Annotated in this window: 79 protein-coding genes, 2 tRNA genes and 1 pseudogene (1 of these 82 only partly in view); 69 read left to right on the top strand and 13 right to left on the bottom strand. The window is 46.1% G+C overall.

Annotated features, from left to right (window positions below; translation table 11 throughout):
* The first annotated feature begins 99 nt into the window (after positions 1-99).
* The 3 genes from deoC to KNQ15_RS05345 all read left to right on the top strand — a co-directional run bounded on the left by deoC (position 100) and on the right by KNQ15_RS05345 (position 3,522).
* Positions 100-765, top strand: a complete 666-nt coding sequence (deoC, locus tag KNQ15_RS05355; protein WP_029341008.1) for a deoxyribose-phosphate aldolase — start codon at positions 100-102, stop codon at positions 763-765.
* A 136-nt stretch (positions 766-901) separates the two neighbouring features.
* On the top strand, positions 902-1,876 hold the full coding sequence (locus KNQ15_RS05350) for a BMP family lipoprotein (protein ID WP_029341009.1): 975 nt from the start codon (positions 902-904) through the stop codon (positions 1,874-1,876).
* Positions 1,873-3,522 (top strand): methyl-accepting chemotaxis protein, encoded by a 1,650-nt coding sequence (locus tag KNQ15_RS05345; RefSeq protein WP_047396344.1) that lies wholly within the window; start codon positions 1,873-1,875, stop codon positions 3,520-3,522. The genes KNQ15_RS05350 and KNQ15_RS05345 overlap by 4 nt, the downstream gene beginning before the upstream one ends.
* 63 nt (positions 3,523-3,585) lie before the next feature.
* Here KNQ15_RS05345 and KNQ15_RS05340 read toward each other — a convergent pair whose 3' ends face one another.
* Positions 3,586-4,833 carry a murein hydrolase activator EnvC family protein gene (locus KNQ15_RS05340; RefSeq protein WP_029341011.1) on the bottom strand — a complete coding sequence of 416 codons (1,248 nt, stop codon included), beginning with the start codon at positions 4,831-4,833 and terminating at the stop codon, positions 3,586-3,588.
* A gap of 332 nt (positions 4,834-5,165) precedes the next feature.
* Entirely contained in the window at positions 5,166-5,915 is a 750-nt protein-coding gene (locus tag KNQ15_RS05335; protein WP_047396351.1) for an SDR family NAD(P)-dependent oxidoreductase, read from the bottom strand.
* 137 nt (positions 5,916-6,052) lie between these two features.
* Here KNQ15_RS05335 and KNQ15_RS05330 point away from each other — a divergent pair, with 137 nt between their 5' ends.
* The 3 genes from KNQ15_RS05330 to KNQ15_RS05320 all read left to right on the top strand — a co-directional run bounded on the left by KNQ15_RS05330 (position 6,053) and on the right by KNQ15_RS05320 (position 7,825).
* Positions 6,053-6,487, top strand: a complete 435-nt coding sequence (locus tag KNQ15_RS05330; protein ID WP_047396354.1) for a YkvA family protein — start codon at positions 6,053-6,055, stop codon at positions 6,485-6,487.
* Between the two features lie 131 nt (positions 6,488-6,618).
* Positions 6,619-7,182 (top strand): DedA family protein, encoded by a 564-nt coding sequence (locus KNQ15_RS05325; protein ID WP_047396358.1) that lies wholly within the window; start codon positions 6,619-6,621, stop codon positions 7,180-7,182.
* A 13-nt stretch (positions 7,183-7,195) separates the two neighbouring features.
* Complete coding sequence (locus KNQ15_RS05320; RefSeq protein WP_047396361.1) at positions 7,196-7,825, top strand: HAD family hydrolase; 630 nt, start codon at positions 7,196-7,198, stop codon at positions 7,823-7,825.
* An 87-nt stretch (positions 7,826-7,912) separates the two neighbouring features.
* Here KNQ15_RS05320 and KNQ15_RS05315 read toward each other — a convergent pair whose 3' ends face one another.
* The gene (locus tag KNQ15_RS05315; protein ID WP_214728146.1) at positions 7,913-8,971 is read right to left on the bottom strand and encodes a PTS sugar transporter subunit IIC; all 1,059 of its coding nucleotides are present in this window, start codon (positions 8,969-8,971) and stop codon (positions 7,913-7,915) included.
* Between the two features lie 188 nt (positions 8,972-9,159).
* Here KNQ15_RS05315 and KNQ15_RS05310 point away from each other — a divergent pair, with 188 nt between their 5' ends.
* On the top strand, positions 9,160-10,155 hold the full coding sequence (locus KNQ15_RS05310; RefSeq protein WP_214728144.1) for an NADP-dependent oxidoreductase: 996 nt from the start codon (positions 9,160-9,162) through the stop codon (positions 10,153-10,155).
* A gap of 58 nt (positions 10,156-10,213) precedes the next feature.
* On the opposite strand, the gene KNQ15_RS05305 is transcribed toward KNQ15_RS05310, so the two are convergent.
* Positions 10,214-10,378, bottom strand: coding sequence for a hypothetical protein (locus tag KNQ15_RS05305; RefSeq protein WP_023467459.1), 165 nt, complete (start codon positions 10,376-10,378; stop codon positions 10,214-10,216).
* Between the two features lie 287 nt (positions 10,379-10,665).
* Here KNQ15_RS05305 and KNQ15_RS05300 point away from each other — a divergent pair, with 287 nt between their 5' ends.
* The 13 genes and pseudogenes from KNQ15_RS05300 to pulA all read left to right on the top strand — a co-directional run bounded on the left by KNQ15_RS05300 (position 10,666) and on the right by pulA (position 28,227).
* Positions 10,666-13,290 (top strand): glycosyltransferase, encoded by a 2,625-nt coding sequence (locus KNQ15_RS05300; protein ID WP_214728142.1) that lies wholly within the window; start codon positions 10,666-10,668, stop codon positions 13,288-13,290.
* Positions 13,287-14,291, top strand: coding sequence for a class I SAM-dependent methyltransferase (locus KNQ15_RS05295; protein ID WP_069940364.1), 1,005 nt, complete (start codon positions 13,287-13,289; stop codon positions 14,289-14,291). Before KNQ15_RS05300 ends, KNQ15_RS05295 begins: the two co-directional genes overlap by 4 nt.
* Positions 14,186-15,502, top strand: a complete 1,317-nt coding sequence (locus KNQ15_RS05290; protein WP_251137598.1) for a glycosyltransferase family 4 protein — start codon at positions 14,186-14,188, stop codon at positions 15,500-15,502. Before KNQ15_RS05295 ends, KNQ15_RS05290 begins: the two co-directional genes overlap by 106 nt.
* Positions 15,499-16,752, top strand: coding sequence for a glycosyltransferase (locus KNQ15_RS05285; RefSeq protein WP_214728140.1), 1,254 nt, complete (start codon positions 15,499-15,501; stop codon positions 16,750-16,752). Before KNQ15_RS05290 ends, KNQ15_RS05285 begins: the two co-directional genes overlap by 4 nt.
* Before the next feature lie 278 nt (positions 16,753-17,030).
* A complete protein-coding gene (locus tag KNQ15_RS05280) occupies positions 17,031-18,323 on the top strand; it encodes a nucleotide sugar dehydrogenase (protein ID WP_029341021.1) in 1,293 nt (430 codons plus the stop codon).
* Positions 18,320-19,120, top strand: a complete 801-nt coding sequence (locus KNQ15_RS05275; RefSeq protein WP_029341022.1) for an ABC transporter permease — start codon at positions 18,320-18,322, stop codon at positions 19,118-19,120. Before KNQ15_RS05280 ends, KNQ15_RS05275 begins: the two co-directional genes overlap by 4 nt.
* A gap of 11 nt (positions 19,121-19,131) precedes the next feature.
* Positions 19,132-19,872 (top strand): annotated as a pseudogene (tagH, locus tag KNQ15_RS05270) (teichoic acids export ABC transporter ATP-binding subunit TagH); the annotation flags it as partial.
* Between the two features lie 112 nt (positions 19,873-19,984).
* A complete protein-coding gene (gene wecB / locus KNQ15_RS05265) occupies positions 19,985-21,085 on the top strand; it encodes a non-hydrolyzing UDP-N-acetylglucosamine 2-epimerase (RefSeq protein WP_029341024.1) in 1,101 nt (366 codons plus the stop codon).
* The gene (locus tag KNQ15_RS05260; RefSeq protein WP_214728138.1) at positions 21,082-21,567 is read left to right on the top strand and encodes a hypothetical protein; all 486 of its coding nucleotides are present in this window, start codon (positions 21,082-21,084) and stop codon (positions 21,565-21,567) included. Before wecB ends, KNQ15_RS05260 begins: the two co-directional genes overlap by 4 nt.
* Positions 21,557-22,945, top strand: coding sequence for an MBOAT family O-acyltransferase (locus KNQ15_RS05255; protein WP_214728137.1), 1,389 nt, complete (start codon positions 21,557-21,559; stop codon positions 22,943-22,945). The genes KNQ15_RS05260 and KNQ15_RS05255 overlap by 11 nt, the downstream gene beginning before the upstream one ends.
* A 15-nt stretch (positions 22,946-22,960) precedes the next feature.
* Complete coding sequence (locus KNQ15_RS05250; RefSeq protein WP_214728135.1) at positions 22,961-24,136, top strand: DHHW family protein; 1,176 nt, start codon at positions 22,961-22,963, stop codon at positions 24,134-24,136.
* A gap of 13 nt (positions 24,137-24,149) precedes the next feature.
* Positions 24,150-25,076 carry an LCP family protein gene (locus KNQ15_RS05245; protein WP_214728133.1) on the top strand — a complete coding sequence of 309 codons (927 nt, stop codon included), beginning with the start codon at positions 24,150-24,152 and terminating at the stop codon, positions 25,074-25,076.
* A gap of 238 nt (positions 25,077-25,314) precedes the next feature.
* On the top strand, positions 25,315-28,227 hold the full coding sequence (pulA, locus tag KNQ15_RS05240; RefSeq protein WP_214728131.1) for a type I pullulanase: 2,913 nt from the start codon (positions 25,315-25,317) through the stop codon (positions 28,225-28,227).
* Between the two features lie 68 nt (positions 28,228-28,295).
* On the opposite strand, the gene KNQ15_RS05235 is transcribed toward pulA, so the two are convergent.
* Entirely contained in the window at positions 28,296-29,555 is a 1,260-nt protein-coding gene (locus KNQ15_RS05235) for a dicarboxylate/amino acid:cation symporter (RefSeq protein WP_050678369.1), read from the bottom strand.
* A gap of 313 nt (positions 29,556-29,868) precedes the next feature.
* On the opposite strand from KNQ15_RS05235, the gene rpsU reads away from it, so the two are divergent.
* The 21 genes from rpsU to KNQ15_RS05130 all read left to right on the top strand — a co-directional run bounded on the left by rpsU (position 29,869) and on the right by KNQ15_RS05130 (position 49,027).
* Positions 29,869-30,042 carry a 30S ribosomal protein S21 gene (gene rpsU, locus KNQ15_RS05230; RefSeq protein WP_012369719.1) on the top strand — a complete coding sequence of 58 codons (174 nt, stop codon included), beginning with the start codon at positions 29,869-29,871 and terminating at the stop codon, positions 30,040-30,042.
* Between the two features lie 21 nt (positions 30,043-30,063).
* A complete protein-coding gene (locus tag KNQ15_RS05225) occupies positions 30,064-30,510 on the top strand; it encodes a GatB/YqeY domain-containing protein (RefSeq protein ID WP_023467485.1) in 447 nt (148 codons plus the stop codon).
* A gap of 181 nt (positions 30,511-30,691) precedes the next feature.
* Positions 30,692-31,201 carry an NfeD family protein gene (locus KNQ15_RS05220; protein WP_047396392.1) on the top strand — a complete coding sequence of 170 codons (510 nt, stop codon included), beginning with the start codon at positions 30,692-30,694 and terminating at the stop codon, positions 31,199-31,201.
* Positions 31,198-32,181 (top strand): flotillin-like protein FloA, encoded by a 984-nt coding sequence (gene floA / locus KNQ15_RS05215; protein WP_023467489.1) that lies wholly within the window; start codon positions 31,198-31,200, stop codon positions 32,179-32,181. Before KNQ15_RS05220 ends, floA begins: the two co-directional genes overlap by 4 nt.
* 13 nt (positions 32,182-32,194) lie before the next feature.
* Positions 32,195-32,665, top strand: a complete 471-nt coding sequence (locus KNQ15_RS05210; protein ID WP_029341030.1) for a hypothetical protein — start codon at positions 32,195-32,197, stop codon at positions 32,663-32,665.
* 171 nt (positions 32,666-32,836) lie between these two features.
* A complete protein-coding gene (locus KNQ15_RS05205; protein ID WP_023467492.1) occupies positions 32,837-33,799 on the top strand; it encodes a PhoH family protein in 963 nt (320 codons plus the stop codon).
* A gap of 36 nt (positions 33,800-33,835) precedes the next feature.
* Positions 33,836-35,893 carry an HD family phosphohydrolase gene (locus KNQ15_RS05200; RefSeq protein WP_069940374.1) on the top strand — a complete coding sequence of 686 codons (2,058 nt, stop codon included), beginning with the start codon at positions 33,836-33,838 and terminating at the stop codon, positions 35,891-35,893.
* Positions 35,890-36,366, top strand: coding sequence for an rRNA maturation RNase YbeY (ybeY, locus tag KNQ15_RS05195; RefSeq protein ID WP_029341033.1), 477 nt, complete (start codon positions 35,890-35,892; stop codon positions 36,364-36,366). Before KNQ15_RS05200 ends, ybeY begins: the two co-directional genes overlap by 4 nt.
* Positions 36,367-36,395: 29 nt before the next feature.
* Positions 36,396-36,713, top strand: a complete 318-nt coding sequence (locus KNQ15_RS05190) for a diacylglycerol kinase (protein WP_285801479.1) — start codon at positions 36,396-36,398, stop codon at positions 36,711-36,713.
* A gap of 48 nt (positions 36,714-36,761) precedes the next feature.
* The gene (locus KNQ15_RS05185) at positions 36,762-37,160 is read left to right on the top strand and encodes a cytidine deaminase (RefSeq protein ID WP_023467498.1); all 399 of its coding nucleotides are present in this window, start codon (positions 36,762-36,764) and stop codon (positions 37,158-37,160) included.
* Positions 37,153-38,061, top strand: coding sequence for a GTPase Era (gene era / locus KNQ15_RS05180; RefSeq protein WP_023467500.1), 909 nt, complete (start codon positions 37,153-37,155; stop codon positions 38,059-38,061). Before KNQ15_RS05185 ends, era begins: the two co-directional genes overlap by 8 nt.
* A gap of 3 nt (positions 38,062-38,064) precedes the next feature.
* Entirely contained in the window at positions 38,065-38,814 is a 750-nt protein-coding gene (recO, locus tag KNQ15_RS05175; RefSeq protein ID WP_023467502.1) for a DNA repair protein RecO, read from the top strand.
* A 288-nt stretch (positions 38,815-39,102) separates the two neighbouring features.
* On the top strand, positions 39,103-39,993 hold the full coding sequence (gene glyQ / locus KNQ15_RS05170) for a glycine--tRNA ligase subunit alpha (RefSeq protein WP_029341034.1): 891 nt from the start codon (positions 39,103-39,105) through the stop codon (positions 39,991-39,993).
* Entirely contained in the window at positions 39,986-42,046 is a 2,061-nt protein-coding gene (gene glyS, locus KNQ15_RS05165; RefSeq protein ID WP_069940376.1) for a glycine--tRNA ligase subunit beta, read from the top strand. Before glyQ ends, glyS begins: the two co-directional genes overlap by 8 nt.
* Before the next feature lie 21 nt (positions 42,047-42,067).
* A complete protein-coding gene (gene ccpN / locus KNQ15_RS05160) occupies positions 42,068-42,697 on the top strand; it encodes a transcriptional regulator CcpN (RefSeq protein WP_047396404.1) in 630 nt (209 codons plus the stop codon).
* 12 nt (positions 42,698-42,709) lie between these two features.
* Positions 42,710-43,519, top strand: a complete 810-nt coding sequence (locus tag KNQ15_RS05155) for a pyruvate, water dikinase regulatory protein (protein ID WP_047396410.1) — start codon at positions 42,710-42,712, stop codon at positions 43,517-43,519.
* Positions 43,520-43,665: 146 nt separating this feature from the next.
* Positions 43,666-45,462, top strand: a complete 1,797-nt coding sequence (gene dnaG, locus KNQ15_RS05150) for a DNA primase (RefSeq protein WP_214728127.1) — start codon at positions 43,666-43,668, stop codon at positions 45,460-45,462.
* Between the two features lie 34 nt (positions 45,463-45,496).
* Positions 45,497-46,582, top strand: coding sequence for an RNA polymerase sigma factor RpoD (gene rpoD, locus KNQ15_RS05145; protein ID WP_023467512.1), 1,086 nt, complete (start codon positions 45,497-45,499; stop codon positions 46,580-46,582).
* Positions 46,583-46,735: 153 nt separating this feature from the next.
* Positions 46,736-47,077 (top strand): cytochrome c550, encoded by a 342-nt coding sequence (gene cccA, locus KNQ15_RS05140; protein ID WP_029341040.1) that lies wholly within the window; start codon positions 46,736-46,738, stop codon positions 47,075-47,077.
* 121 nt (positions 47,078-47,198) lie between these two features.
* Positions 47,199-47,915: a tRNA (adenine(22)-N(1))-methyltransferase gene (locus KNQ15_RS05135; protein ID WP_285801478.1), complete on the top strand. Its 717-nt coding sequence runs from the start codon at positions 47,199-47,201 to the stop codon at positions 47,913-47,915.
* Positions 47,915-49,027 carry a Nif3-like dinuclear metal center hexameric protein gene (locus tag KNQ15_RS05130; protein WP_214728125.1) on the top strand — a complete coding sequence of 371 codons (1,113 nt, stop codon included), beginning with the start codon at positions 47,915-47,917 and terminating at the stop codon, positions 49,025-49,027. Before KNQ15_RS05135 ends, KNQ15_RS05130 begins: the two co-directional genes overlap by 1 nt.
* 105 nt (positions 49,028-49,132) lie before the next feature.
* On the opposite strand, the gene KNQ15_RS05125 is transcribed toward KNQ15_RS05130, so the two are convergent.
* Positions 49,133-50,080 carry a 4-hydroxy-3-methylbut-2-enyl diphosphate reductase gene (locus KNQ15_RS05125; protein ID WP_214728117.1) on the bottom strand — a complete coding sequence of 316 codons (948 nt, stop codon included), beginning with the start codon at positions 50,078-50,080 and terminating at the stop codon, positions 49,133-49,135.
* Between the two features lie 145 nt (positions 50,081-50,225).
* On the opposite strand from KNQ15_RS05125, the gene KNQ15_RS05120 reads away from it, so the two are divergent.
* The 5 genes from KNQ15_RS05120 to KNQ15_RS05100 all read left to right on the top strand — a co-directional run bounded on the left by KNQ15_RS05120 (position 50,226) and on the right by KNQ15_RS05100 (position 55,978).
* Positions 50,226-51,989 carry a two-component system sensor histidine kinase NtrB gene (locus KNQ15_RS05120; protein ID WP_029341044.1) on the top strand — a complete coding sequence of 588 codons (1,764 nt, stop codon included), beginning with the start codon at positions 50,226-50,228 and terminating at the stop codon, positions 51,987-51,989.
* Positions 51,986-52,939, top strand: coding sequence for a sugar ABC transporter substrate-binding protein (locus KNQ15_RS05115; RefSeq protein WP_029341045.1), 954 nt, complete (start codon positions 51,986-51,988; stop codon positions 52,937-52,939). The genes KNQ15_RS05120 and KNQ15_RS05115 overlap by 4 nt, the downstream gene beginning before the upstream one ends.
* Positions 52,940-52,986: 47 nt before the next feature.
* Complete coding sequence (locus KNQ15_RS05110) at positions 52,987-54,339, top strand: DEAD/DEAH box helicase (protein ID WP_029341046.1); 1,353 nt, start codon at positions 52,987-52,989, stop codon at positions 54,337-54,339.
* A gap of 98 nt (positions 54,340-54,437) precedes the next feature.
* On the top strand, positions 54,438-55,340 hold the full coding sequence (locus tag KNQ15_RS05105) for a deoxyribonuclease IV (protein WP_214728115.1): 903 nt from the start codon (positions 54,438-54,440) through the stop codon (positions 55,338-55,340).
* A gap of 20 nt (positions 55,341-55,360) precedes the next feature.
* The gene (locus KNQ15_RS05100) at positions 55,361-55,978 is read left to right on the top strand and encodes a hypothetical protein (protein ID WP_214728113.1); all 618 of its coding nucleotides are present in this window, start codon (positions 55,361-55,363) and stop codon (positions 55,976-55,978) included.
* A 121-nt stretch (positions 55,979-56,099) separates the two neighbouring features.
* On the opposite strand, the gene KNQ15_RS05095 is transcribed toward KNQ15_RS05100, so the two are convergent.
* Genes KNQ15_RS05095 through KNQ15_RS05085 form a run of 3 tightly spaced genes read right to left on the bottom strand, consistent with a single transcriptional unit; the run spans position 56,100 to position 60,014 of the window.
* Positions 56,100-56,270 (bottom strand): XapX domain-containing protein, encoded by a 171-nt coding sequence (locus tag KNQ15_RS05095; protein WP_034785920.1) that lies wholly within the window; start codon positions 56,268-56,270, stop codon positions 56,100-56,102.
* 55 nt (positions 56,271-56,325) lie between these two features.
* Positions 56,326-58,479 (bottom strand): RNA degradosome polyphosphate kinase, encoded by a 2,154-nt coding sequence (locus KNQ15_RS05090; protein WP_214728111.1) that lies wholly within the window; start codon positions 58,477-58,479, stop codon positions 56,326-56,328.
* The gene (locus KNQ15_RS05085) at positions 58,476-60,014 is read right to left on the bottom strand and encodes a Ppx/GppA family phosphatase (RefSeq protein ID WP_214728109.1); all 1,539 of its coding nucleotides are present in this window, start codon (positions 60,012-60,014) and stop codon (positions 58,476-58,478) included. The genes KNQ15_RS05090 and KNQ15_RS05085 overlap by 4 nt, the downstream gene beginning before the upstream one ends.
* A 215-nt stretch (positions 60,015-60,229) precedes the next feature.
* On the opposite strand from KNQ15_RS05085, the gene KNQ15_RS05080 reads away from it, so the two are divergent.
* The 5 genes from KNQ15_RS05080 to KNQ15_RS05060 all read left to right on the top strand — a co-directional run bounded on the left by KNQ15_RS05080 (position 60,230) and on the right by KNQ15_RS05060 (position 65,773).
* Positions 60,230-60,997 (top strand): metal ABC transporter ATP-binding protein, encoded by a 768-nt coding sequence (locus tag KNQ15_RS05080; protein ID WP_214728107.1) that lies wholly within the window; start codon positions 60,230-60,232, stop codon positions 60,995-60,997.
* Complete coding sequence (locus tag KNQ15_RS05075; RefSeq protein WP_214728105.1) at positions 60,994-61,863, top strand: metal ABC transporter permease; 870 nt, start codon at positions 60,994-60,996, stop codon at positions 61,861-61,863. Before KNQ15_RS05080 ends, KNQ15_RS05075 begins: the two co-directional genes overlap by 4 nt.
* Positions 61,835-62,266, top strand: coding sequence for a Fur family transcriptional regulator (locus KNQ15_RS05070; RefSeq protein ID WP_214728103.1), 432 nt, complete (start codon positions 61,835-61,837; stop codon positions 62,264-62,266). The genes KNQ15_RS05075 and KNQ15_RS05070 overlap by 29 nt, the downstream gene beginning before the upstream one ends.
* Positions 62,267-62,358: 92 nt before the next feature.
* Positions 62,359-63,789 (top strand): NAD(P)H-hydrate dehydratase, encoded by a 1,431-nt coding sequence (locus tag KNQ15_RS05065; protein ID WP_214728101.1) that lies wholly within the window; start codon positions 62,359-62,361, stop codon positions 63,787-63,789.
* 154 nt (positions 63,790-63,943) lie between these two features.
* Positions 63,944-65,773, top strand: a complete 1,830-nt coding sequence (locus tag KNQ15_RS05060) for a GGDEF domain-containing phosphodiesterase (protein ID WP_214728099.1) — start codon at positions 63,944-63,946, stop codon at positions 65,771-65,773.
* Between the two features lie 55 nt (positions 65,774-65,828).
* On the opposite strand, the gene KNQ15_RS05055 is transcribed toward KNQ15_RS05060, so the two are convergent.
* From KNQ15_RS05055 to KNQ15_RS05040, 4 genes are all read right to left on the bottom strand, one after another.
* A complete protein-coding gene (locus KNQ15_RS05055) occupies positions 65,829-66,797 on the bottom strand; it encodes a GGDEF domain-containing protein (RefSeq protein WP_251137601.1) in 969 nt (322 codons plus the stop codon).
* A 212-nt stretch (positions 66,798-67,009) separates the two neighbouring features.
* Complete coding sequence (locus tag KNQ15_RS05050) at positions 67,010-67,579, bottom strand: 5' nucleotidase, NT5C type (protein WP_251137596.1); 570 nt, start codon at positions 67,577-67,579, stop codon at positions 67,010-67,012.
* A gap of 99 nt (positions 67,580-67,678) precedes the next feature.
* Entirely contained in the window at positions 67,679-68,788 is a 1,110-nt protein-coding gene (gene ispG / locus KNQ15_RS05045) for a flavodoxin-dependent (E)-4-hydroxy-3-methylbut-2-enyl-diphosphate synthase (protein WP_023467533.1), read from the bottom strand.
* 167 nt (positions 68,789-68,955) lie between these two features.
* Positions 68,956-69,441: a hypothetical protein gene (locus KNQ15_RS05040; RefSeq protein WP_034785923.1), complete on the bottom strand. Its 486-nt coding sequence runs from the start codon at positions 69,439-69,441 to the stop codon at positions 68,956-68,958.
* A 207-nt stretch (positions 69,442-69,648) separates the two neighbouring features.
* Here KNQ15_RS05040 and KNQ15_RS05035 point away from each other — a divergent pair, with 207 nt between their 5' ends.
* From KNQ15_RS05035 to KNQ15_RS04950, 18 genes are all read left to right on the top strand, one after another.
* Entirely contained in the window at positions 69,649-71,292 is a 1,644-nt protein-coding gene (locus tag KNQ15_RS05035) for a Na/Pi cotransporter family protein (RefSeq protein ID WP_029341057.1), read from the top strand.
* 128 nt (positions 71,293-71,420) lie between these two features.
* A tRNA-Met gene (locus tag KNQ15_RS05030) sits at positions 71,421-71,494 on the top strand.
* Between the two features lie 11 nt (positions 71,495-71,505).
* Positions 71,506-71,579: transfer RNA gene (locus tag KNQ15_RS05025), tRNA-Ile, on the top strand.
* A 116-nt stretch (positions 71,580-71,695) separates the two neighbouring features.
* Positions 71,696-73,156, top strand: a complete 1,461-nt coding sequence (locus KNQ15_RS05020) for an alpha-amylase (RefSeq protein WP_047396429.1) — start codon at positions 71,696-71,698, stop codon at positions 73,154-73,156.
* A gap of 93 nt (positions 73,157-73,249) precedes the next feature.
* On the top strand, positions 73,250-73,858 hold the full coding sequence (locus KNQ15_RS05015; RefSeq protein WP_029341059.1) for a superoxide dismutase: 609 nt from the start codon (positions 73,250-73,252) through the stop codon (positions 73,856-73,858).
* A gap of 135 nt (positions 73,859-73,993) precedes the next feature.
* Positions 73,994-76,066 (top strand): peptidoglycan D,D-transpeptidase FtsI family protein, encoded by a 2,073-nt coding sequence (locus tag KNQ15_RS05010; protein WP_029341060.1) that lies wholly within the window; start codon positions 73,994-73,996, stop codon positions 76,064-76,066.
* A 225-nt stretch (positions 76,067-76,291) separates the two neighbouring features.
* Entirely contained in the window at positions 76,292-77,236 is a 945-nt protein-coding gene (locus KNQ15_RS05005) for a PstS family phosphate ABC transporter substrate-binding protein (protein WP_214728095.1), read from the top strand.
* A 90-nt stretch (positions 77,237-77,326) separates the two neighbouring features.
* Complete coding sequence (gene pstC, locus KNQ15_RS05000) at positions 77,327-78,268, top strand: phosphate ABC transporter permease subunit PstC (protein ID WP_214728093.1); 942 nt, start codon at positions 77,327-77,329, stop codon at positions 78,266-78,268.
* A gap of 1 nt (position 78,269) precedes the next feature.
* Positions 78,270-79,178 (top strand): phosphate ABC transporter permease PstA, encoded by a 909-nt coding sequence (gene pstA / locus KNQ15_RS04995; RefSeq protein WP_029341063.1) that lies wholly within the window; start codon positions 78,270-78,272, stop codon positions 79,176-79,178.
* Between the two features lie 99 nt (positions 79,179-79,277).
* Entirely contained in the window at positions 79,278-80,054 is a 777-nt protein-coding gene (gene pstB, locus KNQ15_RS04990; RefSeq protein ID WP_053454494.1) for a phosphate ABC transporter ATP-binding protein PstB, read from the top strand.
* Positions 80,055-80,072: 18 nt separating this feature from the next.
* Entirely contained in the window at positions 80,073-80,735 is a 663-nt protein-coding gene (gene phoU / locus KNQ15_RS04985) for a phosphate signaling complex protein PhoU (protein WP_214728091.1), read from the top strand.
* A 107-nt stretch (positions 80,736-80,842) separates the two neighbouring features.
* Complete coding sequence (locus tag KNQ15_RS04980) at positions 80,843-81,568, top strand: DUF4912 domain-containing protein (protein WP_214728089.1); 726 nt, start codon at positions 80,843-80,845, stop codon at positions 81,566-81,568.
* Positions 81,569-81,600: 32 nt separating this feature from the next.
* Positions 81,601-83,784 carry a 1,4-alpha-glucan branching protein domain-containing protein gene (locus KNQ15_RS04975; protein ID WP_214728087.1) on the top strand — a complete coding sequence of 728 codons (2,184 nt, stop codon included), beginning with the start codon at positions 81,601-81,603 and terminating at the stop codon, positions 83,782-83,784.
* A 104-nt stretch (positions 83,785-83,888) separates the two neighbouring features.
* On the top strand, positions 83,889-84,038 hold the full coding sequence (gene rpmG / locus KNQ15_RS04970) for a 50S ribosomal protein L33 (RefSeq protein WP_012369771.1): 150 nt from the start codon (positions 83,889-83,891) through the stop codon (positions 84,036-84,038).
* A 57-nt stretch (positions 84,039-84,095) separates the two neighbouring features.
* Positions 84,096-84,641 carry a 5-formyltetrahydrofolate cyclo-ligase gene (locus KNQ15_RS04965; RefSeq protein ID WP_029341067.1) on the top strand — a complete coding sequence of 182 codons (546 nt, stop codon included), beginning with the start codon at positions 84,096-84,098 and terminating at the stop codon, positions 84,639-84,641.
* Positions 84,635-85,414 (top strand): DUF92 domain-containing protein, encoded by a 780-nt coding sequence (locus tag KNQ15_RS04960; protein ID WP_029341068.1) that lies wholly within the window; start codon positions 84,635-84,637, stop codon positions 85,412-85,414. The genes KNQ15_RS04965 and KNQ15_RS04960 overlap by 7 nt, the downstream gene beginning before the upstream one ends.
* A gap of 165 nt (positions 85,415-85,579) precedes the next feature.
* Positions 85,580-86,536, top strand: coding sequence for an L-lactate dehydrogenase (locus KNQ15_RS04955; protein ID WP_029341069.1), 957 nt, complete (start codon positions 85,580-85,582; stop codon positions 86,534-86,536).
* A 255-nt stretch (positions 86,537-86,791) separates the two neighbouring features.
* Positions 86,792-87,183: the 5' portion of a GNAT family N-acetyltransferase gene (locus KNQ15_RS04950; protein WP_023467548.1), read on the top strand. The gene runs 118 nt beyond the window's last position; the window shows 392 of its 510 coding nt (coding positions 1-392); the start codon lies at positions 86,792-86,794; its stop codon lies off the right edge, out of view.

Genomic DNA, 87,183 nt, shown 5'->3' with positions numbered 1-87,183 from the left:
AAATAACGATAGATATTGGTGACGAAAAATATTTTTTCGGGCACTTGAGATGGTGAAAACCATTGATATATCAACATTTATAGAGGGAGGACAACAAACATGAATTTAGCAGGAATGATCGACCATACGGCACTGAAGCCAGAAACATCACGTGCTCAAATCGAAACACTCTGTAAAGAAGCATTAGAATACAAATTCGCAAGCGTCTGTGTTAACCCAACTTACGTCGCGTTAGCAGCAGAACTCTTAAAATCAGATGATGACGTCAAAGTCTGTACAGTCATCGGCTTCCCGCTTGGAGCAAACACTCCAGAAGTGAAAGCATTCGAAACAAAGGATGCGATCCAAAACGGTGCTACAGAAATCGATATGGTTTTGAACATCGGCGCATTAAAAGATGGTGATCTTGAGTTAGTAGAACGTGACATTCGTGCGGTTGTCGAAGCGGCAAACGGTACACTCGTTAAAGTCATCTTCGAAAACTGCCTTCTTACAAAAGAAGAAATCAAAACAGCTGCTGAACTTTCAGTTAAAGCAGGTGCTAACTTCGTGAAGACATCGACTGGTTTCTCAACGGGTGGTGCAACAGTTGAAGACATCCGTCTCATGCGTGAGACAGTTGGTCCTGACATCGGTGTTAAAGCATCTGGTGGTGTTCGCGACTTCGAAGGTGCAAAAGCAATGATCGATGCAGGTGCATCGCGCATTGGTGCATCAGCAGGAATCGCAATCGTTACAGGCGGTTCGTCTGACAGCGACTACTAAGAATATCTGGCATGCCCCTCTTGTTTAGAGGGGCATGTTTTTTTTTATGGGACTATTCTGAATTTAAATTTTGTATTAAGAAGTCGGACATCGCTTCCGATAATCAGATGTAGAATGTCGGAAGGATGTGGAATGAATGAAACGATGGAGTGGAATCATACTGGCATCGACACTTAGCCTCGCAGGGTGCGGCAGTGTCATCGATGATCCAGAACGGGCAGTCAAGGAGCGGAAGGAAATGGCAGTCGTCTTGTCGGATGTGGGTCTTGGCGATCAATCATTCAGCGATGCGGCGATGAGTGGTATGGCGTTGTTACGGGAGAAGGAAGGCTGGTCGATCGATTACCGAGAGTTGAATGAAACAAAGACTTATAAAGCAGCATTCGAAGCGTTAGCGAAAAAGAAACCGACCGTCATCGTCGGGCTTGGCTTTATGGGACAGACGGATCTTGAAACCGTTGCTAAAAAATATCCAAAACAACAATTCGCTTTGATTGATGCTGTATCGACGTTACCGAACGTACTCTCGGTTACGTTCAAAGAGGACGAAGGAAGTTACTTAGCGGGTGCGGCTGCAGGGATTCAAACGAAGACGAACACGATTGGTTTCATCGGTGGGATGAAGTCGCCTCTGATCGAGAAATTTGAAAAAGGATACATAGCTGGCGCTAAAGCAGTCAATCCAAAAACGAAAGTACTCGTCGAATACGCAGAGGACTTTGCAGCCCCGGAAAAGGGACGGACGCTCGCAAACGAAATGATGCAGAAAAAGGCAGACGTATTATACGCAGCTGCTGGATTGACGGGAAGCGGTGTCCTGGAGGCAGCGCAAACGAAGGGGAAAAAAGCGATCGGTGTCGATAGCGATCAAACCCCGATCGCGCCTGACGCTGTCATGACGTCAATGCTAAAACAAGTTGATCTTGCGATTACGAAAATCGGACAAGATGTGGCTGCGAAAGGTCTACAGTCCGGACAAGTCGTCCTGGGTGTCAAAGAAGGGGCAATCCAATTGGCTCCAATCCGAAACACGAACTTTACGGACGGGGAACGAAAAAAATTAGAGCAGCTACAACAAGACGTGCTCGAAGGTAAGGTGACGATTCAATGACGTTACGGAAACGATTTTTACTCTCAACGTTAGTGACGATTTTGAGTGTCGTCATCTTGATGGGATGGACCTTGTTCCAACTCCGTCAAATTCAGTCCTATAACGAAGATTACGGGAAACAGCTCGTTGAGATTTCAGAGCTTGAAACGAAGCTCTTATATGAACAGGCAGCATGGAACCGACTAGCAAGCCAACCGTCTGAAAGTCAGGCGGAGCAAGTACAGGCTCTTAGTAAAAAGAACGAACAAGCATTGAATCAGCTACAAAAGACATATTTGATTCCGGCATTCCAAGAAGAGTTGAACCGGGCGGATATGAAATATAAGACGCTTTCTGCGAAACGGATGGAACTGACGGACGCAATGAATCCGATTGAGATTCGCTCCCATGCCGCACGAATCGAAGGTGTCCTCAGTGATCTATACACGTTACATACGAAAAATGGAGAGTTTTATGATGTCTTACAACGTGAAGCAAAAGACGAGACATTGAACCTGACGCGGACCGTATTGATCGCGACATTCATTCTCCTGATTGGTCTTGCGTTATACAACTGGTACTTCGCACGTAGCATCACACGACCGATCAGCCGTGTCGTCCGGACAGCAGAACAGATTTCGGACGGAGACTTATCGCAGGAATTAGTCGTATCCGGTCGAAAAGATGAGATTGGTCGACTCGAGACAGCGGTTGCGCAGATGCAAGGAACTTTGCATGAGGTCATCGGAACGATCAGTCGTTCGTCGAATACGATTCGTCAGATGAGTACGGAAGCAACGACAGAGAACGCAAACATCGTTGAAGTTTCTGGCAACATGACCCATGCGATCAATGAAATGGCAAGTGGTACTCAAACGGTGTCGGACGATATCCAGACGACAGTCAGTACGATGTCCGATATGCAACAGCTCTTTGAAGAGAGTGAACAACGCGCGCAAACCGCTTATGCAGAAGGACAGGCGGCCGATCACGTGATGGTTCAAAGTAGTTCCGTCATGGAACAGCAAGCACGGTCACTTCGCGCGTCAACAGAACAAAATCGCGAACTCGGTCAGAAACTGGAAGGTTTCCTAGAGCAGACGCAACAAATCGAACAGATGGCACAACTCGTCGCCGGAGTCTCCGCACAGACGAACTTATTGTCACTCAACGCGGCCATCGAAGCGGCGCGGGCAGGGGAAGCCGGTCGTGGATTTGCCGTCGTAGCAAGTGAAGTCAAAAAGTTAGCCGACGAGACACACGAGGCGACGCGCTCAATCTTCTCACTCGTCCGTTCAATTCGTCAGGACGGTGCTGTCTTACAAGAAGCACTCGTGCAAGCAGAGCGGGAGCAGACAAACCAGGTCGAGAACTTCACACACGTTCAACAAGCATTCGGCGAGACGCGTCAAAAGGTAGCAAACGTGACAGAAACACTTGATTATGTAACGAAACAACTCGTTCATTCGAAAGAACAAGCCCGCCATGTCGTTGGTCAAGTCAGCACAGTCAGTGGCGTCATGGAAGAACTTGCAGCTGGAAATGAAGAGATTGCTGCATCGATGCGCGATCAACAGGCATCGTTCGAACAGATTCATCAATTGATGCAAGAACTTGAGTCAACGACGACGTCGCTTGATAGTCAGACACATCAATTCAAAATTTAATGAACACAGCAAAAAGTGCACTTCTTCTCGGAAGAGAAGAAGTGCACTTTTTCTTGAATCGACTTAGAAGAAGCTTTCTGGATCGAGCTCATTCGTCCGTCCATTCGCATCATACTGGTACCCACCATCGTGGATTTCAAAATGCAAGTGTGGACCAGTCGAGTTACCGGTGCTTCCGAGAACACCGATTTGCTGTCCTTGTTTGACTTGTTGTCCCTGTTTGACGTTCAAGGCATTCATATGGGCATAAACGGTCGTATACGTTTTTCCGTCGATATTATGAGAGATATAGACGTGGTTGCCGTAAGGACCACCTGAACTTGCTAAAATGACTGTTCCACTTGCAGACGCGACGATTGGCGAGTTGAGTGGACCAGCGAAGTCGGTTCCATTGTGGTACGCATAACCATTACTTCCGCTTGCTGCACCCATTCCTTGCGAAACAGAGCCTTGAGCAGGTTTGATGAATTTACCTTTTGCTTTTGAGATGACTTTCGTACTAGCCTTGCTAACAGATGCTGGTGCTGCCGATTGTTTCGCAGCTTTTGCGGCAGCTGCCTTTGCTGCTCGGGCTGCTGCTTTTTCAGCTGCTTCCTGTGCCTTCAGTTGGGCCGATGCCTCTTTCAGGCTGAGGATGTTAGATTCGATTTTTTTCTTTTGCGACGTCAGACGCTTCAAAAGTGCTGTGCGCTTTTGTTTTTCTTGTTTCAGTTCACGTTGTTTCTTTTTTAAAACATTACGATCTTCAATCAAGTCTTGGCGTGTCTGCTTTAGTTCTTCTTTCGCAGCTGCCAGTTCTTTTTTGTTTGATTCGTAATCTTTTAACAAAGAAGCATCGCTTTCCGCAATTGTATTAAAGGCATTGAAACGGCTGATCATATCACCGACATCTTTTGCGCCGAAGACGGCTTCAAGGAGCGGGGCGTTATCAGCTTTAGACTGGCGAACTGCCAAGCGATCACCGAGCATTTTTTCTTGCTTCTTGATTTTCTTTTGTAACTTCTCGATCTTATCTTCTAATCGAGCGATCTGTTTCGTGTTTTCGTCGATCTTCTTTTGATTCTCGACGACTTGTAATGTCAGCCCATTGATTTGTTGATCCAGGGCGTAGACTTGTTGCTGTGCTTTAGATAATTGATTATTTTTTTGAGACAACGCCTCGCGTTGCTTCGATTGTTGTTGCTGATTTTGTTGTTGCTTCTCTTTATATGAACTTGCCGCGTCGACCGGAGTTGTCGTCATGAGCGGACTTGCGAGTAGAGTGAGTGTCATGAGCGATAGCCCAAGTGACTTTCCGAAAGGTCGTTTCATAAACTAAGCGTCATTCCTTTCCCGTGTGAAGTGTTACCTTTCCCACTCTAACAAGAAAATCGGAAAATCCACTTTACAATTCTTTTAAAAAAATGCAAGAGAAGCTAGCGAAAAGAATGAAGAATTTATGAAAATAATGATGCGTGAACAGAAGTATAAACAGAAAATGTTGATATAAAAGGAAAAATTAATGTGTAGTAGATTGATTTCTGAATGATGTCAGGAGATATATTTTTGTAACATCGTATAAATAGAAGGTTTATTAATGTTTGAAAAAGGTATAAGTATAGTTTTTGAAATGAAAAAGTGCCCCGAAAGGCACTCCATCCGAATCATTCCTCATAAATCATCTTTCGTGTCATTCCACCGTCTAGGACCAGTGTTTCGCCCGTCAAGAAATCGTTATCTGGGTGTGTTAGATAGAGAGCCGCACGAGCGACATCACTTGGTTTTCCGACGCGACCAGCTGGATGTTGACTATGATCTTCAGGTGATAATTCTTGATAGTCACCAGTTTCAATCCAACCCGGGGCAATCGCGTTGACGAGAATACCGTCTTCTCCAAGTGAGACAGCAAGTGCATGTGTGAGTGCAAAAATACCACCTTTCGTCGACGCATAAGATTCTGTATGCGGTTCCGACATGAAGGCGCGGGTCGAAGCAAGGTTGACGATCCGACCTCCACTTTTACTTTGTTTTAAATAGGGTGTAGCCGCCTTGGTCGTTAGGAAGATGCTGCGCAGGTTCGTATGGTGAACCCGATCCCATTCCTCAAGTGACAATTCAAGGAGCGGTTTTCGGATCATGATACCGGCGTTGTTGATAACAATATCGATGCGACCAGTATGTTCAATCGCCTTTTCGATTAATAGTTGAACGTCTTTTTCATGTTGGATATCCAAGTGATAGAAGTAAGCCGTCCCTCCATCTTCTTCGATTTGTTGGACCAGTTCGTCTCCTGTCATCTGATCGATGTCAGCAAGAACGACATTTGCGCCTTGCGCAGCGTAGGTGCGGGCGAGTTCTGCACCAATTCCATTCGCGGCTCCTGTAATGATGACGGTTTGATTAACATGATTCATAAAAAATCATCCTTTCTGTAACGCTTCTCTCCCTTTTTTACCGTTCCATCATATCCTGAAACCTGACAGGATTATCATCCGTAGGAACAGGGAAATAGAAAAGCGTTGAAGTTACTTTAGAATGGGGGAAAATAGGAATGAAATTCTCAAATCAACAATTAGAAAAACAAGAACATCAATATGCCGAAGATGCAAAAGATTATATCGATCGTCCGGAAAAGACGAACTCGCTGTTACAACGCGCAACTGCGAAGGTGAACAGTAACTCTCGTTTGTCCGTCGTCTTCTCGCCGTTGACGTTGTTCGTCGACATGATTCGCGCGTACCAATCAGGTGAATACCGTAACATTCGTCGTACAACGATCTTAAAAGTAATCGGCGCGTTGATTTACCTCGTGTCACCGATTGACCTCGTACCTGATTTTGTACTCGGATTCGGTTTCGCAGACGATATCGCGGTCATCCTCTTCGTCACAAAAACAGTCTTCGAAGAATTGACACGTTTCAGCGACTGGCAGGATGAACAACAAAAGCGTCGTACACAACCAGTACAAAGTGAGGACGCGTATTAATTAAATTAGATGATCCGAGCGACTTCACACCAGAAGTCGCTCTTCTTTGTCCACAAAGAGCCGTTTCCTGTACGCCTTCTTAAAATTTCGATACACTAGAAATAGTTGGTAAAGAGAGAGGAGGGACGAAGATGGGACATCACTGGATGGAATCATACGGTTATATTGGAATCATGATGACGCTCATGTTTCCATTCATACCGAGCGAAGTACCGCTCGCGTATGCCGGATATCTCGTGCATACCGCACAGGCGAATTTACTATTCATGTTGTTCCTCGCTGTAGTGAGCTTCGTCATCAGTCAAAACCTCTTCTTTACGATTGGTCAGTTCGGGAGTGAACGGTTATTGAATCGTTTATTTAAATGGTTTCGGATTTCGGAAACGAAAATGCTCCAGTTTCAGACACAAATGGAGACAAAGGGACGCTATATCCTTCTTCTGTCTCCGATGTGGCGGATCGGATTTGCCATTGGTGCAGGGTTGACTGGTGTCTCGCGCTGGACATTTACAGTCGTGACGACGATTTCTTTCTTGCTGTGGTCGACCATCTTTATTTGGGGCGGGAAAGCCGTCGGCCATGAATGGCGAAGATTGCATCATCTTAATCATCCAATCGTTTGGATTGGTTTAGGCATGCTGATTACGATTGGCTACTTGATACAAAAAAAGAGAAAAGCAAAAAAAGAGATCTAAAAGGAGTGGGAACATGGCAATTATCTTATTCGATATTGACGGTACATTGATTGATTCAACGGAACAGATGACAGAAGCAATCCATCGGGCGATGGAGGACATGCCGCATCTTCCAAAACCTTCTCAAGCTAGTGTACAAGCAAGTTATGGGTTGGCGGGAAGTGCTTTTTGGCGTAAGGCGATTCCAGAGGCTTCAGAAGAGGATATTCGGTTAATCCGCAAAAAAAGACATGGTCATCTAGAAGCGACGATGGTGGAACAGAACGTCTTGTTCGACGGAATTCGAGACTTGTTAGAAGCGCTAGTTTCAGAGGGACACACTATTTCAACAGCGAGTAATTGTGGCAACCACTATCTAAACCTTGTGCTGGATAGCCAGGATATTCGTTCGTTCTTCACGAGTCCGAAATGCTTAGAATCCGTCAACGGGAAAGAAAAAGCGGATATCTTGCGAGCGCACCGTGAGGAGTTTGGAGAAGCGACTTACTGGATGATCGGGGATCGGTCTTCCGATGTCGAAGCGGCCCGTAAGGAAAACATGCCAGTCGTCTTATGCCAATACGGTTTTGGTACACAATCCGAGTGGGATTCGGCGGACCATGTCATCGAGACACCGCTTGATTTACTGGCAGTAATCAAATAAGTGCATCAAAAAGCCAAGCTCAATCCGTCGATCTTTTAGACGGTCGGCTTGGCTTTTTTTGTGATGAAAGAACGAATAAAGATGAGCTTACTCAAAATCCAGTCGGTATGGTTCTGCACTCATCCATGGACGGAATCTCCGGAAGAGTAGGTGGAACAACAGACAAAGGATGACCGGCAAGACGATGAACAGCCCGAGAACAAATGTCATGTTAAACAATGTCCAGCCTCCTGACATCAGATGTAACGCGTTGATCGGACCGATTAACCCAGACATTCCGAATCCGGCACTGAACGGCGTACCTTGGACACCGAGCATTCCTGCTAGTGCACCAAGTATTGCGGCACTACACATGACCGGAAGAATCATCAAGGGATTACGAATGAAGTTCGCCATCTGGATTTTAGGAGAACCAAGGAAGTGAGCAATCGACGTTCCACGCGAATTCGCTTGCCAGCCGGCGATCGCAAGACCAAATCCAGCAGCGCAGACGCCTAGGTTCGCAGCTCCAGCAGCAACACCCGATAAACTGATCGCTGTCGCAATGCCGACCGTTGAAAGTGGAGAGACGATGAGCACGGAAAAGGCAACGGCAATCAGAATACCCATTAAGACGGGTTGAAGTGCCGTAAAGTCTGAGATGACATGTCCGATCGCTGTCGTGATCCGTGTCACGAACGGATATGTCAAAACACCGATTCCACCGGCTCCAACAATCAAAATCATCGGCATGACAAGCACCGTGTACGTTTTGAAACGTTCACCGATCAATAAGACGATTGCCGTCGCAACAGCTGCTGTCAGACCAGCATTGATGACGTCGCCCGTACCGACGAAGACGAAGGTTGCATCTGCACGAGTCGCAACACCTGATCCAACGACTGTCGCGAGTCCGATCGAGGTGGTGGCAATCGGTGTCACTTTAAATTGCATCGCTACGGCAACACCAATCACCATCGGCAAGAGGCGCATCGCGAGTGTTGTAGCATCTAAAACATGTTGGGCACCGGAGACGTATGGTAACAATGCCTTAGCCAGCTCACCAAGCAGTGCTCCTGGAATAAGGGCAACGAGAATTCCGATACTGAGTCCGTTTAAAACATGAACGGCAAATTGACGCGGCTGACGCAAGATAGATGAATCCATACAAGTCCTCTCCTTATGTAACGCTTTTGTGCATAACAGTATAAAAGTTATGAATTGTGTTTTATCTTACGGTAAGAACAGAAGGGCGTCAAGGAAAAGTTAGAAAATTCCAAACAAGCAAAGGATTCGTCTTTCAGAAACGGAATTGTTACAGTGAAGAAGTAGATTGAATGAGGAGGTCATGAATCATGTCAGAACAACGTATCGTCTTAGCGGCACGACCAAACGGAAAGCCAACAGGGGAAACATTCCGTTATGAATCATTTGAGTTAGCAGAGTTGAAGGAAGGGCAAGTCGCACTGGAGTCACTCTATATCTCGGTCGATCCATACATGCGGGGACGTATGAACGATGCGCGCTCTTACTCGCAACCGTTTGAGATTGATGAACCGATTCACGGGGGTGTCGTTGCGCGAGTCATCGCGTCTAAAAGTGAAGCACTCAAGTCAGGCGATGTCGTCGTCGGGATGCTCGATTGGGCAACAAAAGCAGTCGTCGATGCGAAAACCGTCCGTAAAATCGATGAGCAGATCGCACCGATCTCAACAGCACTCGGTGTTCTCGGAATGACAGGGATGACAGCGTATTTCGGATTGCTTGATATCGGGAATCCACAACCAGGGGAAACGGTCGTCGTATCGGCAGCAGCAGGGGCTGTCGGATCGATCGTTGGTCAAATTGCTAAAATCAAAGGTGCTCGTGTCGTCGGAATCGCAGGAAGTGACGAAAAGCTACAACACTTAAAAGCAGATCTTGGTTTTGATGAAGTCATCAATTACAAAACGGAAGACATCCGGGAAGCGTTAGACCGGACATGTCCAGACGGCATCGATGTCTATTTTGAAAACGTCGGTGGGGAGATCGGTGATGCAGTCCTTGATCGACTCAATCCATTCGCGCGGGTACCGGTTTGTGGTGCCATTTCCGGTTATAACGCACAACAGGACATTGGTCCACGTGTTCAATCGAAATTAATCATCGCGCGTGCGCGCATGCAAGGTTTCCTTGTAGGTGATTACGGTAAACGATTCAAGGAAGCAGCTGAGCAACTCGGTCAATGGGTCAGCGAAGGGAAGTTACAATACGAAGAGACGATCTTTGAAGGATTCGATCGTGTACCAGATGCTTTCCTCGGATTGTTTGATGGTTCGAACACAGGGAAACTATTAGTAAAAGTGAAGTAAATATGCCAAAAGAGGTTACGGAATCATTTCCGCAACCTCTTTTTCTATGGCGTGAGATTCATGAATCTTTTCGATCGCGCTCGAGTTCTTCCGGATCAGGATCCGGATGTTGTGTTTCCGCAGGCTTGATTCCAGGATCTGATGTCTCAGCTGGATCAGGATCCGGGTGAAGACCAACGTCTGCCTTTTCATCTGGTAAATCATGATTTTTTTCGTTTAACATGTCCAGTCATCTCCTTTTATCAGTACGTAGTAATGTTTCCCCGTTTTTTAAATCCAAAACAATGAGGATGCATAGGATTCGTTTTTGAAAACATGTGAATGACTTCCACGGACAAGAAAGCGAAAGTGGTCGATTTCCTAGGAAATACAGATTGACTGAAATGGAATGTAAGGAAAATCCAAAAAAGCTTCATGAAGTCTTTACAAAAACCTTGCAAGTCCTTCAAGTAGCCTTTGAACTGCTTCCGTAGACTAAGAAAGAGTTGAAAAGAGGAAGGGTGTTTACGTGTGAGTGATCAAAAATGGAAACGACAAATCATGCAACAACTGAACTGGGTCCGCGAAGAGAAAAAACGACTAACAAGCGCGACGACCGCAAGTAAAGAGGCACTCGAAAAACTCCGTCAGTTAGAGGTCTTGCGACTGCCAACGGTTCGAACTTCTAATAAAACGACGACACGTTACCGACAAAATAGCCAAGCATCACTGCTGAATCAATTGGATGTCTCGGAGATTCCGGTCCGGACGACGACGCGTTATTATGAAAAGCGACCAATCGAGATGGCAATCGTCTGCTCGGAATTCATGTACGCCTATTATGAAGATGCCGTTCATCTCCACTACGTCAATGCGCACACATTCGAAGAAGTTTTCGAGCGCGAGATTGATCTCTTTTTAGTCGTCTCTTCATGGAAGGGGTTACGAGGAGACGATTGGAAAGGTGTCGCCACACCGAATTCAAAAAAACGCCAACGGTTGCTTTCAATGATGCAGGAAGTCAAAGCTAAAGGAATTCCAGTCGTCTTTCAATCGACGGAAGATCCGAGCAATCATGAACGGTTTCAAGACGTGGCTCAAGCTGCCGATTATGTCCTGACTTCAGATGAGGCAATGATTCCTGAATACCGCGTCTTATGTGGTCATGATCGGATCATGGCGATGCCGTTTGGTGTCAATCCATTGATTCACAATCCGATCGGAGCAACGCGTAGCCGAAAGAAGGGCGTTTTATTTGCCGGTAGCTGGATGGCGAAATATCCGGAGCGCGTTAAAGATACGGAGATGTTGTTTGATGGGGTGATGCAGTCTTCGCACGAACTCGATATCGTGGACCGGAATTATCATCTCGACTTACCGGCTTATCAGTTTCCGGAACGTTATCAATCACGGGTCGCACCAGCGATTCCTTATGATGCCTTACAACAAGTCAGTAAATGTTATGACTGGGTCTTGAACCTGAATAGCATCAAATACAGCAAAACGATGTGTGCCCGTCGCGTCTATGAATCGCAAGCACTCGGGAATCTAATCCTGTCGAATTACAGTATCGCCGTCAACAATGAGTTTCCGAACATCTTCACCGTGCATGACGCACAGGAGGCGACGGCAATCGTGGAACGTACGTCGCAAGAAGAAATCGAACGGTTACGAGCAGAAGGGCTTCGTGCCGTCATGACGGAACACACGGTCTTCGAACGGATGGATCAGATTCTAGCGTTCATTGGACGAGTACCTGAGACACGGAAACATCGCTTATTGATCGTCGTTGCCCAAGACGGGGAAGCGATCCGTGACGTGATCAATCGACAAAGTCTCACACCGGACGAAATCGTCTCTGCGGATGCGCTGACGGAGCAAACTTACGATAAAGCCGATCTCGTGGCTTGGATGGATGGAAAGGAATCTTACGGCGAATATTATCTAGAGGATCTCGTGAATGGTTTTAAATACAGTGATGCGAGCATCGTCCGAAAAGGAAGCGAGTATCCGTATCATCTACAAGAGATGAGTAGTAGTCGAAACGGTGCGATCGTTTGGCGGTCAGCTATCGGATATGACATGTTCCAGGCAGATGAACTGAACGGAAAAACACTGTTGCTCGATCAATTTGAGTGGAACGAGCAGGCGGTAGTTCCGACGAATCAGACCCCGCAACTATCGGTCGTCGTTCCGATCTATAACAATGGAAAACATCTCACGTATAAATGTTTCGCTAGTCTTACACGGATGGATCGATTCATGGAATCAGAGATTTTACTCGTAGATGATGGATCAACGGATGTTGCGACACGTCAAGCGGTAGAGCGTCTCGCACGACGCCACGGAAATGTCAGAACCTATTTCTTCGAGACAGGTGGAAGCGGTAGTGCTTCACGTCCGCGCAACAAAGGTGTCGAGATGGCACGCGCTGACTACGTGACGTTCCTTGATCCGGATAACGAGGTACTCAGTGATCGCTATGCCTTTTTGCTTCAGGAACTAGAAAAAGATCCATCACTTGATTTTGTGGCAGGGCATATGAAAAAGCTGGCCGAGAAGACGAGTATCATCGCCTTACCGACGATTCGTAAACAGGGACGAACCGTTTGTGAGGATCCGAAAGCTTTTCTATTGAAACATCGGTTTGCGGTACAAAGCATTCAAGCACTCGTCGTCCGTCGTACTTTCCTGCTCGAACATCAATTGGAGCAGGTAGTCGGTGCAGTCGGACAGGACTCCTTGTTCTTCCAAGAATTGATGCTCCGTGCGAACCGTGTCTTACTCGTCAATCGGGTCATTCATTATTATTATGCAGCGGTTGCCGGATCGACCGTGAATGCCTTGACGGTGAAATTCTTTGAACGAAGTGTCGTCCGAGAGCGGGCACGAGCAGAAAAGTTCGCCCGTTATGGAGTGCTAGAGGAATATAAGCAAACACGATTCGAGCATTTCTTCGAGCATTGGTATCTCGTTAAATTACGCTACTGCAGTGATAAGGATTTTACACCGAGTGTCGCATTGCTACGTACGATCATCAGTTTCTATGAACCGATCACGTTGACGAATCCGTTGATCCGTCAATTCATGGAGCTTGCGGATCGACAGGAGACAGATCGTCTTCAACATCTATTACTTGAGGAGGTGCAGAAATGACGGCATCGATGAAAACAGCACGACCAAAAGATCAAATCCGGGCGGCCTACTACGATCAGTTAGGCGGTGGATTCGGTAAAAAAGTCCGCGCGCGTGTTCACTGGATCGTACGACAAGCAAAAGGGGAGCACATTTTAGATATCGGTTGTTCAGGCGGAGTCGTTCCAATTTTGCTTGGACGCGAAGGGAAACATGTCGTTGGAATCGATGTATTACCAGAAGCGATCATCGAAGCCAAACAAGCGTTGCTCGAGGAACCGACATCCGTTAAAGAAAAAGTGGAATTACATGAAGCGAATGTCATGACATACACACCTGATATTCAATTCGATACAGTCTTGATGACGGAAGTACTGGAACATATCGGGGAGCCGGAACGCTTCATCGCTCGTGCCGTCTCGTTCATCGCACCAAAAGGACGACTTGTCATCACAGTCCCATTCGGAGTGAACGATTATGCGGATCATAAACGGACGTATTATTTAAATCGACTGCTTGAGCAATTGACACCTTTCGGTAAAATCGAAACGGTCGAGCGGATCGATAAGTGGCTTGGAATTACGATTCAAGTCTATCCGGAACTTCAATCTGGTCGATCGATTTTACCGGAGGAAGTTGAATGGCTAGAAGACGCCTTTGAAGAGGTGGAGCGATTGCATCTCGCAACGATCATTGACTTAAAACGCAAGCAACAGACTCTAGAACGAAAAGTTCAGCGGTTAGGGGAACAAACAGATGTATTAGAGCAGGCACAAGCAGAATCGTTACGTCAGGAACAGCAACTACAGGAACAGCGTGAACAATACAAGGTGCTTGAAGAACAATATGCCGCACTGCTTGATCGATTCGAAGGGGCATTGGTGGCAAATCTGGAACTGCTGGAGGCGAATGCATCATGGAAATCAAAATACCGCTCACTCGCGCGATCAAAGCTCGGAAAAATCGTCGTCCGCTACTGGAAGTTCCGACGTCAACTCAAGCAGCGCCGGAGTCGTCGATGAACGTCTTGATGATTTGTCAAAATTTTTATCCGGAAATCGGAAGTGCGGCAAACCGAATGAAGAATATTTTCAAGCGGATGGAACAAGCGGGAAGTGACGTCCATGTGCTGACGTCAGAACCGCTCTATCCGACGGCAGAACTTTATACGGATTCAATGTTCTGGGATGAGCCGAGCTTGGATACGGCACATGTAACCCGTATCCAACCACGTGACGTCAGGGCGACGAACAATTTATGGCGGCGCCTTCGCTTGTTTGTAGAACAATTCGTGCTCGCAGTAAAAGAGGTGCGACATGACCCGAAATCCTACGCTTACATCTATGCGACGACACCATCCATCTTCATGGGACTCGTCGGGGTCGTCGCGAAACATGTCAAAAAAGCGCCATTGATTCTCGATGTACGCGATTTATGGCCGGAGTCGCTGATTGGCGTCGGCATCACGAATTCGCGTTTGTTATTGACTCCGCTCTACTGGCTTGAAAAGTGGATGTATCGTCAGGCGGATCAATTGGTCATTAATAGTGAAGGGTTTCGATCGTACATTGAAGGGCGTGGTATCGCACCGGAAAAAATTCATTACATTCCGAACTCGATCGAGGAAAACGAGTGGTTAATCAAACGGCGAAAAGTGTCGGAACAAGTACGTGTCGTATATACGGGGAATATCGGACTCGCGCAAGATGTGTTTTTGTTGCTTGACGTCGCACAGGAACTTCAACAAGAGCAGGATATCTGCTTTCAAGTCGTCGGTTATGGTTATCATAAGCAAACGTTCGAACGACTCGTCAAGGAACGTGGATTGACGAACATCGAGTTTCTTGACGCGATGCCGCGTTGGGATGCGTTGAAACAACTGGCAAAGAGTGACATCGCCTTTGCGACACTCGTCGAAAGTACAGCATTCGATACGGTGACACCCGGTAAAATCATTGACTACATGGCGATGGGGTGTGCCATCGTCGGAGCGGTATCCGGACACGCAGCGCATGTCATTGAAGAGGCAGGAGCTGGTTATGTGTCTGTCCAGCGGAAAAAAGAGGAGATCGTCGATCATATTCTCGAGTTATCACGAAATCCAGAAAAACGTGCAGCGATGGGACGCGCAGGTGTGGCATACGTCCAACACCATTTTGATTGGGAACAAAATGAACAGCGCTTGTTCGAAGCCATCGAACGAACACAGGCGCGAAAGGCGGTCGCAGAATGAAGCGCATTGGAATGTTTGTTTGGAATCCCTTTACGAATGACGCCCGAGTCTTACGTGAATGTACGGCGCTCGTCGAAGCAGGGCACCGCGTGGACCTATACTGCCTAAATGACGGCACATTTCCAGAAGTCGAATGCCCGATGTCAGGGTTTCGCGTCATTCGAATTGACCGGACGCCACCTTTTGCGAGGTGGCTCCCGTTCTTTCGTAAACGGAAAAAACGGACCCTTGCTGTCGGTTTGATGGGTGCGCTTCTTGCGCCATGGCTCATTCCCGTGATGCTTGTGCTCTTTTTCCTCATGCGAAGTCGGTTCATCCGTTACGCCCTGTACAACAGTTTCGGCATTCTGCGCATGACACGTGCTGCTAGGAAGCATGATTATGATGTCATGCATGCGAACGATGTCAATACGTTACCACAAGCGATTGGGGCGGCCCGTGGGACGAAAATCGTCTATGATTCGCATGAAGTCCAGACCGATCGGACAGGATACGGCAGCATGCAAGGGAAATTAGAACGCTGGTTGCTTCACTTCGTCGACCAGACAATCGTTGAAAATGACACGCGTGCGGATTACCACCAGAAGTTATACGGAACACGACCGTCTGTCTTGCACAATTATCCGTTTTACGAACCGATTGTTCCGCAACCGCGACCGTTACGCGAAGAGTTAGCACTTGCTCAAGATGAGCCGATTTTGTTGTATCAAGGCGGAATCCAAGAAGGACGCGGACTGGAGCGACTCATTGAAGCGATGCCGTTCATCGATCGAGGAACATTGATTTTCGTCGGGGACGGAAAATTAAAAGGAAAACTGATGCAACTGGCTGCCCAATCATCGGAAAAGTCTCGCATTCGCTTCATTGAGAAGGTTCCGCTTGCTGAACTACCAAGTTACACGGCAGCGGCAACGGTCGGCTTTCAAGTCCTTCAGAACGTCTGTTTCAATCATTATTCTGCTTCTTCGAACAAACTATTCGAATACATGGCGGCGTTGATTCCTGTCATCGCAGCTGACTTACCAGAAATCCGTCGTGTCGTCGAAACAGAAGGAGTTGGATTAATCGTTGATGTCGAATCGCCGCAGAGTATTGCTACAGCAGTCAACCGTCTAGTGAAGGATGAGAGCTTGCGACGGGCGATGCAGGAGCGAGCAAGCGTAGCAAGGACACAATACAACTGGGAGCAAGAAAAAGGTCGACTTCTTGCTGTCTATGACTCGATTTTCATGGAATCTGACGCAAAATAAGAAAAATAGTCAACGACTCGAAGGGAAATCCACATGCAATGAAGGCGGATTCCTGACGAGTCGTTTTGTTTCATTTAAATAGACACGAAGGATTCGCGAAAGCTTCATAAGATTTACAAAAACAATAGAAAACGCTGGAAATGTAAGGTCTGTGAAGAATGGTTTAAGAGATGGTTAGAAGCATTGGAAAGCAAAGGAAATGTCGTTATGGTCTAGTTACAGCCAAGCCACAGACCGTTCGTTGGCTAGTATGACTAACTCGATGGAGGAATGACAAAATGAAACTTTGCACAATCGGACTAGGATATATTGGATTACCTTCTTCTGCGATGTTCGCGGATCATGGCACGGAAGTCGTAGGTGTCGACATCGATCCACAAATCGTCAATCTTCTGAACACGGGAACGATTCATATTGAAGAACCAGGACTCGAGGATGTCATCAAACGGGTCGTCGCAAACGGAAAATTCCGGGCGACACTTACACCAGAACGGGCAGATGTTTTCCTAATCGCCGTTCCGACACCGAACTTAAACGATACGTATAAATCATGTGATTTGAAATACGTTATTTCAGCGGTTAACAATATGCTACCCTTCCTTGAAAAAGGGAATGTCGTCATCGTCGAATCGACGATTGCGCCACGTACGATGGATGACCATGTTCGTCCATTGATTGAAGAAGCCGGCTTTACGATTGGTGAAGACGTCTATGTCGTCCATTGCCCAGAACGTGTCTTGCCAGGACAAATCTTACATGAACTTATTCATAATAACCGCATCGTCGGTGGGTTGACGCCAGCGTGTGCAGAGGCGGGCGCAGCTGTCTATGAAACATTCGTTCAAGGTGAAATCGTTCGGACAGACGCGAAGACAGCCGAAATGTCGAAGTTAATGGAGAATACGTTCCGCGATGTCAACATTGCTCTCGCAAATGAATTGACGCAAGTATGTCATCAGCTAGAGATCAACGTCTTAGATGTGATCGAGATGGCGAACATGCATCCACGAGTAAACTTACATCATCCAGGACCTGGCGTTGGTGGTCATTGTCTTGCGGTTGACCCTTACTTCATCGTCGCCAAAGCCCCATCGCTTGCACGCATCATTCATACAGCACGACAAACGAACGTTCAGATGCCACAATTCGTCGCTGAACAAGCAGCACGTCTTGTTGGTTCACGTGTCCGTCCGAAGATCGCCGTCTTTGGTGTCACGTATAAAGGAAACGTCGACGACATGCGCGAGAGTCCAGCTGTCGAAGTCATTGAACAATTACTCGACCGTGGACTTGACGTCGCTGTCTGTGATCCACACGTCGAACGCTCGATTTCGACACGTTTCGAACTCGTCGATGAGCTGGAAGCGATTCAAGGCGCTGATCTCGCACTCGTCCTAGTCGACCACGATGAATTCAAACAATTTGATTCACGTCGTCTCGCAAACTACATGCGGACACCGTTACTCTTTGATACGAAAGGAATCGTCAATGAGCTCGACGCTGTCAAAGTCCTGAACTTCGGTAATTTGCATACGCACCGCGTGACGGAAGTGGATGCGAAAGCGATATGAACGCGTTACGAACGATTGGGGGAGAGTTGAAGGATCATCTATATCTGATCTTTCGACTCTCGCTTTATGAAACAAAGAGTCAATATAGCATGCAATACCTTGGTTGGTTTTGGGAGATCATGACGCCGCTTCTCCAAATCGGTGTCTACTGGGTCGTATTCGGCTTCGGGATTCGTGGTGGGCATCCAGTCGATGGAATTCCGTTCGTCTTTTGGCTCGTCAGCGGATTGATTGCTTGGTTCTTTATCGGCAGTACGATTCCAAGTGGTTCCCGGTCGATTTATGGTCGAGTCGCTCTCGTCTCAAAGATGCATTTTCCATTGAGTACGATTCCAGCGTACGTCATCTTGGCGCAATTCTATCGCCACTTAGCGATGATTGCCTTAACGATCATTTTAGGATGTGCCTTCGGTTACTTTCCGGGATGGCATACGCTTGAACTCTTGTATATCGTACCGGCGGGCGTCGTGTTCCTCTATGCGGTCTCCTTATTGTTGTCCGCGCTTGCAACGATGATTCGAGACGTGCAAAACATGGTGACATCTGCCATTCGGATGTTGATGTATTTAACGCCAATCATGTGGATTCCGCCAGATCACTCGTTATTCAAGATGTTGTTGATGCTAAACCCACTCGTTTATTTGATTGAGGGGTATCGCTCAGCACTCATCGGAACGGGCTATCTGCTCGATCATATGTGGTATGGCGTGTACTTCTGGTGTATGACGCTCGCAATCTTACTTGTTGGAGCATCGATTCACATTCGATTCCGACGCTATTTCATCGATTACGTATAGGAGGGAGAACGATGGGTCATGTCGTGTTTGAGAATGTATCGAAACGGTACATGCTCTATGCCCGACCGATCGACAAGCTAAAGGAAGTGTTGTTCGGTAAGGTGAATGGAAAATCGTTCTATGCTCTAAAGAACGTCTCTTTTTCTGTGGAAGAGGGAGAAATCGTCGGTGTCGTTGGCATCAACGGAAGTGGGAAATCGACACTATCGCATCTGCTTGCTAACGTAACACCACCGACGTACGGTCGAGTCACATTGGGTGGAAAGTCAGCATTGATTGCCATCTCTAGCGGATTGAACAGTCAACTGACAGGGCGAGATAACATTGAATTAAAAGGGCTGATGATGGGCTTAACGAAGCGACAAATCGAGTCGATTACTCCAGAAATTCTAGAGTTCGCTGATATCGGGGAGTTCATCGATCAGCCGGTCAAAACATATTCGAGTGGCATGCGAGCTCGGATTGGTTTTGCCATCTCGATTCATATCAATCCAGACATCTTGATCATCGACGAAGCACTCTCAGTCGGAGACCAAACGTTTACCGAAAAGTGCCTCGATAAGATGCGTGAATTCCGCGATCAAGGGAAAACGATTTTTTTCGTCAGTCATTCGCTCAGTCAGGTAAAGAGTTTCTGTACAAAAATCCTTTGGTTGGAATACGGGGAAGTCCGTCTATTTGGTCCGACGAATGAAACGTTGGCTGAATACAATAAATATTTATATTGGTACAAACAGTTATCAAAAAAGCAAGCCTCCCATTACGTAGCTAAGAAACGAACGGAACGGATCGGTTCCGTGGATCAGCAGATGATGGGCGAGACGATTGAACGATCGTCATGAAATGAGATAGGGGATGAAGTAAATGAAACGTGTCATGCTTGTATTCGGAACACGACCAGAGGCGATCAAAATGGCGCCGGTCGTCAAAGCACTTGAAAATCGTCAGGACGTCGAACCAATCGTCGTCGTTACAGCACAACACCGAGAAATGCTCGATCAGGTCCTTGAACTATTCGAAATCACTCCGGACCATGACTTGGATTTGATGCGTCCGCGTCAGACGTTAGAGGAAATGACAGCGCGTATCCTAAACGCGATGCGTCGTGTCCTCGAAAAGGAACAGCCGGATCTCGTCCTTGTCCATGGGGATACGACGACGACGTTCGCTGCTTCTTTAGCGGCGTTCTATCAACAGATTCCAGTCGGTCATGTGGAAGCAGGACTACGGACATATGAAAAGTATGCGCCTTTCCCAGAAGAGATGAATCGTCAATTGACAGGTGTGCTGGCGGATTATCATTTTGCACCGACTGAACAGGCTGCCATGAACTTACGTGCTGAGAACAAGCAGACACCGATCATCGTAACCGGCAATACGGTCATCGATGCGTTGAAGACGACTGTATCATCGACATATACGCATCCTGTCCTAACACGCCTCGAGAAGTCGGGACGAAAACTTGTCTTGCTGACCGTTCATCGCCGTGAGAATCATTTACAACTGGCAACGATTTTTGATGCGATTGAACGGTTAGCAAATGATCATCCGGAAATCGAAATCGTCTATCCGGTTCATCCAAATCCGGTCGTACTAGAAGCGGCAGCTCGCCTGAAACATCATCCGCGGATTCAATTGATCGAACCACTTGATGTCTTTGATTTCCATAACCTTGCAGCGCGCGCTTCCTTCATCCTGACAGATTCAGGCGGAATTCAAGAAGAAGCACCTTCACTCGGTGTTCCCGTTCTTGTCTTACGGGAGACGACGGAACGACCTGAAGGCGTCGAAGCAGGAACCTTGAAACTGGTTGGTACGAATCCAGAGCGCATCTATGCGATGAGCCATCAATTATTGACGGACGAAGTGTTCTATCAATCGATGGCACAAGCGGCGAATCCTTATGGCGATGGACAGGCAGCAGAGCGAATCGTCGATGCGATCATGAGTGAGGTACCCGTATGAGTCAACGTATTCCTCCAGCGATTTATCAATTCTTTCCATTCGGAACGCAGGAAAAAATCTTGCTTGAGGATGCTACAGATGGTGTCTATTTTGATTTTCAAGAAGCGACGGCAGGCGACAAATTGTACATTCAGTTGTTTGATCAAGGATTTCAACATCCACCTTCAAAGTTATACCGAACAGACGCCACGATTACAGGGGATCTCATCGAGGTGACCTGTCATTTCGAAGTCGATGCACCGTGTGTCGTTCAGTTATTCAAGATGCAGTATGGACAGAAGAAACGGATGGGATCGGAAACGGAAACCGTCACACTGATGAATGAAACAGTCGTTCAGGTACAGATGAAACGAGTACCAGGAGCGAAGTATTTCAAGGTGGCATGGAAGTTCTTGCAAGAGGGGAGCTTCCGGGTCCATCTCCGGGACATTCAGATTGTGCAACATGTCACGGCAGGGGAGGAAGCGACGTATGCTATTTAGTTCGACGATATTCTTATTTCTGTTCTTACCGACTGTCTTGATCGTCTATTACCTACTACCACGTAGCTTCCGAAATGGTTGGCTGCTAGTGACGAGTCTATTCTTTTATGCATTCGGAGAACCACGCTTTGCACTGCTGATGTTACTGAGCGTCACGATCAACTATTTCTTCGCCTTGTTTGTCGATCTGTATCGACAGCGAATCGGCGTCAAATGGATCATGTTCAGTATGATTGCAGTCAATCTAGGATTACTCGGCTGGTTCAAGTACAGCGGATTTTTTGTTCGTTCAGTCAACGAGACATTCGGATTAGGGTGGTTCGTACCAGAAGTCGTCTTGCCACTCGGTATCTCGTTCTATACGTTTCATGCGATGAGTTATGTCATCGACATCTACAAAGGGAAGGAAGCGGTGCAAAAGAATCCGCTTGACCTCGCCCTTTATATCGCGTTCTTCCCCCAACTCGTTGCGGGTCCAATCGTTCGCTACAACACGATTGCGAGCCAAATCGAGTCACGAGAAGAGACAGTTTCCGATTTTGCCCGAGGAGTTCGTCGATTTACGATCGGTTTAGCTAAAAAACTGATTCTTGCCAATGGATGTGGTCAAGTCGCGGATGCCATCTTCAATATGAAGGATCTCTCGATGGGGCTTGCTTGGATCGGCATCATCGCCTACGCCTTACAAATCTATTTCGATTTTTCAGGATACAGTGATATGGCGATTGGATTAGCTTTGATGTTCGGATTTCATTTTCTTGAGAATTTCAACTATCCCTACATTTCAAAGTCCGTTTCTGAATTTTGGCGTCGTTGGCATATTTCACTTGGATCGTGGTTCCGGGATTATGTCTACATCCCGCTTGGTGGAAATCGTGTCTCACCGTGGTTACAGTATCGCAACTTAGCAATTGTCTGGATGCTGACGGGTCTTTGGCATGGTGCTAGTTGGACGTTCGTCGCGTGGGGAGCCTATTACGGAATCTGGATCATGCTCGAGAAAGCATTTCTCGGGAAATGGTTGGCGAAAATGCCAGTCTTCTCGACCGTTTGGACACTCGTACTCGTTTTGGTCGGTTGGGTATTCTTCCGTTCCGAGACGTTCCCGGAAGCCGTTACGTACATTCAAGCAATGTTCGTACCAGATGTGATCTGGGATGAACGCGCGAGCTACCAGCTTGTCCAAAATGGTGTTCTATTGCTTGTCGCGTGTATCGCAGCAACACCGATTCCGAAAATCATCGGAGAGCGATTAGTCGTGTCACTCGGAAGAATTGGTACGACGATGCAGTATGGGTATGCGATGTTGCTACTATTTTTGGCGACATCAGCACTTGTTGCAAGTACGTTTAACCCATTCATCTATTTCCGCTTCTAAAAAGGAGGTCTACTGATGGCACAGCCACTTGAAACAGAAAATAAGCAGGAACAAAAACGGACGACTTCTTTTGAACGGATCATGATGTGGGTGACGACGATCAGTTTTTTACTCATCTTATTAACGATTGGCGTTGGAACGATCGTCCGAGAAGATCGTGTGCGTTCTCAGCTAGAAAATCGCACACTCGCTCAATCGGTCGATCCGACGATTGAAGGAATCGCGACCGGAAAAGATATGCTGAAGATGGAGACGTATTTCACGGATCAACTGCTTTTGCGGGGGACGTTCGTTGAGATGCAGGCACTGCTATCGAAGGATGTCTTCAGACAGCCTTTTCGTAATGGAATCTATACAGCTAAAAATGGCTATATGATCGAACCGAGTGCCTCGACTCAAGTCCAGATTCCAAACGCGTTTCAGCAGTTCGTGCAAGAAGTCGATCGACCCGTCTATATGGCGCTAGCTCCATCGAAGACGGTCATTGCTGAACGCGATCAGTTGATTCCATCGTATGTTGCTTCAAACGCTCGGATACCATACGCAGGAATGATTCGTGACTTCAAGGCTGCCGGGATGACGAATTTGTCACTTGATCAATTAAAGCTAACGGACTACTTCAAGACGGACCATCACTGGAATATCGACGGGGCGGCGTCCGCGTATCAGACGATCACGAAAGGCATGGACCTACAACCAGTCACACCATCGAAAGCAGATCGTAAAGAGGATGAACATGCCTATTATGGTTCGTTGGCACGAAAGACGACGCTTGCGTACGCGACGTCTGGTGATCAATTAGCTTATTATGGACCAGCATTCTTTAAAGGGATTGATGTCTGTTACGACGGAGCATGCGATCGCCCAGTCATTGATGAATCCTTCGTTCAGCAGGAGGGAGATTACGTCGATCGGTATGAAGTATTCTTGCGCGGGAATCACGGCATCATGTCGATGAAGGAGCAGACGAAGAATGATCGACCAACGATTCTCGTCTTAAAGGATTCATTCGCGAATCCAGTCTTACCGTTCCTTGCTAAAAGTGCCAATCTGGAAGTCGTCGACGTTCGTTATGTCCCAAAATCATTCGACGTCTCGCAGTTCGCTAAACAAAAACAAGTCGACTCCGTGTTGTTCCTGCATAACTCGAACATTGCTGGATTGATGAAGACGTATGAAAACACACTATGAAGGAGTTCATGACATGAGATCCCGAATGGCGAAAAGAAAACCACGCCTTGTTTGGCGCGTATTGAGTGCGCTCCTACTAGGGTTCGTTCTGATTGCTAGTACATCAGCTGGTTTAGCTTTTTTAAAAGTGAAGCAAACGGCAGACGCGTTTTTAACACCGTTAGATGGAAAGCAACCGAAGCCACTTGAATCGATGAAGCCGGTCAATGTCTTGTTACTTGGCGTGGATGAACGGAAAAATGATAAGGGACGTGCTGATGCCGTCATGCTTCTTTCGTTCAATCCAAAAACAAAACAAGCGACTTCCCTGTCTATTCCAAGAGATATGCAGGTAACCGTACCGTCTGGCGAAAAGACTAAAATCAATCATACCTATGCCTATGGGGGTGTGAAAGAAACAGTCGAAACGGTGGAGCAGACGTTTGAAACCGATATTCCTTATTATGCGAAGATCAACATGGATGGATTGATTGAGTTGGTCGATGCTGTTGGGGGTGTCACGGTCGACAATCCATCTGCCTTCAGTTGGAACGATCGTCGTCTTCAAAAGGAGTATGAGAAAGGGAAAATTCATTTGACGGGCCTTGAAGCGAGTGGTTACGCTCGGATGCGAAAGCAAGATCCACTCGGCGATATGGGGCGACAAATTCGTCAGCGACAAGTGCTAGAAGCAGTCGGAATGAAGCTTGCTGGACCACAGTTGTTGACGCAACTCGAAAAGATCACGGATGTCATGAAAAACAACTTTACGACAAATATCGGACTTGATGTCGCAGCGCAGCTAGCGCAGGAGAATCAGCGTGGGTTCGAACAATTGAAGCCGCTGAAAATCGACGGAGAAGGATATATCGCAAGTGATGGTGTCTGGTATTTCTTTGCATCGGACGAATCAATGGAACAGACAAAACAGGCAATCGCTAAACTTCTCGCACAATCGTAAGCAATAACCAGTATTACCATCAAACAAACAAACAAACAAACAAAGTTGAGCGTCTCTAGCAAATAATTGTGGAGGCGCTTTTTCCTGTCTTTCTCTGATGTAGATCACCATTCTTTTTGAAAAAAATGCTTGGTTCAAAAGTCTTATTTTCGATCAAATCGATCAAATAGGCTTTGACAGGACTTGTAAACGGATGCAAAATGAAAACGATTACATATCAAAAGGAGATGGCTACCGTATGAAACGCATGAGATTCGTTTGTATCGTTGCGCTAACGTTTGCACTGATATTTAGTGGACTCTCTTTATCCGGTCAAGCACTGGAAAAAGGGAAGTCGACATTGGTCATCATTCACTACAAGGAAGACCCGAATGCCACAAAGGATTGGAATCTGTGGTTATGGGCAAATGGTCCGGATTATTTTCCGAATAAAGCCCACGCTTTTAACGGTGAGGATGCTTACGGAAAAATCGCAGCTTATGAATTTCCAGTGGATCAGCCGGAAAAAATCGGCTTCATCGTTCGAGATGACAACTGGAACAAGGATGGGGGATCTGAGAATGATCGCTTTATTACGAAAGACATGATTAAAAATGGTGTTGCTGAAATTTGGATCGAGTCGGGAAGCAAGGACATCTCGACAGTCAATCCAAGCAATGGAGCAGATGTCGAAAAAATTGATACGAACATCCACTATTACCGGTATGACAATGATTACGACAAGTACGGTGTCTGGTCTTGGCCGGAAGAGCAAGATGGCAAGCGTTTCGAGTTCGATCAGCAGGATGAGTTCGGTACCATTGCCAAGGTAACGCTCGATAACCCAACGAAAGCACGTCTTGCAGGCGTCATTCCTCATCTTGAGGGTTGGTCGGAAAAAGACGGAGCTGATCGTTTCTTTTATGCAGGGGCGAAAGACATCTGGTTGATTGAAGGGGATCAGACGGTATACTACAGCAAACCGGAAATCGATCGCACACCGAAAATCACAAGCTTTTTAGCAGATGACTTCCGGACGATGACATTAAAAACGAATGCACCGCTGACGGAAGAAGACTTAAAGGCATTTACGTTTGAAGGCGTGACGAATCCAGTCGTGTCAGCAATCGATGCCAAAACGGTAAAAGTCGAAGTCACTTCAGATATCGATTTAGCAAAAGTCGTCCGAGCATCTCATCCTGTTTTTGGAGAAGCAATTCTTGAAGCAGGTAAAGTGCTCCGTTCGAAAGCATTCGACCAAAAGTATGCCTACGATGGAAAACTCGGTGTCGACTATCAAAAATCGAAGACGACGTTTAAAGTCTGGGCACCGACAGCACAAGCCGTCGAGCTCGAATTGTATCGCTTACCAAAACAAGAAGCTGCTACGACAAAAGATATCACGCGCGAAATCAAGATGGAACGAACGGATCGTGGTGTGTATCAAGTAACAGTCAAGGGCGATCTTGACGGTGTCGGATACACATACGAAGTCAAACACGCCAAAGAATCAACGCGTGCTGTTGATCCGTATGCGGCAGCAGTCACCGTCAATGGCGACCAAGGTGTCGTCGTCGACTTACGCGAGACGGATCCAAAACGCTGGACGAATGGGAAAATGCCACTTCGCCATGCGACAGACGCGATCATCTATGAATCACACGTCCGTGATTTATCGATGTTTGATGTGACGAATTCGGGTTACGATTCTGGCATCAAACAAAAAGGGAAATATCTCGGAGTCATCGAGCCGGGTACACGTTTGACGAAGGATGGTAAGAAAACGAAGACCAAAACAGGATTAGATCACTTGAAAGAACTCGGTATCACGCACGTTCAGTTCATTCCAGTCTACGACTTTAATACAGCGTCCGTCGACGAGACGAATCCGCTTAAATCGTACAATTGGGGTTATGATCCGAAGAACTATAACGCACCAGAAGGATCGTATGCGACAAATGCATATGATCCAAAAGTCCGAATCACAGAAATGAAGCAGATGATCCAAGGATTACATGACAATGGACTACGTGCCGTCATGGATGTCGTTTACAACCACATGTTTGACGCAAAGGCATCAAACCTTGATAAAATCGTTCCTGGTTATTACTACCGTTATACAGAAGGCGGCGATTTAGCGAACGGAACGGGTGTCGGAAACGATACAGCGTCTGAGCGTCAAATGATGCACAAATTGATCGTTGACTCTGTCTCCTACTGGGCGAAAGAATACCACTGGGACGGCTTCCGCTTTGACTTAATGGGTATTCACGACGTCAAGACGATGAATGCTGTTAAACAGGTGACAAAACGAATTGATCCGTCGATTCTCGTATTCGGAGAAGGGTGGAGCCTTGGAACACCGCTTCCGGATGCAGAGAAGGCCAACCAAACGAATACAAAACAAATGCCAGGAATCGGACATTTCAATGACAATCTACGCGATGCGCTCAAAGGTAGCGTCTTCATCGATTCAGATGCTGGTTTCATTAACGGAACAACCGGTCTTGAAACGCGCATCAAACGCGGAATCGTCGGAGAGATTGCTTATGACAAAGAGATTCAAGGATTTACGCAAGAACCAGATCAAGCCATCACTTACGTTGAAGCACATGATAACCATACGCTTTGGGATAAGTTGAACCTGACGAATCCACAAGACAATGACGCAACGAAGACAAAGATGCATCGTTTGGCTTCAAGTATCTTGTTGACGTCACAAGGAACGACGTTCATCCATGCAGGGCAGGACTTCATGCGGACGAAGGGCGGAGACCATAACTCGTATAAATCACCGGATTCTGTCAACCAGCTCGACTGGAAACGGAAGATGGACCGTCAACAAGACGTTGATTATATGACAGGATTGATCGAGTTACGTAAAAAGAATCCAGTACTTCATTTAGCAACAGCAAAAGACATTCGTCGTTACCTGACGTTTGAAGCAGCACCGGCACAAGTCATTGCTTATCGATTAGATGATGCTGCGCCACAACAAAAGGATGATCTCTACGTCATTCATAATGCGAATCGGACAGCAGTCGACATGAAGCTACCGACAGGGAAATGGAAGCTGCTTGTAGATGGTAAGCAGGCAGGAACTAAAGCAATCCGTAAAGTATCAGGTACGGTTCGCGTCGAAGGACTTAGCTCATTCGTCTTATCAAAATAAGTGAACAGATAAAAAAGGACGTTCCGCAGTTGGCGGAACGTCCTTTTCGTCAGTCGAGAAATGTGCAATCAAGCGTAACGCTCATCTGTTTCTTCGTTCTCTTCTTCTTTCAGATTACCTTCTTCCGATTTCGAGACGATGACGGCACATGCTGCGTCACCAGTGATGTTGACGGCTGTCCGCATCATATCAAGAAGACGATCGACACCGATGATTAAAGCGATCCCTTCGACCGGTAGATTGACCGATTGAAGAACCATCGTCAACATGACGAGACCGACACCCGGTACACCGGCTGTTCCGACTGATGCAAGAACAGCTGTCAGGACGACCGTCGCAAGTTGACCTGGCGTCAAATCAACAGCGTAAACTTGCGCGATGAAGACAGTCGCGACACCTTGCATGATTGCTGTTCCATCCATGTTGATCGTCGCACCAAGAGGCTGGACGAAACTTGAGACGGAACGCGGAACCTTCAACTCTTTTTGAGCCGTTTGCATCGCAACAGGGAGTGTTGCGTTCGACGAAGACGTCGAGAAAGCGAACAGCATGACAGGTGCGAACTTCTTAAAGAAGAAGAACGGGTTCATCTTCCCAAGAAGTGAAACAGTCGAACCATACGTCAATACGGAATGGACGAATAGTGACAAGATGACGACACCCATATAAAGTCCCATTGCTTTTAGCGAATCCCACCCTTGAGAACCGACGGCTGATGCGATCAAAGCAAATGCTCCGAGCGGTGCCATTTTCATGACGAGCGTGATCAAGTACGTCATTAAATCATTACCCTGCTCGATGAACGTCCGTAGTGTCGAGACTTTTTGACCGAGGAACGTGATCCCAAAACCGATAAAGACACTGAAGACGATGATTTGTAGCATATTTCCTTCCGCCATCGACGTGATCGGGTTCGTCGGGAACATACCAACGATTGTGTTGATTATGCTCGTATCTGGTAGATTTCCGTTATCATATTCAAGACCTTGCGTCTCGAAGTTACCAAACGTACCCGGTTTGATCAGTAATGACAAACCGAGAGCAATGACAATTGCGACAGCTGTCGTCGTCATGAAGTAAGTGATGGCTTTACCACCAACACGACCAAGCTCTTTTGGATTTCCAAGTCCCATGACGCCAAGGGCGATTGAGAAGAAGACGATCGGTACGACGAGCATCTTAATTAAGTTCAGGAAGATCGTTCCGATGGGTTGTAAAGCATATTTATTCAATCCCTCATAAATCGACTTGTCCGGTAAGGAAGCGAGGACGATTCCGAGAATCACCCCGAGAATCAATCCCCAAATGATGCGCTTTGCTTCTTTCATAAGTGATGTCACACTCCTTTATTTGATAATTGTCTATATTTTGACACATCATCACCCTTTTTGACAAAACATTTTAAAAAATACATGATAACGCTTACAAAAAAGTTTCTGGATTTTGATGCAGGAATGACTAGATTTTGTTGTCAAACGGATGCAACCATGAGAGGATAGATAAGAACAAAAAGGAACAGCGTAGGGTACAGAAAAGTCGCTAGAATCAACTGTTGACCAAATTGTATATTCCTACTATAATGTTGTATGACGTGTCTGACACGTTTCCTTTAGTCGGTAATATCGGAGGGAGGGAAAACTAGTGGAAACTCGTGTACGTAAAAATGAATCACTTGAAGACGCACTTCGTCGCTTCAAACGTGGTGTTTCAAAAGATGGTACGCTTGCAGAAGTTCGTAAACGTAAACACTACGAAAAGCCAAGTGTAAAACGTAAGCTTAAATCGGAGGCTGCGCGTAAGCGTAAGAAGTTCTAACGTTAGAGAGGGTGTATCCTCATGAGTCTTCAGGAGCGTTTGACAGCGGATATGAAAGAAGCCATGCGTCTACGTGAAAAAGATCGTCTTACGACGATTCGGATGGTGAAATCATCGTTGCAAAATGAAACGATCAAACTCGGTAAGCAAGAATTGACAGACGAGGAAGAATTAACGATTCTTTCACGTGAAATGAAGCAGCGCAACGACTCCCTCCGAGAATTCGAAAGCGCTGGTCGTCACGATCTCGTCGAGAAAATTCAAGCAGAGATTGTCGTGCTCGAAGCTTATATGCCAAAACAGCTTTCCGAGGAAGAAGTACAGGAAATCGTCGACGCAGCTATTGCGCAGACGGGTGCCTCTGCTCCTTCAGATATGGGGAAAGTAATGGGTATCGTCATGCCACAGCTTAAAGGCAAGGCAGACGGTGCGTTAATTAATCGACTCGTCAAACAACGGCTCGCTTAATACATGAAAAAGGTGTCCTTCGGGGCACCTTTTTTGTCGTTCCTGTCACAATTAAAAGTTTCTTAATGAATTCAGAATAGTCATGAAACCTTTTTGTTTTGAAAGCGTATATAATTATAGTAACGAATCAAAGTGCAAAAGAAGCAACTTCTGACACGAATGAAAAGGGGTGAACGTACGCATGACGTTTAGCTTAGGGATGATTTTGGCGGTCTTCATGATCGGGGTCCTCATGTTACTGGTCGAAATATTCGTCACAGGGTTCGGAATCTTTGGAGTCCTCGGAATCGGGGCTGTCCTTGCTAGTCTGATCATGGCAGGTGCTACAGTTGGTCAAGTAGGCATAGCGGTTGGACTTGCTGTATTTCTATCACTTGCGGCCGGATACTGGGCATATCGCAGAATTAAATCGAATCAATCCTTATTATGGAGAGGTTTGATTTTGACAGATTCCACATCGTCTGAAAAAGGCTATCTTTCTCATCAAGACAAAGTGCAACTGTTGGGACAAGAAGGAGTCAGTCTGACACCTCTCCGTCCGTCAGGAACAATTGAAATCGACGGAAATCGAATCGATGCGGTTACGGAAGGGACCTTCATTCAAGCGGGGGAAACGATCGTCGTAAAAGAAGTGACGCATGGACGCGTCATTGTTAGAGTCCAACATACGAAGGAGGAGTCCCACACATGACACCTGAATTATTGACTGTATTACTCATATCCGGAGGAATTTTAATTTTCCTCGCCATCTTCTTCACGCTCGTTCCGATTCCACTTTGGATTAGCTCGCTCGCAGCGGGAGTGCGCGTATCGATCTTTACATTAGTCGGGATGCGTCTTCGTCGAGTAACACCGTCTAAGATCGTCAATCCGTTGATCAAGGCGGTTAAAGCGGGATTGAACTTGAATACGAACCAACTGGAAAGTCACTTCCTTGCTGGTGGTAACGTTGACCGCGTCGTCAATGCCTTGATTGCAGCACACCGTGCGAATATCGAGTTGAGCTTCGAACGCGCAGCGGCGATTGATCTTGCTGGTCGTAACGTTTTGGAAGCTGTTCAAATGTCGGTTAACCCGAAAGTCATCGAAACACCATTCATTGCCGGTGTGGCGATGAACGGGATTGAAGTGAAAGCGAAAGCCCGGATCACGGTACGTGCGAACATCGATCGTCTCGTCGGTGGTGCTGGGGAAGAAACGGTCATCGCACGTGTTGGTGAGGGTGTCATCTCAACAATTGGTTCGTGTAATGACCAAAAAGAAGTACTTGAGAATCCAGAGATGATCTCACGGACGGTTCTTGCAAAAGGACTCGATTCGGGTACGGCGTTCGAGATTCTCTCGATTGATATTGCAGATATTGATATCGGTAAGAATATCGGTGCGGTTCTGCAGACGGATCAAGCAGAAGCGGATAAGAACATTGCGCAAGCGAAAGCCGAAGAACGTCGCGCAATGGCGATCGCAAGTGAACAAGAGATGAAATCACGTGTTGAAGAGATGCGTGCGAAGGTTGTCGCTGCTGAAGCGGAAGTGCCGCTTGCTATCGCTGAAGCGATGCGTGACGGTAACTTTGGTGTCATGGATTATGCGAACTACTTGAACGTGACAGCAGATACGAAAATGCGCCAAGCAATCGGTGGGCAATCATCACCAAATGACTCACAATAAAGGGTGAGACGGTATGGATATCATATGGGTCGGATTGATGATCGCATTCGGTGTCATCTCCGTCATCTCAAAAGCAGCAGATAAAAAACCGAAGCAGACGAACCGAACTCCTTCAAAGGAGTTCGGTGAATATGTGAAGCAAATGACCGAACAGGTCGATACGATGCGACAAGAGACGGTACCTCCACCTGTCGTTCGTAAAAAAGCACCCGCGAAGAAACAACCGGGGGTAACGCAAACGAAAGCGCGACCAGTTCATGAACGAACGGAATTGCAACAACGTTTGGACCAACGTCAAAAGCAACATTCGAAAAAAGGGATGTCCTCATCGACGATTGGCGAAATCAAAGATAGCGTAGCAGATGGTGCCATTGGATCGTCTAGTCGTTCAGCATCAGCAACGACGATTTCACAAGATGAAATGCGACGTGCCATCGTTTGGAGTGAAGTTCTTGGTGCGCCTGTTTCCAAGCGCAAACGCTAATATTTGTCTAGTGAGTCGATTCTACGAAACGCGTAGGATCGACTCTTTTTATTTCCTAAAAGGTGGGAACGGGTTTTTCTTTCCATCTTTTCGGCGGAAGTGCTAAAGTGGAAGAGATTAGATATGAAGCGATGACAACTTGTTATCCATGACTAGGAGGCCATTCACAACGTGATATTCAACGAAAGAATCCCATTTGCATTTTCGAATTCAGAACAGATTCAAGCATTCGTCGGTCCGAATGATGCAGTCTTACGTACGATGGAAGCAGAACTTGACGTTCAGCTGACCCATCGAGGAGATGAGCTGTTGGCACAATCCGAACAGGAGCAGTCTGTGATCTTAGCAGGACAGGTCGTAGGCGTCTTGAAACAACTTGTGAATCGCGGAGCTGTTTTAACGGAACGTGACGCGACGAGCGCCATTCAACTTGCACGTCAAGATCGTGTGGATGAACTGCTAGAACTTTACGATACGGTCATTCATACGAATCATAAAGGAAAACCACTTCGTGCAAAGACACTCGGTCAAGCACGTTACGTTCGGGGAATCGACCGCTGTGATTTGACATTCGGTATTGGTCCAGCGGGAACCGGAAAAACGTATCTTGCTGTCGTGATGGCAGCAAAAGCGTTAAAAGAAGGTCACGTCAAACGACTCGTCCTGACGCGTCCGGCAGTAGAAGCAGGAGAAAATCTAGGATTTCTTCCAGGGGATCTTAAAGAAAAGGTCGATCCCTATCTACGTCCTCTGTACGATGCGCTACATGACGTGCTTGGTGTCGAGCATACGGCTCGTCTGCTTGAACGTGGTGTCATCGAAATCGCACCGCTTGCTTACATGCGAGGACGGACGCTTGAACATGCTTTTGTCATTCTCGATGAAGCGCAAAATACGACACGGGAACAAATGAAGATGTTCCTGACGCGTCTCGGATTCCATTCGAAGATGATTGTTACGGGCGATTTAACACAAGTCGATCTTCCGCGTGGAAAAACGTCTGGTCTACAAGAAGCGTTACATTTGCTCGGCAATGTCAAAGGGATTCATTTTGAGCACTTTGGCTCAGCTGATGTCGTACGTCACCCACTTGTCCGTAAAATCGTTGATGCTTATAGTCAGGATTTGACCTAAGCCGTTACGGAAATAGAGGAAAAAGGGGGAGATGATATGCGCAAGGTTGGGGTCTGGGTCGGTCTTTTGACAGTAATATTCTATCTCATCGTATCGACGATGATGTATGTCAGCGTTCGACCAGAAGCCTTGTCCGCAGAACCATTCTCAATTGCAGAAGAAGATATCCGGTCACCCTTGACGATGGAGGACCGGGTCGCAACAAATCAAATCAAGGAAAATTCGGTTGCTGCAATCGAGAGTCAGTATACGATCAAACAAGAGTATGCAGCACAGCAAATTGATAAAGTAGAACAACTTTTTGCTAGTTTGTCCGGTATTAAAAAAGCAAATGAGATCGGTAAAATCAAACAGCGTCTGCGTGGAACGGAGGCGGCGACACTGTTGAAGGATGATGAGTTACGCTTGCTTGTGACGTCGACGACAGCACTTCGGAATACGACACGTGACGTCGTCATTACAGCGATTGAAGAAGCGATGCGTCAACGTATCTCGTCCGATGGTGGTGAAGTAGCAGAAGCACGTGAGAATGCGCGGACTGATATCGAACGTTCGCCGCTCTCCTTCTCATTAAAAGCAGTCGCTAAAGCGCTGACCGATCAACTGATCGTGACGAATTACGTCTATGATCCGGAAAAGACGGAACAGCTTCGTAAGCAGACGAGTGATAAAGTCGAACCGGTTATCATTTCAGAAGGTGAAGTGATCGTCAAACGAGGCGAAGTGATTTCACAAGATGCCTATCGTCAGCTACAACTGGTCGGTTTGATTTCTGATCGACAGTCGTTGAAACCGTTACTCGGTGCGATGCTTGTCAGTGCGTTGATGACTGCCTTTTTATTTGGATTCATTCATCGTTCGAAATTGCGATACGCTCAAATGGGGCGGATTCGTTTATTCGGTCTTGTCTATCTCGTCGTCAGTCTACAATTACTCGTCATGTATGGTATGGCGTTCTTAGCAGACGACATCAATCCTGCACTTTACTTACTCACACCGACCGCTTTTGCTGCGCTTGTCCTGCGCAATTTATTGAACGAACGGATTGCATTATCGAGTTCTCTTTTTACGGCGCTTGCTGGAACGTTCTTCTATAGTGCAAATCAAAACTTCAGCTTCAATATCGCGATCTATTTATTGGCCGGTGGGTTAGTTGCAACGTTTTTCCTACAATCTAGTTTGTCGCGTCGTCGTATTTTCATGAGCAGTATTTCGATTGCCGGAGCAAACATCGCGATTTTCTTAGCATTCGTCCTGTTACGAAGTGGTACGTTCGAACTACGAGAAACGCTGATTTTAATCGGTTTTGCGATTGCGAGTGGTATCTTGAGTGCCGTCCTAGCAATTGGACTATTGCCGTTTCTTGAGATGACATTCGGTATTTTAGCACCGACCCGCCTACTCGAACTGTTGAACCCGACGCATCCGTTACTCAAAAAACTATTAGTTGAAGCACCGGGAACGTACCATCATAGTATGATGGTCGCGAACCTAGCAGAAACAGCCTGTGAAGCAATCGGAGCAGATGGATTGCTTGCACGAGTCGGAGCCTACTATCATGATTTAGGGAAAACGCGACGACCACTTTATTTCATTGAAAACCAGCATGGACGCAATCCCCATGATCGATTGACACCGGAAGAGTCGGCACGTGTCATCTTGGCACATACTGAGGATGGTGTTGAATTACTCGAAGACGCAAAACTGCCTGCAGCGATCATCGATATTTGCCGCCAGCATCATGGAACCTCTCTGCTACGATACTTTTATGTCAAGGCAGCAGAACAAGGTGAGGTCGACGAGGAGACGTTCCGTTACACGGGTCCGAAACCACAAACCCGTGAAGCGGCGGTCATCATGATCGTTGACTCGATTGAAGCGGCAGTTCGTTCGATGAAAGCTCCTTCAGAAGAAGGAATTCGGGACTTGGTCTCGAAAATCATTCGTGAAAAGATGATGGATGACCAATTTGCGGAATGTGACATTACGACACGTGAGATTTATCGCGTCGGTGAAAGTGCGTGTCATACCTTATCCGGTTTGTTCCATGAACGAATCGAGTATCCAGAACTAAAGAAAGAGGCAACGACATGAATATTTATATGACAGACGAGAATAATCGTCTAACGGAAGAACAACGACAGCTTGTCGAATCGATTTTGATTTACACGGCGGAACAAGAAGAAGTCGATTCAAATAGTGAGTTGTCCGTGACTTTCGTCTCAAACGATGAGATTCAAGAAATCAATCGTGAATGGCGTGGAAAGGATCAGGCGACAGACGTCATTTCCTTTGCGATGGAAGAACTCGGAGAAGATGAAATCGATTTTGGATTACTCGAAGATGAACCAATCGTCCTCGGAGATTTGATCATTTCCGTAGAACGGTGTCGTGAACAAGCGGCAGAGTATGGCAATCATTTTGAGCGAGAGCTCGGTTTCCTCGCTGTCCATGGTTTCCTCCATTTACTCGGATACGATCACATTGAAAAAGCAGATGAGGAAGTCATGACGAAGCGACAGGAGGAAATCCTGCATCACTTCGAGTTATACCGGGGCACATTGTGAAAAGCTGGTGGCAACCCTTTCGACATGCCATGAACGGATTGTGCCAATCGATTCGAGAAGAACGGCATATGAAAGTTCACGTGACAGTTGGCGCCATCGTGTTACTTGTCGCCTTTTTATTACCATTGACGTCTGTCGAGCGGGCGATCCTCTTCTTGACGGTCGGAATCGTCATTAGCGCCGAGATGTTCAATACAGCGTTTGAGCGCGTCGTTGATCTCGTGACACAGGAGTGGCATCCACTGGCAAAAGCAGTCAAGGATATCGCAAGTGGAGCAGTTCTTGTGTTGGCGCTTACATCTGTTGCAATTGCACTATGCATCTTCATCCCATATTTGGTACAATAAGAATCCGGCCTTTTTGGCCAATACCGTTCCTAAGAAGGGGATATTCACATGAAAACAGAACAATTACTCGAACAAGCCAAACGTGCACGCGAAAAAGCGTATGTTCCATATTCGAAATTCCAAGTCGGTGCTGCTCTACTAACAAAAGACGGACAAGTATTCCACGGCTGCAATATTGAAAACGCTGCATATGGTCTTTGTAACTGTGCAGAACGGACAGCGATCTTCTCTGCGTGGGCACAGGATGCACGCGAGTATGCAGCGATGGCTGTCGTTGCGGACACAGAAGGACCGGTCGCACCATGTGGACAATGCCGCCAAGTGCTATCAGAGATGTGTGACGCAGATATGCCAATCTATTTGACGAACCTTAAAGGGGATGTCACAGAAACAACAGTGGGCGCCCTCTTACCAGGAGCATTCACGAAAGGGGATTTACATGTTTAAAGAAGGATTCAAATCGGGCTTTGTCTCGATCATCGGACGCCCGAACGTCGGAAAATCGACATTCCTCAACCGTGTCATCGGACAAAAGATTGCCATCATGTCTGATAAGCCACAAACGACGCGAAATAAGATCCAAGGTGTCTATACGACAGAAGACGTTCAGACGATTTTCATTGATACACCAGGGATTCATAAACCAAAACATAAACTCGGTGACTTCATGATGAAGGTCGCAACGAACGCATTGCGTGAAGTTGATGCGATTTTGTTCATGGTCAACGTGACAGAACCAAAAGGAAAAGGTGACGATTTCATCATTGAAAAATTGAAGGAACTCGATACACCCATCATTCTCGTCATGAATAAGGTCGATTTGATTCATCCGAATGATATTCCGCCAATCATCGAGTCATATAAAAATGAGCTCGAGTTTGCGGCAGTCGTTCCGATCTCTGCGCTTCAAGGTAACAACGTCGGACCGTTACTTGAAGAAATCGCGAAGATCTTACCAGAAGGACCGATGTATTACCCGGCGGATCAAGTCACTGACCACCCGGAGCGTTTTATCATCTCAGAGATGATTCGTGAGAAAGTCTTGCAGAAGACACGCGACGAAGTACCACACTCGATCGCAGTCGCGATTGATCAAATCAAGACGCGTGAGAATGGAAACATGGTCGATGTCCATGCGACGATCTTGATCGAGCGCGATTCCCAAAAAGGAATCATCATCGGTAAACGCGGAGCACTTCTAAAAGAAATCGGCTCTGAAGCACGAACGGACATCGAGATGTTACTCGGAACGAAAGTTTACCTGAACTTGTGGGTCAAAGTCCAAAAGGATTGGCGTAACAAGGCCGGTCAATTGCGTGAACTTGGCTTCCGCGATGACGAGTACTAAGCGATGATCGATAAGGCGGAAGGGCTTGTACTACGAACGGTCGTATACGGTGAATCGAATAAAATCGTCACGCTACTGACACGTGAATACGGCAAGCTCGCCGTCATGGCGCGAGGAGCGAAGAAGCCGGGTAGTCGTTTTAACGCGGCAAGCCAGCCTTTCGTTCGAGCCGTCTATATCTATCCAAGGTCACGTGGTCTCGGTCAGTTGAAATCAGCAGACGTCATCACGAGCCACGCGCATATCCGGCAAGATGTCGTCTTGATGGCGTATGCGATGTATCTACTGGAGCTTGCAGATAAAGCGCTTGATGAACGGGTGCCACAACCGGCACTGTATGATTTATTCGTCGAAGGACTGGAGGCGATGGATGAAGGACTCGATCCTGACGTCGTCTCTTTCATCATCGAATTGCGTCTGTTGCGTCATCTAGGGATTGCGCCTCATTTGAATGGTTGTACGATTTGCGGGAGTGCTGAAGCACCGTTTGCTTTTTCGTTACACCATGGCGGTCTACTCTGTCGCCGGCATCGCCATGAGGATGAACATGCTGTCTTCATGTCAGAGGCAGTCGCGAAGATGCTTTACGTATTTTCTGTCTACGATTTTTCACGGATCGGGACCGTGACGGTGAAACCGGAAACGAAGCGTCTACTACGTCAAATCATGGATGCTTATATGGAACGTTACAGCGGGTTACGCCTGCGTTCAAAACGTGTCCTCGACCAGTTGATTGATTTCGGCAACGATTGACAGCAACAAGCGGGTTCGGTAGAATAAATGCGGTAGAAGTAACTAAATGAACACGATGACGAAAAGGAGTACCGTCTTTTTCTCAATCAAGCGATTCCAGGGTGGTGTGAGCTGGGAGTGAGAGGGGCGCGAATGGCGTTTCGGAGTGTTCTTTGTCAAAAAGAGTGGCATGCGATGCATGCAAGTAGGGTGGAACCGCGGGCTCGTCTCGTCCCTATGTGCAACGATTGTTGTACATAGGGGCGTTTTTTGCGTTCCTTAATCATTTCGGAGGTGAAAGTCGTGAAGATGACAGTACAAGACATGATCTTGACATTACAAAAATTTTGGGCAGAACAAGGCTGCTTGACGATGCAAGCATACGACGTAGAAAAAGGAGCCGGTACGATGAATCCGATGACATTCTTACGGAGTCTCGGACCAGAACCATGGAACGTTTGTTATACAGAACCATCACGCCGTCCAGCTGACGGTCGTTACGGGGAGAACCCGAACCGTCTGTATCAACATCATCAATTCCAAGTCATCATGAAACCATCACCTGACAACATTCAGGAATTGTACTTACAAAGTCTCGAGTTGCTCGGTATCAACCCACTCGAACATGATATCCGTTTCGTAGAGGATAACTGGGAGAACCCAACGTTCGGTGCTGCAGGTCTCGGCTGGGAAGTGTGGCTGAACGGAATGGAAATCACGCAGTTCACGTACTTCCAACAAGTCGGTGGAATCGAGTGTAATCCAATCGCAGTAGAGATCACTTACGGAATTGAGCGTCTCGCGTCGTATATTCAAGACGTCGAGAGTGTCTTTGATCTCGTTTGGACGGATGGCTTCAAATACGGTGATATTTTCTATCAACCAGAGTTCGAACATTCGAAGTATACGTTTGAAACATCTGATGTCGCGTTACTCTTCACGTTGTTCGATCAATATGAAAAAGAAGCAAATCGTGCCTTGGACGAGAACCTCGTTTTCCCGGCATATGATTACATCTTGAAATGTTCGCATACCTTTAACCTTCTCGACGCGAAGGGAGCAATCTCTGTTACGGAACGCACAGGATTCATCCATCGTGTCCGGAACATGTCGCGCCGTTGTGCGCAAAGTTTCATCGAAGAACGGGAACGTCTTGGCTTCCCATTGATCAAGTCGAAAGCAGGTGAGTCACATGCATGAATTATTACTTGAAATCGGTTTAGAAGAAATGCCGGCTCGATTCGTCCTTCAATCGGAAACACAACTCAAGGAACGCGTGACGCGTTTTCTTGAAGAAGCACGGATTGAGTTCGCGAGCGTTGAATCCTTCTCGACACCACGCCGTCTTGCAGTGTATGTCAAAGGTCTCGCAGCACGTCAAAGCGACCTCGAAGAGACATTAAAAGGACCAGCAAAACGCATCGCGATGGATGAAGACGGTAACTGGACGAAAGCAGCCGAAGGATTCGCGCGTGGTAAAGGGTTAACGACGGATGATCTTTTCCTTGGAGAAGAAAAAGGAGTCGAATACCTTTATGCGACACGTAAGGAAGTCGGACAAGCGACAGCTGATCTACTTCCTGGACTAAAACAAGTCGTCGAAGCGATGACATTCCCGAAAAACATGCGTTGGAGCACACAATCGTTACGTTACATGCGTCCGATTCGCTGGTTGATTGCCCTGCTTGACGATCAAGTCATCCCGTTTGAAGTCGCATCCGTCGAAACAGGTCGGACATCGCGTGGACATCGTTTCCTCGGGCAGGACATCACAATCCTGCGTCCGAACGCGTATGTCGAAGCGCTCGCAGGAGAAAACGTCATCGTCAGTTATGAAGCACGTCGTCAATTGATCGAAGAACAAATCGCAGCGCTTGCGGCACGCGAACAATTCGAAGTGCCGATTGATGCGTCTTTACTTGAAGAAGTCACGAACCTCGTCGAGTATCCGACAGCCTTGTTCGGTGCATTCGATGAAGCGTATCTTGAGTTACCAGAAGAAGTCTTGATCACGACGATGAAAGAACACCAACGTTACTTCCCGGTCAAACGTGACGGTGCGTTGCTCCACTATTTCGTCACGGTACGAAACGGAAACACAACACATCTTGAAAACGTCGCACGCGGAAACGAAAAAGTCATCCGTGCTCGTTTAGCCGATGCGCAGTTCTTCTATGAAGAAGATAAAAAAGCAGATATCGATGAACAGGCGAAACGTCTTGATAAAATCGTCTTCCATGAAAAATTAGGAACGACAGGCGAAAAAGTCCGTCGCGTCCGTCAGATGGCGCTCGCACTTGCAGATCGTGTCGGTGCGGACAAAACACGTGTTGAACGTGCAGGACAAATCTATAAATTCGATCTGGTCAGTCAAATGGTCTATGAATTCACAGAATTACAAGGTCTGATGGGTGAGCGTTATGCGAACATGAAGAATGAGGATCCGGAAGTTGCGGCTGCGATTCGTGAACATTACATGCCACGCTTCGCGGGTGATGCAAGTCCGGAGACACCGACAGGAACACTCTATGCGATTCTTGATAAGATGGACAGCGTCGCTGGATTCTTTGGCGTCGGTATGATTCCGAGTGGATCAGCGGATCCGTACGCATTGCGTCGTCAAGCACAAGGGATTGTTCAAATCTTATCAGATCGTAAGTTGAATCTGACATTGACTGAACTGATTGCCTTCGTCGTTTCAGAACAGGTGGCAGCAGGTCTTTATGCGAAGGATGCCGAAGAAGTTCAAGCTGCATTACAAGACTTCTTTGCACAACGCTTGAAATACCGTCTATCGGAAATGAACTTCCGTCATGATGTCGTCGAAGCCGCTCTTGATCATACGTTGACAGTCGAAGCGAATGAGCAGCGTGCTGCGATGCTTGAAAGTGCGACGAAAAAAGAATCGTTCAAGAAAACGGTCGAACAACTCAGTCGTGTCTTAAACATCTCGAAAAAAGCAGAAGACGTCACAACTGTTAATCCAGCGCTCTTTGAAAATGATGCGGAACGCGCGTTGCATGAGGCGATTGAGAAAACCTTACCAGAGGTAGATCAAGCCATCGCGTCACTTGATTATGAACGAGCGCTTGAGGCACTTGAGGCAACCGTTCCGTCGATCACAGCATACTTTGACGGTACGATGATCATGACGGACGACGAAACAGTCCGTACGAACCGTCTTAGCGAAATGAAACGATTTGCGCAAGCAATCGAATCAGTCGCCCGGTTCAATGCACTTACTTTAGCGTAAAGAAAAAGGACGGATGAGCCGATGAAGTTAAATGAACGGCAAAAAAAGATACTCCAAATCGTCAAAGAGAATGGTCCGATCACGGGAGAGCAGATTGCTGCAGCGCTCTCCCTGACACGGGCGACATTACGACCCGATTTGTCGATTTTAACGATGACCGGCATGTTAGAAGCGCGTCCACGTGTCGGCTATATGTACGTTGGAAAGAAAAATGCGTCCATGCTTCATGAGAAACTCGATACATTGACCGTCGGTGAATTCATGTCGTCGGCAAAAGTCATTCATGAAGGAATGACCGTATACGATGCGATCGTTCACTTGTTCCTAGAAGATGTAGGTTCTCTGTTCGTCGTCAGTAAGGACCATGCGTTAGTCGGTGTGTTGTCACGTAAGGATTTTCTACGTGCGGCAATCGGTAATCAAGAGTTAGACTCGTTACCGGTCAACATCATCATGACACGGATGCCGAATTTGACGGTCTGTGAAAAAACGGAGACGTTGATTGGTGCCGGCATGAAACTGATTGAAAAGCAGATTGATTCAATGCCGGTCGTCGAAGAGGAGAACGGCGTCTTGAAAGTCGTTGGTAGAATGACGAAGACGAACATGACGAAAGTGTTGGTCGCTTTAGCACGTGATGAAGAAATTTAAGGAGGGTTCCTGATGCGTCAACGGATTTATGTCGTGAGTGACTCTGTCGGAGAGACGTGTGAACTCGTCGTCCGCGCAGCTGCAATCCAATTCCCGGAACAAGCCATCGAAACGGTCCGCATTCCGTTCGTCGATGATGATCAAGTCATTTATGACTTGGTTCTTCATGCGAAAGAAGAACAAGCGACGATCGCTTTTACGATCGTCCATGCGACCCATCGTCGTCTGCTTGCAGACACGGCGCGTGCCCACGGTGTAAAAGCGATCGATCTACTTGGCCCATTGCTTGACACGATGGAAGATCGTTTGCAGATGCAACCGAAAGAAGAACCCGGATTGATCTATCGTTTAGATGAGGAATATTTCCGGAAAATCGAAGCGGTCGAATTTGCTGTTAAGTATGACGATGGACGTGATCCAAAAGGCATCAAGCGTGCGGATATCGTCTTAATCGGAGTGTCGCGTACATCAAAGACACCACTTTCGCAGTATCTGGCTTTGAAACGATATAAAGTAGCGAACGTACCACTCGTACCGGAATCGATCCCGCCAGCAGAGCTATTCGATATTCCAAAAGAAAAATGTTTTGGACTACTCATCTCACCGGAAAAGTTGATCGACATCCGAATGGAACGCCTGCGTTCATTAGGACTCAAACCAGAAGCAGCATACGCGCAGATGGACCGAATCAACCGGGAACTCGAATACGCACGGAATTTATACGAACGAATCGGTTGCCAAGTCATCGATGTAACGAATAAAGCAGTCGAGGAAACGGCGAACCTGATTTTGACCGGGATCTCCGGGAAAGCGCATGACTAGTCAAGCAGTCAGGAACATAGTATACTTGTTTAGCTGATAAATGAGATAATGCCCTTTTTCTAATGAAACGGAACGAGTCATCGTTCCGTTTCATTGCGGGTATGGTCATGTAAGGATAAGTTCTCAAGGAAAGGGGAGAGGACGGAATGAAGCGAATTCCTGATGAAATCGTCGATCAGGTCCGCCAAGCAACGGACATCGTCGAATTGATTTCAGAACGTGTAGAATTAAAAAAACAAGGGAATCGATATTCAGGGCTCTGCCCGTTTCATTCTGAGAAATCACCTTCCTTTTCTGTTTCTCCTGATAAAGGGATGTACTACTGTTTTGGATGTGGTGCAGGTGGAAACGCGATCACTTTCGTCATGGAAACAGAAGGAATGAGTTTCAAGGAAGCCGTCTCTAAATTAGCTGATCGAAATGATGTCACACTTCCGGAACTAGAGCCGGACCGATTCGAACAATCGGAATCGACACCGGAACAGGAAAAGAAGTTCCGGATGCGCGAGGCACATCGGATCGTCACCGAGTTGTATCATGAGGTGTTGATTCAAACGGAAGCAGGCGACGCGGGACGAATCTATTTAGAGAATCGCGGTATCCGTGAAGGTGCGATGCGTGAGTTCCGACTTGGGTATGCACCGGATCAAGATCGTTTTACAGTGGATTCCTTGGCACGACGTGGGTTTGATTTAGATGAGATGGTCGAAGCGGGATTGATTTCAATCGGACGCGATGGCGATTATCGAGATCGATTCAACGGTCGAGTCGTATTCCCTATCTCCGATCGTGATGGCACGATCGTCGGATTTAGTGGACGTTCGATTGATGGTCGTGATCCGAAGTACGTCAATACAGCGGAAACACCTTTGTTCAATAAAAGTGAACTGTTATTCGGATTCGCTCAAGCGCGAGGGGCAATGCGTAAAATCAAACAAGTTGTTCTCGTTGAGGGAAATCTTGATGTTGTGCGTGTCGCTCAAGCGGGTATACCTTATACGGTAGCTTCTTTAGGAACAGCCTTAACACCGGTTCATGCACAAAACCTAGCACGTATCGTCGATGAAGTCATTATTTGTTATGACGGAGACAAGGCAGGACGCGCTGCGACGTTAAAAGCCTTACAGTTGCTTGAAGCCGTTGCCGTCGACTGTTCCGTCATCCGTTTACCGGATGGCGAAGACCCGGATTCCTTCATTGGGAATCAGGGCGAAGAGACGTTTTTACAATGGATCGAACAAGAACGGGTTTCGAGTCTTGAATTCAAATCTTTTTATTTTCGACAAGGAAAAAACTTGCGATTAGAAGGAGAACGCGTTCGATATATTGAAACTATGCTTGAAGAGATTGGTCGAACATCCAATCCGTTGTTACGGGATATATATTTAGGGAAACTTTCCGAGGAATTTAAACTTTCGAAAGACTCCCTGATCGCACAAGTGCGTCCAACCGTTCAACAACCGAAGAGAGAACAAATCGTTTCCGATCGCCCAGCTGCTCTACCGACAGCACCTCCTGACCGAACGTTCGCGAACTGGAAAAAGGCAGAACGCTTCTTGCTTGCCTACATGATCCGTTCAGAAGAAGTATGTCTTGAAGTGCGAGAGCAACTAGGTGTCCAATTCAATGATCCGGCACACCAATTGATTGCCGGCAAGCTATATGAATTTTACGGAGCAGGTACGCAAGGAAGTCCTGATCGTTTTTTGACGATGTTGCACGACGCCTCTTTGCAACGAATCGTAGCGGATTTAGAGTTCATGCTGATGCCTGAGTATGATCCTGACTTACTCAGTCACTACATTCGTGCCGTCCAAAATGAACAGCAACGTCGGTTGTTAGAAGAAGAAAAGTCACGATTGAATCAACAAACAGATATCCGTGCTCAAGCGGAGCTGATGCAGGCGATCATAGAACGGAAGCGTCGTTTAAAAGATCGATGACCTGCTGCATGATGTGGAAGGAGTGTATGGTTCGATGGCAGAAAAAGCAAGATCAGAAGCTGAATTACTCCGTCTCGCGAAAGAGGAACTTATCGCGCTCGGACATAAAAATGGTGAATTGTCACACCAAAAGATTGAAGACAAACTAAGTTCGTTCGAATCAATGGATGCTCAACAATTCGAGGAATTCCTCCAGTTGCTTGAAACAGAAGGTATCAAGGTCAATAATGACGGCACAGGAGATGAGAAAGAAGAGGCGGATCTAAACGATTTGTCTGTTCCTCCTGGTGTCAAGATCAATGACCCTGTCCGGATGTATTTAAAAGAAATCGGACGCGTTGATTTGTTGAATGCAGAAGACGAAGTTGAACTCGCGAAACGAATCGAACAAAACGATGAAGAAGCAAAAAAACGATTGGCGGAAGCAAACTTACGTCTCGTCGTTTCGATTGCGAAGCGTTATGTCGGACGCGGTATGTTGTTCCTTGATTTGATTCAAGAAGGCAACATGGGTCTGATCAAAGCGGTCGAGAAATTCGACTATACGAAGGGATATAAATTCTCGACGTATGCAACATGGTGGATTCGTCAAGCAATCACACGCGCGATTGCTGACCAAGCGCGGACAATCCGAATTCCGGTTCACATGGTTGAGACGATCAATAAATTGATTCGTGTCCAGCGTCAACTCTTGCAAGATCTTGGACGTGAACCATCACCGGAAGAAATTTCGAAAGAGATGGAAATCACGCCGGAAAAAGTCCGTGAAATTCTTAAGATTGCGCAAGAGCCGGTTTCTCTGGAGACTCCAATCGGGGAAGAGGATGATTCACATCTCGGAGATTTCATCGAGGACCAAGATGCGACGGCACCACAAGATGCTGCAGCATACGAACTCTTGAAAGAACAACTCGAAGATGTGTTAGATACACTGACGGATCGTGAAGAAAACGTTCTTCGTCTTCGTTTCGGACTCGATGATGGTCGGACACGGACACTTGAAGAAGTTGGGAAAGTATTTGGCGTTACACGTGAGCGGATTCGTCAAATCGAAGCAAAAGCACTTCGGAAGTTACGTCACCCGAGTCGTTCAAAACGCTTGAAAGATTTCCTTGATTAATTCAAAGTGTGAAGAATATATGAAATTTTAGTGGGAAGGAAGAAAAAAGTTTCGTTTTTTTCTTCCTTCCCTGTTTTTTTTACAGTAGAATAGTAACGGGGAATACCATTCAGTCACCAACTTGGTTGGGTATAGAATATGGGGGGAATCCAAATGCGTAATCCATTAGTACCGTTCGCGGCGATCGCAGTCATCGCCATCATCGCTATGATTTCATTGTCTTACTTTGGGGTCGATCAGGTGAAGGAAGCTCGCAAAGGGCCGTCAACTGCAGAAATGAAGCCGGAAGACTTGTTTGCATCTAAAGGATGTACAGGATGTCACGGTGGAAACTTAGAAGGCGGAACAGGTCCGAACTTAACAAAGATCGGCGCGAAGCTGAAAGAAGATGAAATTAAAGACATCGCAATGAATGGTAAAGGGCAAATGCCTGGCGGTCTTGCGAATGACGAAGAAGCAGCTGTTCTAGCCAAATGGTTAGCTGCTAAGAAATAAGAACAAGGGCATCTATCTCGTCACGAGATGGATGTTTTTTTTGTGGTGTATGGTATCTTTTTTAGCGCAAATCCGCTATTTTTAAAAGAGAGTTTTTCGGAAAATAGGAAGGATGAAGATGATGCAAATGAACGTCGTATTGGATCAACGACTCCAAAAAGTCGTGTCGTATATTCCACAAGGAGCAATCCTCGCAGATATTGGATCAGATCATGCATTCGTACCATGTTTTTGTATCCAGCAACATAAAATTGAACGCGCGATTGCAGGAGAGGTGAATGAAGGACCGATGGAAGCGGCAAAAGGACAAGTGGCGCTTGTCGGTCTCGAATCACAGATTGATGTCCGTTTAGGAAGTGGCTTATCGGTTTTAAAGCCGGGTGAAGCAACGGCGATCACGATTGCGGGAATGGGGGGAACGCTGATTGCCTCAATCCTTGAAGAAGGGAAAGATCGATTGTCGGGAGAGGAGCGCTTGATTCTTCAACCGAATGTCGATGCAGTCGATGTCCGGAAGTGGTTGCTGACGAATTCATATGCGTTATTGTCTGAAGCGATCGTCGAGGAGAACGGAAAGATCTATGAAATTCTCGTTGCAGAACGTGGAGATGAAACACTTTACTCAGAGGACGAAACAACACGTCAGTGGGAATTGTTCTTTGGACCACAGTTAATGCGGGAACGTGCACCAGAATTCATCGAAAAATGGCAGACTGAAAAACAGAAGCGGGAGTATATCCTAGCTCAGATGAAACAAGGACAAGCAACGGAAGTTTTATCTGAAAAAATCGAAGCCATCGAACGATTGATTCAAAAGATGGAAGAGGTGACGAACTAATGGCGAATGGGAACCATGTCATTGAGCAGTTTGAAGCATTTGCTCCGAAAAAATTCGCACTCGAAGGTGATCCGATTGGTCTACAAATCGGAACATTGAACAAGGACGTCAAACGTGTACTCGTGACACTTGATGTCTTGGAGTCTGTCGTCGATGAAGCGATTGAAAAGAAGGTCGATCTCATCATCGCACATCATCCACCGATTTTTAGTAAGTTAGCAAATGTAACGGATCGTTCTGCAACAGGACGGATCGTCACCAAATGTATCAAACACGATATTGCGGTGTATGCTGCGCATACGAACCTTGACGTGACACCAGGTGGGGTCAATGACTGGATGGCAGATGCACTTGGTCTTGAGTCTTGTGAAGTACTAGCACCGACGTTTGAAAACACGCAATATAAACTAAGTGTCTTCGTACCGACTGAGGCTGTAGAGCGCGTTTCAACAGCCCTTGCACAAGCGGGAGCAGGAAAAGAAGGGGACTACAGTGATTGTCAATTCCACGTCGATGGAACGGGTCAATTCCGACCGTTGACGGAAGCTACCCCGTATATTGGTGAAGCAGGGCGACTCGAACGCGTCTCAGAAGTCCGAATCGAGACGATCGTCACGGAACTGAATCAGAAACAAGTCATTCGAGCGATGAAACAGGCTCATCCATATGAGGAAGTCGCCTATGATCTCATTCGTCAAGAACGCCCGGCAACATCACTTGGTCTCGGACGGATTGGTCGGTTACCGGAAGCAATGACGTTACGGGAATTTGCAGAGCATGTTCGCGATGCGTTTGGAGTACAAAACTTACGCTTCGTTGGAGACGAATCACGCCACATCCAAAAAGTAGCAGTCCTTGGTGGTGACGGCAATAAGTATGTCTCGACTGCAGCATTTGCGGGAGCAGATGTCCTTGTGACAGGCGATCTCTATTTTCATGTGGCGCATGATGCGATGGCACTTGGACTAGCAGTTGTCGATCCGGGACATCATGTGGAGTCGGTCATGAAGGAAGGCGTCGTCAACGAATTGAAGCGTCGATTCGAACAGAAAAAAATCGACGTCGAGCTGCTGATTTCAACAGCGAATACAAATCCGTTTCAGTTTTTATGATGAATCGATGGAATACGTCGATACTACCGTCGTCGTATTTAGTAATAAAAAAACCGAGTCGCGATCCTCATTCGCGACTCGGTTTTGCTGTATCGATTGTTATGATCAAAGTACTTTGACTTTAGGCAAGATGCGTCGTAATTCAAGGAACGGTGTCTTGTCATGCGTACTGATATCAGCAGGATCATATTGTTGTAGAAAATCAATGACCTTTTTCGTGATCGGTGTTGGTGTTGATGCACCTGAAGTGACACCAACTTGAGTCACACCCTCAAGCCAAGTCAAATCAAGTTCTGTCAAATCACCAATCCGATGTGCTGGAGTTCCAGCGATGTCAAAGGATACCTGAGCCAAACGATTTGAGTTGTTTGAACGCGGGTCCCCGACGACGATGACGAGATCGCAATCTCCTGCTTGATCAGCCACCGCTTCTTGCCGGACTTGTGTTGCGTTACAGATTTCATTGTGTACTTCTACATGCGGATACTTTTTACGAACGTGTTCCATCAAAGCTTGGACATCCCATTGGCTCATCGTCGTCTGATTCGTGACGATGATTTTTTTGTGGGCAAGCTGAGGTGGGAGTTCTTCGATATCTTCGACTTTTTCGATGAGGTGCACATGCTCTGGTGCTACACCGACTGCACCTTCAGGTTCCGGGTGTCCATGTTTGCCGACGTAGATGACTTCATAATCATCCGCGACGACTTGGCGAATCAAATCATGTGTACGCGTCACGTCAGGACATGTTGCATCGACGACGTGTAAGTTTTTCTCAGCAGCACGGGCATAAACAGCAGGTGAAATGCCGTGTGCAGTAAAGATGACAGTGCCCTCTTGAATCGTCTCTAACGCTTCGAGGCGATCGGGACCATCGACAGTGATGACACCCATATTTTCGAACTCACGTGTCACGTGAGCATTGTGGACGATCATCCCTAAAATATGGATCGGACGTGGCAAGTCTTTATTCAATGCCGCTTGTTGTGCAAGTTTCATTGCATCGACGACACCGTAACAATAGCCGCGGGGGCTGATTTTTTTTACTAGCATAGTTATGGATTCTCCCTTTGCGAAAAAGAATGATTAGTTAGAGTGTACCATTGATTGAAGCTGAATGAAAATAGAGGAGTCTGTTTCATCCACAGAACATGCTATACTAATGAAGTTGTCAATTATTCAAAAGGGAGGCGAAGGGATGGAGTCTAAGAAAATGATGCGGTCGTATTTTTTTCAAATCACCGCCGTCTTATTCATCCTGATTTGTCTTGTCATTTCAGCGCTTGCCTTCACTGCTGACCGGGTCACGATTTCTCGGGTCGAGCAACAAACAGAGAAACAGAGCGAAAAGAGTGTCGAGGTCTCAGGAAATGCGATTCGCGACAATATTGGGAATCTGCACGAAGAGATCATGAGCTTGCAGTTGAATGTCAAAAACCCCGAAAAGCTGAAACAAAAAATTGAAGAATCAAATCTATTAGACATTGATACAGGATTTAAGAGTTTCTTCTACTTTGATCGACAGACGAAGCAAATCACTTGGTTCTCAAGTGAGGATCGACGCATAGAAAACAGTACGATCCTAAAAGATGATGAATTCTTGCAAACGTTGACGAGTACGGATTTTCATATGAGTAAGTTGTATACGATGGAATCAGACGCCGTTTCCTATATGTTCGTTCCGGTTCGAGACGGCAATGAACGTGTCGGTGTTTTTGGTGGTGGGTTAAGTGTCATGAACTCGATCGTCTTTCGGAATTCACTTGAATCATTTGACGATCAAACGATTGCCTACCTGTTCAATAGTAAAAAAGAATTGTTAGCCACATCCAGTAATCTGGTACCGGATGAAGAACGCTTATTATCGAAAAGTGTCATTGAACGTGCTTTTGAGTCGGTAGAGCCTTCTGAGATTTTTAGTACGAACCAAGATATGTATTACTTTGCGAAAGATTTGAAGGTGACGGATTGGAAGATTCTCGTTCGAACGCCACGAAGCGTCTTTTATGAACCAGTCTACACGACACGGCAACAGTATTTGATCATCGCTGCCTTGACGCTCGTCCTCAGTCTGATCGTCGGCTATTTGATGTCAAAACAATTGACGGCGCCGATGCTTGAACTTGTGAATAAGATTGAGAAAAGCACCTCACCCAAACCAATCGTTCTCGAGCGTGCCGGATCAAACGAAGTCAAGACACTCGTTGCTGCCTATAACGAGTACGCTCAACGGATGGAAAATGCGCGCCTTGAGCAGTTGAGTCAACAACAAACGATGTTACATCAAGAAAAACTAGCCTCACTGGGTCAACTAGCAGCCGGAATTGCCCACGAAATCCGTAATCCACTAACGCCAGTCAAGATGACGTTACAGTTGTTAGCAGCAGAAAAGGATCGTGATCCAGAAATGTTGATTCTCGCCTTATCGGAACTGGATCGAGCAAATGGCATGATTCAAACGATGCTTGATTTATCGAAAGGCGAAAACAATGCGCTTCAAAAAACGACGATCGATATGAATGATTTAATGAAGAAGCTGACATATATCTTAGAAGCGGAAGCTCATCATTACGAAGCGGACTGCAAAATTTATACACCGTCCTTCATGCCAAAGATTTATGCATCGGAAGAGGGGATTTTGCAGATTTTAGCAAACTGTGTCCGTAATGCTCTTCAAGCTGTCGCGTTTAAAGGACCGGATGGAATCTGTCATCTGCATGTCCACGTTTATCCAGAAGAAGTCGTATTCATTGTTCAGGATAATGGGGTAGGGATGGATGGAAATCAAATTGATCATGTCGGTCAAGCGTTTAAGACATCAAAAGTCGATGGCAATGGACTTGGACTCTTCATGTCGAAACAAATCGTTCGTGATCATAAAGGAAAGATGATTTTTGATAGTAAGCCAGGGGTCGGTACGACGATTCAAGTCCACTTACCTCGAAAGGAGCAAACGGAATGAAATTCAATAAGGCCTGGTTATTCGTCCTAATTGTTTGGATTTCATCCGTTTTGTTCATTTCCAATTTATTCGTCAATCCGGATCCGAGTCCACGTCGTCATCTCATCGGCTTCACGATCGTCAATGATAAACATGAATTTGCGCAACGACTTGTCGATGCGTTCAAGACACAAGCCAAACTGAATAAATATGAAGCAGTCGTCGCGACGTCTCATAACTCACGCATCAATGAACGTGAGCAGATTCAAGAGTTCATTCGAATGAAGGTGGATGCAATCTTCGTGACGACGCTGGATGATGTCTATATCGCTAGTACGTTAGAAGAGGCAGCCCGTGCTGGGATTCCGGTCTTCGCGATCGATCGATTGATTCGCTCCGAAGCAGTCGTCAGTTCGATCACCTCGAATAACCAATTGATCGGGGAACAACTTGCCTCGTTCATCAAACATGAACGCATCAAGCAGACGGGACGAGCCACCGCTAATATCATTGAAGTCGCAGGTACGGCAAACGTCAACACGACGAATGAACGACACCGGGGATTTTTGACTGGTCTTGAGCGTGAGGCGGAACTTCAAATCGTCGAATCCGTGAATGGAGATTACGACCCCGTCACTTCAGAACAGGTCATGACGCAGGTGATTGAGTCGGGAATTCCGTTTGATGCCGTCTATTGTCACAATGACGATATCGCGCTAGGTGTCCTCGAAGCATTGAAAAAAGCAGGCATCAAAGGAAAAATAATTGTCGGCATAGACGGGAATCGTGCTATATTAGAAGCTGTTGACATGAAATCGATGGATGCGACGGTCGTCCAGAGTGCTGATGAGATGATGAAAGTCGCCTTCAGTGCATTGAAGCTTCATACGAAAAACAAAAAGATTCCAACTCGTTTTTATACGTACTCCTATCTGTATGACGGTAGTAGACCCATAACCATGTTGAACTAATCGAGAGGCAGAAGCCTCAGCAAATAAGGAAAGGACGGTGTCAATTCATGAATGGATTCAGCCATTATCAATTACACCCGTTCGTCATCGAAGCACTCGATGACGCCCGCATCACAAAACCGACCGACATTCAGTCGCGGATCATCCCAGCTGCAGTAAAGGGACGCGATATCATCGGTCAATCACAAACCGGCACAGGAAAAACGTTATCGTTCCTTCTTCCGATCGTTCAAAACGTCGATCCAAAGCTTCAAGAATTACAAGCAATCATCGTTGCTCCAACGCGCGAACTTGCTTGGCAAATTCATGAAGAACTGAAATCGTTACTCGTGAAGGAACCAGACTTCATCAAGACGAGTCTCATTACAGGTGGAATGGATCGCGAACGTCAAATCGGTCGTGTAAAAGTCTCACCCCAAATCGTCATCGGAACACCGGGACGTATTCTAGATTTATTCAAGGAACAAGCATTGAAGCCACATTTCGTGAAGCATTATATCATCGATGAAGCGGATCAAATGCTCGACATGGGCTTCTTGCCAGAAGTTGACCGGATTGCGCAAGCTCTTCCAGAACAGCTTCAGATGATGGTCTTCTCAGCAACGATTCCTGAGAAATTGCAACCGTTCTTGAAAAAATATATGAATAACCCGCGTTATGCGCATGTGGATCCAAAACAACAGACAGCGAAGAAAATCGTTCACCATACGATTCCGGTCAAGCACCGTGAGCGCTCGCAATTGACGTTGAAAGTCGCGAAAGCGCTGAATCCGTATATCTGTTTGATCTTTACGAATACAAAAGCAGAAGCAATCGAAGTCGAAGCTTTGTTCTTAGAAGCAGGATTGAACGTTGGTTCTCTTCACGGAGACCTTCCGGCTCGTCGTCGTAAGCAAGCCATCAAAGAAATCAACGATGCGAAGTATCAATACGTCATCGTGACGGATCTTGCTGCACGCGGAATTGATATTTCAGGTGTCTCGCACGTCATCAACCATGGTATTCCAAAAGATTTAGACTTCTACGTCCACCGTGTAGGTCGGACAGGTCGTGTCGATCAAGATGGATTGGCGTACACATTGTTTGAAGATCACGAGAACGGTATGATCAATCGCTTAGAGGACCGTGGCATTCAATTCACGAACGTCGATGTCAAAGGTAGTCAAATCGTCGAAGTCAAAGAACGTCGCCGTGCGAAGCCGCACATGAAGACTGCCGTCTCGAAGACAGCGCATAGTCGCCTTTCGGGTGAAGCAGCAAAAGCGAAAAAACGTGTTAAACCAGGTTATAAGAAGAAACATCAATACAAGCTGAAAGAAACAGCAAAACGTGAACGCATCAAAGAACAACGTGGTGTCGGTCGCGCGCAACGTAAAGAAAACGCACGCAAATCAAAATAACATTGTCGAAGACACCCGTGAAATGAAAAAACATTTTTCGGGTGTCTTGTCGTTTTCAAGATTTGGTACACTGTAAAAAGAGAAAGGTGGAAAAGAACATGAAAATAGGTTCACACGTCTCCGTTTCGGGGAAAAAAATGCTGTTAGGTGCAAGTGAGGAAGCGGCATCTTACGGTGCAACGACGATGATGGTCTATACAGGAGCACCTCAAAATACACGACGTAAGCCGATGGAAGAGTTACGGATTCAAGAAGCATTGCAACATATGAGTGCTAATGGAATAGAGGAAATCGTTGTGCATGCACCGTATATTATCAACTTGGGGAATACGACAAAACCCGAGACATTCGAACTCGCCGTTTCGTTTTTAGCAGCTGAGATCAAACGAGCAGAGGCATTAGAAAAGGCACAGCATATCGTATTACATCCAGGTGCGCACGTCGGGGCTGGAGAGGATGTTGGAATCAAACGCGTCATTCAAGGACTCAACGAGGTACTGACAGGCGAAGAACGGGTCAAGATCGCGCTTGAGACGATGGCCGGAAAAGGATCGGAAATCGGAAAAACCTTCGAGGAGCTTGCTCAAATCATCGAAGGCGTCACACATCATGATCGTTTGTCTGTCTGTCTCGATACATGTCACGTGCATGATGCGGGATACGATATCGTGCACGACCTAGATGGTGTCCTCGAACAATTCGACCGGATCGTCGGACTCGATCGTCTTGGGGTCATTCACGTAAACGACTCGAAGAACGTCCGCGGCGCACGGAAGGACCGTCATGAAAACATCGGCTTTGGTGAGATTGGATTTGATACGTTACACCGTGTCGTGCATCATCCTGCACTTGCCCATTTGCCAAAAATTCTAGAGACACCATACATTGGACTCGATCCAAAGAAAAAAGTCGCGCCGTATAAAGAAGAAATTGATATGTTACGTTCTGGTGCATTTGACGCGGACTGGCGTTTACCGATTCTAGGTGCACCGGTCGAATAACTCATAAAGGGGTGTCTGTGATGTGTCATCTATTCGTCGTCGATGAGGCAAGCTTCGCGATCCGACAAGCTGTTGTCCACTATTATGAAACAAAGGAACCGTTTTATTTGCCGGGAGAACTGGCAGAGGGAGAAGAAGTTTTTCTTTCGACGACCAATGGTATCATTGCGTATGCAGAAGCTTTGTTTACGGAGTATACGACACGTCCAGAAGATCCGTTTTGGTTGACGGCTGCTGACGACTCAGAAGGGTCCTATGTGTGCCTTGACCTCATCAGTGTGGATTTACGTCATCCCTTACTTGGACGACCACTCGATCAACTTGGTCTTAAAACCGGACCAGTCGAAGGCGTGGTTCGCACACGTCTGCTCGATTCATGGCAGTATGGGTATTTCGAAACGGATGTACTGACACTCGAACAGTCTAAACAACGTCGAATCGAGCGCTTTAAGGAGCGAAATCATCTGGAACAAGTCGCGCGTCAATGTGTTCATTGTGAGGAGTCTAGGCAGTCGTTACTCGAATGGCATTTGACACCAGAAGGATATCAGACGGTTTGCCCGACCTGTCACCGATGGTTACATCAACAGATGTTGCATGCGGTAGATACGGCTGCGGCAACGGAAGAGAGTGAGTAAAAGCTTTCCCTATTCAAGCGGAGCTCGCACGAATGATCATTTAATCATTAAAACCTTAAACAGAATCAAAAAAATCGTTCTCTGACTGCCTGGCGCAGAAAGAGAACGATTTTTGTTTGAATTAGAAAAAGCGTTCTACTAAAAATAGATAGATTTTCATCCCAAGGAAGACACCAAAGATCCCGACGATAGCTGGGAAAACGGGTGGGGCAGGAATCGGCAGTTTCAGTGCGGTGAATACGACACCGCAGATGACGCCTGCGAGAAGGGATAACAAAATTTGTTGAAGCATACATTTCGTCCTTTCTGCTGTAAATCAGCATTTGAAGTAAAGTACATATTAAACGTCAAGTAGCGTTTTGATCAAGAATGACTTTGTCATCCTTTTTTTCGATTGTGATCCACTTTTGAGTCAATGGAGCTGTAAAAATAGGTTTTTGTTTTAGTTTGCCGCTCGTATAGTCTTGAATCAGTAACTGGGATTCACAGCTCTGTTTTCCGTCTTTGACGTAATGATAGGATCCATCGGCTGCCTGTTCACGCGACTTCACATTATCAGCAAGGGCGAGGGCGAGACAATCCTTTAAATACTCTTTATGTTCTTCGTCCATGATCGGGAACAAGATTTCAATCCGTTTTCGCATGTTACGCGTCATCCAGTCAGCGCTTGACCCATACATCAAATCCTGTCCGTTGTGATGGAAGTAGAAGATGCGTGAATGCTCCAAGTAACGATCGACGATCGAGATGACGCGAATGTTTTCCGAAACATCTGGAATGCCAGGACGCAGACAACAGACGCCCCGAACGATGAGTTCGACTTGGACACCGGCACGCGATGCCTTGTAGAGCCGTAAAATGATGTCTTTTTCCGTTAAACTATTCATCTTGGCAACGATTCGACCGTTTCCGTGTTTTTTATGATGATGAATCTCTTCATCAATCAATGACAGGAACTTCTCAAGCATTGCATTTGGTGAAGTTTGGATGACGTTCCATTCCGGCTGTTCCCCGTACCCGGATAACCAATTGAAGAAGTTCGTCGCATCTTCGGCGATTTCTTCCCGAGCCGTCAGCAATCCGACATCCGTATATAACTTCGCAGTCGAATCATTATAATTGCCAGTACCAAGATGGACGAAACGCTGAATCTTGCCTTCGTGGAGTCGGACGACGAGCGTGATCTTCGAGTGGGTCTTTAAATCACTATATCCGTAAATGACATGGGCGCCGACCTTTTCTAGTTGCTTCGCCCATTCAATGTTCTTCGCCTCGTCGAATCGAGCCTTAAGTTCAACAAGGACGGTGACCTGTTTCCCGTTTTCGGCGGCCGTTTTCAAGGCCTTGATGATCGGAGAATCACCAGATACGCGATAAAGCGTTTGTTTGATGGCAAGGACGTTCGGATCATTCGCCGCTTGGACGATGAACCGGACGATCGGATCAAACGTATGATACGGATGATGCAAGAGATAGTCGCGTTCCAGCAATTGATTAAACAGATTTTTTGAACTATCGAGTGCTGGTGGGTCGACCGGCATGATCGTCTGATAAATCAAATGATCATATTCAATACCGATTTGACTGTAGAAGGCAAAGGAGAACGTCAAATCAATCGGACCATCCACGGCAAAGATGTCGCGTTCCTGTAAATCCAGTACATCGCGTAACATGTTGAGCAGTTCGGTATTGATGGCAGCTTTTTGAACTTCGAGTCGAATGGCGACTCCCCAACGTCGTTTTTTTAATTCTTTTTCAATTAGCTTTAATAAGTCATGCGTACCTTCTTCATGAAATGGAAGGTCGGCATTACGTGTAATCCGAAACGGCATGGCAGACAAAACACGATAGCCTTTGAATAGACTATCGATGAAGGCGATGATGACGTCTTCGAGTAAGATGACAGCCGTCGTCTCGTCATCATCTACTGGTAAGTCGACGAATCTCGGTAAGACAGCAGGTACTTGTACGAGCGCTAAATTCCGTTTCGTTCCATCCTCTGCCTCGAGTACTGTTGCGATGTTGAGTGACTTTGACGAGAGCATCGGGAATGGACGATAGGCATCGACGGCAACAGGCGTGAGTACCGGAAAAACTTGTTCACGGAAAAAGGATTTTACATAGGTCGTCTGTTCTGAAGTCAGGGCGTCGTATTTTAAGAATGTAATGCCTTCATCGGATAACGTCTGATTGATTGCTTGAAATGCTTCGTATTGCCGATCGACTAACTCTTTTGTTTTCGCTGCGATCGCACGCAGCTGTTGTTTCGGTGTCATCTGTTGTTTATTTTCCGGTTTATTGAAACCGGCGAGTACTTCATCCTTTAAACCACCGACCCGTACCATATAGAACTCGTCTAAATTGGAACTAAAGATCCCGAGAAACTTAAAACGTTCCATTAACGGATTGCGCGTATCGAACGCTTCATCTAGTACACGTTTGTTGAATTGGAGCCAGCTAAGCTCACGATTATTGAAATGTTCCGGTATGTCGAGCTTCATGAAGGAAGATCTCCTTTCGTTTCGAAGGTAATCGTACAATCAATGATTCGTTCCAGATGTTTCTTTTGTTTTTCCGCTTTTTCGACTTCGAATCCATAATCATGATCACCCGTATCGAGAACGAATTGGAGTTGATCCTTTTCAAGGAACAGTTCCAAATGATCGACAGCTTTTCGCTCCGTCACGTCGAGCGCATGACTTAATTTGAGGAGAGATCCAAGTAGGTCGAAGCGATCCAGCGATTTTTCCGTAAACCAGTCCTTGAAAGGTTTCGCAAGCTGGTTCATCCGTTTGGCAGAAGAATAGGAACTGACGAGCGAGAGAGCAACGCGATCCTTGTGCGTCATGCCATTCAATTCGGTATTCGTCAACAGGTAGAACGTCTGGTCCGATCGTGTATCTGGATTAATGTATTGTCCACAATAAAATAAGCGACTTGCTGAATCGAGCAGTCGTAGATCAGACGCGCGTTCTGAAATCAAGTCGAGCGTGACGAGCTGCCGGTACATCGATTTGGCGAGTGTTCCAATATATGACGCACGATCTCGATTGACCTTATAGTCGCTTTCGAGCTGATAGAGACTTTGCTCACGTACATTTTCAATCCGACGGTATGCTTCGTCCTGCACATCGAACTCGTAAACAAGACCTTCGCGAAGACCGAGATTACTCATTACGAATTCTTCCGCTTCGATGTGATGGGCTAACTCTTGAATCGCAATCAATGCCGGCAGGAAGATATCAATTCGATCTTTTGAGAGTCCTTCGATTTTCGATAGTTGTTTCGCCGACCTTCCTTCGAGATCGTCGACCATCTTCGCGAGTTCTTTCGCTTTGATTTGATATTGGTGAACACTTCGAAGGGGATAGTCCTGATTCGACTGATGGATCCGAACGAAATTTCGGGCTGAACCACCGACACCGATTAAAGGAAGCTTTTTATCACTCAGCCATGGAATCGATTCGAATTGTTCCCGTAGGAATTTCACCAATTTCTTCTTATCGCTGGCACTTAGTGTCTCGTCCGAAACGAATTGCCGTGTCAAGGTGACGGCACCAAATGGAAAGCTGTGATACGCCACCATTTCGCGATTTTCAATCAAGGTGACTTCCATGGAACCACCACCGATATCGACAGAAAAGCCATCAGTCAGGAAGGTCGAATTGATGATGGCAAAATAGCCATAGTATGCTTCTTGTTCATCTGTCAGAACCTGAATGGAAAAAGGCGTGTTTTCTGTAACGGATTCAACGATGGCATCTCGGTTCGTTGCATTACGGATGGCTGCTGTCGCGACACAGATCGTTTCTTCGACTTCATGGGTGACACCAACTTCATAAAAACGATGTAAAGTTTCTTCGAGTAAGGCGATGCCTTCATCATCGAGTGCTCCATCCTCGTTGATGTGAGCAGATAATCGGGCGACGACTTTAATATTAATCTTCTCGATATAGCGACCAGAAGCGATCGGATGGAAGATAACATAACGAATCGAGTTGGAACCGATATCGATGACTGCAAGTTCTTGTTTCAAATGACTCCGACTCCTCTCTGCGATGCGTGCACTAAAAGAATTCCCTCTCTGAACAAGCCGGAAACAGCTAGCTTCTTTCTTTATTGTACCTTGAATGTTTTCTAAGGAGGATAGGAAGTTGCTAGAGTTGCACCAATAATTGGCGGGCGCTATAATAAGACAGTTGATTAAGGCGTAATTATTCCGTTTTACGAAAACGGAAGGAGTGAAAATAAATGGAAACACCAATCATCGAGATTGATCAAGTCAGCTATGATTACCCAGATCGTCGGGTGTTGAATCAAGTCTCGTTTCAGGTCGAGCAAGGACAATTTTTAGCAATCGTCGGGGAAAATGGATCCGGAAAATCGACGCTAATCAAATGTATATTAGGGTTATTGCAACCGAAAGGAACGATTCGTTTATTTGGACAATCCCAATCACAATTCAATGAATGGTGGCGGATCAGCTATGTTTCGCAAAAAGCGGCAGCGTTCAACTCCGGTTTTCCGGTGACTGTCGCAGAAGTCGTTGAGATGGGACTTTATGCAAAAAAAGGACTCTTCCGTCGTTTGTCTCGTGACGATCGAGAGAAAGTTCGGACTGCCCTTGAAACGGTCGGCATGTGGGAACGACGCGATTCAAAAGTCGGCGACTTATCTGGTGGTCAACAACAACGTGTCTTTATCGCGCGGGCACTCGTTAATGATCCCGATTTAATGATCTTAGATGAACCAACTGTTGGTGTCGATCAGCGGTACGTAAAAGAATTTTATGAAATTCTAGAAGAGCTCCGCCGAGATAAGCGACGGACATTCGTTCTTGTTACGCACGATATTCACTTCGTCAGTAAACTTGTCACGGATGTGATCCATCTGGTCGATGGACGTTTAGGGTGTAACTGTGGCATCAAAGAATACTGGGAACTGGATGAACAGACGATCCGTTCACTCTATCCGGTTCCGGGACGTGTCCTCGTTCACGAAGGGAAGAGTGTCCAATGATTGAAGCGTTCATGACGTTAAAGTTTTTACAGTACGCTTTGGTTGCTGCCATTCTGATCGGATTTACGGCACCGTTGATCGGTTCGTTCGTCGTTGTTCGTCGGATGAGCTTAATTGCAGATGCGCTATCACACGTCACGTTAGCCGGGATTGCGCTCAGTTTATTGATTTCTGGAATGGTCGCACAATTAGCAGACTTGAATCCACTGTATTTAGGAATTGTGACGTCAGTCATCGCGGCACTGACGATCGACTGGTTGCGGGCAAAGTATAAGCACTTCCAAGAACTCGCAATCCCAATCATCATGGCGACGGGGATGGGGCTTGGAGCGACGTTTATTAGTCTCGCGAATGGTTTCTCGATGGATCTCGTCTCTTTCCTATTTGGAACGGTCTCGGCTGTCGCCTTGACGGATGTGTATACGATCCTAGCTGTGACGGTCGTCGTCATCATCTTCGTCTTTGCCTTTTATAAGGAATTGTTGTTCCTCTCCTTTGACGAGGAGCAGGCGCGCGTTTCCGGGATTCGCCTTCGCTTAGTGCATATTCTTTTCATGATCGTCGTTGCACTTGTTATTGCGATCAGTATGCGAATCGTTGGGATTTTGCTTGTCTCAAGCTTAATCACGTTGCCGGTTGCGGCAGCACTTCGAATTGCGAAGAGTTTTAAGGCGACGATTTTTTTAGCCATCATATTTGGTGAAGTTGCGACAGTACTCGGACTCATCCTGGCCTATCAGTTCGATTTGGCACCAGGTGGAATGATCGTCTTGCTTGCGGTGCTTGAGCTGATCATCGTGATGCTGTTGGAACGTTTTTGGATAGGAGGGAAAACACATGAAGACGAACATCGAACAAGCGCGTGAACGAATGAAGGCTTCCGGATTTAAAATGACACCGAAGCGTCTCGATTTGCTGTCGTATCTGTTTGAAGTGAATCGTTATGTCAGTGCGCGGGAAGTAGCAGAAGCGCTTCGAACGTCTCATCCTTCGTTAAGTTATGATACAATCTATCGAAATTTGAATGACTTTTCGGAAATCGATTTATTAGAAGTGACGGAATTAGACGGTGAGATGAAATACCGAGCAGCCTGTGCTTCAGGACACCATCATCATCATTTGATTTGTCGAATCTGCGGCAAGACGGAGACGTTGAATGTCTGTCCGATGGAATGGGTTTCTCCGGTCCGAGAGACTGGTTTTGAAGTCGAGGATCATAAGTTCGAAATTTATGGGCGCTGTGCGAATTGTCAACGCATGACATCTTAAATGAAAGAGGATGCCCAGTCGGGCGTCCTTTTTTCGTTTTGGAAGACTAGTCCTGTTCAAAACGGGAATAGTCGAACAGAGGTGATGAGAAGATGATTTATGATACACAAGAAGCGCGACAAATCGATGAGTGGGCACGGACGTCTGGACTGCCACTTGAAGTGCTGATGGAACGAGCCGGAAGTCACACCGCAACACGTATCAAGGAGCGTCATAGGAAGACGGAGCGAATCTTGATTTTATGTGGGACAGGCAATAACGGCGGGGATGGGTATGTCATTGGTCGCGAACTGATTCGAGACGGTTTTGATGTCACACTATTTGCGCCATTTGGAGAGAATCGTTCGGATACATCTATCGTTCATGTTCATTATGCAGAAGCGTTTGGACTTGTGACCGAACAACCGTGTGGTCAATATGATGTCATTCTAGATGCCTTGTATGGAACGGGATTTGATCCAAAGCGGATTGATCCGGTGTTCGAAGCGCAGTGTGAATTCGTATCGGAACAAAAGCGGCAAGGGGCACGTATCTATGCCGTAGATGTTCCAAGCGGAGTGCCGACGGATCATGCAACGGAATTTAAGGAGACGGCGATTCGCGCAGACGTGACATTCCAATTGCATGCGATGAAACGCTCTGCTTTTTTAATACAAACGGCCCCGTTTTATGGCGAATCCGAAACGATTGATATCGGATTACCGACTTTTGGTGAATGGCGTGTGTCCCCTAAGGATGTGACCGCCTTATTCAAGCGGGAACCATACGGGCACAAAGGAACGTACGGGACGGCGCTATTGATTGGTGGAAGCGAGACGATGCCGGGTTCCATCCAACTCGCGACACGGGCAGCCTTACGAACAGGAGTCGGTAAACTACAAGTTGCGACGACGGCACTTGCGAAACACGGAATTATCGTCCAAGCACCGGAAGCAATGGTCATTGATCAGACGTTACCAGCGATTCAGGAAATGCTCCCTTCCATCTCAGCAGTTGGGATTGGTCCCGGATTATCGCAAGAGGCAGTCGAAACATGGGTGGACTATCTGCTTAAGAGTGATTTGCCGGTTGTATTAGATGCTGCAGCTCTAGTAAAAGAAAGTTATCCCGAACGAACCGCGCCAATCATCGTTACACCGCATATCGGGGAATTCGCCCGGATGACGAATCAGAGTGTCGCAAGTATTCAAGATGATCTTTTCGGTCAGGCAACCGACTATGCCATCTTGCATCAAGTGACTGTCGTTTTGAAGTCCCATGTCATCTTAATCGCAAAACCGGATGGAGGCGGATTCGTCGTCTCTGGTGCATCAAGTGGTCTCGCGAAAGGAGGAAGTGGGGATACTCTGTTTGGCATACTAACTAGCCTTCTTGCACAACATCCAACAGGCGATATCGAACAAACGCTAGCGCAAGGAGCAGAGTGGTATGCACGTGCTTCTCGGCAAGTTGAACGACGTTTACATCCGAGCAGTTTGTTAGCAACGGATGTCATCGAAGAGCTAGGTCGACTTGAGTTATAGAATAATGAATGTGAGAGAAAAAGTCTTCCGCGATACGCACAAGGGAAGACTTTTCTTTTTAGGAAAGAATTGACACATTCTATACGACAGGAGTATCATCAAGCGATGTCGAAACCTTTATACGGAAAATCTGACGGAAAGGAGGGGGAAAAGCATGGAGGATATCGTTCGGAAACAACAATGGTGGATCGGGAATTTTGCCTTATTCATGATGTTCGTTGGAGCTTTGATTATTTATACGACGACAGAAGAGACAATTAACAATGCGTATTTGAGTCGTTCTGTCATCATTTCATTTTTAATCGTCATGGGTCTATTTATTTTTTATATTAGCCGTCGCAAGATGGAAATCGTTTTGCAAACGCACTTATTGTCCTTGATGTTGCTCGTCGTTCCGATTACATCGATTAGCTTTTTACCTTACGCGGCAGTTACCGTTTGGGCAAGTTGCTTTTTGTTTTTGATGATCGCTTTAATCTCGTATCAACGCATCATGATGTGGTACGCCATCATGGTTGCTGTCGCAACTAGTTTGTATGTCATGTGGAATGCCGATACCGTGACGGTAGAAATTGATCCGACGGACCATTATGGACGGATTGGCATGATTGTGATTAGCGTATCGATTGCGCTTGTCATCAATCACTTGCATATCCGTAATTTAAATCGGTTAAATGACCTTGCGATACAATTACACGATACAGCGCGACGTGATGAGGAAACAGGTGTCTTGAATCGCCAAGGGTTAAACGAAATTGATTTTCCAAGACCCGAACAACAGCTCATTTTCGTCGGAATTCATTTAGAAAACTACTATGAGTTGGCGCGGTATTTCGGAGAAGATATTCAGTCACAAGTACTACGTGCCTGTATCGAGCGACTCAAGAGACAACTACCTCCTTACCAAGCGTTTGCTCGGATTGAAGCAGGAACATTATTGATCGTCATGGAAAAGCCGGACGAGGTGGCATGTAAGGAAGCGATGGAAGAATTGAGTCAAGCAATCTCCGTACCATACGAAATCGAGGGGCATCATGTCTACGTCAACATATCCATCGTCATCGATAATGGAGAAGGGGCAACGGACAATCGGAAGCGTCGGGTACAGCAGTTATTGACTGCGTTACAAGAAGCCGCGCAACAAAATGAACGTGTGATGTGCATTGACCAAGCCTGGCGTAAGGATCAAGAATTGCGAGTCAAAGCAGCACAATCGCTAGCGCAGGCTAATATTGAAACGGATTTTCATCTCGTCTATCAATTGCAGTATGATGTCCAATCAGAGCAATTCATTGGTCTTGAGGCATTGGTTCGATGGAAGACCCCATTGCAGGGAGCTGATCGACCATCCGTGTTCATTCCGATTGCTGAAAAAAGTGACTTGATCATTCGTTTAGGAGAGTGGATCTTTGAGGAAGGGTGTAAGACGCGTAAAGCATTAATTGGTCTGGTTCCGGATGAGTTTACGCTGTCGGTCAACGTATCACCACGCCAGTTGACGAGTGAGGCATTCATGCCATTCATTGAACGAACACTACTCAAGTATGCATTAAAGCCGCAACAAATTAAGATCGAGATCACAGAAAGTCAGTCGCTTGATTTTGAGAGTCAGTCGATTCATCGAGCGCTTAAGCGTATCAAAACGCTCGATTTCCCGGTTTCGCTTGATGATTTCGGAACCGGACATGCCTCATATCACGTCCTAGAACGCTTATTGCCATTACGTCAATTAAAGATTCCGAAGCAATTCATCGAACAAATCGGCGAATCGGAGAAACGACAATCCATCCTCGAGTCAATTTTCCAATTGAGTCAATCGATGCATGTCGAATGTATCGTTGAGGGCGTAGAGACAGGAGAAGAAGTACGTATTGCCAAGGAAATCGGCATTCATCTATTCCAAGGTTATTTCTTTGCTAAACCGGTACCACTTGAAGAAATCATATGTCTCCTGCAAAAAACAAATGAAGGAACGGTCCGTTGACCAACAAAAGCCACTTCAGTCCGAATCGCGCGGAGGAGAAGTGGCTTTTTAGTATTCATTCCGATCGATACAGGCGATACTGATTTCGTCCTTGCGCTTTGGCTTCGTATAAAGCGCTATCCGCTTGCTTAAATACTGTTTCAGTTGGTTGTTGATGAGCGTAAGCAATACCTGCAGACACCGTAATGGATACGGCATGATCTTGCATGACGAATGGTGTTTGCTGAACGGCTGTTACGATTGTTTCAGCTAGGACGACAGGATGATGCAGTTCAATGTCTGGAACGATGACGATGAATTCTTCACCACCATATCGACCGACCGTAACCGGTGCCGGACAATGCTCGTTCAATAAGATCGAAAAGTGGCGCAAGACAGCGTCTCCGACAGCATGACCGTGTGTATCGTTTATATTCTTAAAGTGATCCAAATCAAACAAGATAACGCCCCAAGAATCTTTACTTTTTTCGAGCGCCGTGACTTTTTCTAAAATGACATGGCGATTCGCGAGTCGCGTCAATTGATCGGTCGAAGCAAGGTAGGATTGATAAGAATAAAGAACAAAATGCTGCTGAAGGAGTGAAGACAAACGATAAAACAAAAAGGCTCCACCAATCGTTAAAATGAAATATGGAATATAAATCGTTCCCCAGGCATCCGCTGGAGAGTTACTCATAATCAATCGCGAGAGTACGAGTAGGGAACCGACCGTGACGATGGCAGAAAAGAAGTAACCTTGCCGTTTGATGAATCGACGACAAATAAAAGAAAGTACTAGAAATCCAAGTAGTGTGATGACAGAACTAAACAGAGCGCTTAGTGAATCTCCACTATCAATCACGAATCGATAAATCAAGAGCATCAGCCCTGTTACGGCAATACTGATATTACCACCGAACAAGGCAGACAAAGCGAGAGGTAATAACCGTAAATCAATCAATGCTCCATTCAAGTCGATTGCATGATGCATAAGTAGAATGCCAGTTATACCATTGGACAGTCCGAAATAGAGGCGAGTAGACATTTTAGAGTCAGGTTGAATTGGCAAACGATCACGAAGTAAGTAAAAGGTGAACGTAGAAACGAAAAAAATAATACAGATATTCATAAAAAAGATAGTCACTGTTGCAAGCATCATGAAGCCCTTCCTATATCAAAGTTTCAATCCTATAGTCATTGTACGATATCAAGTCATGTAATGACATAAAAATGGAAAAAACAGCCTAATCGGCTGTTTTAACGAATCGGTGCAAATTTTTGAATCTCTTGAACGGCCTCATTCCATGAAGCGACACGAATGACATTATTCGGTACGGCTTTACGGTTATAAGGTGCGTCGAACAAGATGACAGGAATAGATGTGTCTTCTGCGATCTGCACAGCATTCTCTAATCGGTCTTCCATGAATAAATCGAGTGATAAATCACGGACGACTTGTACTTTGTCGTGTGATCCCGTCATGATCAAGGAATCAAGAGGAAGTTCGTGTTGTTTGATCCACTCTTCTGTTACGGGACGAACGAGCTCCGATCGTGCTGTCACGTAATGGAGATCATATTGCTTCCGCAAATTCCATAAGTGGTGGCGGACGTGTTCTTGAGGAATAGATTCACGATAGATCCCGGTCTCATGACCAGAGTTCACCATGTAGTCCCAAAATTCGATTTGATTCATATCGGTATACGTATGCAATTCATACTCGGACGCCTGGTCGAAGTCGATCGACGTTCCGAGATATTTATTCATGTAAGTGAAGCAAGAGGATGGATGTGTGATCGTTCCATCGATGTCGATTCCAATTTTCATTTACAGTCACCCACGTTCTAAAAATTTTTCTTCACTTAGTATAACATAGTCGAAATCGAGATACGAAAAAAGACTCCTCGCGAGGGAGGAGTCTTTAACTTATGCGTGGTTCGCTTTTTCGGCTTCTTTTTCAGCCTGTTTTTCGAGAACGATCGCATCAATCTCTTTCTTCAATTCTTCGACCATCGTTGCTTCCGGTACTTTACGGATGATTTCTCCGTGACGGAACAACAATCCTTCGTTGCGTGCACCAGCGATACCGATATCAGCTTCACGTGCTTCACCAGGGCCGTTGACCGCACATCCGAGAACCGCGACTTTGATGTTCGCTTGGATGTTTTCGATATAGTCTTCGATTTCTGCGGCAATCGACATCAAATCGATTTCGATCCGACCACATGTAGGACATGAGATCAATGTCGCCGCGTTCGCCGCGAGACCGAATGACTTCAAGACTTCTTTTGCAACCTTTACTTCTTCGACAGGGTCCGCTGAGAGAGATACACGAACTGTGTTTCCGATTCCGCGTGACAAAATCGCGCCAAGTCCAGCTGCTGATTTTAATGAACCAGAACGAAGTGGACCGGATTCCGTAATCCCGACGTGAAGTGGGTAGTCGAACGATTCAGAAGCGAGTTGATACGCTTCAAGCGCCAACTGTACGTCTGATGCTTTAAGCGAGACGATGATGTCATGGAAGTCGAGGTCTTCGAGGATCTTAATATGGTGCAAAGCACTTTCGACCATACCACGAGCAGTTGGATAGCCATATTTTTCAAGAATATGCTTTTCAAGTGAACCAGCGTTTACTCCGATACGAATCGGAATGTTTTTCGCTTTTGCTGCTGTAACGACGGCTTCTACCTTTTCGCGACGACCGATGTTACCCGGGTTGATCCGGATTTTATCGACGCCAGCTTCGATTGCCATAAGCGCAAGTTTATAGTTGAAGTGGATGTCTACGACAAGCGGAATGTTGATTCGGCTTTTGATTTCTGCAAGTGCGAGCGCATCACGTTCTTCCGGACAAGCGACGCGGACGATTTGGCAACCAGCTTCTTCAAGACGTAGGATTTCAGCGACTGTCGCTTCGACGTCGTGTGTTTTAGTTGTCGTCATACTTTGGATGATGACTTCATTATTTCCACCAATGACAAGGTCCCCTACACGAACGGGACGAGTCTTAGAGCGATGGACCATTTTCGGCATATCGAAAATCTCCTTTTGTGGCATACCGCCATATTGTTTATGTTTACCTTTTCTATCATATCGAACTATTCCCTAAAAATCGAGAAACAAGAACGAAAATTGAACATTTACAATTGTTTAATGAAAGAAGGGCGTCCGTCAATCCGTCGGACGCCTGATTTTAATACTCATTGAGGTTTACGTGAAGCGCGTGGCTTTGAGGAACGGGCAATCCATAATGGCACTAATGTGTAGACGAAGTGTCCAATTACGAGCACCCCGATTCCGAAGCGAGGATAATCGAGTTGGTATAGAAGCATACCAAGTGGGAAGGACCAGAGATTCGTTGCAACCGTATAAGGAAACGTTTGGCGATATGCCCACGGACGGGGAAGTAACAATCGAACGAATCCCTTCGTTAGATACGCCATGAACAACACGTAAAGTAATACAGCAATTGCGATAAAGATGAAATGAAGGATGAACCAAGCAACGATCGGGATGCTTTTTTGTAAAAAGAAGGAATCAATGATCGTCGTCCAAAGTGAAATCCAAGCTAATCCACAAAAATAAAGGGAAACATCTGCCAAACGAAGACGTAAAAACAGACGATTTGGAATTAAGGAAGTTTGTAAGTAATTAATCAGTTGACGTAAAAATGACAAGTGAATCACTCTTTCTACTGTTTTAAAACAGATTTCAATTGTTTGATTTTGATTGGTAATAAAGGGTTTTTGTGTAATGGTACAGATTAATAAAACCTTAACAAACGGATGTTGCAAAAACTATTTACAAGTTCACCGGACCTTTACATAATGGGGAAGTTGAGAAAATAAACTTTACAAACACATCAATCCACATGAAATAAAGGAGCTGGCAAGATGAACTATGATTTGCAGGAAATGATTTTCACCTTCATCGGTGGACTCGGGATTTTCCTATTCGGTATTAAGTATATGGGAGATGGGCTCCAAAAAACAGCAGGAGACCGATTACGTTATATCCTTGATAAATATACGACAAATCCATTGTTAGGTATCCTAGCAGGTATCGTCGTCACGATTTTGATACAGTCGTCGTCAGGGACGACCGTCATCGTCGTCGGACTCGTTAGTGCAGGTCTGATGAATTTACGACAGGCGATCGGAGTCGTCATGGGGGCTAACATCGGAACAACGATTACTGCCTTCATCATCGGCTTTAACGTCAAGGAAGCAGCGCTTCCAGCGATTGCGATTGGTGCTTTCTTGATCTTCTTCTTCAATAAAGAACGGGTTCAATACATCGGACAGATTTTCTTCGGATTTGGTGCATTGTTCTATGGTCTCACTTTGATGGGCGACGGAATGGCTCCGCTTGAATCAAGCGTCTGGTTCCGTGAGTTGACTGTATCGATGTCGGATAACCCATTGCTGGGTGTCTTCGTCGGAACAATCTTTACTGTTCTTGTTCAGTCGTCGTCAGCAACGATCGGTATCTTACAAGAGTTGTACGCTGGTGGCATGATCGATATCAAAGCAGCTCTTCCGGTCTTGTTCGGTGATAACATCGGAACGACGATCACAGCAGTACTCGCAGCACTTGGTGCGTCGATTGCAGCTAAACGAACAGCAGCAGCACACGTCATCTTCAATATCATCGGAACAGTATTGTTCCTGATTGCATTACCAATCTTCTCAAGCTTCATCACATGGATCACAGGCACGCTTGAATTAGGTCCGAAAATGCAAATCGCCTTTGCACACGGAACATTCAACGTCGTCAATACGTTGATTCAATGTTGGTTCATTGCGCAAATCGCATGGCTTGTACAAAAAATCGTACCGGGTACGGATACGACGATTGATTCAAAACCGCGTCATCTCGATCAAAATATCTTGAACCAATCTTCGGCACTCGCATTAAACCAAGCGAAGCTTGAAGTGTTACGAATGGGTGAATTCTCAAAAGATGCGCTTGCAAAAGCACACCGTTACACGCAATCGCATGATAAAAAGGATGTATCAGAATCAGAACAGATCGAATATGCGATTAATCATTTAAATACAGAAGTCACAAGTTATCTCGTTAAAGTAGCGGCACATGATCTATCAGAGCGTGAATCAAATGAACACTCGTTACTGATGCATGCCGTCAATGACTTTGAACGAATTGGTGACCACGTCGAAAACATCGTCGAATTGGTCGATTTCCAAATCGTCAACCGGATTCAGTTCACATCATCAGCGAAACAAGAGCTTGATGATATGTATGCCTTGACGCAAGAAATCGTCGACTGTGCCGTTCGCGCCGTCGAAGAGGACGATGTTACACGAGCTCGCAAAGTTCTAGAACTCGAAGGTAAACTTGATGCACTCGAACGTTCATTCCGTAAACACCATGTCCTTCGTGTTAACGCTGGCGAATGTACGGGCCAAGCAGGGATGATTTTCGTCGATCTCTTGTCGAACCTCGAACGAATTGGCGATCATGCTGTAAACATCACGGATCTCGTCCTTGAACAGCGGACGGCATTAACGAACTAAGCGAAATACGATTTGTCTATGACAGCTGATTTCAAAAAATGAAATCAGCTGTTTATTTTTTTGAAATAGCATATTGACAAGTTTCGCCACATCTCGTAATCTAGTAAGAGTAAAGCAACATACATCATGGCGGTGTAGCTCAGCTGGCTAGAGCGTACGGTTCATACCCGTGAGGTCGTGGGTTCGACTCCCTCCGCCGCTACTATTACTTAAGGACCCTTAGCTCAGCTGGTTAGAGCTGACGGCTCATAACCGTCCGGTCGCAGGTTCGAGCCCTGCAGGGTCCATTCAGTAGAACGCACCTCGTTGAAAAACGAGGTGCGTTTATTTTTGTTCCTCCGGGGAATAGTAAAGATATTGTAATAATATTCATACTATAGTAACTAAGGGAGAGCGAAGAGAGATGGAACGTAACCATACGATGATGCAGTTTTTTGAGTGGCATGTAGAGAATGATGGGAAGCACTGGCAACGCTTGAAAGAGCGGGCGCCTGAATTACGTGCTGCCGGCATCACGTCCGTGTGGATTCCACCGGCGTCAAAAGGTCAATCAGATGAAGATACAGGATATGGAATTTATGACGTATATGATTTAGGCGAATTTGATCAAAAAGGAACGGTCCGTACAAAATACGGTACAAAGGATGAACTCGTCGAAGCGATTCAAGTCGCTCGTGAGAATGACATCGCCATTTATGCGGATGTTGTCATGAACCATAAAGCAGCAGCCGATGAACTTGAGACAATCAATGTCGTTGAGGTCCATCCAGAAGACCGTTCGAAAGAAATTTCAGAAGAATTCGAAATCGAAGCATGGACGAAATTTACGTTCCCTGGTCGAAACGGAAAATATTCGGATTTTGTCTGGACACATGAATTCTTTAATGGAACGGATTTCGATGCCCGTGAAGAAAAAACCGGTGTCTTCAAGATATCCGGTAAAAATAAAGACTGGAACGATCAAGTCGATGACGAATTCGGAAACTATGATTATTTGATGTTCGCGAACATCGATTATAACCATCCGGAAGTACGTGAAGAGATGATCCGCTGGGGGCATTGGTTCCAAGAGACGATTGACTGCCAAGGATTCCGACTCGACGCCATCAAACATATCAATTATGAATTCGTTCATGAATTTGCAAAATCGATGATCGAGAAAAATGATGGCGATTTCTATATGGTCGGGGAGTTCTGGAAATCAGATCTCGATGATTGCCGTCATTTCCTTGATAGCGTTGATTACACGATCGATTTGTTCGACGTTCCCCTTCATTATAAATTCCATGAAGCTTCGAACCAGGGACAAGAGTTTGATTTAACAACGTTGTTTGCAGATACGCTCGTCGAATCACACCCGACGAATGCCGTCACGTTCGTCGATAATCATGATTCACAACCAGGTGAATCACTCGAATCATGGGTAGATGACTGGTTCAAACAGCATGCGTATGCATCGATCTTACTTCGTAAAGACGGTTATCCATGTGTCTTCTACGGTGACTATTATGGAGTGCAAGGACCTCATCCTGTAGAGGGTAAAAAAGAAATGATTGATGCTTTACTGTATGCACGTTATCACAAAGCATATGGTGACCAAGAAGATTATCTCGATGATCCGCATTGCGTCGGTTGGGTTCGTCGAGGCGTAGAAGAAATCGAGAACTCTGGCTGTGCTGTCTTATTGTCGAATGCTGACATGTGCGAGAAGCGCATGTTCGTTGGTGAAGAGCGTGCGGGACAAGAGTGGTTCGATTATACGAACCACCAAGATCACCCAGTTGTGATCGACGATGAAGGATTCGGTGTCTTCCCAGTTCCAGGTGGAGGTGTCTCGGTTTTTGCTCCACGAGAAGTCGAGTAAATCCGAGGGTCTTGACTTGCGTCAACACAGGTTCTTTTGCTAGTCTTAAAGGGTATTGAAGTTTTCGAAAATAGCACAAAGGGGGACATGAACATGTCAAAATTTGAATTACCAGAACTCGGCTACGCTTATGATGCGCTTGAGCCACATATCGATGCTCGTACGATGGAGATTCACCACACGAAACACCACAACACGTATGTCACGAACGTGAATGCGGCGCTTGAGGGTACAGAACATGAAGGAAAGTCACTTGAAGAACTTCTTCAAAACTTGGATGCTCTCCCAGCAAACATTCAAACTGCAGTCCGTAACAACGGTGGCGGTCACTGGAACCACTCATTCTTCTGGAAACTGCTGAAGAAGAACGATGGAGCTGCTCCAACAGGGGAACTCGCGACAGCAATCGATGAATCATTCGGATCATTTGATGCATTCAAAGATGCGTTCGCGAAAGCAGCAACAACTCGTTTTGGTTCAGGTTGGGCTTGGTTAATCGTTGACGGTGGAAAATTGGCGGTCGTTTCGACACCGAACCAAGATACACCAGTCATGGAAGGCAAAACACCAATCCTCGGTCTTGATGTTTGGGAACATGCATACTATCTCAACTATCAAAACCGTCGTCCTGATTACATCAATGCGTTCTTCAACGTCGTTGATTGGGATCACGTAGCGAAGCTTTACGCTGACGCGAAGTAATGTGAAAACGAGCGTATCGTTCAATTGTGAACGATACGCTTTTTTTAATGCGGAAAATGATGGGATAGGTTGTTATGGAAAGTTTCCTTCTATATAATGAAACAAGATGACTTTTGAACGATAGGGGAGTACGCCATGGCTAAACGAATCACCGTACGAGGAAGACGGCGTAATCATCTGCCGCTTCGTCTGAATTTAATGTTCTTCGTCGTTTTTTTATTGTTTGCGATTTTGATTTTCCGTTTAGGAGTCGTGCAAATCGTCAATGGTGAGAAAATTTCGCGGGAAGTTCAAAAAACAGAAATGATCGCATCAAAATATGAAGTGCCACGCGGAAAGATTTATGACCGGGATGGTCGTCTTTTGGTTGATACGATTTCTAAATACTCCATCGTCTACCGTCGAGCACAAACGACGAAAGTCGATGAACGCATTGAGATTGCACAGCGCCTTGCGGCAATCATTGATTTGCCTAAAAAAGATTGGAAAGTCACAGAACGTGATATTAAGGACTTCTGGATCGCGACAAACACGAAAGAGTCTGATCGTCGTTATCAAGAAGCCGTCAAACAGAAATATCCTTCAGCAGAAGCACAAAGTAAACTATCAATCGCAGAACAGGATCAAATCCGATTAGATGCGATTACGAAAGACGATATCGATTATGACGATCAAACGATGGAAGTCATTGCGATCAAACACAACATGGAAGTCGGATATGCGCTTGATCCACAACTCGTCAAACTCGGTGCTTCTGCAAAAGAGATGGCGATCATCGATGAAAACCTAGAAGATTTAAAAGGTGTATCGGTGGAACCGTTCTACGAACGTTCTTATCCATATGAAGGAACACTTCGGAACATCTTTGGGAAGTACTCGAAGATTCCAGCAGAACAACAAGCGGAGTTTAAAGCAAAAGGCTACAGCTTGAATGACCGTGTCGGGACATCATTCCTTGAACAACAGTATGAAGATCTACTGCGCGGGAAACCGGCATACGATGTGTATGAGACGTTCAACGGCGAGCCGGTCGGTGATCCAAAACGTGAGGAAGGCGAGTCTGGTAAGGATCTCGTTCTGACCGTGGATGCGGAGTACAACAAACAAGTCGACCAAATCATGCAACAAGCCATTAAAATGGGACGTGGCATGGGGAGTCGTTATCTAAAAGAAGGTTACGCCGTCGTCATGAATCCACAGACAGGTGAGATTCTTGCGATGTCTGGTCAAAAGTTGGATCCATCAACCGGTAAGTTCTCAGATGTCGCAATCAATAACGTGTTGACATCCCTTCAGATTGGTTCGACGATCAAAGGTGCAACAGTTGCGATGGGACTCGAAGAGGGTGTCATCCGTCAAAACGAAGTCATCAATGATGCTCCGATTACAATCGGGGGTACAAAAAAAGCATCGTACGTCAACATGGGAGCAATCACAGATTTGACGGCACTTGAGCGTTCATCAAACGTTTATATGTTTAATATTGCGATGCGGATGGCGAAGTACCCAAGTAACGGTATTGCCGGAGCAAGTGTGGACGGAGCAGCTGCGATCATGCAGAATTACTATAGTCAGTTCGGGCTTGGAGTGACAACGGGTGTTGATTTACCGTACGAAGCAAAAGGTGTTCAAGGGACACCTGACCGTGTCACGCTACTCATGGACCGAGTCATCGGACAGTATGATGCCTTTACACCGCTACAAGTCGCACAGTATATTTCAACGCTTGCCAACGGTGGTTATCGTGTTCAGCCGCACTTCTTAAAAGAAGTGCTCGCGTCGAATTCGATTGAAAAAGGGACAAAACAAGTTGATTATAGCTTCAAGACGAATTACCTGAATCGGATTGAAGTCAGTCAAGATAACATTGATCATGTTCGAGAAGGATTGCATCGTGTTGTCAAGGGAGAGCGTGGTACAGCAAAAATCATCGCACAAACTGGTATTGATGCAGCTGCTAAAACAGGTACAGCGCAGGTCAGTGTCTATGGTGACGATGGAATCGCCTTACGTGACGGAAGCGGTCAACCGGTTCGTTCATTGAACTCGAACCTCGTTGGCTGGGCGCCGTATGATAATCCAGAGATGGCGTGGGCCGTGTTCCTTCCTTATATGGAACAAGAAACCGTCAACTCGAAAATTGGTCACGATCTTGTCAAAGCGTACTTTAATGTCAAAGATATCCCGTGGCAAACTAAGCCAAATTAACTAGATGGAAAACGAGAGTGAGCAATCACTCTCGTTTTTTTGTTTGCATTGACCTTTTTTTCTAATGGATTTCGAATTGTAAACACCAAAAAACACGCCTTTACAATTCTTTTACGTTGGATTCATTTCGTTTTAATAGTTCATCCGTAGTATAAGTCTTGTAAGGAAAACGGATAAAAAGTCGTAGCATCGTCAGCGACATACTTTCGAGGAGGAAAATTAATCATGTCTTGGATGAAAAAAACAGCACTCATCACAACGGTAGCATCAATCGCAGTAGTGGGGGCAGCATGTGGTAACGATAAAGGCGGTTCTGCTAGTTCATCTGATTTAAAAGGAAAAATCGCAATCGACGGTTCTTCTACAGTCTTCCCGATCATGGAAGCTGTCGGTGAAGAATATTCGATGGAACAACCTGATGTAGATGTCACAGTCGGTGTCTCTGGTACAGGTGGCGGATTCAAACGCTTCGTCGTTGGTGAAACAGATCTTTCAAACGCGTCGCGTGAAATTAAAGAAGAAGAAGCGGCTGAAGCGAAAAAGAATAACATTGAATTCACGAAAATGGCACTCGCATATGACGGTTTGACTGTCGCAGTCAGCAAAGAAAATACATGGGTAAAAGAACTCACAATGGAGCAACTCGAGAAAATCTGGCTCGACCCGAACATCAAGACTTGGAAAGATGTTGATTCTTCTTATCCGGCTGAACCATTAAAATTCTTCAGCCCAGGTAAAGATTCAGGAACATTCGACTTCTTCTCTGAGGAAGTACTTGAGAAAAAAGACATGCGTAAAGATGTTCAATTATCAGAGGATGATAACGTTCTCGTCAAAGGTGTTGAAGGAACAAAAGGCGCAATCGGATACTTCGGATATGCATACTACGCTGAAAACAAAGATAAGTTGAAAGAAGTACCACTTGCTGCTGAAGGCAAAGATGCAGTTGATCCAACACCAGAAACGATTAAAGATCTTTCTTATCCACTGTCACGTGAAATCTACACGTACATCAATAACAAATCAATGAAAGACAAAAAACAAGTCGCTGATTTCGTTCAGTTCACGAACGAAAACGCTGGTGATCTTGCTGAAGAAGTTGGATACATCAAAATGCCGCAAGATCGTTACGATGAAAACGCAAAAGCAATTGAAGATGCAATGAAATAAATCATCGAGTCATGAGGATGGCCCAACCGGGGAAGTCTGTACCGGTTGGGTCCCGTTCTCATGTCAAGAAGGAGTAGGGAGTGAAGAAGGATGAGTTCAACACAAAATAAATCGGTTCGCGAGCTGATTCAACAGAACCGACAGCAAAAATATAGTATGAAAAACGTCATGGAACGCGTCATGCCGATCGTGTTATTCCTTTGTGCGTTTGTCTCGGTCGTTACGACCATCGGCATCATTCTCACGTTAGTCATTGAAACAGAACACTTCTTCGAAGTCGTTCCGTTCAAGGAATTCTTCGGCAGTACGAGCTGGTATCCACTCAACTCAAAACCAGAGTATGGAATTTGGCCACTTGTCGTCGGTACGCTTGAGATTACCGTGATTGCGATGCTAGTTGCCGTGCCGATCGGTCTCACATCAGCGATTTATTTAAGTGAGTACGCGTCAGACCGCGCACGCCGTATCTTAAAACCAATTCTTGAAGTGTTAGCAGGTGTTCCAACGATCGTCTTCGGATTCTTCGCATTGACGTTCGTCACACCATTGCTTGTCAAGTTGATTCCAGGTATTCAAATTTACAATGCGCTCAGTCCGGGGATCGTCGTCGGGATCATGATCATTCCAATGATCGCTTCGATTTCTGAGGATGCGATGAGCTCCGTTCCGAAAAAAATTCGCGATGGTGCGCTTGCACTCGGTTCGACACGTCTTGAAGTTGCATTGAAAGTCGTCGTTCCAGCTGCATTATCAGGTATCATTGCATCGATCGTACTCGGTATGTCACGTGCAATCGGTGAGACGATGATCGTAACGATCGCTGGTGGTTCGAATCCGACAGCTGCGATCGATCCACTCGAGCCAGTCCAAACGATGACAGCGTATATCGTTCAGGTCGCCTTAGGTGATGCTGGATTTGGAACTGTCGAATATTACAGTATCTATGCGGTTGGTACACTCTTGTTTGTCTTCACATTAGTGATGAACTTACTTGCGAACTGGATCACACGCCGCTTCAGAGAGGAGTACTAAGATGGCCTTACCAGAAAAGCAACCTGTCTCGAAAAAATTCATTGATCCGGTCGCGGTGAAGAAATCGATTAGCCAGCGACTCGTCGTCAACAACGTCACAAAAGTCATTTTCCTTGCTGGACTGTTCTTTGGTCTCGTCGTCTTAGGTATTCTTCTGTTCGGCGTCATCCGTGACGGTGCTTCATGGTTATCACTTGAGTTTCTGCAAAATGCACCATCACGCCGTTCGGAACGTGCTGGGATTTATCCAGCTTTAATGGGATCGATCTTCTTGATGCTTTTGATCATCCCAATGATTTTCATCATTGGTGTCGGAGCAGCGATTTATCTAGAAGAGTATGCGAAAAAGAGTCGGATGACTTCATTCATCGAAGTCAACATCTCAAACCTTGCAGGTGTACCATCGATCGTCTTCGGTTTACTTGGTTTGACGTTCTTCGTACGTAACATGGGCTTCGGTTCAACATTGATTGCAGGAGCATTGACACTAGCATTGATGAGTCTTCCGGTCGTCATCGTCTCGTCTCAAGAGGCAATCCGTGCCGTTCCACAAGCAATGCGTCATGCATCACTTGCACTCGGTGCGTCAAAATGGCAAACGACGTTCAAAGTCGTTCTTCCGGCATCATTACCGGGTGTCATTACTGGGATCATCTTGGCTGTATCCCGAGCAATTGGTGAAACAGCACCACTTATCATGGTCGGAGCTGCGATTTTCATCGCTCGTGCGCCAGAAAGTATTTTCTCGGAGTTCACAGCATTACCGATTCAAATTTACAACTGGACAAGTCGTCCACAAGCGGACTTCCAAGGACTTGCAGCGGCAGGCATCATCGTCTTAATGGTTATCCTCTTGACGATGAATTCACTTGCAATCTGGATTCGGAACCGATTCTCAAAACGCTATTAATCGAACGAGATAGATAGAAGGGATTTCTTTTAAGGAGGAAGACAGATGATGGATACGAAGCTGAATACGAAATCAGTCGTTACAGAAGGGACAGAGCGTATGAACCAACCAGTAGCAGCACGTGAGAGCGTCTATAACGTCAAAGACTTAAACTTATGGTACGGTGACGATCATGCGCTGAAAGATGTCAATCTCGATATTAAGAAAAATGAAGTCACGGCAATCATTGGACCGTCTGGCTGCGGGAAATCGACATTCATCAAAACATTGAATCGAATGGTCGAACTCGTTCCGATCGTACGGACGAATGGTGCAATCGAGTATCACGGCCGTAATATCTTTGATAAAGAATACGGTGTCGAAGAATTACGGACATCGGTCGGAATGGTCTTCCAGCAACCGAACCCATTCCCAAAATCAATTTATGACAACATCGCTTATGGTCCCCGTGTCCATGGCGTCAAAAACAAAAAAATCCTCGACGAGATCGTTGAACGCAGTTTACGCCGTGCAGCGATCTGGGATGAAGTCAAAGATCGCTTGAACGAAAATGCCTATGGTCTTTCTGGTGGTCAGCAACAACGTCTTTGTATCGCGCGTTGCCTTGCAATCGAGCCAGATGTCATCTTGATGGATGAGCCGACATCGGCACTTGACCCGATTTCTACATTAAAAGTAGAAGAACTCGTCCAAGAGTTAAAATCAGACTACTCGATCATCATCGTGACACACAACATGCAACAGGCGGCACGTGTTTCGGATAAAACAGCGTTCTTCTTGAATGGTGAAGTCGTCGAGTTCGATCAAACAGACCGGATCTTTGGCAATCCGAGTGACAAGCGGACGGAAGATTACATTTCAGGACGATTCGGATAAGAAGGGGAGACGAGACGAATGGCAGCGAACCGTACGATTTTTGGAGAAAATCTTGCAATACTCGATCAAAAGGTTTTTTTACTGGCTCGTAAGACGATGCAACAGATCGCAACGACGGCAGAAGCACTCGAAAAATATGATCAAGACATCGCGCGGAGTGTCATCGAAAACGATAATGAACTCGATGATCTTGAGCTTGAAATCAACGATGATGCGATCCTATTAATCGCGAAGCAACAACCCGTTGCGACAGATTTAAGACGAATCATCACGGCGATGAAAATTTCGTCGGATCTCGAACGGATTGCCGATTATGCGGGGAATATCTCAAAAGCGGTTCTTCGTGTCGAAACATTCCCGTATGTCATCGATATCTCTTTGTTGAAGGAAGCATTCGAGACATTACTGGATATGACGGAAACTGCAATCGTCGCCTATCGTGACGGAGATGTCGAGAAAGCAAAAGCCTTGTCTGATCTCGATAACGTCATTGATGAGACGACATATAAGGCACTTCGTCAGTACATGCGTCATATGTCGCTTCAGCCGATCGTCATCGATGAAGTCATGCAATTCACGAATATTTGTCGCTATATCGAGCGGATGGGTGATCACTTGACGAACGTCGGGGAGCATCTGATCTATCTCGAAAAAGGAAAACATTATGATTTAAACGGATGAATCAAGTAGGCAGGAGGAATTTCCTCTGCCTACTTTTTTTGTAAAGGGATTCGAAACACGTTTGTAGAATAGGAAAGAAGTGAATAATGACAGAGAGGTGATTGGGAATGCTTGAGCAAATCATTAAAATGAAAGAACAAGGGCTGACAACAAAACAAATCGCAGCTCAATTGGATACGACTGAAGGGAAAATCAAATATGCTTGGACTAAATATCGTAAATCGTTAACAGAACAACCTTCTGCAGCAGCGCCGAAAGTAAAATCAAAAACGGTTAAGCAGACGAAAAAGTCGACTGCACCGGTTTTAGACGTCGTACCGTCTGTGCACTTGGTACCTTCGCTAGAACGCGACGCGTTTGGAATGGCGACGCATTACGAGGATGACATCCTCCACGCTATCGTTCAGTCACCGACAGCGTTATACGTCTACTGGGAATTATCCGAACTGTCGAAACAGTTGCTTGAGACGCACTATCACACGACGTTTGATTCGTTCCGTAAAGAATTACGCATCATTGATGTCACGCTTATTGAATACGAACAAGGACAAGCGAACCGAACGTATCAGTTTGAACTACCGGAGATGACGAACGCTTGGTTCGTACGACCGGTAACCCCGAATACTACATACATCATTGAATGGGGCATTCAAACGATTGACGGGGACTTTGTTCCAGTACTGCGTTCAAAACCAGTCGAAACGCCACGTGACGAACCAGTCACGGACGGACGGTTCGCGGAAGTCGTGCAACATTGGCAATACGGAGAGGTCGAACAACCGGAATGGGTCGAAGTATTACGTCCGTATTCCTATTTCGATCGCGTCCGGTAATGGAATTAGAGAGAGGGAAAGGAAGAGAATCTATGCGAAAAGGATATTTTTCACTCGTCTTACATGCACACTTACCATATATCCGTCACGAAGAGGCGCATCGCCTAGAAGAACGATGGATGTACGAAGCGATTTCAGAAACTTACATCCCGTTGCTTTGGGAAGTCGATCGTTTGTCACGTCCGCTCGGTTGGACGGTCAGCATTTCACCACCCGTCATCGAGATGCTTGCCGACCCATTGATTCAAGAGCGTTATATTGAGCATATCGAGGATACGTTACGATTGATTCGCCAGGAACTAGAGCGAGAGCTCGATCAAAAGGAACGAGATGCGCTTCTGTTCTATCAAGACCGCTATCAAGATTTATTAAATACGTTCCTTCACTGGGAAAAAGATTTGAACCGGGCATTCCGTCATTACAAGGAGCAAGGATATCTCGATTTGATTACGTGTACGGCGACACACGGATTCAGTCCGCACATGTTGTCTGAACAAGCGGCACGTTCTGAAATTCAAACGGGATTGAACTGTTTCGAACGTCATTACGGATTCCGTCCGTCAGGTCTTTGGATGCCAGAATGTGCATATACGCCAGGACTTGACCGTATTTTGTACGAAGAGGGCATTCGTTATACATTTGTCGACGAACATTCGATTTTAAACGCAGATCCGTCACCGAAACACGGAATCGGAGCACCTGTTTATTCGCCACACGGTGTGGCACTCTTCCCGCGTGATCAAATCATTTCCGGGAAGATTTGGAGCTCTGTCATCGGATACCCGGGTCATCCGGATTACCGCGAGTTTTATCGTGACCTTGCGTACGATCGAGAGTGGGATCAAATCGCTGAGTTCATGCACCCGGAAGGCTTACGTTATGATACAGGGTTGAAATTGCATCGTGTAACAGGAGAAACGGATCAAAAAGACTATTACGTCCGTGATTGGGCATGGCAACGGACAAGTGAGCACGCAGCAGACTTCGCACAAGCACTCGGTGAACATTTAGATGCGCATCAAGGACAAGACTTCCCACCGTTCCTTGTCACAGCACCATTTGATGCCGAATTGTTCGGTCACTGGTGGTTTGAAGGTCCCGACTTCCTCGGTAAAGCGATGGAACGTTTAGAAGACCAAGGAATTGAGTCGATTTCACCAGCGATCTTCCTCGAACGTCACTTCCAAGACATCGACACGGCACATGTCGCGATGGGAACGTGGGGACGAAAAGGCTACGCGGAAGTCTGGATCAATGAACGGAATGACTGGATGATTCGTCATCTCCATCAGCTTGAAAAGAGACTAGCAGGTGTCGTAGCCCGAAATCGTCATCAAGATGCGTTGACTGTCAAAGCGAAGCGTCAACTCATTCGAGAATACCTCCTCGCTGTCTCGAGCGACTGGCCGTTCATCCTCGATGGACAGACGACAGCGCAATACGCTGCGAACCGTTTCCGTGAGCACATCTTACGTTTTGAAGAAACCGAGCGTCGACTGGATGCTGAGGAGCTGACGGTGGAATGGTTGGATGATCGATATCGCGAATATCCTTTCCTTCAAGATTCAGATATTGAACCAGATGTCTTCTTGACGGCACATGATTACTACGTGGCAGTGAAGCGTGAGAAATCTTGGAATACAGACGCCATCTTATTGTTCATCCGACAATATGATGCGTCAGATCGGCCAGCTTCGGAGCTCGCTCGACGGCTCGCTGCTGCTGGTGAGAATGTCTATGTCGTCACGGAACATCAGGAGGCGTATCGATTTGAAGAAGGCGTTCATGTTTACGGAGTGCAAGTGACGGGTCTACCGCTCGTTCAAACTTATAACCAATTGGCGGCTCTAAACTTAGCCTTCTTACGTCAAGCGCAAGCCTTGAGTAAGATCGTTGATTTCGCAGTCATCCACAATTTCAACATGGAGACCGCATCAGCTGCCCAAGCCATCGCTAAGATCAAAGAGTTACCACTCGTCAGTAACGTCTACGATATCGAAAGTGAGCGTTCGCCTGATCGTTCAGGCGGTCTAGTCGTTGCTTTAAAACGACTTGAAGGAGACGCGTTGCGCCAATCAGCGATCGTTTATCTAGAACGAGAAGAGTCACGTCACGGGGTGGAACAAGAGTATCACGTCGAAAAGAAGCCGTTGCGTTTTGAAGAGAACCTTGAAAAACCATATCAACACGTGACGAATCCGAAAAAGAACGGATGAACAGTTGCAATTCCTTTCCTTTCTTGGTACGATACTTGAGTATGCTTAACCTTATGTAAAGCAAAATCACTTGATACATCGAGAGCTAGATAGGAGGGAATCCCATGCGCGTTAAAATCACATTAGCTTGCACTGAAACTGGTGACCGTACTTATATCACTAAAAAGAACAAGCGTAACAACCCAGAGCGTCTTGAGTTGAAGAAATACAACCCACGTCTCCGTAAGCACACACTTCACCGTGAAGTGAAATAATTGAGATGGAAGCCGTCACTTCGTGTGATGGCTTTTTTTGTAGAAAGGAAGACAACTATGAACAAACAAGAAGTACGCCGTCTGATCAAAGAACGACTAGATGTGATGGAGAACCGTGCGGAAAAGGAACGATTGATTCACGAACATGTCTTGTTACTACCTGAATGGCAACAAGCGACCTGTGTCGCGATCACGTTAGCTTTTCGAAATGAATGTGATACAAGAATGCTGATTGAACAAGCGTGGCAAGAGGGCAAGACGGTCTTGATACCAAAAGTAGTCGGAGACGAGATGGTCTTTTATGAACATGGACCAGAAGATCAACTGCAAGCAAATCAGATGGGGATTGCTGAACCGATCGCTTCAGCACGTCGCGCCTCACTTGATCAAGCAGAGCTTTGCCTCGTTCCGGGTCGCGCCTATCGTCGGGACGGCTATCGTTTAGGATGGGGAGGAGGCTATTACGATCGTGCACTCGTGCCATATACAGGATGTAAAGTATCGATTGCCTTTTCTGAACAACTTCTTCCAGATTTCGAAGTGGAAGCCTTTGATATCCCCGTTGACTTGATCGTCACTGAATTAGAGGTCATCCGATGTTGAGCGCGACCATTTTGTTTTGTCTATTGCTTGCTTGGACCGGACGATCTTTTCGTTTATTGACGACAAGTGGTGCTATCATGACCCTGCTCGTCGGTAGTGGTGTCTCATTCGGATTCGGTTGGCAAGGATTAGTAGTACTCTTACTCTTCTTTGGTAGCTCGAGTCTGTTATCGAAGGTCGGACGATCTAGAAAACAATCGGTCGACTCCATCGTTGAGAAAGACGGCGCGCGTGACGGATGGCAAGTCCTTGCGAATGGAGGGGTAGCGTTCGTTGCTGCCTTAGCGTATGCCATGACGATGGATTTTGCGTATCTCTTGTTATTTCTATTCGTCATCGCAGCATCGAATGCTGATACGTGGGCATCTGAAATCGGACCGCTCTCAAGACGTGATCCGTGGTCTCTCAAAACGTTACGACGGGTACCAGCAGGAACGAGTGGAGCGATGTCGCTGATTGGAACGATCGGTACGATCGCAGGAGCTGCGTTCATCGCTGTAGCAGCGCATTGGATATTTTCTCTTTCTTTAAGACACGTCTTACTCGTAACAAGCATCGGTGTACTCGGGAGCCTACTGGATACACTATTTGGAGCGGTAGGGCAACGCGTTTACCGATGTACGGTTTGTGGGGAATACACGGAAAAGCGAGAGCACCATGGTCAACCGACAGCTTACGTTTCAGGCATTCGATTTTTAGGGAATGATGCTGTCAATGTCTTAACGAGTGGTTTGGCAAGCGGAATCGGGTTTATCATCGTTCGATTTTGGTAACTGGAAAGTATGTGAGCATGTAATTCCTTATGTTAGGATATCAATGACACAAAATGGACAAATGTGATTAATTTCACATGATACAAATAATGTGAAAGATGTTACAATTTACTTGTGAGATAGTTAACAAACTTTTAGGACGAATGGAAGGGTGGACATAACGATATGGAATTACATGCGAAAGTGACACGAGTAGCCCTCATTGGAGCTGGTGCAGTCGGTTCAAGCTTTGCCTATCAGATGTCAACAGCTGGACTTTGTGAAGAACTTGTCATCATTGATGTCAACAAAGCCAAAGCAGAGGGCGAGGCAATGGACTTAAACCACGGAACACCATTTAGCTCTTCACCGATGCGAATATGGGCTGGAGACTACGCGGACTGCCGCGAAGCGGAAGTCGTCGTCATCACGGCAGGCGCTCCACAAAAACCAGGTGAGACAAGACTCGATCTCGTTGCAAAGAATGCGTTGATCATGAAAGAAATGATTCGTCAAATCATGGATTCCGGTTTTGATGGTATCATCGTCGTGGCTTCTAATCCGGTTGATATCATGGCGCATCTTGCCTGGAAATATTCTGGTCTTCCGAAATCCCGCGTATTTGGATCAGGAACGGTGCTTGATACAGCGCGCCTGCGTCAAATGCTCGGAGAATACTTTCACATTGATTCCCGAAATGCCCATGCCTATATTCTTGGCGAACATGGTGATACGGAATTCGCTGCCTGGAGTAACAGCCGCATTTATGGAAAAACGATTGATGAACTACTTGCTGAAGACGATCGTTATTCTCAAGCAGATCTTGATCAAATCTACATCAACGTCCGAGATGCTGCTTATCATATTATCGAGCGCAAAGGGGCAACCTATTATGCGATTGGGCTTGGGCTCGTTCGGATCGTTCGTGCCATCCTCGGAAATGAGAACTGTCTGTTGACGGTCGGTGCGCATGTCGATGGTCAGTATGGAATTTCCGGTATCCATATTGGAGTTCCTGCCATCATCAATCGTCAAGGTGTGCGTGAAATCATTGAAGTCTCATTGACGGATGAAGAGTTGAAGAAATTCCATCATTCTGCTGATGTATTGCGTCAGACGCTTGAACCCGTCTTACAAGGATAATCGTACGAATCATGATGAAGGTGTTACGAAATAAAGTAGCAAAAAACTCAAGTGTCGGACCTGCTTCATATTGTCCACACTTGAGTTTTTTTGATGTGGAGAACAAACACGTTAATAATTACATCTATTCGTCCGGTAGTAAAAAGAGAAAAATCTAGGTTTTATTTTACTAGAAAAGGGTTAAGTAAGAGATAGAAGGGTTTTTACGTCATTTTTTGTACGTCATGATACCCAAAAAGGAGAGAACCGACAGTCATGTATACTTTTCGAAAACTAACTAAAGAGGATGCAGAACAATACTGGAATCTACGCCTTGAGGGATTAAAAAATCATCCAGATGCATTCGGTCATTCGTTTGATGATGAACAGCAAACCCCGCTCCGCGAAGTACAAGAAGGACTTGAGGGAGAACCCGACTCCGATGAGGTTTGGCTTGGTATGTTCGACGGTGATACATTGTTTGGGTTTGGTCAGGTCAAACCATATGAATTGTCACGTGAATCGCATAAAGCGATGATTTCCGGAGTATACGTATCACCTGAATATCGTGGGGGTACTGGTCGCGCTCTGATGGAAGCCTTAATCGAGGAAGCGAAGAAGTTACCGGACGTCGAGCAAGTCATTCTTGCCGTTTTATCAGGGAACGA

This window comes from Exiguobacterium sp. s168, from assembly GCF_018619035.1.
Classification (GTDB): Bacteria; Bacillota; Bacilli; order Exiguobacteriales; family Exiguobacteriaceae; genus Exiguobacterium_A; species Exiguobacterium_A acetylicum.
This window is presented reverse-complemented; position numbering and strand designations above follow the sequence as displayed.

Bases quoted from the DNA above. Each gene is read 5' to 3' on its own strand.
- KNQ15_RS05280 (WP_029341021.1), top strand. From the start codon at position 17,031: ATGAAACTTTGCACAATCGGACTAGGATATATTGGATTACCTTCTTCT.
- KNQ15_RS05020 (WP_047396429.1), top strand. From the start codon at position 71,696: ATGGAACGTAACCATACGATGATGCAGTTTTTTGAGTGGCATGTAGAG.
- pstC (WP_214728093.1), top strand. From the start codon at position 77,327: ATGAGTTCAACACAAAATAAATCGGTTCGCGAGCTGATTCAACAGAAC.
- KNQ15_RS04980 (WP_214728089.1), top strand. From the start codon at position 80,843: ATGCTTGAGCAAATCATTAAAATGAAAGAACAAGGGCTGACAACAAAA.
- KNQ15_RS05225 (WP_023467485.1), top strand. From the start codon at position 30,064: ATGAGTCTTCAGGAGCGTTTGACAGCGGATATGAAAGAAGCCATGCGT.
- KNQ15_RS05090 (WP_214728111.1), bottom strand. From the start codon at position 58,479: ATGAAGCTCGACATACCGGAACATTTCAATAATCGTGAGCTTAGCTGG.
- KNQ15_RS05105 (WP_214728115.1), top strand. From the start codon at position 54,438: ATGAAAATAGGTTCACACGTCTCCGTTTCGGGGAAAAAAATGCTGTTA.
- KNQ15_RS05260 (WP_214728138.1), top strand. From the start codon at position 21,082: ATGAGTCAACGTATTCCTCCAGCGATTTATCAATTCTTTCCATTCGGA.
- KNQ15_RS05130 (WP_214728125.1), top strand. From the start codon at position 47,915: ATGGCGAATGGGAACCATGTCATTGAGCAGTTTGAAGCATTTGCTCCG.
- KNQ15_RS05325 (WP_047396358.1), top strand. From the start codon at position 6,619: ATGGGACATCACTGGATGGAATCATACGGTTATATTGGAATCATGATG.
- pstA (WP_029341063.1), top strand. From the start codon at position 78,270: ATGGCCTTACCAGAAAAGCAACCTGTCTCGAAAAAATTCATTGATCCG.
- KNQ15_RS05125 (WP_214728117.1), bottom strand. From the start codon at position 50,080: ATGCTAGTAAAAAAAATCAGCCCCCGCGGCTATTGTTACGGTGTCGTC.
- ybeY (WP_029341033.1), top strand. From the start codon at position 35,890: ATGAATATTTATATGACAGACGAGAATAATCGTCTAACGGAAGAACAA.
- KNQ15_RS05285 (WP_214728140.1), top strand. From the start codon at position 15,499: ATGAAGCGCATTGGAATGTTTGTTTGGAATCCCTTTACGAATGACGCC.
- KNQ15_RS05120 (WP_029341044.1), top strand. From the start codon at position 50,226: ATGGAGTCTAAGAAAATGATGCGGTCGTATTTTTTTCAAATCACCGCC.
- KNQ15_RS05065 (WP_214728101.1), top strand. From the start codon at position 62,359: ATGATTTATGATACACAAGAAGCGCGACAAATCGATGAGTGGGCACGG.
- phoU (WP_214728091.1), top strand. From the start codon at position 80,073: ATGGCAGCGAACCGTACGATTTTTGGAGAAAATCTTGCAATACTCGAT.
- dnaG (WP_214728127.1), top strand. From the start codon at position 43,666: ATGAAGCGAATTCCTGATGAAATCGTCGATCAGGTCCGCCAAGCAACG.
- KNQ15_RS05305 (WP_023467459.1), bottom strand. From the start codon at position 10,378: ATGTTAAACGAAAAAAATCATGATTTACCAGATGAAAAGGCAGACGTT.
- KNQ15_RS05255 (WP_214728137.1), top strand. From the start codon at position 21,557: ATGCTATTTAGTTCGACGATATTCTTATTTCTGTTCTTACCGACTGTC.
- KNQ15_RS05075 (WP_214728105.1), top strand. From the start codon at position 60,994: ATGATTGAAGCGTTCATGACGTTAAAGTTTTTACAGTACGCTTTGGTT.
- KNQ15_RS05035 (WP_029341057.1), top strand. From the start codon at position 69,649: ATGAACTATGATTTGCAGGAAATGATTTTCACCTTCATCGGTGGACTC.
- era (WP_023467500.1), top strand. From the start codon at position 37,153: ATGTTTAAAGAAGGATTCAAATCGGGCTTTGTCTCGATCATCGGACGC.
- KNQ15_RS05335 (WP_047396351.1), bottom strand. From the start codon at position 5,915: ATGAATCATGTTAATCAAACCGTCATCATTACAGGAGCCGCGAATGGA.
- ispG (WP_023467533.1), bottom strand. From the start codon at position 68,788: ATGCCGAAAATGGTCCATCGCTCTAAGACTCGTCCCGTTCGTGTAGGG.
- pulA (WP_214728131.1), top strand. From the start codon at position 25,315: ATGAAACGCATGAGATTCGTTTGTATCGTTGCGCTAACGTTTGCACTG.
- deoC (WP_029341008.1), top strand. From the start codon at position 100: ATGAATTTAGCAGGAATGATCGACCATACGGCACTGAAGCCAGAAACA.
- KNQ15_RS05220 (WP_047396392.1), top strand. From the start codon at position 30,692: ATGACGTTTAGCTTAGGGATGATTTTGGCGGTCTTCATGATCGGGGTC.
- KNQ15_RS05340 (WP_029341011.1), bottom strand. From the start codon at position 4,833: ATGAAACGACCTTTCGGAAAGTCACTTGGGCTATCGCTCATGACACTC.
- glyS (WP_069940376.1), top strand. From the start codon at position 39,986: ATGCATGAATTATTACTTGAAATCGGTTTAGAAGAAATGCCGGCTCGA.
- KNQ15_RS05070 (WP_214728103.1), top strand. From the start codon at position 61,835: ATGAAGACGAACATCGAACAAGCGCGTGAACGAATGAAGGCTTCCGGA.
- KNQ15_RS05005 (WP_214728095.1), top strand. From the start codon at position 76,292: ATGTCTTGGATGAAAAAAACAGCACTCATCACAACGGTAGCATCAATC.
- cccA (WP_029341040.1), top strand. From the start codon at position 46,736: ATGCGTAATCCATTAGTACCGTTCGCGGCGATCGCAGTCATCGCCATC.
- recO (WP_023467502.1), top strand. From the start codon at position 38,065: ATGATCGATAAGGCGGAAGGGCTTGTACTACGAACGGTCGTATACGGT.
- KNQ15_RS05330 (WP_047396354.1), top strand. From the start codon at position 6,053: ATGAAATTCTCAAATCAACAATTAGAAAAACAAGAACATCAATATGCC.
- KNQ15_RS05010 (WP_029341060.1), top strand. From the start codon at position 73,994: ATGGCTAAACGAATCACCGTACGAGGAAGACGGCGTAATCATCTGCCG.
- KNQ15_RS05310 (WP_214728144.1), top strand. From the start codon at position 9,160: ATGTCAGAACAACGTATCGTCTTAGCGGCACGACCAAACGGAAAGCCA.
- KNQ15_RS05095 (WP_034785920.1), bottom strand. From the start codon at position 56,270: ATGCTTCAACAAATTTTGTTATCCCTTCTCGCAGGCGTCATCTGCGGT.
- KNQ15_RS05155 (WP_047396410.1), top strand. From the start codon at position 42,710: ATGCGTCAACGGATTTATGTCGTGAGTGACTCTGTCGGAGAGACGTGT.
- KNQ15_RS05050 (WP_251137596.1), bottom strand. From the start codon at position 67,579: ATGAAAATTGGAATCGACATCGATGGAACGATCACACATCCATCCTCT.
- KNQ15_RS05115 (WP_029341045.1), top strand. From the start codon at position 51,986: ATGAAATTCAATAAGGCCTGGTTATTCGTCCTAATTGTTTGGATTTCA.
- KNQ15_RS04955 (WP_029341069.1), top strand. From the start codon at position 85,580: ATGGAATTACATGCGAAAGTGACACGAGTAGCCCTCATTGGAGCTGGT.
- rpoD (WP_023467512.1), top strand. From the start codon at position 45,497: ATGGCAGAAAAAGCAAGATCAGAAGCTGAATTACTCCGTCTCGCGAAA.
- KNQ15_RS05185 (WP_023467498.1), top strand. From the start codon at position 36,762: ATGAAAACAGAACAATTACTCGAACAAGCCAAACGTGCACGCGAAAAA.
- glyQ (WP_029341034.1), top strand. From the start codon at position 39,103: ATGACAGTACAAGACATGATCTTGACATTACAAAAATTTTGGGCAGAA.
- KNQ15_RS05110 (WP_029341046.1), top strand. From the start codon at position 52,987: ATGAATGGATTCAGCCATTATCAATTACACCCGTTCGTCATCGAAGCA.
- KNQ15_RS05200 (WP_069940374.1), top strand. From the start codon at position 33,836: ATGCGCAAGGTTGGGGTCTGGGTCGGTCTTTTGACAGTAATATTCTAT.
- pstB (WP_053454494.1), top strand. From the start codon at position 79,278: ATGAACCAACCAGTAGCAGCACGTGAGAGCGTCTATAACGTCAAAGAC.
- wecB (WP_029341024.1), top strand. From the start codon at position 19,985: ATGAAACGTGTCATGCTTGTATTCGGAACACGACCAGAGGCGATCAAA.
- KNQ15_RS05290 (WP_251137598.1), top strand. From the start codon at position 14,186: ATGGAAATCAAAATACCGCTCACTCGCGCGATCAAAGCTCGGAAAAAT.
- rpmG (WP_012369771.1), top strand. From the start codon at position 83,889: ATGCGCGTTAAAATCACATTAGCTTGCACTGAAACTGGTGACCGTACT.
- KNQ15_RS04960 (WP_029341068.1), top strand. From the start codon at position 84,635: ATGTTGAGCGCGACCATTTTGTTTTGTCTATTGCTTGCTTGGACCGGA.
- KNQ15_RS05350 (WP_029341009.1), top strand. From the start codon at position 902: ATGAAACGATGGAGTGGAATCATACTGGCATCGACACTTAGCCTCGCA.
- KNQ15_RS05190 (WP_285801479.1), top strand. From the start codon at position 36,396: ATGAACGGATTGTGCCAATCGATTCGAGAAGAACGGCATATGAAAGTT.
- KNQ15_RS05250 (WP_214728135.1), top strand. From the start codon at position 22,961: ATGGCACAGCCACTTGAAACAGAAAATAAGCAGGAACAAAAACGGACG.
- KNQ15_RS05315 (WP_214728146.1), bottom strand. From the start codon at position 8,971: ATGGATTCATCTATCTTGCGTCAGCCGCGTCAATTTGCCGTTCATGTT.
- KNQ15_RS05060 (WP_214728099.1), top strand. From the start codon at position 63,944: ATGGAGGATATCGTTCGGAAACAACAATGGTGGATCGGGAATTTTGCC.
- KNQ15_RS05100 (WP_214728113.1), top strand. From the start codon at position 55,361: ATGTGTCATCTATTCGTCGTCGATGAGGCAAGCTTCGCGATCCGACAA.
- KNQ15_RS05015 (WP_029341059.1), top strand. From the start codon at position 73,250: ATGTCAAAATTTGAATTACCAGAACTCGGCTACGCTTATGATGCGCTT.
- KNQ15_RS05320 (WP_047396361.1), top strand. From the start codon at position 7,196: ATGGCAATTATCTTATTCGATATTGACGGTACATTGATTGATTCAACG.
- KNQ15_RS05235 (WP_050678369.1), bottom strand. From the start codon at position 29,555: ATGAAAGAAGCAAAGCGCATCATTTGGGGATTGATTCTCGGGGTGATT.
- KNQ15_RS04965 (WP_029341067.1), top strand. From the start codon at position 84,096: ATGAACAAACAAGAAGTACGCCGTCTGATCAAAGAACGACTAGATGTG.
- floA (WP_023467489.1), top strand. From the start codon at position 31,198: ATGACACCTGAATTATTGACTGTATTACTCATATCCGGAGGAATTTTA.
- KNQ15_RS05135 (WP_285801478.1), top strand. From the start codon at position 47,199: ATGCAAATGAACGTCGTATTGGATCAACGACTCCAAAAAGTCGTGTCG.
- ccpN (WP_047396404.1), top strand. From the start codon at position 42,068: ATGAAGTTAAATGAACGGCAAAAAAAGATACTCCAAATCGTCAAAGAG.
- KNQ15_RS05275 (WP_029341022.1), top strand. From the start codon at position 18,320: ATGAACGCGTTACGAACGATTGGGGGAGAGTTGAAGGATCATCTATAT.
- KNQ15_RS05055 (WP_251137601.1), bottom strand. From the start codon at position 66,797: ATGTCTACTCGCCTCTATTTCGGACTGTCCAATGGTATAACTGGCATT.
- KNQ15_RS05080 (WP_214728107.1), top strand. From the start codon at position 60,230: ATGGAAACACCAATCATCGAGATTGATCAAGTCAGCTATGATTACCCA.
- KNQ15_RS05210 (WP_029341030.1), top strand. From the start codon at position 32,195: ATGGATATCATATGGGTCGGATTGATGATCGCATTCGGTGTCATCTCC.
- KNQ15_RS05245 (WP_214728133.1), top strand. From the start codon at position 24,150: ATGAGATCCCGAATGGCGAAAAGAAAACCACGCCTTGTTTGGCGCGTA.
- KNQ15_RS05295 (WP_069940364.1), top strand. From the start codon at position 13,287: ATGACGGCATCGATGAAAACAGCACGACCAAAAGATCAAATCCGGGCG.
- KNQ15_RS05345 (WP_047396344.1), top strand. From the start codon at position 1,873: ATGACGTTACGGAAACGATTTTTACTCTCAACGTTAGTGACGATTTTG.
- KNQ15_RS04975 (WP_214728087.1), top strand. From the start codon at position 81,601: ATGCGAAAAGGATATTTTTCACTCGTCTTACATGCACACTTACCATAT.